The sequence below is a fragment of the Pseudomonas sp. YA1 genome (assembly GCF_058680555.1).
On record NZ_JBZWBG010000009.1, the window covers coordinates 54,760 to 166,805 of the forward strand.

Annotated in this window: 99 protein-coding genes, 1 tRNA gene and 1 pseudogene (1 of these 101 running past the window's edge); 57 read left to right on the forward strand and 44 right to left on the reverse strand. The window is 67.0% G+C overall.

The window, feature by feature from the left end; genetic code table 11:
• The first annotated feature begins 7 nt into the window (after positions 1-7).
• The 9 genes from phnG to phnP are packed head-to-tail and all read left to right on the forward strand — an operon-like array spanning position 8 to position 7,125.
• On the forward strand, positions 8-466 hold the full coding sequence (gene phnG / locus AC4OR5_RS14300; protein ID WP_003091790.1) for a phosphonate C-P lyase system protein PhnG: 459 nt from the start codon (positions 8-10) through the stop codon (positions 464-466).
• Entirely contained in the window at positions 466-1,095 is a 630-nt protein-coding gene (phnH, locus tag AC4OR5_RS14305; RefSeq protein ID WP_003138236.1) for a phosphonate C-P lyase system protein PhnH, read from the forward strand. The genes phnG and phnH overlap by 1 nt, the downstream gene beginning before the upstream one ends.
• Entirely contained in the window at positions 1,095-2,195 is a 1,101-nt protein-coding gene (locus AC4OR5_RS14310) for a carbon-phosphorus lyase complex subunit (protein ID WP_003091786.1), read from the forward strand. The genes phnH and AC4OR5_RS14310 overlap by 1 nt, the downstream gene beginning before the upstream one ends.
• Positions 2,192-3,076 carry an alpha-D-ribose 1-methylphosphonate 5-phosphate C-P-lyase PhnJ gene (locus AC4OR5_RS14315; RefSeq protein ID WP_003091784.1) on the forward strand — a complete coding sequence of 295 codons (885 nt, stop codon included), beginning with the start codon at positions 2,192-2,194 and terminating at the stop codon, positions 3,074-3,076. The genes AC4OR5_RS14310 and AC4OR5_RS14315 overlap by 4 nt, the downstream gene beginning before the upstream one ends.
• Positions 3,073-3,888, forward strand: a complete 816-nt coding sequence (gene phnK, locus AC4OR5_RS14320) for a phosphonate C-P lyase system protein PhnK (RefSeq protein ID WP_003091781.1) — start codon at positions 3,073-3,075, stop codon at positions 3,886-3,888. The genes AC4OR5_RS14315 and phnK overlap by 4 nt, the downstream gene beginning before the upstream one ends.
• A gap of 49 nt (positions 3,889-3,937) precedes the next feature.
• Positions 3,938-4,654 (forward strand): phosphonate C-P lyase system protein PhnL, encoded by a 717-nt coding sequence (phnL, locus tag AC4OR5_RS14325; RefSeq protein ID WP_003098702.1) that lies wholly within the window; start codon positions 3,938-3,940, stop codon positions 4,652-4,654.
• Positions 4,644-5,807: an alpha-D-ribose 1-methylphosphonate 5-triphosphate diphosphatase gene (locus tag AC4OR5_RS14330; protein WP_003091776.1), complete on the forward strand. Its 1,164-nt coding sequence runs from the start codon at positions 4,644-4,646 to the stop codon at positions 5,805-5,807. The genes phnL and AC4OR5_RS14330 overlap by 11 nt, the downstream gene beginning before the upstream one ends.
• On the forward strand, positions 5,807-6,364 hold the full coding sequence (gene phnN / locus AC4OR5_RS14335; protein ID WP_003109293.1) for a phosphonate metabolism protein/1,5-bisphosphokinase (PRPP-forming) PhnN: 558 nt from the start codon (positions 5,807-5,809) through the stop codon (positions 6,362-6,364). The genes AC4OR5_RS14330 and phnN overlap by 1 nt, the downstream gene beginning before the upstream one ends.
• Complete coding sequence (phnP, locus tag AC4OR5_RS14340) at positions 6,355-7,125, forward strand: phosphonate metabolism protein PhnP (RefSeq protein ID WP_023105107.1); 771 nt, start codon at positions 6,355-6,357, stop codon at positions 7,123-7,125. The genes phnN and phnP overlap by 10 nt, the downstream gene beginning before the upstream one ends.
• 38 nt (positions 7,126-7,163) lie before the next feature.
• Here phnP and AC4OR5_RS14345 read toward each other — a convergent pair whose 3' ends face one another.
• The 4 genes from AC4OR5_RS14345 to AC4OR5_RS14360 all read right to left on the reverse strand — a co-directional run bounded on the left by AC4OR5_RS14345 (position 7,164) and on the right by AC4OR5_RS14360 (position 8,625).
• Positions 7,164-7,349 carry a PA3371 family protein gene (locus tag AC4OR5_RS14345; protein WP_003091768.1) on the reverse strand — a complete coding sequence of 62 codons (186 nt, stop codon included), beginning with the start codon at positions 7,347-7,349 and terminating at the stop codon, positions 7,164-7,166.
• Between the two features lie 51 nt (positions 7,350-7,400).
• Entirely contained in the window at positions 7,401-7,547 is a 147-nt protein-coding gene (locus AC4OR5_RS14350) for a hypothetical protein (RefSeq protein WP_003130258.1), read from the reverse strand.
• A gap of 88 nt (positions 7,548-7,635) precedes the next feature.
• Positions 7,636-7,914: a hypothetical protein gene (locus tag AC4OR5_RS14355; protein WP_058160065.1), complete on the reverse strand. Its 279-nt coding sequence runs from the start codon at positions 7,912-7,914 to the stop codon at positions 7,636-7,638.
• 192 nt (positions 7,915-8,106) lie between these two features.
• Complete coding sequence (locus AC4OR5_RS14360; RefSeq protein WP_003091762.1) at positions 8,107-8,625, reverse strand: GNAT family N-acetyltransferase; 519 nt, start codon at positions 8,623-8,625, stop codon at positions 8,107-8,109.
• A 177-nt stretch (positions 8,626-8,802) separates the two neighbouring features.
• On the opposite strand from AC4OR5_RS14360, the gene AC4OR5_RS14365 reads away from it, so the two are divergent.
• Positions 8,803-8,877: transfer RNA gene (locus tag AC4OR5_RS14365), tRNA-Arg, on the forward strand.
• A gap of 130 nt (positions 8,878-9,007) precedes the next feature.
• On the forward strand, positions 9,008-9,475 hold the full coding sequence (locus tag AC4OR5_RS14370) for a GNAT family N-acetyltransferase (RefSeq protein ID WP_023100893.1): 468 nt from the start codon (positions 9,008-9,010) through the stop codon (positions 9,473-9,475).
• A gap of 24 nt (positions 9,476-9,499) precedes the next feature.
• Here the strand turns inward: AC4OR5_RS14370 and AC4OR5_RS14375 are convergent, their stop codons facing one another.
• From AC4OR5_RS14375 to AC4OR5_RS14390, 4 genes are read right to left on the reverse strand one after another with little or no spacing between them, the layout of a single operon-like run.
• On the reverse strand, positions 9,500-10,087 hold the full coding sequence (locus AC4OR5_RS14375; protein ID WP_003130264.1) for a JmjC domain-containing protein: 588 nt from the start codon (positions 10,085-10,087) through the stop codon (positions 9,500-9,502).
• A gap of 3 nt (positions 10,088-10,090) precedes the next feature.
• Complete coding sequence (locus AC4OR5_RS14380; protein WP_003130266.1) at positions 10,091-11,281, reverse strand: SagB/ThcOx family dehydrogenase; 1,191 nt, start codon at positions 11,279-11,281, stop codon at positions 10,091-10,093.
• Positions 11,262-12,374 carry an aKG-HExxH-type peptide beta-hydroxylase gene (locus AC4OR5_RS14385; RefSeq protein WP_003130268.1) on the reverse strand — a complete coding sequence of 371 codons (1,113 nt, stop codon included), beginning with the start codon at positions 12,372-12,374 and terminating at the stop codon, positions 11,262-11,264. The genes AC4OR5_RS14380 and AC4OR5_RS14385 overlap by 20 nt, the downstream gene beginning before the upstream one ends.
• Positions 12,371-13,603 (reverse strand): hypothetical protein, encoded by a 1,233-nt coding sequence (locus AC4OR5_RS14390; RefSeq protein WP_153549467.1) that lies wholly within the window; start codon positions 13,601-13,603, stop codon positions 12,371-12,373. Before AC4OR5_RS14390 ends, AC4OR5_RS14385 begins: the two co-directional genes overlap by 4 nt.
• A gap of 466 nt (positions 13,604-14,069) precedes the next feature.
• Here AC4OR5_RS14390 and AC4OR5_RS14395 point away from each other — a divergent pair, with 466 nt between their 5' ends.
• The 5 genes from AC4OR5_RS14395 (at position 14,070) to AC4OR5_RS14415 (ending at position 19,273) form a co-directional block, all read left to right on the forward strand.
• Positions 14,070-15,110 carry an aliphatic amidase gene (locus AC4OR5_RS14395; protein WP_058160055.1) on the forward strand — a complete coding sequence of 347 codons (1,041 nt, stop codon included), beginning with the start codon at positions 14,070-14,072 and terminating at the stop codon, positions 15,108-15,110.
• Positions 15,111-15,192: 82 nt separating this feature from the next.
• Complete coding sequence (locus tag AC4OR5_RS14400) at positions 15,193-16,308, forward strand: AAA family ATPase (RefSeq protein ID WP_003091753.1); 1,116 nt, start codon at positions 15,193-15,195, stop codon at positions 16,306-16,308.
• Between the two features lie 25 nt (positions 16,309-16,333).
• Positions 16,334-17,491, forward strand: a complete 1,158-nt coding sequence (amiC, locus tag AC4OR5_RS14405; protein WP_058160054.1) for an aliphatic amidase expression-regulating protein AmiC — start codon at positions 16,334-16,336, stop codon at positions 17,489-17,491.
• The gene (gene amiR / locus AC4OR5_RS14410) at positions 17,488-18,078 is read left to right on the forward strand and encodes a transcriptional antitermination factor AmiR (protein WP_058160053.1); all 591 of its coding nucleotides are present in this window, start codon (positions 17,488-17,490) and stop codon (positions 18,076-18,078) included. The genes amiC and amiR overlap by 4 nt, the downstream gene beginning before the upstream one ends.
• 520 nt (positions 18,079-18,598) lie before the next feature.
• Complete coding sequence (locus AC4OR5_RS14415) at positions 18,599-19,273, forward strand: DUF3313 domain-containing protein (RefSeq protein WP_003091746.1); 675 nt, start codon at positions 18,599-18,601, stop codon at positions 19,271-19,273.
• Positions 19,274-19,319: 46 nt separating this feature from the next.
• On the opposite strand, the gene AC4OR5_RS14420 is transcribed toward AC4OR5_RS14415, so the two are convergent.
• Positions 19,320-19,667, reverse strand: coding sequence for a fucose-binding lectin II (locus tag AC4OR5_RS14420; RefSeq protein ID WP_003138256.1), 348 nt, complete (start codon positions 19,665-19,667; stop codon positions 19,320-19,322).
• A gap of 466 nt (positions 19,668-20,133) precedes the next feature.
• On the opposite strand from AC4OR5_RS14420, the gene AC4OR5_RS14425 reads away from it, so the two are divergent.
• Positions 20,134-21,192: an HlyD family secretion protein gene (locus AC4OR5_RS14425; protein WP_003091742.1), complete on the forward strand. Its 1,059-nt coding sequence runs from the start codon at positions 20,134-20,136 to the stop codon at positions 21,190-21,192.
• Between the two features lie 22 nt (positions 21,193-21,214).
• Complete coding sequence (locus AC4OR5_RS14430) at positions 21,215-22,225, forward strand: DUF2955 domain-containing protein (RefSeq protein WP_003119630.1); 1,011 nt, start codon at positions 21,215-21,217, stop codon at positions 22,223-22,225.
• A gap of 4 nt (positions 22,226-22,229) precedes the next feature.
• On the opposite strand, the gene AC4OR5_RS14435 is transcribed toward AC4OR5_RS14430, so the two are convergent.
• On the reverse strand, positions 22,230-23,108 hold the full coding sequence (locus AC4OR5_RS14435; RefSeq protein ID WP_034025151.1) for a DMT family transporter: 879 nt from the start codon (positions 23,106-23,108) through the stop codon (positions 22,230-22,232).
• A 56-nt stretch (positions 23,109-23,164) separates the two neighbouring features.
• The gene (dsdA, locus tag AC4OR5_RS14440; protein ID WP_058160051.1) at positions 23,165-24,511 is read right to left on the reverse strand and encodes a D-serine ammonia-lyase; all 1,347 of its coding nucleotides are present in this window, start codon (positions 24,509-24,511) and stop codon (positions 23,165-23,167) included.
• Positions 24,512-24,836: 325 nt separating this feature from the next.
• Between dsdA and AC4OR5_RS14445 the strand changes: the two genes are divergently transcribed.
• From AC4OR5_RS14445 to AC4OR5_RS14455, 3 genes are all read left to right on the forward strand, one after another.
• Positions 24,837-26,078 (forward strand): glutamine synthetase family protein, encoded by a 1,242-nt coding sequence (locus AC4OR5_RS14445; protein WP_003119633.1) that lies wholly within the window; start codon positions 24,837-24,839, stop codon positions 26,076-26,078.
• A gap of 183 nt (positions 26,079-26,261) precedes the next feature.
• Positions 26,262-27,566: an MFS transporter gene (locus AC4OR5_RS14450; protein WP_009313683.1), complete on the forward strand. Its 1,305-nt coding sequence runs from the start codon at positions 26,262-26,264 to the stop codon at positions 27,564-27,566.
• 41 nt (positions 27,567-27,607) lie between these two features.
• On the forward strand, positions 27,608-28,219 hold the full coding sequence (locus AC4OR5_RS14455) for a TIGR04282 family arsenosugar biosynthesis glycosyltransferase (protein WP_003130276.1): 612 nt from the start codon (positions 27,608-27,610) through the stop codon (positions 28,217-28,219).
• Positions 28,220-28,222: 3 nt separating this feature from the next.
• Here the strand turns inward: AC4OR5_RS14455 and flgZ are convergent, their stop codons facing one another.
• The 4 genes from flgZ to flgA form a co-directional block, all read right to left on the reverse strand.
• Positions 28,223-29,014, reverse strand: coding sequence for a flagellar brake protein FlgZ (gene flgZ, locus AC4OR5_RS14460; RefSeq protein ID WP_003119635.1), 792 nt, complete (start codon positions 29,012-29,014; stop codon positions 28,223-28,225).
• Positions 29,015-29,042: 28 nt separating this feature from the next.
• Entirely contained in the window at positions 29,043-29,513 is a 471-nt protein-coding gene (locus tag AC4OR5_RS14465) for a flagella synthesis protein FlgN (RefSeq protein ID WP_003091733.1), read from the reverse strand.
• Positions 29,514-29,567: 54 nt separating this feature from the next.
• Positions 29,568-29,891, reverse strand: a complete 324-nt coding sequence (flgM, locus tag AC4OR5_RS14470; RefSeq protein WP_003098742.1) for a flagellar biosynthesis anti-sigma factor FlgM — start codon at positions 29,889-29,891, stop codon at positions 29,568-29,570.
• A gap of 144 nt (positions 29,892-30,035) precedes the next feature.
• Positions 30,036-30,734, reverse strand: coding sequence for a flagellar basal body P-ring formation chaperone FlgA (gene flgA / locus AC4OR5_RS14475; RefSeq protein ID WP_009876846.1), 699 nt, complete (start codon positions 30,732-30,734; stop codon positions 30,036-30,038).
• A 131-nt stretch (positions 30,735-30,865) separates the two neighbouring features.
• Between flgA and AC4OR5_RS14480 the strand changes: the two genes are divergently transcribed.
• From AC4OR5_RS14480 to AC4OR5_RS14525, 10 genes are all read left to right on the forward strand, one after another.
• On the forward strand, positions 30,866-31,798 hold the full coding sequence (locus AC4OR5_RS14480; protein ID WP_003091730.1) for a chemotaxis protein CheV: 933 nt from the start codon (positions 30,866-30,868) through the stop codon (positions 31,796-31,798).
• A 76-nt stretch (positions 31,799-31,874) separates the two neighbouring features.
• Positions 31,875-32,699, forward strand: a complete 825-nt coding sequence (cheR, locus tag AC4OR5_RS14485) for a protein-glutamate O-methyltransferase CheR (protein WP_003091728.1) — start codon at positions 31,875-31,877, stop codon at positions 32,697-32,699.
• Between the two features lie 314 nt (positions 32,700-33,013).
• Complete coding sequence (hsbA, locus tag AC4OR5_RS14490; protein ID WP_003091727.1) at positions 33,014-33,319, forward strand: anti-anti sigma factor HsbA; 306 nt, start codon at positions 33,014-33,016, stop codon at positions 33,317-33,319.
• Position 33,320: 1 nt separating this feature from the next.
• A complete protein-coding gene (gene hsbR / locus AC4OR5_RS14495; RefSeq protein WP_003098751.1) occupies positions 33,321-35,036 on the forward strand; it encodes a two-component system response regulator HsbR in 1,716 nt (571 codons plus the stop codon).
• A 65-nt stretch (positions 35,037-35,101) separates the two neighbouring features.
• Entirely contained in the window at positions 35,102-35,452 is a 351-nt protein-coding gene (gene htpB / locus AC4OR5_RS14500) for a two-component system sensor histidine kinase HtpB (RefSeq protein WP_003109305.1), read from the forward strand.
• An 83-nt stretch (positions 35,453-35,535) separates the two neighbouring features.
• On the forward strand, positions 35,536-37,674 hold the full coding sequence (gene recQ, locus AC4OR5_RS14505; protein WP_058160050.1) for a DNA helicase RecQ: 2,139 nt from the start codon (positions 35,536-35,538) through the stop codon (positions 37,672-37,674).
• A gap of 88 nt (positions 37,675-37,762) precedes the next feature.
• Positions 37,763-38,932 (forward strand): GGDEF domain-containing protein, encoded by a 1,170-nt coding sequence (locus AC4OR5_RS14510; protein ID WP_023434615.1) that lies wholly within the window; start codon positions 37,763-37,765, stop codon positions 38,930-38,932.
• A 150-nt stretch (positions 38,933-39,082) separates the two neighbouring features.
• Positions 39,083-40,099: a DUF2804 domain-containing protein gene (locus tag AC4OR5_RS14515; RefSeq protein WP_003109306.1), complete on the forward strand. Its 1,017-nt coding sequence runs from the start codon at positions 39,083-39,085 to the stop codon at positions 40,097-40,099.
• 117 nt (positions 40,100-40,216) lie between these two features.
• On the forward strand, positions 40,217-40,651 hold the full coding sequence (locus AC4OR5_RS14520) for a MarR family transcriptional regulator (protein ID WP_003091721.1): 435 nt from the start codon (positions 40,217-40,219) through the stop codon (positions 40,649-40,651).
• Positions 40,652-40,927: 276 nt separating this feature from the next.
• Positions 40,928-42,979 carry a motility hub landmark protein FimV gene (locus tag AC4OR5_RS14525; protein ID WP_058160049.1) on the forward strand — a complete coding sequence of 684 codons (2,052 nt, stop codon included), beginning with the start codon at positions 40,928-40,930 and terminating at the stop codon, positions 42,977-42,979.
• A 7-nt stretch (positions 42,980-42,986) separates the two neighbouring features.
• Here the strand turns inward: AC4OR5_RS14525 and plpD are convergent, their stop codons facing one another.
• On the reverse strand, positions 42,987-45,173 hold the full coding sequence (gene plpD / locus AC4OR5_RS14530; RefSeq protein WP_023108600.1) for a patatin-like phospholipase PlpD: 2,187 nt from the start codon (positions 45,171-45,173) through the stop codon (positions 42,987-42,989).
• 68 nt (positions 45,174-45,241) lie between these two features.
• Between plpD and AC4OR5_RS14535 the strand changes: the two genes are divergently transcribed.
• Together AC4OR5_RS14535 and rfaD are read left to right on the forward strand one after the other, a co-directional pair.
• Positions 45,242-45,532 (forward strand): Rdx family protein, encoded by a 291-nt coding sequence (locus AC4OR5_RS14535; RefSeq protein WP_003091717.1) that lies wholly within the window; start codon positions 45,242-45,244, stop codon positions 45,530-45,532.
• A gap of 95 nt (positions 45,533-45,627) precedes the next feature.
• Entirely contained in the window at positions 45,628-46,620 is a 993-nt protein-coding gene (gene rfaD / locus AC4OR5_RS14540; protein WP_058160048.1) for an ADP-glyceromanno-heptose 6-epimerase, read from the forward strand.
• A 10-nt stretch (positions 46,621-46,630) separates the two neighbouring features.
• Here the strand turns inward: rfaD and AC4OR5_RS14545 are convergent, their stop codons facing one another.
• The 10 genes from AC4OR5_RS14545 to AC4OR5_RS14590 form a co-directional block, all read right to left on the reverse strand.
• Positions 46,631-47,797, reverse strand: a complete 1,167-nt coding sequence (locus AC4OR5_RS14545; RefSeq protein WP_003106206.1) for an MFS transporter — start codon at positions 47,795-47,797, stop codon at positions 46,631-46,633.
• A 91-nt stretch (positions 47,798-47,888) separates the two neighbouring features.
• A complete protein-coding gene (locus AC4OR5_RS14550) occupies positions 47,889-48,641 on the reverse strand; it encodes an SAM-dependent methyltransferase (RefSeq protein ID WP_019485685.1) in 753 nt (250 codons plus the stop codon).
• 117 nt (positions 48,642-48,758) lie between these two features.
• Positions 48,759-48,998, reverse strand: a complete 240-nt coding sequence (acp3, locus tag AC4OR5_RS14555; protein ID WP_003106204.1) for an acyl carrier protein Acp3 — start codon at positions 48,996-48,998, stop codon at positions 48,759-48,761.
• 13 nt (positions 48,999-49,011) lie between these two features.
• Entirely contained in the window at positions 49,012-50,004 is a 993-nt protein-coding gene (locus AC4OR5_RS14560; protein ID WP_023100898.1) for a beta-ketoacyl-ACP synthase III, read from the reverse strand.
• Between the two features lie 3 nt (positions 50,005-50,007).
• Positions 50,008-50,433 carry a nuclear transport factor 2 family protein gene (locus tag AC4OR5_RS14565; protein ID WP_003091711.1) on the reverse strand — a complete coding sequence of 142 codons (426 nt, stop codon included), beginning with the start codon at positions 50,431-50,433 and terminating at the stop codon, positions 50,008-50,010.
• Positions 50,430-51,686 carry a cytochrome P450 family protein gene (locus AC4OR5_RS14570; RefSeq protein ID WP_058160047.1) on the reverse strand — a complete coding sequence of 419 codons (1,257 nt, stop codon included), beginning with the start codon at positions 51,684-51,686 and terminating at the stop codon, positions 50,430-50,432. The genes AC4OR5_RS14565 and AC4OR5_RS14570 overlap by 4 nt, the downstream gene beginning before the upstream one ends.
• A complete protein-coding gene (locus AC4OR5_RS14575; RefSeq protein ID WP_003119645.1) occupies positions 51,679-52,593 on the reverse strand; it encodes an SDR family NAD(P)-dependent oxidoreductase in 915 nt (304 codons plus the stop codon). The genes AC4OR5_RS14570 and AC4OR5_RS14575 overlap by 8 nt, the downstream gene beginning before the upstream one ends.
• Before the next feature lies 1 nt (position 52,594).
• Positions 52,595-53,923 carry a condensation domain-containing protein gene (locus tag AC4OR5_RS14580; protein ID WP_023443485.1) on the reverse strand — a complete coding sequence of 443 codons (1,329 nt, stop codon included), beginning with the start codon at positions 53,921-53,923 and terminating at the stop codon, positions 52,595-52,597.
• A complete protein-coding gene (locus AC4OR5_RS14585; protein WP_003091709.1) occupies positions 53,920-55,086 on the reverse strand; it encodes an FAD-dependent oxidoreductase in 1,167 nt (388 codons plus the stop codon). The genes AC4OR5_RS14580 and AC4OR5_RS14585 overlap by 4 nt, the downstream gene beginning before the upstream one ends.
• Positions 55,083-62,141, reverse strand: a complete 7,059-nt coding sequence (locus AC4OR5_RS14590; RefSeq protein ID WP_058160046.1) for an amino acid adenylation domain-containing protein — start codon at positions 62,139-62,141, stop codon at positions 55,083-55,085. Before AC4OR5_RS14590 ends, AC4OR5_RS14585 begins: the two co-directional genes overlap by 4 nt.
• Before the next feature lie 482 nt (positions 62,142-62,623).
• Between AC4OR5_RS14590 and AC4OR5_RS14595 the strand changes: the two genes are divergently transcribed.
• Complete coding sequence (locus AC4OR5_RS14595) at positions 62,624-63,229, forward strand: ATP-dependent Clp protease proteolytic subunit (protein ID WP_003091706.1); 606 nt, start codon at positions 62,624-62,626, stop codon at positions 63,227-63,229.
• A 344-nt stretch (positions 63,230-63,573) separates the two neighbouring features.
• Here AC4OR5_RS14595 and AC4OR5_RS14600 read toward each other — a convergent pair whose 3' ends face one another.
• Genes AC4OR5_RS14600 through AC4OR5_RS14610 form a run of 3 tightly spaced genes read right to left on the reverse strand, consistent with a single transcriptional unit; the run spans position 63,574 to position 67,121 of the window.
• Positions 63,574-64,461 carry a metal-dependent hydrolase gene (locus AC4OR5_RS14600; RefSeq protein WP_003091705.1) on the reverse strand — a complete coding sequence of 296 codons (888 nt, stop codon included), beginning with the start codon at positions 64,459-64,461 and terminating at the stop codon, positions 63,574-63,576.
• Between the two features lie 9 nt (positions 64,462-64,470).
• On the reverse strand, positions 64,471-66,249 hold the full coding sequence (locus AC4OR5_RS14605; protein WP_003130325.1) for an SDR family oxidoreductase: 1,779 nt from the start codon (positions 66,247-66,249) through the stop codon (positions 64,471-64,473).
• Complete coding sequence (locus AC4OR5_RS14610; RefSeq protein WP_003091703.1) at positions 66,246-67,121, reverse strand: M24 family metallopeptidase; 876 nt, start codon at positions 67,119-67,121, stop codon at positions 66,246-66,248. Before AC4OR5_RS14610 ends, AC4OR5_RS14605 begins: the two co-directional genes overlap by 4 nt.
• 311 nt (positions 67,122-67,432) lie before the next feature.
• On the opposite strand from AC4OR5_RS14610, the gene AC4OR5_RS14615 reads away from it, so the two are divergent.
• A complete protein-coding gene (locus AC4OR5_RS14615) occupies positions 67,433-68,245 on the forward strand; it encodes a MerR family transcriptional regulator (RefSeq protein WP_009313699.1) in 813 nt (270 codons plus the stop codon).
• Positions 68,246-68,252: 7 nt separating this feature from the next.
• On the opposite strand, the gene AC4OR5_RS14620 is transcribed toward AC4OR5_RS14615, so the two are convergent.
• On the reverse strand, positions 68,253-69,167 hold the full coding sequence (locus AC4OR5_RS14620; RefSeq protein ID WP_003110953.1) for a LysR substrate-binding domain-containing protein: 915 nt from the start codon (positions 69,165-69,167) through the stop codon (positions 68,253-68,255).
• Between the two features lie 88 nt (positions 69,168-69,255).
• On the opposite strand from AC4OR5_RS14620, the gene AC4OR5_RS14625 reads away from it, so the two are divergent.
• A complete protein-coding gene (locus AC4OR5_RS14625; protein ID WP_003091697.1) occupies positions 69,256-69,711 on the forward strand; it encodes a DMT family transporter in 456 nt (151 codons plus the stop codon).
• A gap of 230 nt (positions 69,712-69,941) precedes the next feature.
• The gene (locus AC4OR5_RS14630) at positions 69,942-72,020 is read left to right on the forward strand and encodes a phosphocholine-specific phospholipase C (RefSeq protein WP_122379225.1); all 2,079 of its coding nucleotides are present in this window, start codon (positions 69,942-69,944) and stop codon (positions 72,018-72,020) included.
• 57 nt (positions 72,021-72,077) lie between these two features.
• On the opposite strand, the gene AC4OR5_RS14635 is transcribed toward AC4OR5_RS14630, so the two are convergent.
• The 6 genes from AC4OR5_RS14635 to AC4OR5_RS14660 form a co-directional block, all read right to left on the reverse strand.
• Positions 72,078-72,578: a hypothetical protein gene (locus AC4OR5_RS14635; RefSeq protein ID WP_003091690.1), complete on the reverse strand. Its 501-nt coding sequence runs from the start codon at positions 72,576-72,578 to the stop codon at positions 72,078-72,080.
• A gap of 65 nt (positions 72,579-72,643) precedes the next feature.
• Positions 72,644-73,372, reverse strand: coding sequence for a hypothetical protein (locus AC4OR5_RS14640; RefSeq protein WP_043104538.1), 729 nt, complete (start codon positions 73,370-73,372; stop codon positions 72,644-72,646).
• A gap of 106 nt (positions 73,373-73,478) precedes the next feature.
• Entirely contained in the window at positions 73,479-74,249 is a 771-nt protein-coding gene (gene phnE, locus AC4OR5_RS14645; protein ID WP_003091685.1) for a phosphonate ABC transporter, permease protein PhnE, read from the reverse strand.
• On the reverse strand, positions 74,246-75,079 hold the full coding sequence (locus tag AC4OR5_RS14650; protein WP_003130335.1) for a PhnE/PtxC family ABC transporter permease: 834 nt from the start codon (positions 75,077-75,079) through the stop codon (positions 74,246-74,248). Before AC4OR5_RS14650 ends, phnE begins: the two co-directional genes overlap by 4 nt.
• Complete coding sequence (locus tag AC4OR5_RS14655; protein ID WP_003138286.1) at positions 75,073-75,876, reverse strand: phosphonate ABC transporter ATP-binding protein; 804 nt, start codon at positions 75,874-75,876, stop codon at positions 75,073-75,075. Before AC4OR5_RS14655 ends, AC4OR5_RS14650 begins: the two co-directional genes overlap by 7 nt.
• Positions 75,873-76,730 (reverse strand): putative selenate ABC transporter substrate-binding protein, encoded by an 858-nt coding sequence (locus AC4OR5_RS14660; protein WP_003111582.1) that lies wholly within the window; start codon positions 76,728-76,730, stop codon positions 75,873-75,875. Before AC4OR5_RS14660 ends, AC4OR5_RS14655 begins: the two co-directional genes overlap by 4 nt.
• A 148-nt stretch (positions 76,731-76,878) precedes the next feature.
• On the opposite strand from AC4OR5_RS14660, the gene AC4OR5_RS14665 reads away from it, so the two are divergent.
• Positions 76,879-77,769, forward strand: coding sequence for an NAD(P)-dependent oxidoreductase (locus AC4OR5_RS14665; RefSeq protein ID WP_003113156.1), 891 nt, complete (start codon positions 76,879-76,881; stop codon positions 77,767-77,769).
• Positions 77,770-77,772: 3 nt separating this feature from the next.
• Here the strand turns inward: AC4OR5_RS14665 and AC4OR5_RS14670 are convergent, their stop codons facing one another.
• Positions 77,773-79,953, reverse strand: a complete 2,181-nt coding sequence (locus tag AC4OR5_RS14670) for a putative bifunctional diguanylate cyclase/phosphodiesterase (RefSeq protein ID WP_058160043.1) — start codon at positions 79,951-79,953, stop codon at positions 77,773-77,775.
• A gap of 331 nt (positions 79,954-80,284) precedes the next feature.
• On the opposite strand from AC4OR5_RS14670, the gene AC4OR5_RS14675 reads away from it, so the two are divergent.
• A complete protein-coding gene (locus AC4OR5_RS14675) occupies positions 80,285-81,940 on the forward strand; it encodes a phosphoethanolamine transferase (RefSeq protein ID WP_023099362.1) in 1,656 nt (551 codons plus the stop codon).
• A gap of 69 nt (positions 81,941-82,009) precedes the next feature.
• Here AC4OR5_RS14675 and AC4OR5_RS14680 read toward each other — a convergent pair whose 3' ends face one another.
• A complete protein-coding gene (locus tag AC4OR5_RS14680) occupies positions 82,010-82,465 on the reverse strand; it encodes a universal stress protein (protein ID WP_003091672.1) in 456 nt (151 codons plus the stop codon).
• 277 nt (positions 82,466-82,742) lie between these two features.
• A complete protein-coding gene (gene rapA, locus AC4OR5_RS14685; RefSeq protein ID WP_371320337.1) occupies positions 82,743-85,595 on the reverse strand; it encodes an RNA polymerase-associated protein RapA in 2,853 nt (950 codons plus the stop codon).
• Positions 85,596-85,830: 235 nt separating this feature from the next.
• Between rapA and AC4OR5_RS14690 the strand changes: the two genes are divergently transcribed.
• The 7 genes from AC4OR5_RS14690 (at position 85,831) to AC4OR5_RS14720 (ending at position 90,592) form a co-directional block, all read left to right on the forward strand.
• Positions 85,831-86,139, forward strand: coding sequence for a hypothetical protein (locus AC4OR5_RS14690; protein WP_003091664.1), 309 nt, complete (start codon positions 85,831-85,833; stop codon positions 86,137-86,139).
• 53 nt (positions 86,140-86,192) lie between these two features.
• The gene (locus tag AC4OR5_RS14695) at positions 86,193-86,795 is read left to right on the forward strand and encodes an alpha-ketoglutarate-dependent dioxygenase AlkB family protein (protein ID WP_058160041.1); all 603 of its coding nucleotides are present in this window, start codon (positions 86,193-86,195) and stop codon (positions 86,793-86,795) included.
• A complete protein-coding gene (locus AC4OR5_RS14700) occupies positions 86,792-86,953 on the forward strand; it encodes a hypothetical protein (protein ID WP_003091659.1) in 162 nt (53 codons plus the stop codon). The genes AC4OR5_RS14695 and AC4OR5_RS14700 overlap by 4 nt, the downstream gene beginning before the upstream one ends.
• Before the next feature lie 248 nt (positions 86,954-87,201).
• Positions 87,202-87,315 (forward strand): cytochrome c oxidase subunit CcoM, encoded by a 114-nt coding sequence (gene ccoM / locus AC4OR5_RS14705; RefSeq protein WP_003091657.1) that lies wholly within the window; start codon positions 87,202-87,204, stop codon positions 87,313-87,315.
• A 207-nt stretch (positions 87,316-87,522) separates the two neighbouring features.
• Positions 87,523-89,517 carry an FUSC family protein gene (locus tag AC4OR5_RS14710; protein ID WP_022579664.1) on the forward strand — a complete coding sequence of 665 codons (1,995 nt, stop codon included), beginning with the start codon at positions 87,523-87,525 and terminating at the stop codon, positions 89,515-89,517.
• Positions 89,504-89,707 (forward strand): DUF1656 domain-containing protein, encoded by a 204-nt coding sequence (locus AC4OR5_RS14715; RefSeq protein WP_003091655.1) that lies wholly within the window; start codon positions 89,504-89,506, stop codon positions 89,705-89,707. Before AC4OR5_RS14710 ends, AC4OR5_RS14715 begins: the two co-directional genes overlap by 14 nt.
• Before the next feature lie 27 nt (positions 89,708-89,734).
• Positions 89,735-90,592, forward strand: coding sequence for an efflux RND transporter periplasmic adaptor subunit (locus AC4OR5_RS14720; RefSeq protein WP_003091654.1), 858 nt, complete (start codon positions 89,735-89,737; stop codon positions 90,590-90,592).
• On the opposite strand, the gene AC4OR5_RS14725 is transcribed toward AC4OR5_RS14720, so the two are convergent.
• The 3 genes from AC4OR5_RS14725 to AC4OR5_RS14735 form a co-directional block, all read right to left on the reverse strand.
• The gene (locus tag AC4OR5_RS14725; protein ID WP_003130346.1) at positions 90,573-91,748 is read right to left on the reverse strand and encodes an MFS transporter; all 1,176 of its coding nucleotides are present in this window, start codon (positions 91,746-91,748) and stop codon (positions 90,573-90,575) included. The genes AC4OR5_RS14720 and AC4OR5_RS14725 overlap by 20 nt on opposite strands.
• Positions 91,749-91,898: 150 nt before the next feature.
• Entirely contained in the window at positions 91,899-92,369 is a 471-nt protein-coding gene (locus AC4OR5_RS14730) for a MaoC family dehydratase (protein WP_003091647.1), read from the reverse strand.
• Positions 92,366-93,316, reverse strand: coding sequence for an alpha/beta hydrolase (locus AC4OR5_RS14735; RefSeq protein WP_031692557.1), 951 nt, complete (start codon positions 93,314-93,316; stop codon positions 92,366-92,368). Before AC4OR5_RS14735 ends, AC4OR5_RS14730 begins: the two co-directional genes overlap by 4 nt.
• A gap of 246 nt (positions 93,317-93,562) precedes the next feature.
• Here AC4OR5_RS14735 and fadD2 point away from each other — a divergent pair, with 246 nt between their 5' ends.
• From fadD2 to hrpA, 3 genes are all read left to right on the forward strand, one after another.
• Complete coding sequence (gene fadD2 / locus AC4OR5_RS14740; protein WP_003091644.1) at positions 93,563-95,251, forward strand: long-chain-fatty-acid--CoA ligase FadD2; 1,689 nt, start codon at positions 93,563-93,565, stop codon at positions 95,249-95,251.
• A gap of 234 nt (positions 95,252-95,485) precedes the next feature.
• On the forward strand, positions 95,486-97,174 hold the full coding sequence (gene fadD1, locus AC4OR5_RS14745; protein ID WP_003091643.1) for a long-chain-fatty-acid--CoA ligase FadD1: 1,689 nt from the start codon (positions 95,486-95,488) through the stop codon (positions 97,172-97,174).
• A gap of 422 nt (positions 97,175-97,596) precedes the next feature.
• Positions 97,597-101,577, forward strand: coding sequence for an ATP-dependent RNA helicase HrpA (gene hrpA / locus AC4OR5_RS14750; protein WP_023095336.1), 3,981 nt, complete (start codon positions 97,597-97,599; stop codon positions 101,575-101,577).
• Between the two features lie 72 nt (positions 101,578-101,649).
• Here the strand turns inward: hrpA and phoA are convergent, their stop codons facing one another.
• Positions 101,650-103,080: an alkaline phosphatase gene (gene phoA, locus AC4OR5_RS14755; protein WP_003091639.1), complete on the reverse strand. Its 1,431-nt coding sequence runs from the start codon at positions 103,078-103,080 to the stop codon at positions 101,650-101,652.
• Positions 103,081-103,284: 204 nt separating this feature from the next.
• Here phoA and AC4OR5_RS14760 point away from each other — a divergent pair, with 204 nt between their 5' ends.
• The 7 genes and pseudogenes from AC4OR5_RS14760 to AC4OR5_RS14790 all read left to right on the forward strand — a co-directional run bounded on the left by AC4OR5_RS14760 (position 103,285) and on the right by AC4OR5_RS14790 (position 111,093).
• Positions 103,285-103,722, forward strand: a complete 438-nt coding sequence (locus AC4OR5_RS14760) for an HIT family protein (RefSeq protein WP_003091638.1) — start codon at positions 103,285-103,287, stop codon at positions 103,720-103,722.
• A gap of 228 nt (positions 103,723-103,950) precedes the next feature.
• Entirely contained in the window at positions 103,951-106,017 is a 2,067-nt protein-coding gene (locus AC4OR5_RS14765; RefSeq protein ID WP_122379224.1) for a type VI secretion system Vgr family protein, read from the forward strand.
• A gap of 9 nt (positions 106,018-106,026) precedes the next feature.
• On the forward strand, positions 106,027-106,842 hold the full coding sequence (gene tla1 / locus AC4OR5_RS14770) for a toxin Tle1 chaperone Tla1 (RefSeq protein ID WP_058160259.1): 816 nt from the start codon (positions 106,027-106,029) through the stop codon (positions 106,840-106,842).
• A pseudogene (tli1a, locus tag AC4OR5_RS14775) lies at positions 106,839-107,349 on the forward strand (Tli1a family immunity protein). The gene tla1 and the pseudogene tli1a (AC4OR5_RS14775) overlap by 4 nt, the downstream one beginning before the upstream one ends.
• Positions 107,350-107,375: 26 nt before the next feature.
• Entirely contained in the window at positions 107,376-107,888 is a 513-nt protein-coding gene (tli1a, locus tag AC4OR5_RS14780) for a Tli1a family immunity protein (RefSeq protein WP_484292329.1), read from the forward strand.
• Positions 107,876-108,430 (forward strand): immunity protein Tli1a, encoded by a 555-nt coding sequence (gene tli1a / locus AC4OR5_RS14785; RefSeq protein WP_033956719.1) that lies wholly within the window; start codon positions 107,876-107,878, stop codon positions 108,428-108,430. The genes tli1a (AC4OR5_RS14780) and tli1a (AC4OR5_RS14785) overlap by 13 nt, the downstream gene beginning before the upstream one ends.
• A 14-nt stretch (positions 108,431-108,444) precedes the next feature.
• The gene (locus tag AC4OR5_RS14790; protein ID WP_071536175.1) at positions 108,445-111,093 is read left to right on the forward strand and encodes a T6SS phospholipase effector Tle1-like catalytic domain-containing protein; all 2,649 of its coding nucleotides are present in this window, start codon (positions 108,445-108,447) and stop codon (positions 111,091-111,093) included.
• A 38-nt stretch (positions 111,094-111,131) separates the two neighbouring features.
• Here AC4OR5_RS14790 and AC4OR5_RS14795 read toward each other — a convergent pair whose 3' ends face one another.
• Positions 111,132-111,545, reverse strand: a complete 414-nt coding sequence (locus AC4OR5_RS14795) for a hypothetical protein (RefSeq protein WP_058160257.1) — start codon at positions 111,543-111,545, stop codon at positions 111,132-111,134.
• Positions 111,546-111,624: 79 nt separating this feature from the next.
• Here AC4OR5_RS14795 and AC4OR5_RS14800 point away from each other — a divergent pair, with 79 nt between their 5' ends.
• Positions 111,625-112,046, forward strand: partial view of a cysteine hydrolase family protein gene (locus AC4OR5_RS14800; protein ID WP_079200116.1) — the 5' portion only. The gene runs 82 nt beyond the window's last position; 422 of the gene's 504 nt are visible here — the first part of the coding sequence; it begins with the start codon at positions 111,625-111,627; its stop codon lies beyond the right edge, outside the window.

Genomic DNA, 112,046 nt, shown 5'->3' on the forward strand with positions numbered 1-112,046 from the left:
GAAGCCCATGACTGCCTTGCATTCCGATCCCACCATCGCCGCACGACAGCGCTGGATGGGCGTGCTCGCCCGCGCCCGTCGCGAGGAGCTGGACGCCCATGCGGACGCCCTGCGCGATGCCGACTATCACCTGCTGCGCGCCGCCGAGACCGGCATGACCCTGGTGCGCGGACGCATGGGTGGCACCGGCAGCCCGTTCAACCTCGGCGAGATGACCGTGACCCGCTGCGTGGTCCGCCTCGCTGACGGACGTACCGGCTACAGCTATGTCGCCGGGCGCGACAAGCGCCACGCCGAACTGGCCGCCCTGGCCGACGCGCACCTGCAGGGCGCCGATGCGGCGGCCTGGCAGGCGCGCCTGATCGAACCGCTGGCCCGCACCCAGGCCGAGCGCCGTGCCGCCCAGGAGGCGGAAATCGCCACTACCAAGGTGGAGTTCTTCACCCTGGTCCGAGGAGAAGATTGATGACCAGCGCTTCGCTTCCCAGCCCGGCGGATACCGCCGCGCTATTGCAACCGGCGTTCCAGGACCCGGTCCTGGACGCCCAGCGGAGTTTCCGCGCGGCGCTCAAGGCCCTCGCCGAACCGGGGCTGGTACGCAACCTCGACCGCGCACCGGCGCTGGCCGCGTTGCAACCGGCCAGCTACGCGCTGTGCCTGAGCTTCCTCGACTCCGACACCCCGCTGTGGCTGGCGCCGGGTCTCGACAGCCCGACGTTGCGCGCCAACCTGGCCTTCCATTGCGGCTGCCCGATCGTCGCCGAGCGCGAGCAGGCGCTGTTCGCCTTGCTCGACGAAGGCGAGCTGGACGACCTGAGCGGCTTCGACAGCGGCAGCGACCGTTATCCGGACCAGTCCTGCACCCTGCTGATCCAGCTCGCCGGCCTCGATGGCGGCGACTCGCTGGAGTGGCGCGGACCGGGTATCGCCGAGGTGCGCCAGGTGGCGTTGCCGGTGAGTGCCGGGTTCTGGGCGCAGCGCGCCGCACGCACCGAATTCCCCAGGGGCCTGGATGCCTTCTTCGCCGCCGGCGAGCGCATCCTCGGCCTGCCACGCAGTACCCGGGTCAGCGAACCCGTCGAGGAGGTGGCCTGATGTACGTAGCCGTCAAGGGTGGCGAGAAGGCCATCGACAACGCCCATCGCCTGCTGGCGCGCAAGCGCCGCGGCGATACCGCGCTGCCGGAGCTGTCGGTGGAGCAGATCCGCCAGCAGATGCCACTGGCCGTGTCGCGGGTGATGACCGAAGGTTCGCTGTACGACGAGCAACTGGCGGCACTGGCGATCAAGCAGGCGGCCGGCGACCTGATGGAAGCGATCTTCCTCCTCCGCGCCTACCGCACCACGCTGCCGCGCTTCGCCGCCAGCCTGCCGCTGGATACCGCCGGGATGCGCCTGCAACGGCGGATCTCGGCGACCTACAAGGACCTGCCGGGCGGGCAACTGCTCGGTCCGACCTTCGACTATACCCATCGCCTGCTCGACTTCAGCCTGCTCGCCGAGGGCGACTACCCCGGCCCCGAAGTGGAGCGGGGCGCGTCCCTGGAGCCTTGTCCGCGCGTGCTCGGCCTGCTCGACCGGGAAGGCCTGATGACGCCGGAGTACGAACTGCCCGGCGCGGTGCCGGATATCACCCGCGAGCCGCTCGACTTCCCCACCGGCCGCGCCCAGCGCCTGCAGGCCCTGGCCCGCGGCGACGAGGGCTTCCTTCTCGCCCTGGGCTATTCGACCCAGCGCGGCTACGGCCGCAACCATCCGTTTGCCGGGGAAATCCGCATCGGCGCCTGCGAGGTCTGGCTGGAGCCCGAGGAACTCGGCTTCGCGGTGCCGGTGGGCGAGATCGAGGTCACCGAGTGCGAGATGGTCAACCAGTTCGTCGGTTCCCGCGAGGAGCTGCCGCAATTCACCCGTGGCTACGGCCTGGCCTTCGGCTACGCCGAGCGCAAGGCGATGGGCATGGCCCTGGTCGACCGCGCACTGCGCGCCGAGGAATACGGCGAGGAGGTGGTGTCGCCGGCGCAGCAGGAAGAGTTCGTCCTGATGCACTGCGACAACGTCGAGGCCGGTGGCTTCGTCTCGCACCTGAAGCTGCCGCACTACGTCGATTTCCAGTCCGAGCTGGAGCTGATTCGCAAGCTGCGTCGTCCCGGCGTCGCCGAATCCGCGCAACCCACTGTCCAGGAGAAGCGCGCATGAGCCTTTCCCCGCAAGCCAGCGCCGCGCCGGAGCAGGGCTACAACTTCGCCTACCTCGACGAGCAGACCAAGCGCATGATCCGCCGCGGCCTGCTCAAGGCGGTGGCGATCCCCGGCTACCAGGTGCCCTTCGGCGGCCGCGAGATGCCGCTGCCCTACGGCTGGGGCACCGGCGGCATGCAGGTGACCGCGGCCATCCTCGGTGCCGACGATGTGCTCAAGGTGATCGACCAGGGCGCCGACGACACCACCAACGCGGTATCCATCCGGCGTTTCTTCGCCCGCACCGCCGGGGTCGCCACCACCGAACGGACCCCGGAGGCGACGGTGATCCAGACCCGCCACCGGATACCGGAAACCGCCCTGAGCGGCGAGCAGATCATGGTCTACCAGGTGCCGATCCCCGAGCCGCTGCGCTTCATCGAGCCTTCCGAGGCGGAGACCCGGACCATGCATGCGCTCAACGACTACGGGGTGATGCACGTGAAGCTCTACGAGGACATCGCCACCTTCGGCCACATCGCCACCAGCTATGCCTATCCGGTGACGGTGGACGAGCGCTACGTGATGGATCCCTCGCCGATTCCCAAGTTCGACAACCCCAAGCTGGACATGAACCCGGCGCTGATGCTGTTCGGCGCCGGTCGCGAGAAGCGCCTGTACGCGGTGCCGCCGTTCACCCGGGTGGCGAGCCTGGATTTCGAGGACCACCCCTTCGAGGTCCAGCGCTGGGAGGAAAGCTGCGCCTTCTGCGGCAGCCACGAGTCCTACCTGGACGAACTGATCGTCGACGACCGTGGCGGCAAGCGCTTCGTCTGTTCCGACACCGATTACTGCACGCAGCGGCGTGCCCGCCAGGAAGAAGGGGAGGACGCGCAATGAACGCGGTCTGCGAATCCATCGATGCGAGCCTCGACGCACGCGACCGGCCGCTGCTCTCGGTGCGCGGCCTGACCCGCCTGTACGGGCCGGAAAAGGGCTGCCAGGAGGTCGACTTCGATCTCTACCCCGGTGAAGTGCTGGGTATCGTCGGCGAGTCCGGCTCGGGCAAGTCGACCCTGCTCTCGCTGCTCTCCGGGCGCTGCCCGCCGGACGCCGGCACGGTCGCCTACCGCGACGACGGCGACCGCTGGCTGGACCTCTACGCCGCCAGCGAAGCCGAGCGGCGCACCCTGCTGCGCACCGAGTGGGGCTTCGTCGAGCAGAACCCGCGCGACGGCCTGCGCATGGGCGTGTCCGCCGGCGCCAACATCGGCGAACGGCTGATGGCCCAGGGCGTGCGCCACTACGGTCGGCTGCGCCAGGCCGGGTTGGACTGGCTGGAACAGGTGGAGATCGATCCGCTGCGCATCGACGACCTGCCGCGAACCTTTTCCGGCGGCATGCAGCAGCGCCTGCAGATCGCCCGCAACCTGGTCTCGGCGCCACGCCTGGTGTTCATGGACGAACCCACCGGCGGCCTCGACGTGTCGGTGCAGGCGCGCCTGCTCGACCTGCTGCGCGGCCTGGTGCGCGAGCTGGACCTGGCGGTGGTGATCGTCACCCACGACCTGGCGGTGGCGCGCCTGCTCGCCGACCGCCTGATGGTCATGCGCCGTTCGCGGGTGGTGGAAGCCGGTCTCACCGACCAGATTCTCGACGACCCGCAGCATCCGTACACGCAATTGCTGGTGTCGTCGGTCCTGCAACCCTGAGCCGAAGCGTCGGCGCCGGTCCGCGCGACGGGCGCCCGGAGAAGTAGCGATGAACAACCTGATCGAGGTCCGCGACCTCAGCAAGACCTTCACCCTGCACCAGCAACAGGGCGTAGTGCTCAATGTGCTGCGCGGGCTCAACTTCAATGTCGCCGGCGGCGAATGCCTGGTGCTCCACGGACGCTCCGGCGCCGGCAAGAGCACCCTGCTGCGCACGCTCTACGGCAACTACCTGCCGGCCGGCGGCAGCATCCGCCTGCGCCACGCCGGCGACTGGCTGGAACTGGTCGGCGCCGAGCCTCGCGAGGTGCTCGCCGTGCGTCGCCAGACCCTCGGCTACGTCAGCCAGTTCCTGCGGGTGATCCCGCGGGTGGCGACCCTCGACGTGGTCATGGAGCCGGCCCTGGCCCGTGGCTGGAGCCGCGACAGCGCCGAACTGCGGGCGCGCAGCCTGCTGGCCCGGCTGAACATCCCGGAACGCCTCTGGCAACTGGCGCCGGGTACCTTTTCCGGCGGCGAGCAGCAACGCGTCAACATTGCCCGCGGCTTCATGGTCGAGTGGCCGATCCTGCTGCTCGACGAGCCGACCGCGTCCCTCGACGAAGCCAACCGCCAGGTAGTGCTGGAACTGATCGGCGAAGCCAAGGCCGCCGGCGCCGCGTTGATCGGCATCTTCCACGACCGCGCCGCCCGCGAGGCGGTGGCCAGCCGCTACCTGGACATGAGCCAGGAGCTTTCCCGCCAGGAGCAAGCCCATGTCGTCTGAACGCGTTCTCAGCAATGCCCGGGTAGTCAGCGCCGAGCGGGTCTTCGTCGGCAGCGTGCTGCTGCGCGACGGCCTGATCGCCGCGGTCGACGAAGGCCGCAGCCACCTGGCCGGGGCAGAGGACCTGGGGGGCGACTACCTGCTGCCCGGTCTGGTCGAGCTGCACACCGACAACCTGGAGAAGCACATGACCCCGCGTCCCGGCGTCGACTGGCCGTCGGCCTCGGCGGTGCTGGCGCACGACGCGCAGATCGTCGCCGCGGGGATCACCACGGTGTTCGACGCGCTGTCCATCGGCGACGTCAACCCCAAGGGCAAGCGCATGCAGCAGTTGCCGAAGATGCTCGAGGCCATCGGCGAGGCCGCCGCCAGCGGCGACGCGCGCGCCGACCATCGCCTGCACCTGCGTTGCGAGGTCAGCCATCCGCAGACGCTGGAGGTGTTCCGCGAACTGGTCGAGCATCCGCTGGTGCAACTGGTCTCGGTGATGGACCACGCCCCCGGCCAGCGCCAGTTCGCCAGGCTGGAGAAGTACCGCGAGTACTACCAGGGCAAGTACCACCTGAGCGATGCCGAGATGGACGCCTTCATCGTCGAGCAGGTAGCCAACTCCGAGCGCTACAGCGACGCCGCCCGTGCGGCCATCGTCGATGTCTGCCAGGGACGCGGCCTGTCGGTGGCCAGCCATGACGACGCGACCCTCGCGCATGTCCGCGAGTCGGCCGGCTACGGCATGGCCATCGCCGAGTTCCCGACCACCGTGGAGGCCGCCAGGGCCAGCCACGAGCACGGCCTGCAGGTGCTGATGGGCGCGCCCAACGTGGTCCGCGGCGGTTCCCACTCGGGCAACGTGGCGGCGGCGCAACTGGCGGGAATCGGCGTGCTGGATATCCTTTCCAGCGACTACTATCCGGCCAGCCTGCTGCATGCGGCCTTGCTGCTCGCCGGCGAGCACAGCGAGTATGATGCGATCCGCTACGACCTGCCGCGCGCGGTGGCGATGGTCAGCCGTACCCCGGCGCTGGCCGCCGGGCTGACCGATCGTGGCGAAATCCGCGTCGGCCTGCGCGCCGATCTGCTGCAGGCGCGGGCGCTCGGCAACAACCAGCCGGTGGTGCGCCAGGTCTGGCGCGGCGGGCAGAGAGTGTTCTGATGACAGGCAGACTGATTTATCTGATGGGGCCTTCCGGCTCGGGCAAGGACAGCCTGTTGCAGGCCGCGCGCGAGCCCCTGGCGCTGCGCGGCTGCCGTATCGTGCGGCGGGTGATCACGCGCTCCGCGGAAGCGGTGGGGGAGGACGCCCAGGCGGTGACCCCGGCGCAGTTCGACACCCTCGAGCGGGCCTCGGCGTTCGCCATGAGCTGGCGCGCCAACGGCCTTTGCTATGGCATTCCGGTGCAGATCGACGAGTGGCTGGCGCAGGGCTACGACGTGCTGGTGAACGGCTCGCGCGGCTACCTGGCGCAGGCCCGCCGGCGCTATCCGGATCTGCTCGCGGTCCTGCTCGGGGTGAAACCCGAGGTGCTGCGCCAGCGCCTGCTGGCGCGCGGCCGGGAAAGCCCCGAGGAAATCGAGGCGCGCCTGGCGCGTAACGCCGAGTTCGCCGCCGGCCTGGAGGGCCCGCTGTTCCAACTGGACAACTCTGGTGACCTCGACGACACGCTACGCAGCCTCCTGGCCCGTCTCGGCAGCGACCGCGCATGCGCCTGACCCTGCTCGGCACCGGCGACGCCCGCCAGGTGCCGGTCTACGGTTGCGATTGCCCGGCCTGTCGCAACGCCCGCGCCGACGCCGGCCTGCGTCGCCGTCCCTGTAGCGCGCTGCTGGAGTGCGCCGGCCAGCGCTGGCTGATCGACAGCGGCCTGGTCGATCTCTGCGAGCGCTTCCCGCCCCATAGCCTCGATGGCATCCTCCAGACCCATTACCACGCCGACCACGCCCAGGGCCTGCTGCACCTGCGCTGGGGCCAGGGTCTGGTGATCCCGGTGCACGGCCCGGCCGACCCGGAGGGCCTCGCCGACCTCTACAAGCATCCGGGCATCCTCGATTTCAGCCAGCCCTTCGGCGCCTTCGAGCGGCGCCAGTGGGGCGCGCTGGCGGCGACCGCGTTGCCGCTGGTCCACTCGAAGCCAACCTTCGGCTACTTGCTGGAGGGGGCTTCCGAGGAGGGAACGATACGGCGTCTGGCCTACCTCACCGATACCGTCGGGCTGCCGGCGGACAGCGCCTCGCGATTGCTCGCGGCGCCGCTGGACCTGCTGGTGCTGGACTGCTCGATGCCGCCGCAGGAGCGGCCGCCGCGCAACCACAACGACCTGACGCGGGCATTGGAGTGCATCGAATCGCTGCGTCCCCGGCGGGCCGTGTTGACTCACGTCGGGCATACGCTGGACGCCTGGCTGCTGGACCACCCCGCTGCGTTGCCCGAGGGGGTGGAACTGGCACACGACGGCATGTGCCTGCCGCTGTGAGCGACGCTGTAGCGCCCGGCAAGGCGTTGTGGGTGAAATCAGTCCAGGCTGGGATCGAAGCGGATTCGCCGACCTACCACCAGCGCAAACAGCAGCCAGGCGCCGGATATACCCAGCAGTCCCCAGGCGCACCAGGCGAGGAGGGTGGCGTCGGGCGGCAGGCTCAGCGCCAGGATCGCGCTGGCGATCACCACGAACAGAAGAATGACGGCGGATCGTGACATGGTTTCACTCCCGGAGCCCTCTCCGTCGGGCTCGCTGTTCCTTGTGCCGGCTCAGTGGCGCCGAGGTTCCGTGGCGCCCTTGTCGCTCAGCGGAAGCCTCGCTGGATATTCTTCTCCTCCGCGCTCTATCAGCCAGAGCAGCCCGTAGACGCCGACCGAAAGGGCCAGGGCGGTCAGCGGCAAAGCCAGGATCCACATGTTCTTTCTCCCTTCCGCCCGCCAGCATCCCGGGGACCTGTGCGGCGGTGTAGCGTCGTTGGATGCCGGTCTCCCGGCGCTTGCTTCGTCAGAATGTCCAGGCCTGTTCGTCGGCCGCGGTCACCAGCGCCGTGCCGCGCTCGTCCTCGCCTACGGTGACGATGCGCGGGGATTCTTCGGGCACCTGGATCACCAGTCGCTGCGCAGCGGGTGCCCACTGCGGCGTTGCGTTGCTGTCCAGCACTACCGGCCTTTCGCCGTGGCGTTCCTGCGTCCTGTCCTCGTCGCCCAGTGCGCTGTTCTGGAAGACTACGAGAGCCAGCAGGGAAAGAAGTCCGGTGCCGACCAGGTTGCGTGAGCTGCTCATGTTCACCTCCATTTCGTAGCTTTGCCAGGCAGATGGCCAAGGTTTGATCCTGAGGGTCTTGTAGCAGCGGTTGTGCCAACTTTTTCCTATAAAAAATCCTTTTAAATCAATGGTCTATATATGTGTATGGGGCTCTCTGACATGCACTTTGCAAGGATTGGCATTTTGCCGATTGCAAAATGCATGATGAGGTCAGCCCAGATGCAGCGCCAGGCTTACGCCGTGGCTGGTGAATCCCAGCGCGGCATAGAAGCGCTGCGCGGTTTCCCGGTCCTGGTGGCTGGAAAGCGCCAGTTTGTAGCAGCCCCAACTGCGCGCTCGCTCCACGGCCCGGCCGATCAGTTCGCGGCCTACGCCCTGGCCGCGGGCGTGGCGGTCGACCACCATGTCTTCGAGAATTGCCGAGCGGGCGAAATCGTGCGCCAGGTGTTCGATCAGATGCAGGGTGCAGGTGCCGAGCAGGCGCTCGCCGCGCTCGGCCACCAGGGTGACCCGGTCGCCGCGCGGTCGTTGCAGCTGGATGGCCAGCAACGCCGGGTCCGGGCGCGGATCGGCGCTACCGAGTTGCTGTAGCAGCAACGACAGGCGCGGCGCGTCGTGCTCGCTGGCGATCCGCACATCGAAGCTGGCGAAGGGGGAGTCCGGTATCCGCGGCTGGCGCGGGGCGTCCGGCAGGTCCTGTGCGGCGGGAATGGCGACGGTCTGGTTCATGCTGCACCTCCAGGGTTGCGGAAAATTATGCGCAGCCTTGGTGGCAGTGGCATGACAAACGCTTTCTCTGCCGTTAACATGCCGCCCCGTCAGCGCATCGTGCATTGCGCCGCTGGACTCCGATGGAGATGGTCTTTCTGTCGAAAGCCGGCATGGCAAAAAGCACCGGCGCGATTCGTCCTCGTAGTTTAATGGATAGAACGGCCCCCTCCTAAGGGGTCGGTACAGGTTCGATTCCTGTCGGGGACGCCACCTTCTTTCTTTACCTTGCCTCCCTCCAGGCGCCATGCCTGCGCTGTCCGGCCTGCCGGCATGGCAGGCCGGCGTCGCCTGGGCAATACTGTGGAAACATGGTTTGCCGACGACCGACGGGAGGGCGGGCATGTCTGCCAATCGGGTGAATATTCGCCTGGCCCGGGTGGAGGACGCAGAGATGATCGGCGCGTTCGTACGCCGGCTGACTCGCGAGCATGTTGCCCGTGATTTCCCTCCACAGGGGCGGCGTTTCCTTCAGCGAGCCCTTGGCACTCCGCGAATCCTGGAGGGTATGCGTGGAACCTGCCGCTATTTCGTCGCCGAGGAGCGGGGGAATATGCTTGGCGTCGTCGCCACTCGCGACGACCATCATCTGCTCATGCTATTCGTCGCGGAAGAGGCCCAGGGCCAGGGGCTGGCGCGTGCCCTCTGGGCACGTGCGCGCGAGGCTTGTCTCGAGGCGGGATATTCGGGTGTCTTCACTGTCAGCGCGGCGCTGGGGGCTGTGCCGGTCTACCAGAGGTTCGGTTTCGTGGCGAGCGGTCCGGTGACCACCGAGCACGGTGTGACGCGTCTGCCGATGACGACCCGGTGAGGACATCCTCCCAGCAGGCGTCGGCTAGCTGCCTTCCGGCGCCGCGAGGGTGGCCGACACGGAGCCTGCGGTCGTTGTCGTTTCGTGCCATACGCCCTTTGGCACCAGAAGCCAGTCGCCCGGAAACAGGTTATAGGTTCGCATCCGCGTCGGCGCCTCGAGCTCCCGCCCGTCGTAGATGACGTGGCGCTCGCCATTGGGCAGGACGCAGTTGTGGCTTGGCTGTTCCACCGCGGGCTTGTCGCCCAGCCTCCAGGTCTTGCAGCCGAACAGTTGCACGATCCATACGGTACGAATGTCGAAATGCAGCGGCGCTCCGCATCCTGGCGGAGAGATATAGGCGTTGACCCGATCGATCACCGCCGCGCCGCAATCACGCGGCTTCAAGCGTTCGCGAAGCTCCACCACCGTGCGTTCCAGATTCATGTAGCAGCGCGTCCCGGCCGGTCTGTCCGGAGCTCCGCTTGCCGGCAGCGCTATTTCCAGGTGCGCGCCATCCGCCGCGCGCAGCATGACCTTGGCTGGGCTTTGGCTGAGCGCGACGACGAACAGGCGATCGGTCCGGGGATCGAGTACGCCCGGGTCGTGTCCATGGGAATGCACGATGTCCATCTTCTACAGGGCGCCCGCTTCGTCCTGGTTTTCCGTTCGAGGACGCGAATGGTCGACGATGTCCGGTTCCAGGGCACCGACTCCGAAGACGGCGAATACCGGTTCGCGCAGAGGGTCGAAGCCGAGCAGGTCCTCGAACAGTTCATCGCGCAGGGCAATGGTGGTGAAGGCGCCAAGGCCTAGCCATGACGCGGTGAGCAGAAGCGATTGCCCGCTGAAGCCGATCTCGGCCATCACGGCCCGGGCGACGCGCGAAAAGTCGTATTTCCAGGCCGTGCGCGGAAGGAACGCGGAGCAGAGAAAGATGACGGCGGCTTCCCGAACCCATTCCTGGTCTCCGCAGGCCTTGGCGATCCACTCGTGTGCATCCCCCGTCCACAGGCGCTCCAGGCCGTGGCGGCGAACGGAATAGTGGTAGATCCCTCTCTCGATGCCGTCGACGTTGAGGACGATCGGATAGACTTCGACCGGATGTAACGAGCCGCCGCTCGGCGAGGTCTTGCGGACGAACACGTCGCCGAGAGGGTTGGGTACGCTCTTGATCATGCCCCAGGCGAACTTGAGCAGGCTGGACAACTGGGCTTCGGTGAGGGGATGGTCCGCGTATCGGCGAGCCGTCCTCCTGTTCAGCATGGTTTTCGGGAACGAGGGTTCTCCTCTGGAGGCCGTCATGCGTGGTTCGCTCAATGGACTGAACGGTGCCGCCGGATATTCCATGAAGGCGGATGCCTGACGCGTGACGGCTGCCTTCTCGGCCAGGGCGGCATTGAACTCCGCGGGTGGGGCGAAGATCGTCTCCCTGCTCGTCCGTGTTGCGAGCAGGAAGCGCATGGCGTCGCCCCAGCCCGCACCAGGGGCGCGCAGGCGGGTTCCCCTCAGATCCTCGGCGCGCACCGTCAGCACATCGAGTTCCAGCAGATCGTGCAGAACGCCGATGGCTCTGTTGACAGACTCCGCCTCGCCTCCCTGCTCGAAGGCCCGGCTGACGAAATCGTCGGGTTCGATCCAGTCCATGAACAGATCCAGCAGCGGTATCGCCTCCCTGGAAAAGGCTTTGCTGGCGCCAGTGGCGCGGTTCTCGAGGACGATCTGATCGTCGAGCAGCGTTACTCCCACGCCGTCCGAGAGATGCAGGGCGTTGCCGCTGATCCGCAGGGTGGCTGGCTCATCCGTTTCAACCTGTCGCTTCTGCATTCGCTTTCTCCCGCTCGTGCCGGACCCGTCCGCGAATTTCGCCATCCAGTTCGGCGAGTTCTTCGGCAAGCCGCTCGACGATGATTCTTCCCTGTTCCGTCAGGTTGGCGTCTCCTTGCAGCATGGGGGTCGCCTTCAGGCAGCCGGACAGGATCAGTAACGCGCGGCCCCGGCATTCGGCCGCTTCCCGTCCATCCAGGTTTGCTCGGCGCCAGTAGTACTTGACCAGTAGGGCGTAGATGTAATGGGCATGCAGGAAGCCGAAGAGATCACGACGCGAGCCGGACCACGGCAGCACGTAGTTGGCCTCGAGCGGTGTCTGCGGGAGGGTCAGCCTGGTCATTTCTCCAAGTTGGTAAAGAACCTGATGTCCGGTTTCATGGACGATCGACTCTTCAAGATCGAGAAGTGATTCATCCATGTTGCCCAGGTAGACGATTCCGGAGTAGCGCGCCGCCGAGCAACTGCGAAATGCCGCATCCGGAAGGTAGCCGAAGATGCGCACGCACTCCTCGATCTGCGCATGCAATTCGGGCCAGGCCGTTTCGATGTTCTTCAGGGCGCTGCCGAGAAGGCCGGCTTGCATTCTCAACGGATGGCCGATGGTGCGTCCTTCTTCTCCGGAGGAGGAGGGGGCACGACTGAAATCATAGGTTGGCGGTGTCGCTTTCATGACATAGGGATGTAGATCCTCGCGCTGGAGTGCGATCGCGCTGCCGGGGACGTAGAGGTTGGCCTTGCCTGTGAGTCGACGCTCGACGTCCTGCAGTACCGAGGGAAGTTTCGATATATGGCGGATGAGTTCTTCCGTGCGCCTGTTGGCCGATGCGCGGAGGAAAAAACGCAGCCAGATCGAATAGACGGGATCATCGAAGACGAGCGTAGATCCTCCTTCCCCCTCCCGGAGATTGAGCAGCGGCTCGGGGAGGCCAGGCTCCTGTGCCGTCCTCAGCACTTCGTCGCATTGTTTCAGGGCATCGAGACCCAGCTGGGTACGCTGCGCAAGGATGGCCTTGCGCAGCGAGTGGAAAGCCCCGAGCCCCCTGTCGGGCTGGAATGCCGAGTTCCAGGGGCGGTCGGTGCCCGGACTCATTGAGACTCACCCTTCAGATTGGCTAGTTGTTTGCTTCCCTGTTGCTGTTGTTGGTCAAGGATAGCGGCCAAGCCTTGGAGGAACTGTCGACCTTTCTGCTGTTGCTGCTGGTCGAGCAACGCGGCGAGGTCCTGCAGGTTGCGGCCTCCCTGCTGTTGCTGTTGGTCGAGGACCGCGGCCAGGTCCTGGAGGAGCTGTCGGCCCTTCTGCTGTTGTTGCTGGTCGAGCAGCGCGGCGAGGTCCTGCAGGTTGCGGCCTCCCTGCTGTTGCTGCTGGTCGAGGATAGCGGCCAGGCCCTGGAGGAACTGCCGGCCCTTCTGCTGTTGCTGCTGGTCGAGCAGCGCGGCGAGGTCCTGCAGGTTGCGGCCTCCTTGCTGTTGTTGCTGGTCGAGCAGTGCGACGAGGTCCTGCAGGTTGCGACTTCCCTGCTGTTGTTGCTGGTCGAGGACAGCGGCCAGGTCCTGGAGGAACTGCCGGCCCTTCTGCTGTTGTTGCTGGTCGAGTAGCGCGGCCAGGTTGCGGCCTTTCTGCTGTTGCTGCTGGTCGAGCAACGCGGCGAGGTCCTGCAGGTTGCGGCCTCCTTGCTGTTGCTGCTGGTCGAGCAGCGCGACGAGGTCTTGCAGGTTGCGGCTTCCCTGCTGTTGCTGCTGGTCGAGCAGCGCGACGAGGTCCTGCAGGTTGCGGCTTCCCTGCTGTTGCTGCTGGTCGAGGACCGCCGCCAGGTCCTGGAGGAACTGCCGGCCCTTCTGCTGTTGCTGCTGGTCGAGCAGCGCGGCCAGGTTCGGCAGGTTGCGGCCTCCCTGCTGTTGCTGCTGGTCGAGGACGGCGGCCAGGTCCTGAAGGAGCTGCCGGCCTTTCTGCTGCTGTTGTTGGTCAAGTAGAGACGCAAGGTTCTTCAGTGCCTGCGCTCCTCCTTGTTGTTGCTGCTGGTCGAGTAGTGCCACCAGATCCTCTAGCATGTTCGTCGCTCCTTTTTGCTGGCTGACCAGATAGACGAAGTCCTTCAACGTTCGTGTCGAAGGACTCCGGTTGGGTGAATCGGGCTTTAGCAGGTGCTCGAGACGCTCGGCTGCGCGGGCGAGCAGTGCGCTATCGATGGATGAGAGAAATTGCAGATCGTCCGAAGAGATTTCGTGCTCTGCCGAGCGAATGGCATCCTCGGGCGCCGACGCCAGGGCATGGGCCAGCTTCGGATCGAACAGTGCGCGGGATAGCAAGCTGGAAATCATTTTCCTCACCGTCGGTGATCAACATCCTGTGATGTATTTCGGATTAGCCCACGCCATTGGGGCCTGCAAGCTCCAGGGAATTGACATTTCGCGATTAGACTTCATGCGAAAGGTTATTGCGTTCGAGTGATCGGCGGCGGCGGTATTTCCACTCTGCCGTCGGCTGCCGTTTTCACAGGACGGGGGGGAAATTGCAGAAAAAAGGAACTGTCGCCGGGGCGTCGCGGAACCTTCGTAGGCGTACCGTTCGTCGCCCATGGCGGCGTCCGTGGTCGATTGCATAGCGCTCACAGCTCTTGACAGCCCTTTCCGGCGGGGCTTATATGTCCGCCATCAGGTCATGCGCATCAGCGTCGATGTCGCGGGACCGAACCTAACGCATACGTACAGAGCAAATGGGCTCTCCCGGGGTTACCCGGGAGGGCCTTTTTTCGTCCCGAAAAAATAACAACAAGAGGTGATATCCATGCGTCACGGCGATATTTCCAGCAGCAAGGACACCGTCGGAGTGGCGGTGGTCAACTACAAGATGCCGCGCCTGCACACCGCGGCGGAGGTCCTGGACAACGCCCGGAAGATCGCCGACATGATCGTCGGCATGAAGCAGGGCCTGCCCGGCATGGACCTGGTGGTGTTCCCCGAGTACAGCCTGCAGGGCATCATGTACGATCCGGCGGAGATGATGGAAACCGCGGTGGCGATCCCCGGCGAAGAAACCGAGATATTCTCCCGCGCCTGCCGCAAGGCCAATGTCTGGGGCGTATTCTCCCTCACCGGCGAACGGCACGAGGAGCATCCGCGCAAGGCGCCGTACAACACCCTGGTGCTGATCGACAACAACGGCGAGATCGTCCAGAAGTACCGCAAGATCATTCCCTGGTGCCCCATCGAGGGCTGGTATCCCGGTGGCCAGACCTACGTCAGCGAAGGGCCGAAGGGCATGAAGATCAGCCTGATCATCTGCGACGACGGCAACTACCCGGAAATCTGGCGCGACTGCGCGATGAAGGGCGCCGAGCTGATCGTGCGCTGCCAGGGCTACATGTACCCGGCCAAGGACCAGCAGGTGATGATGGCCAAGGCCATGGCCTGGGCCAACAACTGCTATGTGGCGGTGGCCAACGCCGCCGGCTTCGACGGCGTGTATTCCTACTTCGGCCACTCGGCGATCATCGGCTTCGACGGTCGTACCCTGGGTGAGTGCGGCGAGGAGGAAATGGGTATCCAGTACGCCCAGCTGTCGCTCTCGCAGATCCGCGATGCGCGCGCCAACGATCAGTCGCAGAACCACCTGTTCAAGATCCTCCACCGCGGCTACAGCGGCTTGCAGGCGTCCGGCGATGGCGACCGGGGCCTGGCGGAGTGTCCGTTCGAGTTCTACCGCACCTGGGTCACCGACGCCGAGAAGGCGCGCGACAATGTCGAGCGACTGACCCGTTCGACCACCGGCGTGGCGCAATGCCCGGTCGGTCGGCTGCCCTACGAGGGACTGGAGAAGGAGGCCTGACGGCAGACGCCGCCAGCCCGGCGTGCCGTCGCGCGGCACGCCGTCTCCGCCATTTCCCCCTGTGGCAGAAGGAGTTTCATCCATGCCTTTTCTGAGCGACATGCTCGACCAGTCCCGCCGGCAGCAGGACGAGGAACAGGCCCTGGCGCGGGAGAATCTCGCCGAGGCAAGTCTGCTCCAGGCCCACCTGAGTCACCGCAGCGCCCTGCACAGCCGCTTCCGTTTCGACCCGGCGGCGGTGATGGACTGCCTGCGCGCCGAGGTACTCGGCCAGGAACCGGCGCTACAGGCCGTCGAGGACATGCTCAAGGTGGTTCGCGCGGACATCGCCGACCCGCGCCGTCCGCTGTTCAGCGCGCTGTTCCTCGGCCCCACCGGGGTCGGCAAGACCGAGATCGTGCGCGCCCTGGCCAGGGCCCTGCACGGCGACGCCGAGGGGTTCTGCCGGGTGGACATGAACACCCTGTCCCAGGAGCACTATGCCGCCGCCCTCACCGGTGCGCCGCCGGGCTACGTCGGGGCGAAGGAGGGCACCACCCTGCTGGAGCAGGACAAGCTGGACGGCAGTCCCGGGCGCCCCGGCATCGTTCTCTTCGACGAGCTGGAGAAGGCCAGCCCGGAAGTGGTCCATGCGTTGCTCAACGTGCTCGACAACGGCCTGCTGCGGGTCGCTTCCGGTGAACGCACCTACCATTTCCGCAACACCCTGGTGTTCATGACCAGCAATCTCTGCGCCCATGAGATCCAGCGCTACGACGAGCGTCGCCAGCGCCTGCCCTGGCGCCTGCTGCCGGTCGGCGGCGAACGCCGGCGGCGGGACATCGACGGGATGGTCCGGGCCCGGCTGCTGAAGACCTTCTCGCCGGAGTTCGTCAATCGTCTCGATAGCGTGGTCACCTTCAACTGGATCGAACGCAACGTCGTCGCGCGCCTGGTCGAGTTGGAGGTGCAGCGGCTCAACCGGCGCCTGGAGAAGCATCGCTGCCGCCTGGAGGCGACCCCGGAGGTGCTGGCGAAGATCGCCCGCGCCGGCTTCGACCGGCAGTTCGGCGCCCGTGCGTTGCGCCGCAGCGTCCGTCATCATCTCGAGGTACCGCTGGCCGAGCATCTGCTCGACCACCACCAGCCGGGCGACGGGAACTGCACGACCTACCTGGCGAGCCTGGAGCACGAGCGGGTTCGCTTCGTGCGGCGCTGAGCGACAGTCACAGGAGAGGAAACGGATGGGATCGCACCAGGAGCGGCCGCTGATCGGCCTGCTGTTCTCCGAAACCGGCGTCACCGCCGATATCGAGCGCTCGCAGCGCTATGGCGCATTGCTCGCGGTCGAGCAACTGAACCGCGAGGGCGGCGTCGGCGGTCGCCCGATCGAAACGCTGTCCCAGGACCCCGGCGGCGATCCGGACCGCTATCGGCTGTGCGCCGAGGACTTCATTCGCAACCGGGGGGTACGGTTCCTCGTGGGCTGCTACATGTCGCATACGCGCAAGGCGGTGATGCCGGTGGTCGAGCGCGCCGACGCGCTGCTCTGCTACCCGACCCCCTACGAGGGCTTCGAGTATTCGCCGAACATCGTCTACGGCGGTCCGGCGCCGAACCAGAACAGTGCGCCGCTGGCGGCGTACCTGATCCGTCACTACGGCGAGCGGGTGGTGTTCATCGGCTCGGACTACATCTATCCGCGGGAAAGCAACCATGTGATGCGCCACCTGTACCGCCAGCACGGCGGCACGGTGCTCGAGGAAATCTACATTCCGCTGTATCCCTCCGACGACGACTTGCAGCGCGCCGTCGAGCGCATCTACCAGGCGCGCGCCGACGTGGTCTTCTCCACCGTGGTGGGCACCGGCACCGCCGAGCTGTATCGCGCCATCGCCCGTCGCTACGGCGATGGCAGGCGGCCGCCGATCGCCAGCCTGACCACCAGCGAGGCGGAGGTGGTGAAGATGGAGAGCGACGTGGCGGAGGGGCAGGTGGTGGTCGCGCCGTACTTCTCCAGCATCGATACGGCCGCCAGCCGCGCCTTCGTCCAGGCCTGCCATGGCTTCTTCCCGGAAAACGCGACCATCACCGCCTGGGCCGAGGCGGCCTACTGGCAGACCTTGCTGCTTGGCCGCGCCGCGCAGACCGCAGGCAGTTGGCGAGTGGAAGACGTGCAGCGGCACCTGTACGACATTTGCATCGACGCGCCGCAGGGGCCGGTCCGGGTGGAGCGCCAGAACAACCACAGCCGCCTGTCTTCGCGCATCGCGGAAATCGATGCGCACGGCGTGTTCCAGGTCCGCTGGCAGTCGCCCGAACCGATTCGCCCCGATCCTTATGTCGTCGTGCATAACCTCGACGACTGGTCCGCCAGCATGGGCGGGGGAGCGCTCCCATGAGCGCCAACTCGCTGCTCGGCAGCCTGCGCGAGTTGCAGGTGCTGGTACTCAACCCGCCGGGAGAGGTCAGCGACGCCCTGGTCTTGCAACTGATCCGCATCGGTTGTTCGGTACGCCAGTGTTGGCCGCCGCCTGAATCTTTCGACGTGCCGGTGGACGTGGTCTTCACCAGCATTTTCCAGAATCGCCACCACGACGAGATCGCTGCGCTGCTCGCCGCCGGGACTCCGCGCACTACCCTGGTGGCGCTGGTGGAGTACGAAAGCCCCGCGGTGCTCTCGCAGATCATCGAACTGGAGTGCCACGGCGTGATCACCCAGCCGCTCGACGCCCACCGGGTGCTGCCTGTGCTGGTATCGGCGCGGCGCATCAGCGAGGAAATGGCGAAGCTGAAGCAGAAGACCGAGCAGCTCCAGGAACGCATTGCCGGCCAGGCCCGGATCAACCAGGCCAAGGCGTTGCTGATGCAGCGCCATGGCTGGGACGAGCGCGAGGCGCACCAGTACCTGTCACGGGAAGCTATGAAGCGACGCGAGCCGATCCTGAGGATCGCCCGGGAGTTGCTGGGAGACGAGCCGTCCGCCTGAGCGATACCGGCCTGTTTTCTGGCAACAGGCCGGGGCATGCCGATGTCGGAACGTTCGTCGAAGCATCTTCCTTGGGTTGTGGCGATTCTCTCCAAGTTCTTCGATTCTGTTTGGGAGTGGATCGTTTTCCGCAGGCGCTCGGGTAGAATTCGAAGCCGCTGTCCAGCGCAACTTTATATGCCCGGAAGTTCGGTAGCGTTCGGGCGGGAAAGCGCAGGCCTGTCCTGGACAGACGCGGGGGCGACGCGCCTGCGGGCCGTCGCTGTACGAAGAGGCGCAGATGAACTGCGGCTCCCGCGGTTAGGACTTCTCAATATTCCGGAGCTGGGTTTTCCTGCGCACTCATAACAGTTCTGAAATGAAAAGGTATTCGCTCTTCGAGAGTTGCGGAGCAATTCCGAATATAGCGTCGGCAAGCGATTTCCGTTTTTGCAACTTCTGCCTATATTCTGAGCGACTCGCTCTCGACTGAGCGTTTTCCATTGTTCGGCGACATTCCTTTCCCTGTTCGAGGCTCTTAATGAAACGACTTCGAGTTGCCGTTTCCTGCGCGCTGCTGGCGGCGCTGGTGGGTTGTTCCAATGGTCAGGTCAAGCCGGAAAACTACTCGGGCTTCATCGGTGACTATTCGACGCTGGCGCCTGCCACCGCGCCTTCCGGAGCGCCGCTCCTGCGCTGGGTAGACCCGCAGGCGGACGTGCGGCGCTACCAGCGGATCTACATCGAGCCCAGCAGGTTCTATCCGGTCCCGAAACCGAACGACAAGGTTTCCGCGAAGACGCTTGCGGACATCACGACCTACTACGATCAGGCATTGCGCCGTGAGCTGGGCAAGAGCCTGCCGCTGGCCAGCGCCCCCGGCCCGGGTATCCTGGTGCTGAAACCGGCGATCACTGCAGTTTCCAGCCATACCCAGGGCCTACGGCCATACGAGGTCATCCCCATCGCGCTGATCGCTGCTGGGATGAGTACGGCGGTTGGGATTCGCGACCAGGATACCCAGATCGCCACCGAGGCCATGCTGCTCGACGGTGGGGACAACAAGGTATTGGCGAAGATGGTGCGCCAGGGCACCGGCAAGGCGCTGGACGATTCCGATCAGCCGATCACGGGAGACGATGTCAAGGCGGTGCTGGACGGTTGGGCGGCCGACATGCGCATGTCGTACGAGAAGACTCTCGGTTCTCGTCGATGACGGTCGGCGGGGAACTGGCTAAGCGTCCCCGCCGCCTTTTCCGACGCTAGCCGAGCGGCCAGTTGATCACCACGACGGCGTCGTTGTAGTCGTTGTCGGTGCTGTCTTCAGAGCCGACCAGGGCGAAGTTCAGCTCGTTGGCCAGGATCACCTGCGCCGAAACCAGATCCGAAGAGCGGCCATTGACGCTGACCAGGATCTGCACCTTGCCGCCGCCGCCCGAGTTGAGCACCTTGCTGCCGATGATGGCGTTGTTGGTGCTTTGCCCGGTGAAGGTCGCGACGGTTTCGTTGTTGACCTGCACGTTCACCGTCTGGGTTCCGGCCGAGTTGGCGAAGGCGGTGACGCCGAACTGGGTGTTGGCGGGAAGGGTGAACACTCCTTGTGTTGCCATGATGTATCTCCACTGAATACCTGGCCTGCCTTTTCAGGCAGCCGTCTGGCGCGCGGTATGGCGTGTCGGGAGAGATCCGCAGTCCTTGGCGGCAGGCGATGCGCAGGCAGGAAGGACGCATCGTTCAGCCAATCTACGCCGTCGACCGGGCGCGACCACTGCTAGAGTTCGCAGGAGGGCTACAGGGGTGTCCTGGCACTGGCGATGCATGGCCCGGTGCCGGTCTATGGCAGCCGCCTGCCGGCCCGCTCGTTCGATTGTTACGCTGTCTGTAATGATCTATTGCCGATGCCGGCAGGCCAGGGGCGATTGTCTCGAAATATACTGCGTCACCTGGTCGCCGCAGCGGCGACGGCTACCCACTGGCCGTCGTCCGGGTCGCCGGTTCCATCCCGGCCGCGCCAACCCCCGCATTCAGGCCCCGCTGCGGCGACTGCATTCCCGCTGGATTCGAGGCTCGTACCCTATGACTCCCGATCAACGATTTGCCCGTTGGGTTCAAGTCGCTATCGCGGTATTCGTGTTGCTGTTCGTCTACTTCCTGGTCGCCGACCTGTGGATGCCGCTCACCCCGCAGGCCCAGTTGACCCGGCCGGTGGTGCGCGTCGCGCCGCGTGTCAGCGGTCAGGTCGCCGAGGTGCTGGTGTCCAACAACGGCCACGTGCAGCCCGGCGAAGTGTTGTTCCGCCTCGATCCCGAGCCGTTCCAACTGGCCGTGCGCCAGGCCGAACTGGCACTGGAGGAAGCCGAGCGCACCAACCGCGAGCTGGATGCCGCCATCGCCTCGGCCAAGGCCGACCTCCTGGCCGCGCGCAGCAGCGCCGGCGAGCTGGACAGCGAGGCGCGCCGCACCGCCCAACTGGTGCAGCGCCACCATGTGTCGCAGCAGATGCACGAGCAGGTCAGCGCCCAGGCCCAGGCCGCCCGTGCCCGGGTCGCCGCAGCCCAGGCGCGGATCGGCGAGCTGACCGCACGACGCGGCACGGCCGGCGAGGACAACCTGCGCCTGCGCCAGGCGCGTAACGCCCTGGCCCAGGCCCGTCTGCAACTGCAATACAGCAGCGTCCGGGCCGACCGCGCCGGGACCCTGAGCAACCTGCAACTGACCCCGGGCACCTATGTTCCGGCCGGAACGCCGGTGGCGGCGCTGGTGGACGACCGCATCGACATCGTCGCCGACTTCCGCGAGAAATCGCTGCGCTACGTGCGCCCTGGCGACCGCGCGGCGGTGGTGTTCGACGCGCGTCCCGGCGAAGTGTTCGGCGCGCGGGTGGCGGCCATCGACGCCGGGGTCAAGGAGGGCCAGCTGGACGCCAACGGCGACCTCGCCGCGCCGGTCACCTCCGACCGCTGGGTCCGCGACGCTCAGCGCCAGCGCCTGCACGTGGTGCTCGACGAACTTCCCGAAGGCTTGCTGCCCACCGGTGCCAAGGCCACGGTGCAGCTGTATCCCGGCGACGGCCTGAGCCACCTGCTCGGTCGCGCGCAGATCGTCGCCATCAGCCTGCTGCACTACGTCTACTGACGCCATGCCGGCCAAGCTCGCGATGTCCGCCAACGACCTGCGTCAGTGCCTGCGCATCGCCGGCGGCGGCACCCTGGGGTTCTTCGTCTGCAAGCTGATGAACTGGGACTACGGCTCGTTCTTCGGCGTCTACCCGATGCTGCTGCTCGGCCTGACGCCGGTGATCAACCTGCACATCGTCCGCCAGTTCCTCGCCAACTCGGTGGTGATCAGCGTCGAGGTACTGGTGCTGTACGGGTTGTTCGGCGACCGGCCGCTGCTGATGACGCCTATCGTCTTCGGCCTCTTCGTCTACCGCTTCGCCCTGATGGCGCGCGGCCCGCTGTTCTTCTTCGGCGCACTGAGTTCGGTGTTCCTCTCGATGCTGCTGCACTTTGCCAGCTATCCGGACGTCGATCTGTTCGACATGCTCGCCAGCAACATGGTCGCCACCTGGCTGACGGTGGCCATCGCCGTGCTGATGTTCTACCTGTTCCCCGACGTCGAACCGCGGCCGCCGCGCCAGGCGCCGGCCAAGGATGCCCCCAGCCGGCGCCACGAGACGCTGCTCGGCGCCACGGTGGCGACCTTGTCCTTCGTGGTCTTCCAGACCTTCGACCTGAAGGACTCGCTGTCGGCGCAGATCGCCTCGATCCTGGTGTTGTTCCCCATGCACTGGAAGGGCGTGCACTTCGCCGGGCGCATCCGCGCCCTCGGTACGCTGCTCGGCTGTGCGCTGGCGGTGGGCTTGCAGGTGCTGCTCTACGATCACTACGACATCCTGCCCTTCGTCGCCCTGTTGCTGTGGATCTCGGCGATGTTCTGCGCGCGCATCCACATGCTGGAGAACGGCGTACCGGGGATCGGTTTCGGCGCGCTGACCACCCTGGCGATCGTCCTCGGCCAGTACCTGACGCCGACCCACGACATGATGTACAGCGTGCTCTACCGATTTACCTCGGTGTGCTTCGCGGTGCTGATCACGCTGATGACGGTGCTGGTGATCCACCTGTTCCTCAACCGCTTCGCCGCCACCCGGCACTACAGCCACTGAGGCCTCAGGCGCGCCGGCCCGGCCAGTTGACCAGCGCGACGCCGAGCATCACCAGCAGCATGCCGCCGATCGCCGCCGGCGCCAGGCGCTCGTCGAACAGCAGCCAGGAGGCCAGCGCAGTCACTGGCGGCACCAGGTAGAACAGGCTCGCCACCTTCGACGCGGCGCCATGCCGGATCAGCGTGTAGAGCAGGCCGACGGCGCCGAACGAGAGTCCCAGCACCAGCCAGCCGAGGGTCAGCACGAACGGCGTGCTCCACTGCACCTCGCGGCTTTCGAAAAGCAGCGCGGCGAGGCCGAGCAGGGCGCCGCTGGCCAGGTACTGGACGACGCCGCCGGTGCGCAGGTCCATGCCGCCGCAGAAGCGCTTCTGGTACAGCGTGCCGCAGGTGATCGCCGCCAGCGCCACCAGCACCGCGCCCCAGGCCAGGCCGTCGGCGCCACCGTGGATGCGGCCGAGCACCACCAAGGCTACGCCAGCCAGGCCGAGCGCCAGTCCCAGCCATTGCCGGCGGCTGACCCGCTCGCCGAGCCAGACGCCGGCCAGGGCCGCGGTAGCCAGCGGTTGCAGGCCGACCAACAGGGAGGTCAGGCCGGCCGACATGCCGTGCTCGATGGCGAGGAACACCCCGCCCAGGTACAGGCCATGGACCAGCAGGCCGGCGACCGCGACATGCCCGGCCAGCCGTGCCGAGCCTGGCCAGGGCGCTCCGCTGAGCAGGGCGAAGGCGGCCAGCAGGGCGGCCGCGAGGAGCAGGCGGATGGCCAGGAAGGTGAAGGGCTCGGCGTACGGCAGGCCGAACTTGGCGCCGAGGAATCCAGTGCTCCAGAGCAGCACGAAGAGCAGCGGCATGCCGCTGCCGAGCCAGGCGGGTGTGCGCATGCAAGGTCCTCGTCGGGAGGTGGCGGGACGGTCGTGGCGCCCCGCGCGTGTCGGTGTCAGTCCAGCAGCGAGCGGCCTCGCTCCAGGTAGGCGCGCATTTCCGTCTCGGGCACCATGCCGCCGCCGGTGGCCCAGACCAGGTGGGTGGCATTGGCCAGGCGCGCCGAGGTCAGCCCCATGCGTTCGCGATAGCCCTGCGGCTCACGGGTGACCCGGGCGATGCCCGGCGCGCCGGCCAGGGCCGAGGGTTCCAGGCGGATGCCCTGGCTGCGCTCGAGCAACGCGAGCAGGCGGAACAGTTCGTCGTCGTCCACCGTGTAGTAGCCGTCGAGCAGGCGCTGCATGGCGCGGCCGACGAAACCCGACGGACGCCCCACCGCCAGGCCATCGGCGGCGGTGCGGTTGTCGATGCCGAAGTCCTGCACCGAAACCTGCTCGTGGCGGCCGGTATAGACGCCGAGGAACATGCACGGCGAATGGGTCGGCTCGGCGAACAGGCAGTGCACCGCGTCGCCGAACGCCAGCTTGAGGCCGAAGGCCACCCCGCCGGGACCGCCGCCGACCCCGCAGGGCAGGTGGACGAACAGCGGGTGCTCGCTGTCGACGCGGATGCCGGCGGCGTCCAGCTGGCCGCGCAGTCGCTCGGCGGCGACGGCATAGCCGAGGAACAGGTCGCGGGAGTTTTCGTCGTCGACGAAGTGGGTGTAGGGATCGCCGGCCGCTTCGCGGCGGCCCTGTTCCACCGCGACACTGTAGTCGGAGGCGTACTCCACCACCGTCACGCCGTGGGCGCGCAGCTTGTCCTTCTTCCACTGGCGGGCGTCGGCGGACATGTGCACGCTGGCCTGGAAGCCCAGCACGGCGCCGATGATGCCGATGGAAAGGCCCAGGTTGCCGGTGGAGCCCACGGCTATCCGGTGGCGGGCGAAGAATGCCCGGCAATCCGCCTCGGCCAGCCGCGAGTAGTCGTCGTCGAGGCCGACCAGGCCGTGCTCCAGGGCCAGGCGCTCGGCATGGGCGAGCACTTCATAGATGCCGCCGCGGGCCTTGATCGAGCCGGAGATCGGCAGGTGGCTATCGCGTTTCAGCCAGAGCCGGCCGGGCAGTTCGGCGGCGTAATGCTGGCGCAGGGCATCGTGGAAGGCGGCGACCTCGACCAGGTCGGACTCGATGATGCCGCCGCTGGCGGCGGTTTCCGGAAACAACCGGGCGATCAGCGGGGCGAAGCGCTGCAGGCGGGCGCTGGCGTCGGCCACGTCGGCGGCGCCGAGGCCGACGTCGGCCAGGGCTTCGGCGCTCGGCGCGATGGCCGGGTTGAACCACTCGCTCGGGCGCAGGGCGATCAGGTCGGCCAGGCGCGGGAATTCGGCGAGCCAGTCGGCCTTGGGTGTTCCGAGAATCAACGGCAGTACTCCTGTGGCGGGTAGGGCGGCGAAGGCACAGAGGATATACGCCTGGCCGGCGTTTTTCCTCGTACCCGGCAGGCAAGGCAGAACGCCTCTGCGGCGAAAGGCTTTGTACACGCGAGAATGTGCCGCATGCTTGATATCTTGAACAAGCGATGCGTATTTTGTACGCGGCCGCCGCCCGGTGCGGCATCCGCGATACCAACAAGGATAAGAAGTCATGACTATCGAAGGCCAAGGCTCACTCGCCGAACGGCTGGCTGGAGTTGAAGAAATCGAATGCGTCACCCCCGACCTCAACGGGGTGCCGCGCGGCAAGGTGATGACCGGCGAGGGCTTCCTCAGCGGCCGGCGCCTGCAGCTCGCCCGTGGCGTACTGCTGCAATGCATCATGGGCGGCTACCCGCCGGCGCGCTTCTATGGCAGCGACGATGGCGACCTGGCGCTGGTCGCCGAGCCGACCCAGGTCCATCGCCTGCCCTGGAGCAACACTCCGCGCGCCTTCGCCATCTGCGACGCGCAGGAACTGGATGGCACGCCGTCCGGGTTGTCCACCCGCGGCCTGCTCAAGCAGGTGGTGGCGCGCTACGCCGCCCACGGCTGGCAACCGGTGGTGGCCACCGAACTGGAGTTCTTCGTCTTCGCCCCGAACACCGATCCCAACGAGCCGTTCCAGGCCCCGCTGGGGCCGGATGGCCGGCGTGAGCTGGGCTATTCGGCCTTCAGCGTGTCTTCCAACAACGGCCTGCGGCCGTTCTTCGAGGACGTCTACCGCTGCATGGATGCGCTGGGCCTGGTGCGCGACACCTTCATGCACGAGATGGGCACCAGCCAGTTCGAGATCAACTTCCTGCATGGCGACCCGGTCCTGCTGGCCGACCAGACCTTCCTGTTCAAGCACCTGCTCAAGGAGGTCGCGCTCAAGCACGGCCTGATCGTGGTGTGCATGGCCAAGCCGCTGGCGAAGACGCCGGGCAGCTCGATGCACATCCACCAGAGCATCGTCGAACTGGACGGCGGGCGAAACATCTTCAGCGAAGCCGATGGCGAGCCTTCCGCCGCGTTCCGCCACTTCATCGGCGGCCAGCAGGCCTGCCTGGCGGACTTCACGCCCTTCTTCGCGCCGCACGTGAACTCCTTCCAGCGCCTCTGCCATCCCTACGCATCGCCGAACAACGCCTGCTGGTCCCACGACAACCGCGCCGCCGGCCTGCGCATCCCGGCCAGCGGAGCCTCCGCGCGGCGCGTCGAGAATCGCCTGCCGGGCGCCGACGCCAACCCTTACCTGGCCATCGCCGCCAGCCTGGCCGCCGGTCTCTACGGCCTGGAGCACGAACTGGAGCCGAGCCCGGCGATCCAGGGCGAGTTCGAGGTACCGGAGGAACTGACCCTGCCCTGCACCATGTACGATGCCCTGCGGCGCCTGAAAGGCAGCGCGCTGGCGCGCGAACTGTTCGGCAGCGAGTTCGTCGAAGGCTACGTGGCGACCAAGAGCATGGAACTGACCAGCTTCTTCGACGAGATCAGCCCCTGGGAGCGTCGTGTCCTGGCAGCCCAGGCCTGATCCACCGTGGTACTTTCCTAGCCCTGTGTCACCCCCTGCCGCCTCGCGGCGGCAGGGTCGTGGTGTCGGGTGCCGGCTTCGGCATCCCGCGTCCTGTCCCGGGGCCTCCCCGGGACTCCAACGCTGTGCGAGCCGGGCAGTCCGCGAGCGGCGCCGGCTCCCTTGTACGGGACCGGAGGTCCGATGCGGCGGATTTTCTTCTCTTTTCGCGCTCTCTATTTCGCTACCCTGCTGATGCTCACCGGCTCCGGCCTGCTCAGCACCTACCTGGCGCTGCGCCTGGCGGCGGACAAGGTCGACGGCCTGTGGGTCGGCGCGCTGATGGCAGCCAACTACTTCGGCCTGGTGCTGGGCGGCAAGGTCGGTCACCGGCTGATCGCCCGGGTCGGCCACATCCGCGCCTACGTCGCCTGCGCCGGGGTGGTCACCGCCGCGGTCCTCGGCCATGGCCTGCTGCCCTGGCTGCCGGCGTGGATCGCCTTGCGCATGGTGATGGGCCTGGGCCTGATGTGCCAGTACATGGTGATCGAGAGCTGGCTCAACGAGCAGGCCGATGCCAGCCAGCGCGGCGCGGTGTTCGGCGGCTACATGGCGGCTTCCTACCTGGGCCTGGTGCTCGGCCAGATGATCCTGGTGGCGCATCCGCAACTGGGGCCGGAATTGCTGATGCTGGTGGCCTTCTGTTTCGCCCTGTGCCTGGTGCCGCTGGCCCTGACCCACAAGATCCACCCCGCGGCGCTGCGCCCGGCGCCGCTCGAACCACGTTTCTTCATCCGCCGGGTGCCGCAGTCGCTGACCACCGTATTGGTCTCGGGGCTGGTGGTCGGCTCCTTCTATGGCCTGGCGCCGCTGTACGCCAACCAGTTGGGGTTGCCCAACGAGGAGGTCGGCCTGTACATGGGCGCCTGCATCTTCGCCGGGCTGCTGGTGCAGTGGCCGCTCGGCTGGCTGTCCGACCGTCGCGACCGCGCCTGGCTGATCCGCGCCTGCGCCATCCTGCTGTGCCTGTTCGCCTTGCCGCTGGCATTGTTGCAACAGATGCCACTGGCGTTGCTGCTGGCCCTGGGAATCGCCGCGAGCATGTTGCAGTTCACCCTCTATCCGCTGGCAGTGGCCTTTTCCAACGACCATGTGGAGACCGAGCGACGGGTTTCGCTAACGGCCATGCTGCTGGTGACCTTCGGCGTCGGCGCCTGCATCGGGCCGCTGGCGGCCGGCGCGCTGATGCGGCTGTTTGGCGCTAACATGCTATATGCGTTCGTCAGCGCCTGCGCGCTGATCCTGGTCTGGCGGGTCCATCCGGAGAAGGTCAGCGGCCTGCACCGGGTCGACGACGCGCCGCTGCACCACGTGCCGACCCCGGACAACATGACCAGCTCCCCGCTGGTCGCGGCGCTCGATCCGCGGGTAGACGAACAGGCGGTGCAGGAACAGATGGTCGATGGCGAGCCCGACGCGCCGCAGGCCGACGGCGCGATGCAGAACTGAATTCCGCTCGCCGCGGGAGCCGATAGGCAGGAGAGGTTGCGATGAGTCCGACGCTTTCCCTTCACCTGATGGTGCGCAACCTGCCGCCAGGGCAGCGGCGGCCGAAGATCGCCCAGGCCATCGGCGAGGAGAGCGCGGGACGCTTGCAGCGGGTATTGCTGGAACGCGCCCTGCGCCTGCCCGATCGCGGTTTCAGTGCCCGCATCCTCTGGTTCGACGACGATCTGGACAGCGATCTGCAGACGCTGGCTATGGCATTGGGCTGGAGCCTGATGAGCCAGCCGGCCGGCGATCCCGGCGAGCGCATGCGGCGTATCGCGGCGCTGGGGTTGGCGGAAAGCGAGGCGGTACTGCTGATTCGCCACGACTGCCCGGTGCTGGACGGCGACTACCTGGAAGCGGCCTGCACCGCCCTGGGCCGCCACCAGGCGGTGCTGGGGCCGGTGGAGCGGGGCGGCTACGCGCTGCTCGGCCTGACCCGGGTCGACCCGCTGTTGTTCGAGTCGATGCCCTGGGGCGGAGACCGCCTGCTGGCGCTGACCTGCGAGCGTCTCCGGCAACTGGGCTGGGAGCATCACCTGTTGCCGGCGCTCTGGGACGTCGACCGTCCCGAGGACCTGCCGCGCCTGGCGGCGCTGGGAGTGGTCCTGTGAGACTCAGAACAGTTCGTCTTTCTCGAAGCGCCGGGCTTCGCGTTGCAACTGGTAGACGAAGCGATCCACCTGGCGCTGGGCGAGGCCGCTCATCTCGCTGAAGCGGACGCCGGCGAAGGTCGCGTCGAGCTTTTCGTCGAAGCGCACGTGACGCAGTTCGATCGCGCTGCTGATCGCGCCCTGTGGCAACTGGGCGCTGAAGTCTTCGTAGATCTCGCCGGGATGCAGGCGTTCGGCGACATTGCCGGCGAAGCGCAGCTTGGCGCCGGTGGCGGAGATATCCAGCAGTTGTCCGCTCAGCGGCGCGCGGAGTTTTTCCCCGGCGATTTCCGCGGCGATCGGCTGGCTCTGCTTGATGCTGGCGCGGTAGGCGTTGCGGCGCTGGTGGTAGAGCACTTCGGCGGGAAGGGCGGCCCAGTAGCAGGGGACGCCGTCGTGTTCGCCGAACTGCACCGGGCGCTCGCATTCCCAGGCGATACGCACGCCTTCGTGGAAGGCTTCGACGCGAAACGCCTCGCCGTTCTGCAGGAAACGTTCGCCGGTGTTGGGGATGAGTTCGTCCAGCGCGACCATCCCGCGGTCGCGGTCGATGTCCACCAGGAAGCTCTGGAAGCGCTGGTTGCGATCGGCAAAGGTGATCAGCAGGGAGTCGCGGCTATCCTGCAGCAGGCGCAGGTTGGCCTGGATTTCCACGGGGGCCTTGAGCACCTTTGGGGGTTGCGGCCCCGCTTCTTCGACGAACGGGTTGGGCACCTTCAATGCTCTCCTGGGGCACGAATGCCTCAATGATAGCACTGTGCCTTGATACGTGTGCTGGTCGGGTTCAGGCCTGGCTGAGCGGGCGTTGCCGGCTGCTCGAGGCGGTGCCGCCGCGGCTGTCGTACAGGCTCGGGGCGTCCTGGCCGCGGAGGATGTTCAGCAGGCTGCCGGTGGAAGCCTGGTTGGCGCGGATGATCCGCCCGTTGCGCAGGTTGGCCTGCTGGCAACGCTCCAGCAGTTCGCCCAGTTCGTCGCCGCGCGCCAGCAGCTCGGCGCCATCCGCACGCTCGCGGGCGTAGCGGGCAAGGCCTTCGCGGTCGAGGGAAACGCCGGCTTCGCGGAGGATTTCCGCGCGGGCCCGGCCATTTCGCTCCAGTTGCTGCATCAGTGGCTGCTTGGCCCCGAGAAGCTGTTGCAGGACCGGCAGTTCGCGCCGTTCCAGGGCCTGGAATTCTTCGTCGACCAACTGCAGGAGTTGGCTGGCGTGGCCGATATCCTCGGCGAACAGATCGAGCAGGGTAGGGGAGTCAGGCATCTCGGGCTCGGGAGTTCATTCGGCGTCCAATGTCCTCCAGCGCGTCCTTCGAGGTCAGCGCTGGGATTCGAAGTCGAGCAGCTTGCTGGCAACACGCTCGCTGTCGACCTGATAAGTGCCATCGGCGATCGCTTGCTTGATCCGGGCAACCTTATCGTTGTCGACCACCGGCAGGGTCTGCAGCTGGTCCGTGACTTTCTGCATGTTCTGGGCGGTTTCGCTGATCTGCACCGACTCGCCGCTCTTCGGAGCGGAAGTCGCGGCCTGGCCTGCCTTGTCGGCGCCAGTGGCGTCGGGACGCCCCGCGGCGGTGCTGCCGGTACGGCCGGTGGTGGCTGGCGTGCTGCCGGGATTCAGCCGGTTGAAGTCGATGACCATGGTTGTAAACCTCGAAGGTATTGGACGCTTGCCTAGCTTTTCGGCGAAGGCTTGAAAAACTTTAGGACTTATTTTCGTGCGTCGTTTCCCAGTTTAGAGAAACCCGCCGGGGTAGCGCCAGCGCTACCGGCCACGGCTTTCCCTCTACATATTCACCTCGACCGTGCCGGGTTCTATCACGCGGGCCTTGATTATCCGCTGCGAGCGCAGGTTGCGCACGCGGATCTGCTGGCCCGGGGCGCCATCGGACAGCGCCTCGCCGGGCATCTTGACGTTGATGGTGGCGGTGCGCGCGAGGATCACCACCTGGTCGCCCTTGCGCACGGCCTCGGCCTGCTCGAGGAAGACCGGCGCCAGCACCTGGTCGTTGACCACCGGTCGGCGCAGCTTCTGCCCGACGACGCGGGCCGGATCGGTCAGGTAGCCCTGGGTCAGCAGGCCGACGTCGCGCTCGACCAGGGCGATGTCGGCATCCTCCAGCACGTGCGCGCGCTTGAGTGGCTGCACCGCGACCACTACCTGGCGGAACAGTTTCACCTGGGCCGGCATGAAGATGGTCCAGGGCGCACTGCCTTCGCAACCGATGCGCACGGTGACCCTGCCGATCGGTTGTGCCGGACTTTCCTGGCTGAGCGTCAAGTCCCTGTCGCATTCGGCCAGGCGCAAGCGCGGGTCGACGCGATTGACCTGAATCTGGTAGCGCCCGTCGAGTCCGCTATTCTGCAGATATTCTTCTACCTTGAATTCAAGAAACCCCTGGGTGGAGCCGATAAGTACCTCGGGAGCGGTAAAACCCTGGGCCTGGCTGTTGTTAGCCGCGCACAGGTAGCCGAGCCCGAGCAAAACGGGTAAAAACCGTAGAGAAGTATGGCTACGGGCCATTATTCGTCGAAAAACTGTCGTTGCCTGTTTCATGCAACGGGTTAAGCAATGGTCGTGCCGGAGTCCGGTACGACCGTCTGAGGGGAGCGCCAATGGCCGGTGTTTTGGATTCAGTCAACCAGCGCACGCAGTTGGTCGGACAGAACCGTCTGGAGCTGCTTCTGTTCCGTCTGGACGGTAACCAGCTCTACGGCATCAACGTGTTCAAGGTGAAAGAGGTGTTGCAGTGCCCGCGCCTGACGGTGATGCCCAAGTCCAGCCCGGTGGTGCGCGGGGTGGCGAACATCCGCGGAGGCACCATTCCGATCCTCGACCTGGCGCTGGCCACCGGCCGCCGCGGGTTGCAGGACCTGACCAACAGCTTCGCGATCATCACCGAGTACAACACCAAGGTGCAGGGTTTCCTGGTGCGCTCGGTGGAGCGCATCGTCAACATGAACTGGGAAGAGATCCATCCGCCACCCAAGGGCGCCGGCCGCGAGCATTACCTGACCGCGGTGACCCGGGTGGACAAGCAGTTGGTGGAAATCATCGACGTGGAAAAAGTGCTCGCGGAGGTCGCACCGACGTCCGAGGAAGTGTCCCACGGCGTGGTGGACGCCGAGACCCAGAGCCGCGCGGTGACCAAGCGGGTGCTGGTGGTGGACGATTCGTCGGTGGCGCGCAAGCAGGTGACCCGTTGCCTGGAGGCGGTCGGCGTGGAAATGACCGCGCTCAACGACGGGCGCCAGGCCCTGGAGTACCTGCAGAACATGCTCGCCGAGGGACGGCGTCCGGAAGACGAGTTGCTGATGCTGATCTCCGACATCGAAATGCCGGAAATGGACGGTTATACCCTGACGGCGGAAATCCGTAGCGATCCCCGCCTGCAGAAACTGCACATTCTCTTGCATACTTCGTTGTCCGGGGTCTTCAACCAGGCGATGGTGAAGAAGGTCGGTGCGGACGACTTCCTCGCCAAGTTCCGTCCGGACGATCTGGCGGCGCGGGTGGTGGAGCGGATCAAGGCGGTGGACGCGGGCTGAGCGATCGGCCCTCGACAACAATGTGAATACGGGCGACCGGCTGCGTTCCGGTCGCCCAGGGCGAAGAGGCTTATGCGTGTCGGCAGCTAATGCGGATTTCGAGTTGTTCAGGGTCTTCCTCGAGAAGACCTGCGGCATTGTGCTGGGCAGCAACAAGCAGTACCTGGTCTCGAGCCGGCTGAACAAGCTGATGGAGCAGCAGGGCATCAAGAGCCTGGGAGAGCTGGTGCAGCGCATCCAGACCCAGCGCGGCGGCCTGCGCGAGATGGTGGTGGACGCGATGACCACCAACGAGACCCTGTGGTTTCGCGATACCTACCCGTTCGAGGTGCTCAAGCAGCGGGTTCTTCCCGAACTGATCAAGGCCAACGGCGGGCAGCGCCTGCGGATCTGGTCGGCGGCCTGTTCGTCAGGCCAGGAGCCGTACTCGCTGTCGATGGCCATCGACGAGTTCGAGAAGACCAACCTGGGGCAGTTGAAGGCGGGCGTGCAGATCGTCGCCACCGACCTGTCGGGGTCGATGCTCACCGCCGCCAAGGCCGGTGAATACGACACCCTGGCGATGGGCCGCGGCCTGTCCCCGGAGCGTCTGCAACGCTATTTCGACGCCAAGGGGCCGGGGCGCTGGGCGGTCAAGCCGGCGATCCGCAGCCGCGTCGAGTTCCGCGCCCTGAACCTGCTGGACAGCTACGCCAGCCTCGGCAAGTTCGACATGGTGTTCTGCCGCAACGTGCTGATCTATTTCTCCGCCGAGGTGAAGCGCGACATCCTGCTGCGCATCCATGGCACGCTCAAGCCTGGCGGCTACCTGTTCCTCGGCGCCTCGGAGGCGTTGAACAACCTGCCCGACCACTACCAGATGGTGCAGTGCAGCCCGGGCATCATCTACCGGGCCAAGTAGCGCAAGGAAGCGGACCCGCGCCAGGTTGCGCCGGGGGTGACCTGGCAGCCTGGCGCGGGTCCGCTTGGGACGGGCAGGTGGGACGAGACTTTCGCCCACTGCCCAGGCTCCGAGCGCCACGCGCGGCGGCGCCGTCGCAGCCCGCTCGGCACAGGACGGCTGGCTCGGAGCGGGGCAGTTTAGGACTGCGCGATCTAGTTGTATTGACAGATATTTCTGATAGTCAGGTGATCTGGCAAGTTGCCGCTTTGCCGGGGAACTGCTTACATGATTCAAGCGTTCCCTCGATCCGCCACGCCTACCAGGAGACTTCCATGGCCATCACTGCGCTGCCCTCGGCCGATGGGCAAGAGTTGACCATCCAGATCCAGGGGCGCTTCGACTTCGGGGCCCATCAGGACTTCCGCGACGCTTACGAGCGCGTCGCGATCACTCCGCGACGCTATGTCGTCGACCTGCGCAACGCCACCTACCTGGACAGCTCGGCCCTTGGCATGCTCCTGCTGCTGCGCGACCACGCCGGCGGCGAGAACGCGCAGATCAGCCTGGCGAACTGCAGCCCGGAAGTGCGCAAGATCCTCGCCATCTCCAACTTCGAGCAGTTGTTCAAGATCAGCTGAGATGAATCCCCCGGCGGCGCGGATCGAGAGCCTGACGATTCTCATCGCCGAGGACAACGCGGCCGACCGCCTGCTGCTGTCGACCATCGTCAGCCGCCAGGGGCATCGCGTGCTGACCGCCGGCAACGGCCTGGAGGCGGTGGCGCTGTTCGAGACCGAGCGGCCGCAACTGGTCCTGATGGACGTGATGATGCCGGTGATGGATGGCTTCGAGGCGGCCCGGCGGATCAAGCAGCAGGCCGGCGAGGAGTTGGTGCCGATCATCTTCCTCACCTCCCTCAGCGAAACCGAGGCGCTGGTGCAGAGCCTGGAGGCGGGCGGCGACGACTTCCTCTCCAAGCCGTACAACCGGGTGATCCTCGAAGCCAAGATCAACGCCATGGGACGCCTGCACCTGCTGCAACGAACGGTGCTGGAGCAGCGCGACCTGATCGTCCGGCACAACGAGCACCTGCTCAACGAACAGCGGGTGGCCAAGGCGGTGTTCGACAAGGTGGCCCATTCCGGCTGCCTGAACGCCAGCAACGTGCGCTACCTGCAATCGCCCCTCGCGCTGTTCAACGGCGACCTGCTGCTGGCCGCCTACAAGCCGTCCGGCGGCATGCACGTGCTGCTCGGCGACTTCACCGGCCACGGCCTGCCGGCGGCGATCGGCGCGATGCCGCTGGCCGAGGTGTTCTACGGGATGACCGCCAAGGGCTATCCGATGGCCGACATCCTTCGCGAGATGAACGCCAAGCTGAAGCGCATCCTGCCGGTCGGCGTGTTCTGCTGCGCCACCTTGCTCAACCTGAGCTTCCAGCGCGAACTGGTGGAGGTCTGGAACGGCGGCTTGCCGGACGGCTACCTGCTGCGCGCCGCCAGCGGCGAGCGGGTCGCCCTGGTGTCCCGCCACCTGCCGCTGGGAATCCTCGAGCCGGCGGCGTTCAGCGACCGTTGCGAAACCTATCCGCTGGATATCGAAGATCGGATATTCCTGTTTTCCGACGGTGTCCTCGAGGCCAGCAACAAGGCTGGCGAGATGTTCGGCGAGGCGCGGCTGCTCCAGCTGTTCGAGCGCAATCGCCAGCCGTCCGCGCTGTTCGACGAGATCCAGCGCAGCCTGGCTCAGTTCCGCGGCGCGGTGCAGGACGACGTGAGCATGCTCGAAGTGCGGCTGCAGCCGGATAGCGGCCTGCAATGCCCGCCGCTGGCGTTTTCCGATAGCGGCGTGAGCAGTCCGCTGGACTGGTCGGTGAGCTTCGAATTCCGCGCCGAAACCCTCAAGCATTTCAACCCGCTGCCCCATGTGCTGCAACTGCTGCTCGAGGTCCACGACCTGCGCGCGCGCGGCGGTGCGCTGTATACGGTACTCGCCGAACTCTATTCGAACGCCCTGGAACATGGCGTCATCGGCCTCGATTCGACGATGAAGAGCGACGCGGCGGGATTCGCCCGCTATTACCAGGAGCGGGTCAGCCGCCTGCAGGCCTTGCGCGACGGCTACGTGCGGCTGCACCTGGACCTGGCGCCGCATGGCGCGGGGGGGCGTCTGCTGGTGCGGGTCGAGGACAGCGGCGAAGGTTTCGACGTGGAGCGCGCGCTGAATGCCGTGGAGCGTCAGGAACGCCTCTGCGGCAGGGGTTTGCGCCTGATCCGCGAATTGTCCGATCGTTGCCAGTGGTCGGCCGACGGAAAGGTGGTGTCCGTGGAGTTTTTCTGGTCGCCTCAGGCATAATCGCGCTTTCGTCGCGGTGCTCCTAATGGGTAGGGCATCGGAAGTCGACTTCAGGGAGCGATCGAATGTCCGCGCCGCATCTCGATGATCGTGTTCTGGCTTCGTTGCAGGAGGTCATGGAGGACGAATATCCGGTCCTGCTGGATACCTTCGTGCTCGACTCCGAGGAGCGCCTGCGCAGCCTGCATGCCGCCCTCCAGGCCGGCGATGCCCAGGCTTTGCGGCATACCGCGCACAGCTTCAAGGGAGGCAGCAGCAACATGGGCGCGGTACTCCTCGCCGGCTACTGCAAGGAGCTGGAAGAAAGCGCCAGGCGCGGCGAGCTGCAACGGGCGCCGGCGCTGATCGAACAGATGGAGCGCGAATTCGCCATCGTCCGCATCCTTTTCAAACAGGAACGTCAGCGCTATCGCTGAGGTTTTCGTCCTTTCCGGCGACAAGGTACCGGCCCGATCGAGCCTCCCTGGCGTATAATGCGCCGCTCGATTTGGAGTCCTTCATGCGCGAGCAAGCCCTACGCATCCTCAAAGACGTTTTCGGTTACGACGCCTTCCGTGGCAACCAGGCACGGATCATCGAGCGGGTGGCCGAGGGTGGCGATGCGCTGGTACTGATGCCCACCGGCGGTGGCAAGTCCCTGTGTTTCCAGGTCCCGGCGCTGCTGCGCGAAGGCCTGACGGTGGTGGTGTCGCCGCTGATCGCGCTGATGGAGGACCAGGTCGCCACCCTGGACGAACTCGGCGTGCCGGCGGTGGCGCTGAACTCCACCCTCAACCCCGAGCAGCAGCGGGACATCGCCGAGCGCCTGCAGCGCGGCGAGATCAAGCTGCTCTACCTGGCACCGGAACGGTTGGTCCAGCCGCGCATGCTGGCCTTCCTGCAACGACTGCCGGTCGGCCTGTTCGCCATCGACGAAGCGCACTGCGTGTCGCAATGGGGCCATGACTTCCGTCCCGAATACCTGCAGCTCGGCCAGCTTGCCGAGCTGTTCCCGCAGGTGCCGCGGATCGCCCTGACCGCCACCGCGGACATGCGTACCCGCGAGGAGATGATCCAGCGCCTGCACCTGCAGAACGCCGAGCAGTTCCTCTCCAGCTTCGACCGGCCGAACATCTTCTACCGCATCGTGCCCAAGGAGCAGCCGCGCAAGCAGTTGCTCGGCTTCCTCTCTGAGCGGCGCGGCGATGCCGGCATCGTCTACTGCCTGTCGCGGAAGAAGGTCGAGGAGGTCGCGGAATTCCTCGGCAACCAGGGCTTCCCCGCGCTGCCGTATCACGCCGGACTGTCCAACGAACTGCGTGCCCACCACCAGAAGCGCTTCCTCAACGAGGAAGGCTTGATCATGGTGGCGACCATCGCCTTCGGCATGGGCATCGACAAGCCCAACGTGCGATTCGTCGCCCACCTCGACCTGCCCAAGAGCCTCGAGGCCTATTACCAGGAAACCGGCCGCGCCGGCCGCGATGGCCTGCCGGCCGACGCCTGGATGGCCTACGGTCTGCAGGACGTCCTGCTGCTGCGGCAGATGATGCAGAGTTCCGAGGGCGACGAGCGGCACAAGCGCGTCGAGCGGCACAAGCTGGAAGCCATGCTGGCGCTCTGCGAGGAAACCCGCTGCCGGCGCCAGGCGCTGCTGGCCTATTTCGACGAGGAGATGCCGCAGCCCTGCGGGCATTGCGACAACTGCGTGGACGGCGTGGAAACCTGGGATGCCACCGAATCCGCGCGCCAGGCGCTGTCGGCGATCTACCGCAGCGGCCAGCGCTACGGCGTCGGCCATCTGGTGGATATCCTGCTCGGCCGCGAGACCGAGAAGATCCGCAGTCTCGGCCACCAGCACCTGGCGGTGTTCGGGATCGGCAAGGGGCGCGGCGAAGACGAGTGGCGGACCCTGTTTCGCCAGTTGGTCGCGCGCGGCCTGGCCGACGTCGACCTGGACGGCTTCGGCGGCCTGCGCCTGACCGAGGCCTGTCGTCCGCTGCTGCGGGGCGAGGTGCGGCTGGAGCTGCGCCGCGACCTCAAGCCACAGCGCGCCAAGGGCTCCTCCAGCGGCGGCGCCAGCACCGCCAGCCAATTGGTGCGCAGCGAAGAGCGGGAAATGTGGGAGGCCCTGCGCGCGCTGCGGCGCAAGCTGGCCGAAGAGCATTCGGTGCCGCCCTATGTGATCTTCCCCGACGCCACCTTGCTGGAAATGCTCCGCAGCCAGCCGCGCTCGCTATCCGACATGGCCCAGGTCAGCGGGGTCGGCGCGCGCAAGCTGGAGCGCTACGGCCAGGCCTTCCTCGATGTCCTCACCGACTCGCCGGCGGCGCCCGCCGCGCCGCCGCAGGACCTGCGCCACGAATTGGCCAGCCTGGCCTGTGCGGGGATGACCCCGGCGCAGATAGCCCGCCAGCTCAATTGCAGCGAGAAGAACGTCTACGCGATGCTCGCCGAGGCCATCGCCGGTCAGCAGGTGAGCCTGGAGCAGGCGCTGGATCTGCCCGAGGAACTCCTCGGCGAAATCCAGGACGCCTTCCTCGAGGAAGACGGCGAACTGCCGCCGGTGGCGGCGCTGGAGGAGCGTTTCGGCAAGCGGGTGCCGAGTGGCGTGCTGCACTGCGTGCGCGCCGCCCTGCAGGTGGAACTGGAGTCGTGATATGGCCATTTGCCGGTATTTTCTGACGCCAATCTTGTGACGTCCTTCGCAAGCGTCTACTGTGACGCCAAGCCCTCCAAGAGAAGAGGTGTGCGTGACACAGAAGGACCGGTTGGACGACTCCCGTTCCAACCTCTATGCGGACCAATTGAACCGCGGTTTCCGCGGCCTGCGTTTCCTTCCCGAACTGGAGCGTGACTACCGGCGCTACATGCTGGAGGACAGCTTCGCGCTGAAACGCATCGCCCTCAGCGTCGGCATGCTCGTCTGGCTGGCGTTCATCGGCATCGACCTGCTGATCCTCGCTGGCCCCCCGCTGTGGGGCGTGCTGGCGGTGCGCTTCGGCGTGCTGGTCCTGCTGCTGGTCTGCGGCTGCCTGATCATGCTGCGCCGGCACATCCAGCTGATGGTGCCGCTGAGCATCGCCTGCGTCCTCGCCCTTGGCGTCGGTGCGGCGGCGGTGGTCGGCCTGGCGCACCGGGCCGATCCCGGTTATCCCTACGAAGGCCTGCTGCTGGTCAGTTTCGCCGCCTATTTCCTCGCCGGCCTGCGTCTGTCGCAGGCATTGAGCTGCGCGCTGGTCGTGCTGCTCGCCTACCTGGGCTTCGAGTGGTGGGCGGGGGCCCAGGAACCGCTGGGCTACAACCTGTTGTTCCTGCTGTTCGGCAACCTGATCGGCGCGGTCGGCTGCTACCTGCTGGAGTTCAAGTCGCGCGAGCATTTCCTCATCAGCCGTCTGCTGCGGGTGATGGCGGATCACGACAGCCTGACCGGCCTGCACAACCGGCGCAGCTTCAACCAGCACCTCGACCGCCTCTGGCGCCAGGCCCAGCGCGAACAGAAGACCCTGGCGCTGCTGCTTTGCGATGTCGACCATTTCAAGGCCTATAACGACCGCTACGGCCACCAGGCCGGCGATGCGGTCCTGCAGCGTATCGGCGCGGTGTTCGAGGCGAATGCCAGGCGTCCGCTGGACATGGCGGTGCGCCTGGGCGGCGAGGAGTTCGCCCTGTTGCTGTACGGCGCCAACGAGCATGAGGCGAGGCTGCGCGCGGAAGCGCTGCGCGCGCAGGTGCAGGCGCTGCGCATGGAGCACGAGGCGTCGGACACGGCGCGCGAAGTGACCCTGTCGGTCGGCGTGTCCTGCCTGTGGCCGACCCCGGGCAACGACCTGAAGCGCCTCTACGATCTCTACGAGCATGCCGATCGCGCGCTTTACGAAGCCAAGGCGTTCGGCCGCAACCAGGTGGTGGCCTGAGTCCATGGCCGATTTTGTCCCTGTGGCTGGCGCCGCCGGTGACTGCGGGACGAAGCGGCGAATGCTAGGTTCGACAGGAAAAAATGGCAGGCACGGCCGCTCTTCGCAGAGCTGCCGGCCCCGCCGCGAGACGACTTCCGGACGGACCCCATGCAGCGCTTGATCCAGGCCAACGGCCAACCGCACTACGGCATCTTTCCGAGTGCCCCGCAGCACATCAATTACCGCGATTTCGACTTCCGTTCGCCGATGGGCCGGCGCGTGGGGGCCCTGGGCAAATGGCGACGCTTCCATCAGTTCCAGTACTTCGGCCTGATCAGCCCGGAGCTGATCGGCGGCTGCGCCCTGGCCCAGCTGAGCTTGCTTGGCGTCGGCTTCGTCTACCTCTACCAGCCTTCCAGCGGACGCATGCTGGAGCGGCGCTTCAAGCTGCCGCTGGGGTTCGGAACCCGGTTTTCCCAGACCCCGGACGACGGCGTCTGCGAACTGCGCCAGGGGCGCAACCTGCTACGCCTGGAGAACCGTACGGCTCCCCGGGAGAAACGCCTGCTGGTGGAACTCGACGATGGCACCCGCATCGACGCCTGCTTCAGCGAGGAGGCGCCGAGCTTCCAGCCGATGTGCCTGTGTACGCCGACCGCGGTGAACGGCTGGGTCTATGCGCAGAAGGTGGCCGGCGTGCGCTGTCGCGGCGACGTGCGCAGCGCCCTCGGCGACCACGACCTGCAGGCGCTGGACGCCTTCGCCCATCACGACTGGTCGGCGGGCTACATGCGCCCGGAAACCTTCTGGAACTGGGCTTGCCTGTCCGGCGAGGCGGACGGCTTGCGGGTCGGCCTGAACCTGTCGTGCGGGGTCAACGAGACCAGCTTCACCGAGAACTGCTACTGGCTGGACGGCGAACTGCTGAAGGTCGACAGCGTGCGCTTCGACTTCGACCGGGACCAGCCGCTGCGGCCCTGGACCATCCGTTCATACGATGGCCAGGTAGAGCTGCGCTTCGAGGCCCACGGCATGCACCAGGAGCGGCTGAACCTCGGTCTGCTGGCGAGCAACTTCAAGCAGATATTCGGTTGTTTCAGCGGTGTGCTGCGTCCGCGAGGTCGTGCCGAGGTGAGGATCGAGCGGCTCTGGGGCTTCGTCGAGGACCAGTACGCCAAGTGGTAGACAGGGCCTGGCCTGGGCATATCGTGCGACAATTTGTCATTGTACGGGGGGAAATTGGACGGGCATTATTAGCCGACTAATAATTAGTCAAATGAAATATCGGACCTCCTTTTTCCTATGGCTCAGACAGACAAGCACTATTTCGGCACCTTGCTAGCCCAGACTTCCCGTGCTTGGCGCGCTGAACTCGACCGCCGCCTCAGTCACCTCGGCCTGTCCCAGGCGCGCTGGTTGGTGTTGTTGCATCTGGCGCGCCATCGCGATTCGCCCACCCAGCGCGAGTTGGCCCAATCGGTCGGGGTCGAAGGCCCGACCCTGGCGCGGCTGCTCGACGGCCTCGAGTCCCAGGGCCTGGTACGGCGCCTGGCGGTGGCGGAGGACCGGCGGGCCAAGCACATCGTGCTGACGCCCAAGGCCGATGTGCTGATCGCCGATATCGAGGCCATCGCCGCCAGCGTTCGCAACGACGTACTGACCGGCATCGACGAGTCCGAGCAGGCGCTGTGCCAGCAGGTGCTCTTGCGAATCCTGGCGAACCTGGAAAAGCGCTGAGCACTGCGTCACGAAATTCCGCTAGAATCGCCATTTTTATGGCATCACCTCCTGGGCTTTCGTCCGAAAGCCCTCTACAGAGGTTTTCGTCGGTTTTCTGACGAAAAATCTTGACCGTTTCCACGGCATTCCTCTATTCAGTGATGGCAAAAAGCCATGTCTCGCGCCATGTGGTGCGTTCAGCCCTGTACGGGGCGAAATTCGGGCTAACGTGAAATAGATGTAGCAGTCGACCGCTGGCCGGCTGCGTGCTCGAAGTGCGGAGAAAAGAACGGAATGCCCGGTAAAGCCTTGCGTGTCATGCTGTGTGCCTGGTCGTGCCTGTTGGCCGGCCAGGCGAGCGCCCTGGGAGTGGGGGACATCACCCTGCATTCGGCGCTCAACCAGCCGCTGGATGCGGATATCGAACTGCTCGACGTCGGCGATCTCGGCGTGGACGAGATCGAGGTCCGCCTGGCGGGCGCCGACGTCTTCGCCGCGGCCGGGGTGGAACGCTTGCAGTTCCTCAACGAGCTGCGTTTCAGTCCGGTGCTCCAGGGGCGCGCTGGCAATCGCATCCATGTGTCCTCGAGCCGACCGGTGCAGGAGCCCTACCTGAATTTCCTGGTGGAGGTGGCCCGCCCCAACGGCCGCATCGTCCGCGAATTCACCGTACTGCTCGATCCGCTCGGTTATACGCCGCGCATGCTTCCGGCCGCGCGCAGCGGGATCGAGCCGCAGCGGCAATCCTCGGCGCCGGCGCCCGCGCCGCGCAGTGCCGCGGTCGTCGTAGACCCGGCATTGCTGGAGCCGGGCGACGACTACCTGACTCGCCCCAGCGACAACCTCTGGGCCATCAGCGGACGCCTGCGTGGTGCCGGCAACGCCGATCGCGCGCAACTCATGGAGGCCCTGTACCAGCTCAATCCGCAGGCCTTCGTCAATGCCGACCGGCACCGGCTCAAGGCCGGCGCGCGCCTGCGCCTGCCGGCCGGCTACCAGCCGGAGCGAGGCGCGCCCGGCGCCGTGAAGGAGGCAGCCGTGGAAGTCCTGCCGCCAGCCGATGCCGCCGTGGTGGAAAACGCTCCGGCGGCTCTCGTCGAGGCGCAGCGCCAGGCGGATGCCGAGGCCGAGGCGTTGGCCCGGCAACGGGAGGAACTGAGCCAGCGGATGGACGATCTGCAACGCCAGTTGCAGGCCTTGCAGGAACAACTGCAGCAGCGCGATCGCCAGGTCGCCGAACTGCAACAGCAACTGGCCCGGCGCCAGGCGGTGCGGCCCGCGGCGCCGCCGCCCGCCGCGGCCGCGCCTTCGGTTGCGCAACCGGTTGAAACGCCGACGGACTCGCAGCACTGGCGCTGGATGATCGTCCTGCTGCTGGTCCTCGCCCTGCTCGGCGTGTTGCTGTTGCGTCGCCGCCGCGAAGAGACTCCTGTCCCGGCGGTCGAACCGAAGCGCCGGGTTGCCCTGAACCTGCCGCTGCGCCGTGCGCCGCGCCCCCCGGCGGCCGCACCGGCGCCGGCAAAGGTCGAGGAACAGGCCAGGCCGCCGGTCGCCGTTCCCTCCAGCCCGCCGCCGTCTCCTCCGCCTGCTCCGGCCGCCGCTCCGCGCGCCGCCATGGCTGCGGCGGACAAGCTGGACGGCGCCGACATCTATATCGCCTACGGTCGCTACGGACAGGCCCGCGACCTGCTGCGTCAGGTACTCGCCGAGCAGCCGCAGCGCCTGAGCGCGCGGATGAAGCTGTTGCTGGTGCTGGCTGAGCTGGGCGATGCGGCCGGCTTCGACGCGCTGGCCGAGGAAACCCTGGCCAGTGGCGGCAACCCGGAGGCCATCGACGAGTTGCGCGGACGCTACCCGGCGCTGCTACAGATGCCGGCGACCGAGACGCCGGCGGCAACAACCAAGGACGACGACTGGAGCGACCTGCCGCTGGCCGAGCCGCCCGCCGCGCAGCAACCGGATGCGACCTCGGGCGCCGACGGCTTCGGCGACCTCAACCTCGATCTCGATCTCGACTGGGGCGCCCTGGAGAATCCCCTGGACAACCCCGACCTGCCGCGCCGCGCCGCTGCCGGCAAGGCGGAACCGGCGGAGGAGGAGCCCCTGGCGTTCGAGAGCAATCTCCATGAACTGCCGGATGTCGCCGAGTACGAACACCTCGAACTCGACCAGCCGGAGCCGGCCACGGTGCCGCCGGAGGAGGCCTCGGCCAGCCTGGACCGGGCCCGCGCCTGCATCGACAGCGGCGATCTCGACCAGGCCAGCCGCATCCTGCGCCTGGTGGTGGCGCACGGCGACCCGTGGCAGAAGGCCGAGGCGCGCGAGTTGCTGGCGCTGATCGCCTGAACTCCGCTCAGAAGTTCTGCCCGAGGTTCAGGTAGAACGCCTTGAAGTTCTCGTCGTTGATCCCGTAGCTGAAGGTCAGCGGCCCCAGCGGCGTATCGAAGCCGATCATCAGGCTGGCGGCGTTGATGTAGCCGCTGTCGTATTCGTTGTCGTTGTTCCAGATGCGTCCGCGCTCGATGCTGCCGCCCAGGTACAGCGGGAAGTCCAGCGGCAGGAAGGAACGTTCGGTGAGGCGCCGGTAATAGACGATCCGCCCCAGGCTGTAGTTCTGCCCGGACAGCGCGTCGCGGCGGAAGCCCGACAGCTCGCGGGCGCCGCCGAGGGTGAAGCTGGAGGTGACCACCTCGGCGTCGTCCAGGGTGCGCCCGTAGCCGCCGCCGAACACCCAGGTGTCGGCGCCGAAGCTGAGCGCCTTGTTCAGCCGTAGGTCCCACTGCCGGTAGCTGTCGTCCGAGCCGAGGGACTTGTCGTAGCGGCGCATGGTCAGGCCGATCTCCTCGCCCTCGTGGGGGAAATTGACGTCGTCGACGGTATCGAACGAGTACTTCAGTTCGTAGTAGCCCTCGGTGAAGTCGATGTCCGGCAGGCTCGGGTCGCCGATGCGCACGTCGGCCTTGCCGTAGGCCTGCACCGCGCCCAGGCGGATTTCGCCGTTGTTGGCGATCTGCCGGCCGACGTTGAGGCCGTAGCCGTAGCGCTCCAGGCGATAGCGCAGCAGCGGGTCGTTGTCCTCGGTGACGTCGACGTTCTGTGCCTCGTGGAACAGGAAGGGCGCGACGAAGTAGCGCGAGCCGACGTCGAGCGGCTGGTAGAACTCGCTGTAGAGTTCCTGGCGGTCGCCGAGCTGGACCCGGGTCAGCCACTCGGCGCCGAGCCGGTTGAGGCCGTTCATGCGGTAGCTGCCGCCGAGGTTGAAGGTGCTTTCGCCGCGCATGTCGTCGGACAGGTTGAGGCCCAGGCGAAGGAAGTCGGTGCCGCCTTTCTTGCCGGTGGCGTGGATCACCAGGGTGTTGAGCTTCTTCTCCTTGACCACCCGGTACTGCACCTGGTCGAAGTAGTCGAGGCCGTAGAGGGTGCTCATGTCGTCCTGCAGGCGGCCGAGGTCGAGGCGCGTGCCGAGCGGCTGGCGGATGTAGTGGCGGATCACCTCGTCGCTGACCTTCGAGTTGTTCTCCACGCGGATCGCGTCGATCACCGGCTTGCGCTGGTTCGGCGTGCGCGCCACGTCGAGCGCTTCGCTGTTGAGGTCCTTCGGCTTGCGCAACTCGGCGAGGCGCGCGGCGAGCACCGTGGTGGCGCGGTAGCCGGCGTCGATCAGTTGCGGCACGCGGCCGAAGTCGGTGGTGCCGTAGCCGGACAGCGGCGGCTGGATCAGCACGTCGCCGGGCTTGAGCGTGGCCAGCTGGGCTTCGGAGTTCTTCCGGGTCATCAGGGTGATCGACTGGTTCATCACGTCGAGCACGGTGCTCAGGTCCTTGCGGTCGCGCAGCGGGTTGCCGATGTCGACCACGATCACCACGTCCACGCCCATGTCGCGCGCCACGTCCACCGGGATGTTGTCGACCATGCCGCCATCCACCAGCAGCCTGCCGTCGATCTCCACCGGGGCGAACACGGCGGGGATGGACATGCTGGCGCGGATCGCCTGGGGCAGGTGGCCCTTGCGGAACACCACTTTCTCGCCGGTTGCGATATCGGTGGAGACGGCGCGGAAGGGGATCGCCAGCTTGTCGAAGTCGCGGTTGTCGCTGGTGTGCACCAGCAGGCTTTCCAGCACCATCGCCAGGTTCTGGCCCTGGATCACCCCCAGCGGCAGGCCGAGGGTGCCGTCGTCGCGGAAGCTGATCTTCTGCTTGACCAGGAAGTCGCGGTCGTCCTGCTTGCGGCGGAACGGCACGTCCTTGCGCGGCGGTGCGTCGGACAGTGCCTGCTGCCAGTCCATCTCCAGGGCGATGCGCTCCAGTTCGGCGGGGGTGTAGCCGGAGGCGTACAGGCCGCCGACCACCGCGCCCATGCTGGTGCCGGCGATGGCGTCGATCTGGATGCCCTGTTCGTCGAGGGCCTTGAGCACGCCGATATGGGCCAGGCCACGGGCGGCACCTCCGGAGAGGACCAGGCCGATCTTCGGCCGGGCCTCCGTGGCGAGGGCGGACAGGGGAAGCAGGAGCAGCAGTACGAGCAGCAGGCGGCGCATGAGAACGATCCGGAGCCGGGTGAAAAGGCGGCTATTATAGGCGCGACCGTTTCCCCTGAGCCGCCGACATGCCCACCGCCAAGCCCGAAATCGTCATCACCTATTGCACCCAGTGCCAGTGGCTACTGCGTGCCGCCTGGCTGGCCCAGGAACTGCTCAGCACCTTCGCCGACGATCTCGGAAAAGTCTGCCTGGAGCCCGGAACCGGTGGCGTCTTCCGTATCACCTGCGACGGCGTGCAGGTCTGGGAACGCAAGGCCGACGGCGGCTTCCCCGAGGCCAAGGCGCTCAAACAGCGGGTTCGCGACCGCATCGACCCGCAACGCGACCTCGGTCACAACGATCGTCCTTCCCGCTGAACCGCTGCCGTCCGCCCATGGCTTGTTGCAGGTCAACGGGCGGCACGGCGCATAGGCATAGCCTGGGGGCATTCATCCTGTCGAAGGGAGTGCCCATGAGCATCATCGTCACCGGCGCCGCCGGCTTCATCGGCAGCAATCTGCTGCAGGCGCTGAACCGGCGCGGCGAGACCGACATCATCGCGGTGGACGATCTCACCGACGGCGAGCAGTTCCGCAACCTGGCGGACGCCGATATCGCCGACTACCTGGACCAGAACGACTTCCTCGAGCGCTACGCCCGCGGCGACTTCGGCACGGTCCGCGCGCTGTTCCACCAGGGCGCCTGCGCCAGCACCCTGGAAAGCAATGGCCGCTACATGATGGAGAACAACTACCGCTACAGTTGCCGCCTGCTGGAAAGCAGCCTGGAACTCGGCGTGCCGTTCCTCTACGCCTCGTCGGCGGCGGTCTACGGCGCCGGCCGGACCTTCCGCGAGGCGCGCCAGTACGAGCGGCCGCTGAACGTCTACGGCTATTCCAAGTTCCTCTTCGACCAGCGTGTGCGCCGGGCGCTGCCGCAGGCGCGCAGCCAGGTGGTCGGCCTGCGTTACTTCAACGTCTACGGGCCGCGCGAGGAACACAAGGGGCGGATGGCCTCGGTGGCCTACCACTGCTACCAGCAATTGCGCCGCGACGGGCGGGTCGAACTGTTCGGCGAACACGGTGGCTTTCCGCCCGGCGGCCACCTGCGCGACTTCGTCGCGGTGGAGGACGTGGCGCGGGTCAACCTGCATTTCTTCGATCATCCGCAGCGTTCGGGAATCTTCAACCTCGGCAGCGGCCAGGCGCGGACCTTCAACGAGGTCGCCCTGGCGGTGATCAATAGCGTCCGCGCCAACGCCGACCAGCCGCCCCTGTCGCTGCAGCAGGTGGTGGAAAGCGGCCTGCTCGGCTACCGCGAGTTCCCCGAGTCGCTGCGGGCGCGCTACCAGAGCCACACCTGCGCCGACCTGGAGCTGCTGCGCGAGGCGGGCTACCGCGACGATTTCCAGAGCCTGGAAGAGGGCGTCGCCGGCTACTGCCGCTGGCTGGCGCGCAGCGCCTGAGGGATCTCGCTCAGCGGCCCAGCGCCCCGCCCACCGGGGCGCGGGCGAAGCGCAGCTCCGGCAGCAGGGTCAGCAGCGCCAGCACCCCGAGGGCCGCGCCGACCCAGAGCGCGCCCTGCAGGCCGAATCCGCCGGCGATGCCCAGGCCGCCGATCCAGGAACCGGCCATCACGCCGAGCATGATGCAGGCGGTGTGCACCGAGTTGACCAGCATGTTGTTATGGCCGACTCGTGCGCCGCGAGTCACCAGCGCCGGGTTCATCGACACCCCGGTCAGGCCGATCACCACCAGCGCCGCCACCGCCACCGCCGGAACCTGTCCGAACAGGGCGAAGGCCACCATCGCGGCGATGGCCGCCAGCAGGCCGAAGGCCAGGACCGCGATGGTATGGCGGTCGGCCAGGCGGCCGACGATGTTGTTGCCCACCAGCGTCGCCAGGCCGTAGACCACCAGCAGCAGCGGTACGGTCGAGGCGGAGAAGCCGCTGACCTCGGTGAGGATCGGCACGAAATAGGTGAAGCCGGCGAAGGTGGCGCCGATCAGCAGCAGGCTGGTGGCGTAGACCCACCATAGATGGGCGTTCCTGAACACCTTCAGTTCCTCGCGCAGCGAACCGCTGCCCGCCGACCCCGGGATCGCCGGCATCAGCTGCAACACCAGCAGGCCGACCAGCACCGCCACCAGCGCCACCGCGAAGAAGCTCGCGCGCCAGCCGTACCATTCGCCCAGCCAGGTGGCGACGGGCAGGCCGAGCACGGTGCCGACCATCAGGCCACCGAGCACCAGCGACGACGCGCGGCCGAACTGGTTGCCTTCGACCAGTTCGGCGCAGGCGGTCAGCGCCACGCCGAAGAAGGCCGCGGCGGCGACCGCGGTGACCAGTCGCGCCGCGACCATCACCGCATAGCCCGGCGCCAGGGCGCCGATGACCTGGCCGACCACGAACAGCGCGATCAGGCCGAGCAGGGCGTTCTTGCGCGGCACCCGGAGCAGGGCGGTGGTCAGCAGCGGGCCGCCGACGGCCATCGCGCCGGCGTAGAAGGTGACCAGGTAGCCGATCGCGGCGAAGGACACGCCGAATTCGGCGGCCAGCGCCGGCATCAGCCCGGCGACCATGTATTCGCTGGTGGTCAGGGCGAAGATCGCGGCACCGAGCACGTAGACAATCAAAGGCATGTTTCCAGCTCCCGAGCGGTTCAGACGACGATGAAGCGAGCCACGGCGAGCTGCCCGTGCCGTGGCCGCGCGATGAATGCACGACGGCGACTCATGCCGCCGACGAACCGAAGCCCTGGTCGGCGCCTTCGGGCAGCACCGTCACGCAGTGGGCGAACAGGTTCGAAGCGCTGCGCACCACGGTCAGCCCGCACTCGGCGAGCAGGGCGTGGAGGCAGGCGCGCGAATACGAGCGCGAGTAGAAGCCGTCGCTGCCGGTGAACACGGTGCCGTCGTCCCGCGCGTGCAGCTCCAGGCCCTGCACCCCGCAACGGCGGTAGTAGCTCTGGCGGACGCGGGTGGCCTCGGCGCTGTCGCCGAACACCGAGACCACCGCCGCCACGCTGCGCTCGGCGAGGGAGTCGAGCAGCCGTTTCGGCTCGCGGAAGTTGCCCAGCAGGTTGAACGGCAGCAGGTACAGCGCGCGCGAGCCGACCGAGGCACCGCGCCTGGTGTGGTTGAGGATGTCGTCGACCACCGTGTCCGCGCGATCGCTCATGCCCTCGCGCTTGATCCGCGTGCGCAGCGTCTCGATCGCCCGCTGGTCGAGGTCGACGCCGAGATAGCGGGCATTGAGCAGGCGCGCGATTTCCAGCGCCCGGCCGTCGTAGCAGCCTAGCTCGACCAGTGCGTCGCAGCGCAGGTAGGCCATCGCCTCGAAGGTCATCAGGCTTTCCATTTGCAACAACGGCAGCACGTCGTCCGGAAAGTTGGCCAGGGTCATTATCGTCCTCGGTCCGAACTCCAGCTCGTAGAAAGCCGACTCCCGATGCGTCCCGATCGTGAGATCCATGTTCTGACTCACCTCTTCCTCCAGCGAATCTCGCTCTGGTGTTGGTTGATCGAAGGCGATGCGCGTTCCCATGTCCCGACACCGCCTTCGCCTGGCAGAGAAGCGACGGAACGCCGGCGTTCGCTGGCCTCAGGCGGCGCGGTGCTTCTCGACCAGCTGGAACAGTTCGTCCACCGTTTCCAGCAGGTCGAGTTCGTCGTCGACCCCGGTGACGCCGAACTCCTTGCGCAGCTTCAGCGACAGCTCGCTGACCACCAGCGAATCGAAAGCCAGGTCTTCCATCCTGCTGTCCCGGCTGATTTCCTCCTTCGGCACGCCGCTGGCGACGCTAAGCACGGTGAGGAGATGGTCTTCCATGTCGTTGGGCATTGTTCTTCCCTCTTCAGTCCATTGTCGGAACGATCTTCGGCCAGCGCAGGGCGACCGAACCCCAGGTCAGTCCGGCACCGAAACCGGTGAGGACCATGTTGCCGCCGTCGCGCAGGATGCCTTGGCGCAGGCCGTGGGCCAGGGCCAGGGGAATCGAGGCGGCGACGGTGTTGCCCACCTCGGCGATGTTGCTCACCACTCGCTCGACGGGAAGGTCGAGCTGGTCGGCGACCGCCGCGAGGATGCGTGTGTTGGCCTGGTGCGGGACCAGGTGATGGAGGTCCGAAGCTTGCCAGCCGACCCGGTCGAGTACCCGCTGCACCGAGTCGCTCATCTGCGTCACCGCCTGGCCGAACACTGCCTTGCCGTCCATCCGGAAGTAGTTGGAGGCCTGTCCGGAACTGCGTTCGGCGCGACTCACGGCGGGGGTCATCAGCAGGTCGAACTGGTGGCCGTCGCTGCCGAGGTCGAAGGCCAGCAGCGCGCCTTCTTCCTCGGCATCGCCGGCACGCAGCACCACCGCTCCGGCGCCGTCGCCGAACAGTGCGCGGGTCGAGCGATCGGCGGGGTCGAGGGTATGGCTGAAAGTGTCCACCCCGACCAGCAGCGCGCTGTCCGCCAGCCCGGCGCTGATCAGCGAGCCGACGCTGGCCAGGCCGTAGACGAAGCCGGTGCAGGCGGCGGACAGGTCGAACGCGAGCGCGCCGACCAACCCCAGGCGCGCCGCGACCCTGGGCGCGGTGGCCGGGCAGCAGAAGTCGCCGGTGCTGGTTGCCAGCACCACCGCGTCGACTCGCTCCAGCCCCGCCGAGGCGAGCGCGGCGGAGGCCGCCCGCAGGGCCAGGTCGCCGCTGCCGAGGTCGCCGGCGATATGCCGCTGGCGCACGCCGGTGCGGCTGCTGATCCAGGCGTCGGAAGTGTCCAGCTCGGCGGCGAGCATGTCGTTGCTGAGCACGGCCTCGGGCAGGTAGCTGCCCAGGCCGCAGACCACGGCGGCGCGCGGCATGGCTCAGGCTCCCTGGACGATCTTGGCGGCGGCCTCGACCCCGCCCAGGGCCTCGAGGTGCCGCAGCGGATTCCAGAAGTCGCGGTAGAGCAGGATCTGGCCGTCGCGGGTGCGCAGCACCGAGATGTAGTCCTGCGCCAGCTTGCCGCCGGAAACGGTGGCCACGCCGTCGCCATGGAATTCGCCGATGGCCAGGTCGGGGTCGGCGGTCTCGTAGAACTGCACGTCGGTGAAGCGCACGGTCAGGTGCTCGGGAAACAGGCGCATGTGCGCCCAGATGGTTTCGCGGCCCTCGAAGCGGGTCTTCCAGCCCGGCGGGGCGTAGGGGAATTCGAGTACGCCTTCCGGATGGAACAGGTCGCACCAGCCACGGGCATCGCCGTTTTCCAGGAGGCGCAGGCTGTGGACGAGAATTTCCTTGGCATTCATTGGGCGATCCTCTCGATCGGGTTGGCGTGGGAGGCGGTGTTCGCCGGGGCGCTGCATCCGGTGCGCACCGGCACGCTGATCAGGGCGCGGAGGAAGGTGATCGGCAGCCACTGCAGCTCCGCGTGGGGCACCGCCAACTGGAGGTCGGGGAAGCGCGCGAGCAGGCGCTGGATGGCGATCCGCCCCTCCAGCCGGGCCAGCGAGGCGCCGACGCAGTAGTGCACGCCGAAGCCGTAGCCGAGATGGCCATCGGTGTTGCGGATAAGGTCGAGGCGGTCGGGATCGTCGAAGCGCTCGGCGTCGTGGTTGGCGGTCAGGTTGGAGACCAGGATGTATTCGCCGGCGGGAATGGTGACCCCGTCCAGTTCTACGTCTTCCACGGTGAAGCGCAACATCGAGGCGCGCACCGGGCTGTCGTGGCGGACCAGTTCTTCCATGGCGTTGGGCAGGAGTTCCGGCTGCGCCCGCAGCAACGCCAGTTGCTCCGGGTTGACCAGCAGGGTGACCAGCGCGTTGCCGATCATGTTCATGGTGGTCTCGAAGCCGCTCATCATCAGCAGGTGGGCCATGGAGACGAGTTCCGCCTCGCTCAGCTGGCCGCTCTCGTCGGCGGCCTGCACCAGCCCGCTGTAGACGTCGTCGGCCGGCTGCCGGCGCTTGGCCTCGAGCAGCACGCGCAGGTAGTCGACCTGCGCATCGGCCAGGGCCTGGGCCTCCTCCGGCGACAGCAGTTCCGCCTGGCGCTCCCAGGACTGGCGGGCGTGTTCGCGCTCGGCCTCGGGAATGCCCAGCAGCTCGAAGATCACCGCGATGGTCAGCGGGATCGCGAAGTCGGCCATCAGGTCGGCCTGTTCGCGGCCGGCCATGGCGTCCAGCAATTCCTCGGTGATCCGTTCTATATGCGGTTGCAGGCGCTCCACCTGGCGCGGGGTGAACGCGCGGCCGACCAGCGAGCGCAGGCGGGTATGGTCCGGCGGGTCGAGGTTGAGCATGTGGTGGCTGAGTCCCTCGCCGATCCCCGCGCGCGGGCTGCCGGTACGCTTCGCGTAGAGTTCGGCGGCCTGCCGGGCGTCGCGGCGGACGCCCGGATGGTTGAGGACCTTGCGCGCGTCGCGGTAGCGCGTCACCACCCACACCGGATGCTCGGCGGCGCGATGCGCGGGACGCGGCGCGCCGTCCACCTGCAGGCCGTCGTAGAGCGCGTGCAGTGGCGAGATCAGTTCCTCGCCCAGTCTCAGTTTGCGATCAGGCACGTTGCTCCTCCTTCGCCGCCGGGGCGGCGGTGACGATGGGGCGGAACATCCCGTCGATCACGCTATCGGGCAGCAGCCGCGCCAGCAGGGTGCCGCGGCGCACGTCGGCGCCGACCCGGTAGCGGGTCCGCGGCTTGGCCGCGGTGAGCGCGGCATGCACCGCGGCGGCGACGTCGGCGGGCTTGGTCGCGCTGTTGCGCGCGCCGTCCTCGTTGGCCTGGAGGAAGCGCAGGTAGGTATCGCGATAGAGGTCGGCGACGGCGTCGGGGGCGTCGGCCAGGGCGCGCTCGCCCTCGCTGGCGATCTTGCCCCAGATCGGCGTCCAGATCGCCCCGGGGCTGACCACCGAGACCTGGATGCCCATGGGCGCCAGCTCGCGGCGCAGGGCGTCGCTCACTCCCTCCTTGGCGAACTGCGCGGCGGAGTAGGCGCCCAGGTAGGGAATGGCGACCGAGCCGAGGCCCGAGGTGACGTTCACCAGGCGCGCCGCGCCGCCACGGCGCAGCAGCGGCAGGATTGCCCGGGTCACCGCGAGCTGGCCGATCAGGTTGACTTCCAGCTGGCGCCGCAGCAGGTCGCTGGAGACGCATTCCAGCGGCGCGGAAATGCAGATCCCGGCGTTGTTCACCAGGCCCCAGAGCCCGGTATCGCCGACTTTCTCCGCCACCTGCGCGGCGGCCCGGCCAATGGATTCCTCGTCGGTGACATCGATCAGCAGCGTGCTGATCCGGCCGGACGGGCAGGCGTTCGCCAGGCGCTCGCCATCCTCCTGGCGGCGCACCCCGGCGATCACCTGGAAACCCTGTTCGGCCAGGTGCAGCGCGGTTTCCCGGCCGAGGCCGCTGGAGGCGCCGGTGATCAGCACGTGGCGGCCCTGGGGCGAGAGAGGTTTGCTGGTGAAAAACATGTCATTGCTCCTCGAGGGCGGATCGTTGGGGGGCGTGGATCGCCGACAGCAGGGTGCCCAGGCAATCTTCGGCCAGGCGTTCGGCGCGTTCGCCGGGGACCGCTTCGTCGATGTAGGTGAAGTTCCAGAACAGCCGGCCATGGCTGGAGTTGATGGCGGCCACGAAATAGCCGTTCACTGAGATGCCGGTGAGGAACTGCGCGTCGGAGAGGCGCAAGGCGCCGATCCGCTCGGGGAACGGATAGCGGCCGATGTTGGAGGAGCACAGGTTGATCGGCCCTTCGGCTTCCATGAAGGCCATGAATGGCCGCGCGTCGGCCATGCAGCGCGGCGCAGCGCTGGCGACCAGGGTGACCAGGTTGAAATGATGGCCCTGGCGACGGCGTTCGCCGAGGTCGTCGGTGAGCGCGCGGGCGACCTCCCAGAACGGTCGGGCGATGTCCAGCACCACCGGTACCGTGGCGACGTAGGTGCCTACTTCGTCGGGGCGCACCGGCGGCTCCAGTTCGTCGCGGAAGTCGATCGGCGAGCCGATGGCGATGTGGCTCGGGCGGCGCTGGTGGTCGTGGCCGGCGGCGATGGCCAGCGCCGCGGTCAGCGCGCCGTGTACCGTGGTGCCGTGTTCGCGGGCGCGTCGTTGCAGCTGTTCCAGCTGCGCGCCGTCCAGCTCCCGGTGCAGCAGGCGGGTACGCCGCGCTTCCAGCGGCACCGGGTTGCTCGGCTCGATCCGGCCCGGGCGGTGGCGGCCGACCAGCGCTTCGTCCTGGGCGGTCTGCTCGGCCAGGCGCGCCGCGCCTTCGTCGCCGGTGAAGCGGCGTGGACGCAGATCCTCCGCCGGCGGCAGGGCGCTGGCGGTCCAGGGTTGCGCGGCGGGGTCGGCGGCCAGGGTCAGCCATTGTTCGGCGAGGGTCAGCACGGTAGTGCCGTCGGCGATGATGTGCGGTACCACGACCAGCAGGTCGTGGGCGCCGGCGTCGGTGGCGATCGCCACGGTACGGATCAGTGGCCCGCTGTCCGGATCGATGCGTTCCGGCAATTCGCGCTCGTTGATTTCCCGCAGCCATTGCTCCTCGCCACCACCGCGCACCTCGCGCAGCGGGATGGGCCGCTCGCAGGGCACCCAGCGCGGGTCGAGCCCGGCATCGTGCTCGATCCGCGCGCGCAGCAGCGGATGCCGCGCCTGCAGCGCGTCGAGGCCGCGGCGCAGGTCGTCGATGGACAACTGGCCATGGACCCGCACCCGGGAAATCACGTTCAGCGCGGAGAACTGGTCGCTGAGCCAGTACCAGCGTTCCACCGCGGACAGCGGGCGTCGTATCTCGGCCATCATTCGACTCCTGGGAAGGTCAGTGCCAGTTCGTTCTGCCGGGCGAAGGTTCGCTCCGGAGCGAAGCGGAAGTAGAGATCGCGGGCGACGGTGCGCAGCGGATGCTCCAACTGCTCGATGCGGCTCAGCGCCCGCGAGGTCTCGACCATCGCCCTGGCGCGGTCGCGACGGCGGTTCTCGTAGGCGCGCAGGGCGGCTTGCGGGTCGTCGATGGTGGCCAGGCAGTGGGCCAGCACCGCGGCGTCTTCGATGGCGATGGCGGCGCCCTGGCCGAGGCTGGTCAGCATCGGATGCGCGGCATCGCCGAGCAGGGTCACCGGGCCGTCGCCCCAGCGCTCGAGGAACGGTCGGTCCTGGGCCGGCAGGCTGCTGATGTCGGCCTCCGGGGTCGCCTCGATGACCGCCTGCACTTCGTCGGCCCAGCCGGCGTAGAGGCGCTGGATGCCCGCCTTGCCGCCGCGCCAGTCCTTCGCCTGTTCGGCCGGCATGTTGCGGGTGCCCCACCAATAGACGTTGCCTTCGCCGATGTCGGCGAGACCGAAGCGCTGCCCACGACCCCAGTAATGGGCGACGTAGCCCGGCGTCACCTTCGGATGGCGGAACGCCGGCGTGGCGCGCCAGATCACGTAGTGCCAGTCGGTGGGACGCTCCGGGCCGGTCATGGTGGCGCGGATCGCCGAGTTGAAGCCGTCGGCGCCGATCAGCACGTCGGCGTGCACTTCGCGGCCGTCGCTGCAGAGCACGGTGACGCCTTCGCCGTCGGCGTGGCGCAGGTAGCCGGTGGCGCTCACGCCCAGTTCGATGCGGCAGTCGCGGGCCTGTTCCAGCAGCGCCTGCTGCAGGCTCGCGCGGTGGATCGCCAGGCTCGGCTGGCCGAGCTGGCGGGCCAGGCCGCCGAAGTCGATGGCGCGGATCGGTCGCCCGCGCCGGGTGAGGAACCGTAGCGAGTCGAAGGCCTGGGCGCGGGTAAGGTCAGGGCGCACGCCGACCCTCTCCAGGGCGGTCAGCGCGTTGGGCATCAGCGACAGCGCCGAGCCGACCGCGCGCAGCTCCCTGGCCCGCTCGTAGAGTTCGACCTCGAAGCCGGCGGCCTTCAGGCAGGCGGCCGCGGCGAGCCCGCCGATGCCGGCGCCGGCGATGACGATCTTCAGGGGGTGTCTGCTCATGGGCGGGTCCGTTCGCTGGAGGTGGAGGGTTCGAGCAACGCGGCGATCTCTGCCGCGACCGTCTCGACATAGGGTTCTTTCATCAGCACCAGGTGGTCGCCGGGTACGTCGATCACATCGAGGCGGCCGCTGGTCCAGTGCTGCCAGCCGTTCTTCGGGTCGCCGTAGTGGGTGCCGGCGGCGTCGTGCATCGGCTTCAGCGCCAGCGGCAGCGGGCCGTCCGCGCGCAGCAGGGTCATGTCCTGGTCGCTGACTTCCGGGCGATAGCCGATGAGTGCCTGCCAGCTCGCCCGGAACAGCTCGTAGAGCCGCTGCACGGTGGCGCGCGGGGTGCCGGCGGGAAGTACGCCGGCCTCGATGGCGCGTTCGACGATGTGGTCGAGTTTCTGCTCCAGGCTCGCGCCTTCAGGCAGCGGCTCGACCTCCTCGTCGCTGCGTTCGAACCAGACCAGTTCCCAGTAGAAGAACAGCAGCAGGGCTTCGTCGCTGGCGCTGCCGGCGTGGTTGCGGTCGACGGTGATGGAGTCGAGCACGATCAGTTGGGCGACCGCCTGCGGGTCGAGCGCGCGCAGTTGCCGGGCCATCTCGTAGGCGACGAAGCCGCCGAACGACCAGCCGCCGAGGTAATAGGGGCCTTCCGGCTGCACCCGGCGGATCGCCGCGAGGTAACTGGCGGCGATGTCCTCGAGGACCGCCAGCGGCGTACTGCCCTGGCCGGTGCCGGCCGCCTGCAGGGCATATACCGGCTGGTCCGGCGGCAGTGCGCGGACCAGCGGCAGGTAGCAGAGTACGTGGCCGCCGAGCGGGTGGACGAGGAACAGCGGCGGGCGGCTGCCGCCGGCACGGATCGGTACCAGCGGGTCGAAGGCGCGCACCGCCGAGCGTTCCCGCAGGCGTTCGGCCAGGCCCTCCACGGTCGGCGTCTCGATCAGCGCGGCCATCGGCAGGTCGACGCCATAGCGCTTCTCGATCAGCAGCATGAAGCGCATCGCGCTGAGCGAGGTGCCGCCGAGATCGAAGAAGCTGTCGCGGATGCCTACCCGGGGACGATCCAGCAACTCGCCGAGGAGTCCGGCCAGGGTGCGCTCGTAGTCATCGCGCGGGGCCAGGTACTCGATGTTCGACCCGTGCTCCAGCGGCAGCGCGCGCAGGGCGGCGTCGTCGCGCTTGCCGCTGGGGGTGAGGGCGAAGCCGTCGACCCAGGCGAAGTGCGCCGGCACCATGTGTTCCGGCAGTTCGCTGCGCAGCGCCTGCTTCAGTTCGGCGAGATCCACCGCCTCGGGCTCGCCGAGCAGGAAGGCAGCGAGGAATGCATCGTTGCCCTGGCGCTCGCGAGCCACCACCGCCGCGCCGCGCAGGCCCGGCTGGCGCTCGGCCTGGCGCATGATCGCCAGCTCGACCTCGGCCGGCTCGATGCGGAAGCCGCGGACCTTGACCTGGGTATCGGCGCGGCCGAGCCAGACGATCTCGCCGTTGCCGAGGATGCGCCCGAGGTCGCCGGTGCGGTAGAGCCTGGCGCCGGGGCGCCAGGGATGTTCGACGAAGCGCTCGGCGGTGAGTTCGGGGGCGCGGTGGTAGCCGCGCGCGAGGCAGTCGCCGCCGAAGTACAGCTCGCCGGTAACGCCGACCGGTACCGGGCGCAGCGCGGCGTCGAGCACCTGCACCTCGACCCCGTCCAGCGGCCGGCCGATCGGCGGCAGGTCCGGGTAGTGCGCCGGATCGCCGCTCAGCGAGTGGTAGGTGACCTGGTGCGTCTCGGTGGGACCGTACTGGTTCTCCAGCAGCAGCCCGGGCATCGCCGCGCAGAACGTGCGGACGTCTTCGGTGATGCGCAACTGCTCGCCGGAGGACACCACCACGCGCAGGGCGCCGGGGCGTACGCCCAGGGTGTTGGAGGCCTCGGCGAGGCGTTGCAGGGCGACGAAGGGCAACAGCACGCGCTGGACCTGGCGGCGTTCGAGGACATGCAGCAGCGCGGAGGGGTCCATCCGCTCGCGGTTGGAGATGAGTTGCAGCTCGCCGCCGCCGCACAGCGTGGAGAAGATCTCCTGGAAGGCCATGTCGAAGCTCAGCGGCGCGAACTGCAGGGTGCGCAGCCCCGGTACGCCGCTGGCGACGCGCAATTGCCACTGGGTGTAGTTGGCCCACATCCGGTGGCTAAGCTCGACGCCCTTCGGCCGCCCGGTGGAACCGGAGGTGAACAGCAGCATGGCCAGCTCGTCGAGCTGCGGCGCGGCGAAGGTCTCGGGCTCGATGTCGGCGACCAGTTCCTCTACCGGCAGCACCCGTTCCGCCGCGGCGACATGGGCGTGCTCGGGATGCGCGACCACCCGGAACGGCTGTGCGGTCTCCAGGATCAGCGCCAGGCGCTGCGCGGGATAGCTGACGTCCAGCGGCACGCAGACCAGGCCGGCGCGCAGGATGCCCCAGATCGTCGCGATCATCTCCGGCGAACGGTTCAGCGCCACTCCGATCGCATCGCCGCGGCGCGCGCCGGCGCGGACCAGGCGGGTGGCCACGCAGCGCGCCACATGGTCGAGGTCGCGATAGGTCCAGCGTTGCTCCTCGAAGGCCAGCGCGGCGCTGCCCGGCAGCGCCTCGACCTGGCGTTCGAACAGGCTGACGACGTCGACCAGCGGCTCGGGCTGGGAAGCGGCGTCGCGGCGAGGGGCGAGGAAGGCGAAGTCGGCGGCTTCGTCGGGATGCTCGGCGAGGCGCCACAGGAGTTCGACGAAGGTCGCGCCGATCAGCGCGGCCTGGCTGCGGCTGATGCCGCGGCCGTCGCTGTCGATGCGCAGGTACATGCCGTCGCTGGGCGTGGCGATCACGTTGACCAGCAGGGCGAAGTTGGTTTCTTCCCAGACGCGGAAGTCGCGCAATTGCCACAGCGGTTCGAGGACATGCAGGTTGACGTAGTTGAAGGCGCTGCTCAGTTCGTCGCCGACGATCTGCTGGATGGCGCTGAGCGGATAGCGGCGGTGGGCGTGTCCGTCGCGCTCCTGGCGGAACAGCGCATCGGCTACCTCGATCCAGCTACACCCGGCAATCTCCGAGCGGACCGGCACGGTATTCAGGAACAGGCCGACCATGCGGTCGGCGTCGGGCAGTTCGGGGCGGCCGTTGCTGATCGCGCCGGTGACCACGCTGTCGCTGCGGGAGAACAGATGCAGGGTCAGGCAATGGGCGGCGAGCAGCAGCGACTTCAACGGCAGTCCGCGTTGCGCCGCAGTGGCCTTGAGTCGTTCGAGCAGCCCGTCCGGCAGCGCTTCGCGATGGCTGGCCGGACCTTGCGCGGCTTGCGGCTCGTGGGCGCCGAAGCCGTCGAGGCGGGTCATCCTCGCGCCCTCCAGCAGCCCGGTCCAGTACCCCACGGCGGCCGGCGAAGCCAGCGCGGCCAGCTCCTCGCGGACATGGCAGGCCAGCGCCGGCGCGGGGCTCGGCAGCGGCTCGCCACGGTAGGCGGCGACCAGCGCGACGATCAGGTTGGCCACGCTCCAGCCGTCGAGGATCGCATGGTGGAAGCTGAACACCAGGTCCAGGCCGTCCTCGCGGACGAACGCGGCGAACAGGAACAGCCCGGGCTGTTGCAGCGAATAGCGATGGAAGCGGCGTTGGCGGATGTGCTCGTCGAGCACCGTCCCGGCCTCCGGGTTGCCGCGCAGGTCCAGGATCAGCGGTTCGCTGCGCGCCTGGGCATGCACCAGTTGCAGCGGTTCGGATGCGCCGCTGAGGTCGAACGACGAACGCAGCGCGGGATAGGCGGCGACCACCCGGTCCAGCGCGTGGCGGAACGCGGCTTCGTCCCAGGCCAGGTCGAAGCGGTAGTGGAACACGTCGTGGTAGACCGACGAGTCGGGGCGCTGGCGGCTATGGAAGAGCAGGCCGAGACTCAGCCGGCTGGTCGGGAAGGCGTCCTCCAGCCCTTCCAGGCGCGGCTTGTCGACTTCGGAAACCAGTTCGAACGGCTGGTAGCTTCGCTCCGCGAGCGGACGCACCAGGCGCTCGGCGAGGCCCGCCACCGTCGGGTTGCGCATCAGGTCGGCGAGTTCGAAGCCCAGGCCGCGCCGCTGTGCGGCGGCGCGGATGCGCAGCATCAGGATCGAGTCGCCGCCGAGGGCGTAGAAGTCGTCGTGCACGCCGACCTCCGCCACGCCGAGGACATCGGCCCACACCGCCGCCAGTTCGGCCTCGGTCGCCGTGCGCGGCGCAACCGCCGCCACCTGTTCCGGCGGTGCCGGCAGTTGCCGGCGGTCGAGCTTGCCGTTGGCGCTGAGCGGGAGGCTGTCGATGCGCACGAAGAAGGCTGGCAGCATGAAGTCCGGCAGCGTCGCCGAAAGTCCGGCGCGCAATTGACCGGCGTCGAGTTCCGCCGCTGCCACGTAGTAGCCGACCAGGTGCGTGCCGCGTACCGCCGAATCGCGTGCCACGACCGCGGCGTCGCGTACGCCGGGAAGCGCGGCGAGGCGGTCGCGTACTTCGTCGGGTTCGACCCGGTTGCCGCGGATCTTCACCTGGTCGTCGGCGCGGCCGAGGTATTCGAGGTTGCCGTCGGCCAGCCAGCGGGCCAGGTCGCCGGTACGGTAGAGACGGCCGCCGGCGACGAAGGGGTCGGCGAGGAAGCGGTCGGCGTTCAGCTCCGGCCGGTTCAGGTAGCCGCGGGCGACGCCGACGCCTCCTATATATAGCTCGCCGACGGCGCCGAGGGGCTGCGGCCTGAGCGCGCGGTCGAGGACGTACAGGCGCAGGTTGTCGATCGGCCGGCCGATCGGGACCCGCGTGGGGTTGTCGCTGGCGCATTCATGGTCGGACACGTCGACGGTGGCCTCGGTCGGTCCGTACAGGTTGACCAGTCGCACGGCGTCGCCGAACAGCCGGCGGAAGCGCGCGACCTGCAACGGCGCGAGGGCTTCGCCGCTGCAGAACACCAGGCGCAGCGAGCTTGCCGCCGCGCGGGCGGTCGGGTCGCCGTCGAGCAGGTCGAGGAACGGCGTCAGCATCGACGGCACGAAGTGGATGACCGTGACCGCGTCGCGCTGGATGCTTCGCAGCATTTCCCGCGGGTCCTTCTCGGCGCCGGGCGGCAACAGCGACAGGCGGGCGCCGGTGAAGCTCCACCAGAACAGTTCCCAGACGGATACGTCGAACGTCACCGGAGTCTTTTGCAGAAGCACGTCGCGTTCGCCGATCGGATAACGACGCTGCATCCAGTTCAGGCGGTTGACCACCGAGCGGTGTTCGACCATCACGCCCTTGGGCACGCCGGTCGAACCGGAGGTATAGATGACATAGGCCAGGTCGCTGGGCGCGACGTTGGCCGCCGGCAGGTCGCCATTGCTCTGCGGCAGGCGTTCGAGGTGCAGCACGCGCGTCTCGCCCAGGCTCTCGCCGAGTGTCGCCGCGCGTTCGTCCACCAGCACCACGCGGGCGCCGCAGTCTTCCAGCAGCAGGCGGACGCGCTCCAGGGGATGGTCGGGATTGATCGGCACATAGGCGCCGCCGGCGCGCTGCACGCCGAGGATAGCCGGCAGCAGGTGGGGACCGCGGGCGACCAGTAGCGCTACCCGCTCGTCGGCGCTAACACCCGCTGCGCGCAGGGCGTCGGCCACGGCCTGGACCTTGGCGTCCAGCTCGGCATAGCTGAGCGTGCCGCCGTCGGCTTCCAGCAGTGCGGTGCGTTGCGGGGTACGCGCCACCTGCTCGGTGAACAGCGTGGGCAGGGTAGCCTGCTCGGGGAATGCCTGGTCGGTGGCGTTGCGGGTGTGGATCAGTTCCTCGCGCTCGGCGGCCGACAGCGGGTCGAGTTCGCCGAGGTGGCGCTCGCCGCCCTCCACCAGGGCGCGCAGGAAGGTTTCGATATGCCGCGCCGCGGCGTCCATGGGGAAGTCGGCGTCGAACACATCGCAGGCGTATTCGAAATCCACCTGCGCGTCGCTGTGCCCGTCGAACTCGGAGACCCAGATGGCCAACGCGTCCGGGTCATGGGCGTGGGTCTGCGCCACGGTCTCGACGCTGGCGTTCGGGATCGCCTGGGCGGCGGGCCAGCGCATGTAGGAAAGGGTGGTGTCGAACAGTGGCGAGGCGCCGCGCAACAGGTCGCCGAGGGGCATCTTCTGGTGGCGCAGCAGCGTCCGGGTCGCCTCGCGCAACTGCGCCAGGAATTCGTCGACGGTCTGTTCCGGCGCGGTGCGGATGCGTAGCGGCAGGGTATTGGCGAAGTGCCCGACCACTTGCTTGGCCGCGCGGTCGGCGCGGTTCAGCACCGGTACGCCGAGGACCACGTCGTCGTTCTGGTGGATCCGCGCCAGGTACAGCGCCACGGCGGCGGAGAGGAACAGGAAGGGCGATTCGCCACGATCGCGGATCGCATCGAGCAGTGTGCGTTCCAGCGTCAGCCTGTGGCGCGCGGTGCGGCGCAGCCCGGCCGGGCGCCTGCGGGTGAAGAGGGCCGGCTCCAGGCCCTCCAGGGCGTCGGCGAAATAGGCGCGGTCGCCGCGGTACTGTTCCGAACCGGAGTAGTCGTCGGTCTCGAGTTGCGCCAGGAGGGAAGCCGTCGGCATCTGCGCCTGTGGCTCGCCTAGCTCGCCCAGGTAGCCGGCGCGCACCCGGCTGAGGAATAGCTGCAGGCCCCAGGCGTCGCTGACGATATGGTGGGTGCGCACGTAGACGTAGAGCGCCTGGTCGCTATGCAGCAGGGCCAGGTCCACCAGGCTGCGGCCGTCCAGCGGGTAGGCGTGGCGGAAGGCGTCGCGCAACCAGGATCGCACGGCGGCCTCGGGGTCGCGGTCGGCGCGCAGGTCGACGTGGCGCGCCTCGAACTCGGCATCCGTGTCCAGCCACTGGTACGGCGTACCGTCCGTCTCGCCGAGGCGCAGGCGGAACGCCTCGGTGTCTCGCGCCGCCTGCAGCAGCGCCCGTTCCAGGGCCTGGGTATCGACCTCGCCGGTGAAGCGGTCGTAGCTGAAGATGGTGTACTGGTCGAGTTCCGGAAACTGCGCGGCGGCGACCCAGATGTCCCGTTGGTAGGGCGATAGCGGCAAGCGAGCGAAACGAACCATCCCTGCGTCCTCTTCAACAATCCATCGATTCGGCGAACACGGGCACCGCACGCCTCGCCGGACAGGTTCCACCCGTCGACGGTTCAGCGCGCCGTAGCCAGCGTGGTTGGCAGGGAAGCGGCGGCACCCGAAGCAAGAGCGGGGTGTACTATTACTTTTGGCAGGCTCGAAGAAATAGCTGTTAATTCTTGCAGGGTAATCGCGTTGTTAACTGTTAATTCTGGTAGGTATTTACGAGGCAACTTACAAATCTGTTAGGTTCCGGGAAACGTGCGTCGCGGCCCTGCATGGCTATGCTTCACGAGATTACCTTCGCCGGTCTTTTCGAAGTTGAAGCAAGCCTTTCGAAAGTGTCTGGCTGATGCATAATGGGCCGCTCGGAAGAGGCGCATTAAACGGATATATATCCGCGCCCTGGCGAACAACGAACGCATGCCCTGAAAGGTTTGCCGGATGGATTACCAACAGTTCCAGGAGGTTGCATGAAAACCGATGACAAGGACCGCGAAGGTGGCGACTCCCACGGCGCCATCGGCGCCAAGCTGATGGAGTACGCGCTCAAGGTCAGGAAGGTGTTCGTCACCGGCGGGGTCGACGAGAAGATGGCCAAGGACGTCGTCCAGCAGCTGCACATCCTCGCCTCGATCAGCGACGATCCGATCTACATGTTCGTCAATTCCCCGGGTGGCCACGTCGAGTCCGGCGACATGATCTTCGACGCGATCCGCTTCATCACACCGAAGGTCATCATGATCGGTTCCGGCAGCGTAGCCAGCGCCGGCGCGCTGATCTACGCCGCGGCGGACAAGGAAAACCGCTATTCGCTGCCCAATACCCGCTTCCTTCTGCACCAGCCGTCGGGCGGCATCCAGGGGCCGGCGAGCAACATCGAGATCTACCGCCGCGAGATCGTGCGGATGAAGGAACGCCTCGACCGGATCTTCGCCGAAGCCACCGGGCAGACGCCGGAGAAGATCAGCGCCGACACCGAGCGCGACTTCTGGCTGAACGCGGAAGAAGCCGTGCAGTACGGCCTGGTCAACAAGATCATCGTTTCGGAACGGGAGATCACGCTGCCTGGCCAGTGAGTCACCGCAGGTCGGACAAATACGAAGGCGGGCGCGAAGAGCGTATTTCTCGATTCTCTTCTCGCTCGCTTTTCTTTCTTTAATTTCCGATCGATAGGGTAACTTTTCTTACTTTTATTTTGCTTGTCTTCAAAATGCCATCAGAAGAATGGCTGGCTTTTTGCAAAGTCTCGCCTCACGCGCCCGTTATTTTCAATCATTCTATCGAGCACCATTTTTCAGGCTTACGGAAATTACCTTCCGTCTGCCGGCCTTGTTTGACGTCGACCTGACGTAAGCAATGGGCAAGCGCCGCGAAAGTTCCAACTTTCGCGGCGCTTGCCGGTATTTCCAGTGAATTGTTTTCAGGCGTTCGCCGCGCGCCGGGCCGCCGGCGAGTTGGCCAGGTATTCCAGGGCTTCCTGGGTATTCGCCTCGTGCTCGGGGTGGTACCAGGGATTGAAGTAGCGGGCGACGTCGCGGAAGGTGTGCGCGAGGTTCGGCAGCAGGCCCTGCTTGCCGAGCCGCCACCAGGTTCGTAGGAATCCCTGGCGCTTGGCGCCGCGCAGGCTCGGGTCCTGGTCGAGGAGGGTGCGGGTGCCGTCGGCGAGCAGGTAGACCAGTATCGCGATGACCAACAGCATGGTCAGTTGCCGGGTGACGAAGCTGCCGCCCAGGTGCACGTGCAGGTCGTGGGCGACGCTGCGGTGCTCGACTTCCTCGGCGCCGTGCCAGCGCAGCAGGTCGAGCATCACCGGGTCGCTGCCGCGGCGATCCAGCTCCCGGGCCTCCAGCACCCACTTGCCGAGCACGCAGGTGAAATGCTCCACCGCGGCGATGATCGCGCAGCGCTGGCGCAGCCACCAGCCGTCGAGGGCGCGGGTCAGGCGGTTCTGCCCCAGCGGGTAGTCGCAGAGCAGGCGTTCGAAAAGGAAATCCATCTTGTCGGTGAACGGCTTGGAGTCGATGTCGAACCTGCTCAGGTAGCGCTGGATCGCGCCGTCGTGGGCCCGCGAATGCATCGCTTCCTGGCGGATGAAACCCTGCACGTCGTCGCGCAGGCGGGCGTCGCTAACCAACGGCAGGGCCTTGTTGTAGAGGCGGCAGAACCACAGTTCGCCGGAAGGCAGGAGCATGTGCAGGACGTTCATCACCTGGGACGCTTCCGCTTCGCCGGGAACCCAGTGCAGGGGGGTATCGCTGAAGTCGAAGCGGACCTTGCGCTGGACCAGCTTGTGGTGGAATTCGCTCATGGCAGGCTCTCAGGAAGTCAGGTCGAAGCGCGCGAGAAACCGCGTGGCCCAGGGCGCGAAGCGCCATTGCAGGGCGCCGAGGTGCACCTCGCTGCCCACCGAGACCACCGCCTTGTTGCGCTCCACGGCGCGCACCAGCTTTTCCCCGACGGTGTCCGGGCTGAGCCGGCGTCGCTTGTAGAAGCGCTGGATCTTCGCCTGGCGCCGCGCCTGGCGTTCGGCGTCCATGCCGACGAAGCGGGTGGCCTGGACGATGCCGGTATCGACGAAGCCTGGGCACACCGCGGTGACTCCGATCGAACGTCCGGCCAGTTCCGCCCGCAGGCATTCGCTGAGCATCAGTACCGCGGCCTTGCTGGTGGCGTAGGCGGGGTAGTTGCGCGACGGCGCGAAGGCCACGCCGGAGGCGACATTGACCAGGTGCCCCGGCTTGTTCGCCGCGACCATCTGCCGGCCGAACAGGCGGCAGCCATCGATCACGCTCCACAGGTTGACCCGCAGCAGGCGCTCCCATTCCGCAGGCGAGGTGTCGAGCATCGGTCCGGCCATGCCGATGCCGGCATTGCTGACCACCACATCCGGGACTCCGAGGGTGTCGCGGACCCACTCGGCGAAGCGCTCCATGGCCTGGGTATCGCCGACGTCGACCTGGTAGGCATGGGCCGTGGCGCCAAGGGCGCGGGCCAGTTCGGCGCTGCGTTCGGCGGCTTCCAGGTCGAGATCGGCGGCGAGCAGGCTGGCGCCGCGCTCGGCGAAGCTGAGCAGGGTCGAACGGCCGATGCCGCCGCCGGCGCCGGTGACCACCACCAGCTTGCCGCTCATCGAGCGCGCGTCGGGGCGGACCTGTGCGCGTTGCAGGGCCGGCGGCGACTCGCCGGTTTCCTGGGCGTCGATGAACTCGCCAAGCCAGCCGGCCAGTTGCTCCGGCTCGGCCAGTAGTTGCCAATGGCCGACGCTCGCCTCGCGCCGCCACAGGCGTGGCGCCCACAGGCTGAGGTGCTGGAACAGCTGGGCGCCGACGTAACGGTCGCGGGTCGGTACGATCAGTTGCACCGGCACTTCGGTGTGGCGCTTGCGCGGACGGAACAGGCTGCGGATGAAGTTGCCGCGGTACAGCTTGACCCCGTGCCGGCCGTCGCTGGCCTGGGTCGGGTTGACCTGTGGATGGCGGACGCCTTCGGCGCGCTTCAGGAACTGCGGCCAGAGCCGGGCCAGGCCGACGCTCCAGAGCAGCTCGGGTACGACGGGGGTATGGAAGAAGGCGATGTACCAGGAGTGGAGCAACTGGCCGAATACCGCTTTCAGGGCCTTCGGACTGCGCTGCCTGAGGTGTTCGCGCATCCAGAAGCCGACATGGTCCAGGCAGGGCCCGGAGATCGAGGTATAGGACGCGATCAGCGGGCGGCACTGCGGATCGGTGACGCTTTCCCAGGTCTGGATCGAGCCCCAGTCATGGGCCAGCAGGTGCACCGGGCGATCCGGGCTGGTGGCGCGAATCACCGCCTGCAGGTCTTCGCTGAGCCGTTGCAGGTGGTAGTCGCGGCTCCAGCGTGGCTTGTCCGAAGCGCCGGCGCCACGCACGTCGTAGGCGACGATGCGGTAGCGCCCAGCCAGTTGGCGGATCAGCGGCAGCCAGGTCTCGTGGTTGTCCGGGTAGCCATGCACCATCAGCAGCGTCGGCTTGTCGTTGTCCGGCGCGCCCCAGCAATGAACCGCCAGGCGCACGTCGCCGGACTGCACGAACAGCCGTTCCGGCTGCAGGTCGGGGAGGGCGAGGAGCGCGTTCATGCGGCCTCCCGTGCTTGCGGCAGCAGGCCGCGCGCCTGCCAGCGGCGGACGTGCGGCAGGTCGTCGTCGAGCCAGTAGGCGTCGTCTTCGGTGACTACCAGCAGTTCCTCGAACTTGGCGCCCACCCCGCGTAGCCCCAGGTGCGGTTCCACCGCCCAGAGACCGGGCGTCGGCGGGTGCTCGGAGCGCTTGCCGCTGGACCACAGCGGCGACCAGCCTTCGCGCTTGCCGGTGACCAGCGCGTTGCGCGTCAGGGTGTACAGGTTGCGCACGCCGAAGCGCGCCACCGAGGGACCGCGGCGGTTGCCGAGCTTTTCCACGCGATGGGCGAGCACTTCGAAGGGATAGGCCTTGTGCCGTGGCAGGGTGCCCTGGATCACGCAGAGCCGGTCGACCGCCTGGCTGACTTCGGCCAGGGGGCGCCGTTCGCGGACCAGGTCGAGGATGGTGCGTCGGTGTATCAGCAGGTCGTCCATCAGCCGCTCCTGCAACAGGTTGTGGCCGAGCGCGCCGGAGTAGCCGACATCGGCGGTATAGGCGCCGAGGGTCGGCGCGCAGTCGAGGATGAACGGCATGCCTTCCTCCAGGCGCTGCTTGCCGGGGTAGAAGGCCAGGTTGAAGCCACCGAGATGACGCAGGCCGTCGAAGCCCTTGAACGAGGTGCGGCTGCCGAACCAGGCGAAGGGCTGGTGGAACCAGTCGTCGACACCGTGATCCTGCAGCCAGGTCTTCATCAGCGCCGCGGCTTCCCTCTCGCTGATGCCGGCGCGCAGTTCGCCGTGGATGGTTTCGCAGCAGGTATAGGCCAGTCGCTGGACCTGGCGGAAGTGATCGAGATCGTCGGGAGTGGGTACCCAGGCGCCTTGGGACATGGCTCTCTCCAGGCTGGCTTGTCGTTATTGTGACATTGATCGATGGCATGGTTGATGCTGGCCCATAAGCAGGCGTTGCGCCAGCCCTGGGAAGTCTCTTCACGCCGGTGTTACGGCACTTGCTACCGGCGCCGGAAGGCCCGGGGCAGAAGGCTCGGGACGTTTCCCCCGGGTTTTGGCGGCGGTGTCGGAGAAGCGGCTGACCGACGAGTCCAGTCTTTGGTTGGCGCCCGCGCATCCGGACGCCGGCAAAGAGCGTTGCGCCCCCGGAGGTTGTGGCCGTTCGGCGGGCCTCGTTATGATCCGCCTCCATGAGCACACCCTTGACCCTCCTGCAGCGCCTGCTGCAACGTGGCGAGCAGCCGTCCGCTGAGGATGCCCGCGAATACAGTGTCGACGAACTGGCGCGCGCGGCCGGCAGCAGCGTGCGCAACGTGCGTGCCTACCAGGACCGCGGCCTGCTGCCGCCGCCGGAGCGGCGCGGCCGGGTCGGCGTGTATTTCGACAGCCATCTCAAGCGCCTGCGGCTGATCAACCAGTTGCTCGAGCGCGGCTATTCCAGCGCCAACATCAAGGAATTGCTGGAGGCCTGGGAACAGGGCCGCGACCTCGACCACGTGCTCGGCCTGGACCAGGCGATCATCGGCGAGTGGAACCTGGAGACGCCCGGCAGCATCGGCTTCGACGAACTCCAGGCGATCTTCGGCGACGAACTGAACGACCGGGTGATCGACAAGGCCCAGGCGCTGGGCCTGCTGCTGTTCGACGGCGAGTGCATGAAGATCCCCAGTCCGCGGCTGTTCCAGGCCGGGCTGGAGCTGTACCGCAGCGGCATCCCGCTGGAGGCGCTGCTCGATCACCTCGGCGAGTTGCGTAGCGACACCGAGCACCTGGCGGCGGGGATCGTCCGCCTGATCGTCACCCACCTGGTGGACGGCCGCGGCACCGACCTGCTGCCCGGGGCGCCGGACCTGCAGGAGTTGGCCAAGGTGTTCCTGCGCCTGCGCCCGCTGGCGGAACACGTGGTCCAGGTGGAACTGGCGCGCGGCCTCAAGCTGTCGGCCAACGAAATGCTCGGCGAGCGTGTCGGCGAGATGCTGCGCAAGCTGGAAAAGCCTTCCTGACTCTTCTTCAGATCTTCCGCGCCGCCGCCTGGATCTGTTCCCGCAGCCAGGCGCCGGCCGCTTCGCGCTCGGCGTCGCCGCGCCAGATCTGCACGTAGTCGAAGCGCGGGATCGCCAGCGGCGGCTCGCAGACCGCCAGTTCCTCGGGTAGCCGCAGGCGTTCGAGGATGCGCTCGGCGATGGTCAGTACCAGGTCGGTGCCGGCCAGCAGCGCCGGGGCCACGGTGAAGTGCGGCAGGGTCAGCGCTACCTGCCGGCGCAGGCCGCGCTTTTCCAGGGCGCTGTCGACTTCCTCGGCCGGGTTGTCCTGTAGCGAGACGCGCACGTGGCGGGCCGCCAGGTAGCGGTCGAGGGACAGGCCGTCGGGGCGGTCGAACAGGCTGCGCCGACAGACGCAGACGAAACGCTCCTCGAACAGGCGCCTGGCGCGCACGCCCTCCGGAAGCAGGGGGAATACCCCCAGCGCGCAGTCCAGTTGTCCTTCGGCGACCTGCCGGGCGGTTTCCAGGCGCGGTTCCTGGACTATCCCGAAGCTCACCCCGGGCGCCAGCGCCTGTTGCTGGCGCAGCAGCGCCGGCAGCACCACCCAGGCGCCGTAGTCGGACATGCCCAGGCGGAAGTGGCGCCGGCTGCGCTCCGGCTCGAAGGCTGGCCCGCCGATCACCCCGCGCACCTGGTCGAGGCTGGCCTGGAGCTTCGGCGCCAGCTCCAGCGCCAGGCTGGTCAACTGCATGCGGCTTTTCACCCGCACCAGCAGCGGATCGCCGAACAGTTCGCGGAGACGCCCGAGGGCGTGGCTGACCGCCGGCTGCGACATGGCCAGGCGCTGCGCCGCGCGGGACACGTGGCGCTCGCTGAGGAGCGCGTCGAGCACCACCAGCAGGTTGAGGTCGATACGGCGTAGGTCATGAATCTGCTGCATGGAGGATGTACCAACTATCGATTTCCATTCGCGAAGTGGATAGCAAAAACTCCGCTCCAGAGGCAATGGCCGGAGGAGGAGAATCAGCATGCCCAATTATCTGATGGTACTGATGGCAGTTTCGGTGGGCGGCATGGTGGTGCTGCAGGCCGGCAGCAACGCCTTGCTCGGGCGCCTGCTCGGCCATCCGCTGAGCGCCAGCCTGACTTCGCTGGGCGTCAGCCTCGGGGTGGTCAGCCTGGGCCTGCTGCTGGTGCGGGTGCCGCTGCCGGCTACCGCCAGCCTCGGCGGCGCGCCCTGGTGGAGCTGGCTCGGCGGGCTGTTCGGCGCGGCCTACCTGACGGTGGCGATCCTGGTCGCGCCGCGCCTGGGCGCCGCCACTTTCATCGCGTGCGTGGTGGCCGGGCAGATGCTGGTCTCGGCGCTCTGCGACCAGTTCGGCTGGGCCGGTTTCCCGGTGCGCCGTTTGTCCTGGGAGGGCTATCTCGGCCTGGCGCTGGTGGTGGCGGGGGTATTGCTCCTGCAATGGCGGGGAAGAGCGTGAGGAGAGTGCCGGCGAAGGCTGTCAAGTGGAATCTGGCCTAGACCAAAATCTTGATCTGAAATTGTGACGAAGTTGGCATGAATAGTTGTTGCAAAGCGTGTTGAAACCAAAGCGTCTTTTTCCCTCACTAGCGTCGTCGGGGTTCGAACAGCTTGCTGCCGAGTGAGCCTGCGGGCGTCATGGATGCGCTCGGCAGCCCTGTGCCACACCCTGACCTGGTGAGTCCCCCGATGATTTCGAAAAGCAGAAGAAGCTTCATCCGCCTGGCCGCCGGTACGGTCGGCGCCACCGTCGCCACCAGCATGCTGCCGTCGAGCATCCAGGCGGCCCTGGCGATTCCCGCGCACCGCCGGCATGGCAACCTCAAGGACGTCGAGCACGTGGTGATCCTGATGCAGGAGAACCGCTCCTTCGACCACTATTTCGGCACCCTCAAGGGCGTCCGCGGCTTCGGCGACCGCATGGCGATCCCGCTGCCCGACGGCCAGCGGGTCTGGCACCAGAAGGGCAGCAAGGGCGAGATCCTGCCCTACCACTTCGACACCAGCACCACCAGCGCCCAGCGCGTCGACGGTACCCCGCACACCTGGCCGGACGCCCAGCAGGCCTGGAACGAAGGGCGCATGGACAAGTGGCTGCCGGCCAAGACCGAGCGTTCCCTGGGCTACTACAAGGAGCAGGACATCGCCTTCCAGTTCGCGATGGCCAACGCCTTCACCATCTGCGACGCCTATCACTGCTCGTTTCAGGGCGGCACCAACCCCAACCGGCTGTTCCTCTGGACCGGCACCAACGACCCGCTCGGCCAGCATGGCGGCCCGGTAACCACCAACGACCACGACAGCAACGGCCCGGTGGAGCAGGGCTACACCTGGACCACCTATCCCGAGCGCCTGCAGGCCGCCGGCATCACCTGGCGGGTCTACCAGGACATGGCCGACAACTTCTCCGACAACCCGCTGATCGGCTTCCGCCAGTACCGCGCCGCGGCGCCTGACTCGCCGCTGATCGTCAACGGCCTGAGCACCTGGAAGCTCGATGCGCTGAAGCGCGACGTGCTGGCCAACAGCCTGCCGCAGGTGTCCTGGATCGTCGCCCCGGCCAAGTACTCCGAACACCCCGGCCCGTCCAGCCCGATCTGGGGGGCCGAGTACACTTCCTGGGTACTCGACGCGCTGACCGCCAACCCGGAGGTCTGGAGCAAGACCGCGCTGCTGGTGATGTTCGACGAGAACGACGGCTTCTTCGACCACATCGCCCCGCCGGCCGCGCCGAGCCTGAACAAGGACGGCACGCTGCGCGGCAAGACCACCGCCGACGCCACCCTCGAATGGCACACCAAGGGCGATATCCGTTATCGCAACCAGCCCTACGGCCTCGGCCCGCGGGTGCCGATGTACGTGATCTCGTCGTGGAGCAAGGGCGGCTGGGTCAACTCCCAGGTGTTCGACCACACCTCGGTGATCCGCTTCCTGGAGCAGCGCTTCGGGGTCATGGAGCCGAATATCAGTCCCTGGCGTCGTGCCGTCTGCGGCGACCTGACCTCGGCGTTCAACTTCGCCAACCCGAACAACGAGCCGTTCCCCGAACTGCCCGACACCAGCCAGGCCGACGCCATCGTCGCCAGCCAGATCAAGCTGCCGAAGCCGAAGCCGCCGGCGGTGGCCGCCATGCCCAAGCAGGAAATGGGCATCCGTCCGGCCCGCGCCTTGCCCTACGAGTTGGGCGTGCATGCGCGCTACCGCAGCGGCGGAGACGCGCTGAGCCTGACCTTCGCCAACACCGGCAAGGCCGGCGCGGTGTTCCAGGTGTTCGACCTGCTCGACAGCGAGAACCCGCCGAAACGCTACACCGTTGGCGCGCGCAAGCGCCTGCACGACAGCTTCCAGGGCGACGCCAGCGGCGACTACCACCTGGAAGTGCACGGTCCGAACGGTTTCCTCCGGGTCTTCCGCGGCAACCTGCGGCGCGATCTGGCGGAGCGCAAGGCGCCGCTGCCGGAAGTGCGGATCGACTACGAGCCGCTGTTCGGCAACCTGCGCGTGCAACTGATCAACCGTGGCCGCCATCCGGTCAAGCTGACGGTCAAGGACAACGTCTATCGCCAGGGCGAGCGGCGTACCGTCAACGTGCCGCCGGGACAGCGTCGGGAAGTCCGCTATTCGCTGCGCAGCAGCGGCAACTGGTACGACTTCAGCGTCAGCACGCAGGGATCGGACAGCTTCCTGCGGCGTTTCAGCGGTCGCATGGAAGATGGTCGCTCCGGCTTCAGCGACCCGGGCATGGGCCTGGGCACGCTGACCTTCTGACCCGGACGGCCGCGCCGGCTCCCTGCAATGGGGCGGCCGGCGCGGACGGCCTGCGCCCTAGTCGAGGGGAACCGGGTAGAGGGTATTGAGGATCCACTTGCCGTCTTTCAGGACGAAACCGTACGAAATCTCCTTGGCCATGTACGTATCCCAGCGCGTGCAGACGCCCTGGCCGTCGGCCTGCTTGCAGGAGTAGGCATCGATCTTGCCCATGTGCAGCTTCTCCAGGGAAACCACCTGGAACTTGCTGTTGCCGCTGCAGGCCACCGGATTGTCGATGTATCCGTACTGGCGCCAGGCCGCGTCGTAGTTGCCTCTCGACTTGAACAGGGTCTTGTCTTTCTGCGACGAGCCGGACGGCGGCGTCATCCCGTAGATGTGCTGGGTCACGTGGCCGCCCATCGAGGTATTGCGCGTGGCGTCGGCGCTTTGCTGCACGCTGGTGATGTCGCGGCAGGCGGCGGCGTTGGCCGAGGAGGCCAGCAGCAGAAGGGCGGAGAAACCCAGGCCGGCGACGCACTGGCGTGCGTCGGGGCGGGGCAGTGAAAAGCGGTTCATCGGCGGCTCCTGTGAGATGGATTGCTTATGAAGGAACGCCGCCGCGCAGTTTTCGTGAAGATGCCTCAGTCGCGATAGCGTGGTGGCGGCGCGTAACCGCCGCCGTTCCGGGCGTCGGCGGGAAATGCCTGCGGTCCGTCGGCCGGCGCCTCGCGACCGCTGGCCGGAGCGTCCAGCTCGAACAGGGCCACGCCGATCACGCCGAGGTTGCGGCTGTCGCCGGCCGCGCTGTTGCTGGCGTAGGCATCGTCGGGACTGGCGAAGCGGAATGCCGCGACTTCCCGTTCGCTCTTGCGGAAGCCCTCGATCACCAGGTTCTCGCCCGGTTCCAGCACATAGCCGCGGTTCTTCAGGCTGCCCGGCTGGCCGTTGAGCACGTCCAGGCCGTCTACCGTGGCGACCACCTCGTAGGTCGCGCTGCCGAGGTTGTTCAGCCACAGTCGGTAGCGCTGGCCTTCTCGGCCCTGGAGTTGCAGGGTGCTGCGGTGCTGCACCAGGTCGAACTTGCCGCCATCCTCGTCGAGTACGGCGAAGCCCACCCGGCCCTTGGCCAGGGGCAGTTCCTTGAGCGCCCGGCCGTCGAAGCGCCGCGCGCTGTAGAACACCTGGCGGCGATCGACCGGTTGCTCCGATAGACGTCGCAGGGCCACCGAGGTGACCGGCGAGGCGACGCCTTCGCCCCATTGGGTGCCGAGCCGCTGCTCGGTCGGCGCGCCGGCCTGCTGTTGGGGCAGGCTGCAGCCGCCGAGGGCCAGCAGGCCCAGCAGCAGCGCGGATAGCAGTGGTGTACGCATGATTTTCCTCTCCCTGGATGAGCGGAGGCGCAAGCCGCCTCCCCGATGTCTCTGACCGTCGATGATGGCCGATCTTCGACGGGATTCGGAAATTTCCTAAGGGAGGTTATTGACTGACCCAGCGCTGCCGGGCCCAGGCGCTCAGGCTGTCGACCCCGAGCACCAGGACCAGCATGGCCAGGATCACCGTGGCGGCCTGGGCCTGCTGGAACAGGCTGAGGCTGAAATAGAGCATCTGCCCGAGCCCGCCGGCGCCGACGAAACCGAGCACGCTGGCCATGCGGATATTGTTCTCCCAGCGGTACAGGGTATAGGCCACCAGTTGCGGCCAGACCCCCGGCAGGGTGCCATAGGCGAATGCCGCGAGGCGTCCACTGCCGGCCAGGCGCAAGGCCTCGGCGGGCTGCGCCGGGGTGTTCTCCAGGGCTTCGGCGAACAGCCGGCCGAGCACGCCGCCGGTGTGCAGCGCCAGGGCGAGGGTCCCGGCGTTCGGCCCGAGCCCGGCCGCCAGCACCATCAGCGCACCCCAGACCAGCTCCGGCACCGCGCGCAGCGCATTGAGCAGGAGTCGCGCCAGGCTCTGCGCCGGCACGCCGAAGCGACCTGCCGCCGGCAGCGCGAAGAGCAGGCCGAGCAGCGCCGCCAGCAGGGTGCCGATGGCCGACATGGCCAGGGTTTCCAGCAGCCCTCGGCCAATCGCCCGCAGGTGCGGGGCGGACAGGTCGGGCGGGAAGAACTCGCTGGCGTAGGCCGCCATCTGGCCCAGTCCCTTGCCGCTGAAAAGACCTGCGGTGTCCATGTCCAGGTAGGCGAACGAGGCGCCCACCGCGGCCACCACCAGCAGCGGCCAGAGCAGCAGGCGCCAGGTCCGGCTCATGCCAGCCTCCCGCGCAGGAAGCGGCTCAGCAGGTCGGCGAGGAGGACCAGCAGGAGGAAGGTCAGCAGGATGCTGGCAACCTCGCCGCCGGCGAACATCCGCAGCGACAGGTCGATCTGCTGGCCGAGGCCGCCGGCGCCGACGAAGCCCATCACCACCGAAGCGCGGATCGCGCACTCCCAGCGATAGACGGTGTAGGAAATCATTTCCCCGGCGGCGTTCGGCAGCACCCCGTAGGCGAACGCCGCCAGCCGCGATCCGCCGCCCAGCAGCAGGGCGCGGGTGGGGCGCGGATCCACCGACTCGAAGATTTCCGCGTAGACCTTGCCGAGCATGCCGGCATAGGTGATGGCGATGGCCAGCACCCCGGCGGTGGGCCCCAGGCCCACGGCGCGGACGAACAGCAGCGCCCAGACGATTTCCGGCACGCTGCGCAGGAGGATCAGCAGGCCGCGCACCGGCCAGCGCAGCGCCCGTGCCCACCAGGCCGGCAGGCCGCCGCGCGGCAGTGCCGAGAGTGACAGGGCGCGGGTCGCCAGCAGTGCGGCGGGAAACGCCAGGAGCCAGGCCAGGGCCATGCCGGCGGTGGCGATGGCGAGGGTTTCCAGGGTCGCGCGGCCGAGCAGGGCGAGAAACTCGGGATCGTGCGCCGGCGGCCAGAAGCCGGCGAGAAAACCGCCCATGGTGCGTGCGTTGTCGCCGCTGAACAGCCCGGGGATATCCAGTTCGCTGAGGCGCAGCCCCGGCCAGAGCAGCAGCAACGCGGCCAGGGTCAGCAGCAGGCGCGGCAGGGCGGCGGGATCGCGCGGTGGAGAAGCGGCGTTCAGCATCGTGGGATGTGCACCACGGCGGGTTCGCTGGCCGGGCTGGCGCGCTCGGCTTGCAGTTGTTCGTTGGCGTAGAGGGCGTCCAGCGCGGCGCGGTCGACTTCGCCGGCGGGCAGGTCGAAGGCGATGCGTCCGGCGCGCAGGCCGATCACCCGGGGGAAGTGTTGCAACGCCAGGTCCACCGCGTGCAGGCTGGCCAGCAGGGTGCTGCCGCGCGCGGCGGCCTCGCGGTTGAGCAGGGCCAGGGTATGGCCGGCGAGCACCGGGTCCATGGCCGAGACCGGTTCGTCGGCGAGGATCAGCTCGGCGCGCTGGTAGAGCACCCGGGCGATGCCGACCCGCTGCAACTGGCCGCCGGAAAGCTGGTCGCAGCGCTGGAACAGCTTGTCGCCGAGATCCAGGCGTTGCAGCGCGTCGTGGGCGCCGGCGCGGTCCAGCGGATAGACCAGGCTGGCCAGGCTCTTCCACAGCGGCCACTGGCCGAGGCGTCCGGCCAGTACCGCGCTGACCACCCGCTGCCGTGGCGGCAGCGGCGGCGCCTGGTGGACCAGGCCGATGCGCGCGCGCAGGCGTTGGCGGGCGGCGGCGGATAGCGCCCAGGGCTCCTCGCCGAGCAGTTCGACACGGCCGGCGCTGGGCCGCCATTGGCTGGCGAGCACCCGCAGCAGGCTGGTCTTGCCGGCGCCGGAAGGTCCGATCAGGGCCACCCGTTCGCCGGCGGCCAGGCGCAGGCGGATGTCGGCGAGGGCGCGTTGGCCGTCGGCGTGGACCAGGTCCACGCCGTCGAGGCTCAGGCTCACTTCAGCAGGCCGGCGGCGCGTGCGGACTCCTCGATGCCCTTGTAGTTGTCCGGATTGGTCTCGATGAAGCGGCTGGCGGCCTGCAGGTCGAGGATCTCCTTGTCGGCCGGTTTCGCCGGGTCGAGGGCGAGGAAGGCCTGCTTGATCTTCTCGGCCAGGGCCGGGTCGAGGTTGCCGCGCACGGTCCAGTTGTAGTCGTAGTAGGTCGGCGTGGTGGCGAAGACCTTGACCTTGGCGGTATCGACCTTGCCGCTGTCCACCAGCTTCTGCCAGACCGAGGCGTTCAGCACGCCGGCGTCGACCTTGCCGGCCTGGACCCAGGCCGCGGTGGCGTCGTGGGCGCCGGAGTAGGCGACGCGGGAGAAGAACTGCTCGGGGACGATGCCGTCCTTCTGCATGAAGTAGCGCGGCATCAGGCTGCCCGAGGTGGAGGAGACCGAGCCGAAGGCGAAGGTCTTGCCCTTCAGGTCCTGCAGGGATTTCACCTGGGGATCGGCCGTGATGAATTTGCTGGTGAACTGCTGGTCTTGCTCGCGCTGCACCAGGGGGATGGCGTTGCCGGTCTTCAGCCGCGCCTGGACGAAGGTGAAGCCACCCAGCCAGGCCATGTCCAGGCGGTCGGCGGCCAGCGCCTCGACCACCCCGGCGTAGTCGGCCACCGGGACGAACTTCACCGGCATGCCGAGTTGCTTCTCCAGATAGGCGCCGAGCGGCTTGAATTTGCGCAGCAGTTCGGTGGGCGCTTCGTCGGGGATCGCCGAGACCTTGAGTTCTTTCAGGGCTTCGGCGTGGGCGAGCGCGGCGGACAGGGACAGGGCGATGCCGGCGGCGAGCGCCAGGGAGCGTTTCAACATGGGAGAGTTCTCCGGTTCAATGGCGGAAAAAACCCGGGGAGTATAGTGGTGCGCGGCCCGCTTGGGCAGCCGTCGCGGCGTTGCTCGCCGGCGCCTCGCGGGTAATATGGCGCTCCCCGTGCCCATTCGCTGCGTATTGGAGTCCGCCATGTCCGCTTCCCTGCCTTCCCTTGCCTTCGCCGGTCTCGGCCTGATGGGCGTGCCCATGTGCCGCCGGCTGCTGGCCGCCGGCTATCCGCTGGCGGTGTGGAACCGTTCGCCGGGCAAACGCGAGTTGCTCGCGGCCGAGGGCGCGAAAGCCGTCGAGGTCCCGGCCGAACTGGCCGCCGACGCGGAAATCCTGATGCTTTGCCTGGCCGATACCGCGGCGGTGCGCGAAGTGGTGTTCGGCGCCGGCGGCATCGTCGAGAACGCCAGGCCCGGGCAGTTGCTGGTGGATTTCTCCAGCGCCGAGCCGGCCGCCACCCGCGAGATGGCCGCCGAGCTGGAGGCGCGCTGCGGCGTGCGCTGGGTCGACGCGCCGGTCTCCGGCGGCACGCCGGGCGCGGAAAGCGGCAGCCTGGCGATCATGGCCGGCGGACGCGCAGCGGATATCGAACGCCTGCGGCCGGTCCTCTCCCGGCTCGGCCAGCGCCTGACGCGCATGGGCGAGGTGGGCGCCGGGCAGGTGACCAAGGTCTGCAACCAGATGATCGTTGCCTGCAACGCCCTGGTGATCGCCGAAGTGGTGGCGCTGGCGGAGCGGGCCGGGGTCGACGCCAGCCTGGTCGCTCCGGCGCTGGCGGGCGGCTTCGCCGACTCGAAGCCGTTGCAGATCCTCGCCCCGCAAATGGCCGAGAGCCGTTACGAGCCGGTCAAGTGGCACGTACGGACCCTGCTCAAGGATCTCGATACCGCGGTGAAGCTGTCCCGCGAGCAAGGCGCGGCCACCCCGATGAGCGGGTTGGCCGCGCAGTTGATGCGTCTGCACGGCAGCCAGGGCTATCTCGAACGCGATCCGGCGACCCTGGTGGAGCAATACCGGACCGCCGTCGAGTGAGCCTCAGGCCTGGTTCAGGCTGCGCAGCGGCGGCGCGGCGTCGAAGCGGTAGGCGCGGAGGAACTCTTCCAGGGCCGCCAGCGGCAGCGGCCGGCTGAACAGGTAGCCCTGCACCAGCTCGCAATGGTTCTCCCGCAGGAACGCCAGTTGCTGCGGGGTCTCCACGCCCTCGGCGACGACTTTCAGATGGAGCTTCTGGGCCATCGCGATGATCGCCTGGGCGATTTCCATGTCCCGCTGCGAGGCGGGGATGTCCATGATGAACGAGCGATCCACCTTCAGCGCGTCCAGCGGCAGGCGCCGCAGGTAGGCGAGCGACGAATAGCCGGTGCCGAAGTCGTCGATCGACAGGCTGACGCCCAGCTCGCGGAGGCGTTCGAGCAGCGGGATGGTCTGGTCGATGTTGTACATCAGCGCGTCCTCGGTCACCTCCAGTTCGAGGAAGCACGCCGCCAGCCCGGCCTGCTCCAGCGCATGACGGACTTCGTCGACCAGGCTGGCCCGGCCGAGATTGCTGGCGCAGCAGTTGACCGCCACCCGCAGCCGTTCGTGGCCGGCCAGGTGCAGGCTGCGCAGGTCGCGGCAGGCGCGTCGCAGCACCCAGTCGTCGAGCTGGTCGATCATGCCGTTGGCTTCGGCCAGGCCGATGAAGCGGTCCGGACCGAGCAGGCCCTGGGTCGGATGGCGCCAGCGCACCAATGCCTCCAACTGGTGTACCTCGCCGTCGGCGAGGGCGAGGATCGGCTGGTAGTGCAGCTCCAGTTGGTCGTCGCGCAGGGCCTGGCGCAGTTCCTCCTCCATCTGCAGTTCCTGGGTCGCCCGCACCAGCAGTTGCCGGCTGAAGAACTGCGCGTTGTTGCGCCCGCAGGCCTTGGACTGGTGCAGGGCCAGGCCGGCGTTCTTCAGCAGCTCCTCGCACTGCTCGCCGTCGTTCGGGTAGAGGCTGACGCCGACGCTGGCGGTCATCACCAGGGTGCGCCCGTCCAGGGCGATGGGTTCCTTCATCTTCTGCATCAGGCGTTGCGAGAGGATGTGCGCCTCGTGGTCCTGGGTGAGGTCGGCGAGCACGCAGAATTCGTCGCCGGCGAAGCGCGCCACCACGTCGCTATCGCGCAACACGCTGCGGATGCGTTCGGAGACGATCTTCAGCAGCTCGTCGCCGGAGTCGTGGCCGAGGGAATCGTTGATCCGCTTGAAGTGATCGAGGTCGAGGAACATCACCGCCAGGCCCTTGCCTCTCAGGCGACAGTTCTCCAGGTGCTGGACGAACACTTCGTTGAATGCCGTGCGGTTCTGCAGGCCGGTCAGGCTGTCGTAGCGAGCCATCTGGCGCAGCGAGGCGTGGGCGTGGTCGAGCTGGTTGAGCAGGGCGTTGACCCGGCTGTTTTCGCTGAGCCGGAGCTCCCGTTGTTTCTCCGACCATGCGGCCCAGATGCCGCAGGCGGCGATGGCGCTGGCGAGCACTCCGGTGAGCCAGCCCAGGCGCAGCGAGTCGGCGCTGGCTTGCAGTTCCAGCGGCGTGCCGGCGGGTACGCTGAGCACCAGCGCGGCCATCCCGGTGAAATGCATGGCGGCGATGGCGCCGGCCAGCAGCAGGCTGGCGATCAGTTTCATGTAGCGGTAGCGCGCGCTGCGCCGGCCGCGCAGGTAGGGGACCGCGGCGAGGGCGGTGAAGGCGGCGCCGATGGCGATCAGTATCGAAAGGGCGAACAGCGATGGCTGGTAGTACTGGGTGGCCACCGAGCGCATCGCCGCCATCCCGGTGTAGTGCATGGCGGCGATGCCCAGGCCGATGCAGCAGGCGGCGAGCAGGCAGGGCAGCAGGCCGAAGCGCGGGCGGGCGGTCATGTACATCGCCAGGTACGAGGCGGCGACGGCGATCAGCAGCGACAGGCCGGTGATCGGCAGGTCGTAGCGCAGGGCGATCGGCGCGTGGAACGCGAGCATGGCGACGAAATGCGTGGCCCAGATGCCGCTGCCCAGGCAGAACGCCCCGACCCATTGCCAGCGGCGCGGGTGGCTCAGGCTGTTGCCGACCCGCTCGACCATGTCCAGCGCCGTGTACCCGGCGAGGCAGGCGACGAGGAAGGCGAGCGCCACCAGCGACGGAGAATAGGTGCAGTTCTGCAGCACGTAGCCGTCGACGGGAGACTCTCCGAGGAAGCGCAGGCCTTGCCAATCCATAGCGGTGTCTCCCTGGACACGGAAAACCCGCGGACGGCGCGGGCGCGGGCTGGGGATGGGGGTGGCATTGTGCTTCCAGTATAGATAGCGGGAGCCACCTGCAAGGTCGGCATGGAAGGAAGTCGCTGGCCGCCGACATACGGCCGGTTTCGGCATCTTCCCGGGGAGAAAAGGCATAGCTGAGCTTGTTCCGGCTCCATCGCCACGGGCATGATCGCTGCGCCCGCGAGGGCTCGCGAGGCTTCACGAAATTTTGACCAGGCGCCCGATAGAGTTCGGGCGCCCCGCCACGGGGGTGGCGGCGGTCCGTTACGTTTCAGGAGTTGCTTCAATGGGTGGGGGTATCAAGCGTTTCTTGCCGGCTATCGGTTCGACCCGGCTGGTGATGCTGTTCGCGCTGGTTCTGGTGGTGTTCTACAACGCGGCGACCTGGAAGGCCCTGCATGGCCTGGTACCGCTGCAAGGCTTGAAGGGCTTCGCGTTCTTCGCTTCGTTCGCGGCGTTCCTGTGGGCCGCCTTCACGCTCCTGCTGACCCTGGTTTCCTTCCGCCCGCTGCTCAAGCCGGCCTTGACCCTGGTCGCCCTGTGCTCGGCCGGCGCGACCTACTTCATGGGCAGCTACGGCATCAGCATCGACACGGTGATGGTGCAGAACGTCTTCGAGACCAACGCCACCGAGGCCGGCGACCTGGTCAACCCGACCCTGCTCGGCTACCTGCTGCTGCTCGGTGTCTTGCCTTCGCTGCTGATCTGGCTCTGGCCGGTACGCTACCGGCCGTTCTTCCGCGGCCTGCTGAACAAGATCCTGACGCTGCTCGGCTGCCTGCTGATCGTCGCGGTAATGGTAGGCAGCTTCTATTCCACCTACGCGCCGATCTTCCGCGAGGAAGACAAGCTGACCCACTTCATCAACCCGACCAACTACATCTACGCGGTGGGCAAGTACGCCAAGCAGCGCCTGGTGATCAAGGAGCACCTGGTGGTCGAGCCGATCGGCCTGGACGCCCGCCAGGCGCCGGCTGCGCTGCAGCGACAGAAGAAATCGCTGCTGGTGTTCGTGGTCGGCGAGACCGCCCGTGCCGACCATTTCTCGCTGAACGGCTACGCCCGCGAGACCAACCCGGAGCTGAGCAAGCAGGACATCGTCAACTTCACCCAGGTCCATTCCTGCGGCACTTCCACCGCGGTCTCGGTGCCCTGTATGTTCTCCCAGTACCCGCGCGAGGACTACAGCGACAAGAAGGCCAAGACCCACGAAGGCCTGCTGGACATTCTCCAGCGTGCCGGCGTGCAGGTGTTGTGGCTGGAGAACAACAGCGACTGCAAGGGCACCTGCCTGCGGGTGCCCAACCGGGACATCCCGAAGACCCAGCCGAGTCCGTTCTGCGACGGCAAGAACTGCCTGGACGAGTCGCTGCTGGTAGGCCTGCAGGAGTACATCGACGGGTTGCAGGACGACGCCATCATCGTCCTGCACTCCGATGGCAGCCACGGTCCCGAGTACTACGAGCGCTACCCGAAGGAGATGGAGCGCTTCCAGCCGGTATGCCGGACCAACCAGCTCGGCAGTTGCAGCAAGGAAGAGCTGGTGAACGTCTACGACAACACCATCCTCTATACCGACCACTTCCTGACGAAGGTGATCGAATTGCTCAAGCGGAATGCCGACAAGCGCGATACGGCGATGATCTACGTGTCCGACCACGGCGAGTCGCTGGGCGAGAATGGCGTCTACCTGCACGCGGCGCCCTATTCGATCGCGCCCCAGGCGCAGATCCACGTGCCGATGGTCATGTGGTTCGCCCCGCAGGCGCTGGGCAACTGGGGCATCCAGCGCAGTTGCCTGGACGGCAAGCGCGACGACAAGGACCTGAGCCACGACAACCTGTTCCACTCGGTGCTCGGCCTGCTGGACGTACAGACTTCGCTGTACCAGCCGGCGCTGGACATCTTCGCCAGTTGCCGCGCGCCCAGGGCAGCCCAGTGAGCGACGAGGGCTGAAAGAAAAAAGGCCGTGGAGGTTTCCCCCCCACGGCCTTTTTCGTCGGCTTTCGCCTTATTTGTCGCGGACCAGCAGGACCGGACGCGAAGCCACGCGGATCAGGCCTTCCGCCACGCTGCCGAGCATCAGGCGGCGCATGCCGCGACGACCATGGGTGCCCATGACCACCACGTCGGCATCGCTGGCCTGGGCCTCGAGTTCGATGCGCTCGGCGATTTCCTCGCTGGCGCGCTCCTGGCAGACGCGATCGAAGGTGGCGCCTTCGACGTTGCTCGCCTCGACCTTCTCGCGGGCCTTGGCCAGGACGTCATCGGCGGCTTTCAGCGCGGCTTCGCGCAGCGGCTCGGGGTTGTAGTACACCGCGTAGTCGGGAAGGTGGCGCAGCGGGCTGTCGACGATGGTGATGACGCGCAGCTTGCCGCCGCTGAGGCCGGCCAGCTTGATGGCCTCTTCCAGGGCGCGGTCGGAGACCGGGCTGCCGTCCACGGCTACCAGAATGCGATCGTACATAAGGTGTCCCTCCAGAGTGAGTGTCCGCCCGCCGGGCGTTCTTGAAACTTCAAGGACACTGTAGACCCTCGCGGCCGGCGGACCTTTGCCGGAGGTCAATAAGTCGCAGGGCGACCGTCGCGATTCCGCTGCGACGCCTGGCTCGCGGCCCGGCGGGGGCCGGGGAACGGGGCGAACGGTCGCCGCGCGGCCATCCGCCGTTGCGGCCTTCGCTGGAAATGAAAGAAGCCATGGGGGAGGCCCATGGCTTCTCGTTTCGCGCAGCCGTTGCCGGGCGTCAGCCGGCGACCAGGATGCGGATCGCCTCGAGGCGCAGGGAGGCCTTGTCGAGCAGGGCCAGGCCTTCCTCGCGCTGGGTGCGCAGGCTGTCCAGCTCGCTGTCGCGGACGCTCGGGTTGACCGCCTTGAGCGCGGTCAGGCGCGCCAGTTCCTCGTCCATGGCGGCGGCGAACTGCTGCTTGGCCCTGGCCACGCGTTCCTCGTGGCGTGGGACGATCTTGCCCTCGGCCACGTCGAACTGCTTGGCCAGCACATCGCGCTGGGCCTGGACGAACTTGTTGGCGCTGACCCGTGGCACGCTTTCCAGTTGGTCGTTGAGGGTTTCCAGGGACACCCGGCCGGCCAGGTCGTTGCCGTTGGCGTCGAGCAGGCAGCGCAGGGCCTGCGGCGGCAGCCAGCGGCCGAGCTGGAGGGCGCGCGGTGCCACGGCCTCGCTGACGAACAGGAGTTCGAGCAGCACGGTGCCAGGCTTCAGCGCCTTGTTCTTGATCAGCGCCACCGAGGTGTTGCCCATCGAGCCGGACAGCACCAGGTCCATGCCGCCCTGAACCATCGGATGTTCCCAGGTGAGGAACTGCATGTCCTCGCGGGCCAGCGCCTGGGCACGGTCGTAGGTGATGGTCACGCCTTCGTCGTCGCCGAGGGGGAAGCCGGCGTCGAGCATCTTCTCGCTCGGCTTGAGGATCAGGGCATTTTCCGAATGGTCTTCGCTGTGGATGCCGTAGGCGTCGAACAGGCGCTCCATGTAGATCGGCAGGGCGAAGTCGTCGTCCTGCTCCTCGATGGCCTCCACCAGCGCCTCGCCTTCGCCGGCGCCGCCGGAGTTCAGCTCCAGCAGGCGGTCGCGACCGCTGTGCAGTTCCGCTTCGAGGGCTTCGCGACGGGCGCGGCCTTCGGCGAGCAGCGTGTCCCAGGCCTTGTCCTCGCCGCCGTCGAGCAGCGGCAGCAGGCGTGGGCCGAACTCGTGTTGCAGGGCGTTGCCGGTGGGACAGGTATTGAGGAAGGCGTTCAGCGCCTGGTGGTACCACTGGAACAGGCGCTGCTGGGCGCTGTTCTCCAGGTGCGGTACGTGCAGCTGGATGGTGTGTCGCTGGCCGATCCGGTCGAGGCGGCCGATGCGCTGCTCGAGCAGGTCCGGGTGGGCCGGCAGGTCGAACAGCACCAGGTGGTGGGAGAACTGGAAGTTGCGGCCTTCGCTGCCGATTTCCGAGCAGATCAGCACCTGGGCGCCGAACTCTTCGTCGGCGAAGTAGGCGGCGGCGCGGTCGCGCTCGAGAATGCTCATGCCTTCGTGGAAGACCGTGGCGGAGATGCCCGAACGCAGGCGCAGGGCGTCTTCCAGGTCGAGGGCGGTCTCGGCGTGGGCACAGATGACCAGGACCTTGAACTGCTTGAGCATCTTCAGGGTATCGATCAGCCACTCGACGCGCGGGTCGAAGCGCCACCAGCGGTTGTTGTCGTCGCCGTCTTCCCACTGCTGCTGGAAATTCACTTCCGGATACAGGTCCGGGTGTTCGCCGGCCGGCAGTTCCTGATACTGGCTCGGCATCGGCAACGGATAGGCGTGCAGCTCGCGCTGGGGGAAGCCCTGCACGGCGGCGCGGGTGTTGCGGAACAGCACGCGGCCGGTGCCGTGGCGGTCGAGCAGTTCGCGGACCAGGCGCGAGCGGGCGTCTTCATCGCCGCCCTCGACGCTGGCCAGCAGCTCGTCGCCCTCGCTGCCGAGGAAGCCGTGGATGGCCTTGCGCGCGCCGGCGGAAAGATTGCCGTGGTCGAGCAGTTCCTGCACCGCTTCGGCGACCGGGCGATATTGCTCGCTCTCCCGGCGGAACGCTTCGAGGTCGTGGAAGCGGTTCGGATCGAGCAGGCGCAGTCGCGCGAAGTGGCTGTCCTGGCCGAGTTGCTCCGGGGTCGCGGTGAGCAACAGGACGCCTGGAATGATCTCCGCCAGTTGCTCGACCAGCGCGTATTCGGCGCTGACCTGGTCCTGGTGCCAGACCAGGTGGTGGGCTTCGTCGACCACCAGCAGGTCCCAGCCGGCGGCGAACAGGGCGTCCTGGGCGCGTTCGTCTTCCTTCAGCCACTCCAGGGCGACCAGGGCCAACTGGGTGTCCTCGAAGGGATTGCTGGCATCGCTTTCGGCGAAGCGCTCCTTGTCGAACAGGGCCACCTGCAGGTTGAAGCGCCGGCGCATCTCCACCAGCCACTGGTGCTGGAGGTTTTCCGGAACCAGGATCAGCACCCGCCCGGCGCGGCCGGAGAGCAACTGGCGATGGATGATCAGGCCGGCCTCGATGGTCTTGCCCAGGCCCACTTCGTCGGCCAGCAGGACGCGCGGCGCCATGCGGTCGGCGACTTCGCGGGCGATGTGCAACTGGTGGGCGATCGGCTGGGCGCGGGCGCCGCCGAGGCCCCAGAGCGAGGACTGGAGCAGTTGGCTGCGGCGTTCGAGAGTGTGGTAGCGCAGGGAGAACCAGGGCAGGGGATCGATCTGTCCGGCGAACAGACGGTCGCTGGCGAGGCGGAACTGGATGAAGTTGGAGAGCTGGGTTTCCGGCAGGGTGCGCTGCTCGTTCTGCGCGGTGAGGCCGTGGTACACCAATAGGCCTTCGCTTTCCTCGACCTCGCGGACGGTCATCTTCCAGCCTTCGAAGTGCGTCACTTCATCGCCGGGGGCGAAGCGCACGCGGGTCAGCGGCGCATTGCGCAAGGCGTATTGGCGGGTATCGCCGGTCGCCGGATAGAGCACGGTGAGCAGGCGGCCATCCTGGGCCAGGATGGTCCCCAGGCCCAATTCCGCTTCACTGTCGCTGATCCAGCGTTGCCCCGGTTGATACTGCGCCATGTCCACCTCCCAAAAAAGCCGGGTATGGTACCGCAACGCGTGGCGTTGAGCGACGCTTGGCGATGGATTGCGTGTTGCGCCACGGCTTCGTCGGAGAGCCGTCCGTCGGTACGGGAGCGCCCGCCTGGCGGCTGGTTCTCAAGTCGAGCGGCGGGTCGACCGATAACCCTTGTAGAAGAACGCCGCAAACCGGCACGCTGCGAGAACCCATGACGCGGCACTACCCAGAGAGGTTGCCTGCATGCTTCCGCCGATCCCCCAGGGCCTGATCCCGGTCACCGTCCAGCAGGACCCGCCCAAGCCCCGTCCGGCCACGCCGCCGGTCGCGCCGACCCAGGCTGGCGCGGGCAGCGATGGCGTCGCCTTGCGCCAGGAGCGCGACGAGGAAAGCTGGCTGGAAGAGGAATACCGCCGTCGCCAGCGCCGCCAGGGCGGCGAGGCGCACGCGCGGAGCGACGAGGGGGACGAGGCGCCGGCTGACGAGGCGGGGGAGAGCGCCCAGGCGGACGAGCTGCCGCGCAAGGGACAATTGATCGACATCGAAGTGTAACCCTGGTTTTCCAGGCTTCAGCAGCGGCCTTGCGGCGTAGTAACCTGCGGCCCATGGACCTGTTCGCCGACGCACCCCTGACCCTGCCGGACGCCGACCTGCGCTATCTCCCGCATTGGCTGGATGCGCCGCTGGCGAGCGCCTGGCTGTTGCGCCTGGAACAGGAAACGCCCTGGGAACAGCCGATCCTGCGCATCCATGGCGAGGAGCATCCGACCCCGCGCCTGGTGGCCTGGTACGGCGACCCTGACGCCGCCTACCGTTATTCCGGCCAGGTCCACCGGCCGCTGCCATGGACCGCGTTGCTCGGCGAGATCCGCGAGCGCGTGGAGCGCGAGGTCGGCCAGCGGGTCAACGGCGTGCTGCTGAACTACTACCGCGACGGCCAGGACTCCATGGGCTGGCACAGCGACGACGAGCCAGAGCTGCGCCGCGATCCGCTGGTCGCCTCGCTCAGTCTCGGCGGCAGCCGCCGCTTCGACCTGCGGCGCAAGGGCCAGACCCGCATCGCCCACTCTCTGGAACTGACCCATGGCAGCCTGCTGGTCATGCACGGCGCAACCCAGCATCATTGGCAACATCAGGTGGCGAAGACCCGCCGCTCCTGCATGCCCCGTTTGAACCTGACCTTCCGCCTGGTGTACCCCCAGCCATGAACGACGACGACAAGGTGATCGACCTCAGCGCCGAGCGCGACAAGCGCATCCACGACGTGCACGAGAAGCGCCTGCAGGAGGTCCGCAAGGCCTTCGAACAGGTGTTGCCGCTGGGCAAGCCGCGGAAGAAGCCGAAAGGCAAGCCGAAGAAGCGCTGAAGCCTCCGCCGCCGCGTTCGCCGGCGGCGCATTCCTGCGGGCAACGTGCGGCGATCGGGCCGGTTTCTCCCGGTTATCTGCGGCGTCCGACCGCATTCTCCCTCCTGCGAAACTTGACCTGGGTCAGTGTCATGCACCTGGCCGAAAAAGCCCGTCCGGGCGATTGATCCAGGTCAATATTGCGCCGCCGCGCCTCGCTAATCTGAGCCCATCGAGCAACACCCAACCGGCAACTGGAGGCCATCAACATGTTCATCGACGAAGTGGTTCTCGCAGGGATTCTTACGGTAGGCCTCATGGTCGCTTTCTTCGGTGGGGTCGGTTACTTCATCTGGAAGGATTCCCATAGCCGCAAAGGCTGATCCTCCCGGATACACAGAGCACGCAAGGCACTTAGGGCGACTTCGGTCGCCCGTTTTTTTGCGCCTGGAAAAACACCGGCGCAGCGATCGGGATACTACGAATGTCGCTGGACGATATTGTTAGCAACCTAATAATATAGGCTGCACATATCGCCTCGGCGTTCGCCGGCTATCTATGCTGATGTAGACCCCGTTTCGGAAGACCCTGTGCCCATTCACTGGAAGCCGTTCCTGGCACCCTCGACGCTGGCGCTCAAGTTCGCCATCAAGACGCTCCTGGCCGGCGGCCTGGCGTTGTGGTGCGCCTTTCGCTTCGACCTGGAGCAGCCGCAATGGGCGCTGATGACCGTGCTGATCGTGTCCCAGCCGTTGTCCGGCATGGTGGTGGCGAAGGGCTTGTTCCGCCTGCTCGGCACCCTGGTCGGCACCGCGATGTCGGTGCTGATGATCGCGCTGTTCGCCCAGGCGCCCTGGTTGTTCCTGCTGGCCATCTCGCTCTGGCTGGGGCTCTGCACGGCGGCCTCGACCTCCCTGCGCAACCACGTTTCCTATGCCTTCGTACTTTCCGGCTATACGGTGGCGATCATTGGCCTGCCGGCGGTGGACCAGCCGCTGCTGGTCTTCGAGCAGGCGGTGGCGCGTTGTACCGAGATCTGCCTGGGGATCATCTGCGCCTCGGCGGTCAGTGCGATCCTCTGGCCGCAGCGGGTCGAGCAGAACCTCGACAAGCAGGCCCACGCCACCTGGCTGCTGGGCATGCAGGCCGCGCGCGGCGAGATCGACCCGCGCCAGCGGCAGCCGCAGGGGCTGCTCAACGCGCTGAGCAAGATCGTCGAGGTCGATGCGCAGCGCGACCATGCCTGGTTCGAAGGCGAGCGCGGGCGGCGCCGGGCCGGCGCCCTGGCGTTGCTCTCGCGCGACCTGCTCAGCCTGTTGCGCACCGCGCGCGGCGTGGCCCGGCAACGGGCGCGGCTGAGCGAAGAGGAAGAGCGCCAGGTGGAGCGCTGGCTGGCCGCGCTGGCTAGCGCCCTGGAAGGAACCGATCCGGCGTCGATGCAGGCGCTGCGCGAGGAGTTGGCGCAGGTCGCGGTCGAGCCGCAGTGGAGCAACGACCAGCGTTACCTGCTGACCCGCTGCTCGGTGCTGCTGCTCAAGGCGGTGAATGCCGAGAAGGGCATGCGCGCGGTGGCCAGCGGCGAGGTCGAGGGGCGGGTGGGCAGCGCCGGCACCCTGTCCTGGCACCGCGACCTGCAGATGGCGCTGTTCTACGGCGCGCGTAGCGCCCTGGCGTTGCTCGGGCTGTCGGTCTACTGGATCTATACCGCGTGGCCGGCGGCGTCCGGCGCGATGCTGCTGGCGGCGGTGGTGTGCAGCCTGTTCGCCAACCGCGACAACGCGGTGGCCATCGGCCTGAGCTTCCTGCGCGGCATCGTCTACGCGATCCCGGCGGCGATGCTGGTCAGCCAGTGGCTGCTGCCGCAGTGGAATGGCTTCCCGCTGCTCTGCCTGGCGATGGGCGTGCCGCTGTTCTTCGCCACCCTGGGCATGGCCGTACCGGTCACCGCCGGCACCGCCACCTCGTTCGCGATCCACTTCATCGTCCTGGTCGCGCCGCGCAACCAGATGGACTACGACCTCGCGACCCTGCTGAATTCCGCCCAGGGCGTGCTGATCGGAGTCGGCTTCGCGGTGGTGATCTTCCGCTTGCTGACCTTGCGTCCGGGCTGGCTGACCCGACGCCTGCTGGATGCCACCTGCGTCGACCTCGGCCGCCTCACCCGGCGCCCGCTGGCGCAGGCGGAGAACTGGTTCGGCGGGCGCATGGCCGACCGCCTGTTGCGCCTGGCGCGGCACGCCAACCTGTTGCCGGAACAGGAACGGCGGCGTTGGGACGATGGCCTCCTGGCGCTCGACCTGGGTAACGAACTGATCCACCTGCGGGCCTGCCTGGAAGGCGCCCGTGGCGTCCTGCGCAAGGCGCGCGACCGCTTCCTCGGGGAACTGGGCGAGCTGCTTGAGGCCGGTCCCGCGGGTCCGCGCAGTGACCGCCTGGAACGGATCAGCCTGCCGTTGCGCGAAGCCCTGGAGCGTGACGCTCGCCACGACGACGAAGCCAGCCGCCTGGCGCGCGCGGCCCTGGCGCAACTGCTGTTCACCTGGCAGCAGTGGTGCCATCAGGAGGAAAGCCATGAGTCTGCATGAATCGGCCTGGGGCGGCGTCTACCTCAGCCCGCTGTTCGTCTATGCCCTGCTGGCGCTGGCGGCCACCGCCGCGCTGCGGGTGCTGATCCAGAAAACGCCGTTGCGTCGCTGGGTCTGGCACGAGGCGCTGTTCGACTGCGCCCTGTTCATTTTGATGTTGAGTGGCATTACCTGGGCGGCCACGACCTGAATCCGTCGCCCCGAGAAGGAGATTCGCATGCGTGCATCGCTTCGCGTCGTCGTCACCCTGCTGGTGGTCGCTGCCGCTGTCCTCGCCGGCATCTGGCTCTGGCGCTACTACATGCTCTCGCCCTGGACCCGCGATGCCCGGGTACGGGCCGACGTGGTGGTGGTGGCGCCGGACGTGTCCGGCTGGGTGACCGACCTGGAGGTCAAGGACAACCAGGTGGTCAAGGTTGGCGACGTGCTGATGCGCATCGACCAGGAACGCTACCAGGCCAACCTGGAGCAGGCCCGCGCCGTCGCCGAGACCCGTCACCAGCAATACCTGTTGCGCCAGAACGAGGCGGCCCGGCGCAGCCGCCTGGGCATCGGCGCGATCAGCGCCGAGGACAAGGAAAACGCCCAGATCAATGCCGCCATCGCTCGCAGCGAGTACCAGGAAGCACTGGCCCAGGTGAAGATCGCCGAACTCAACCTCAAGCGCAGCGAACTGCGCGCCGCGCGCAACGGCCAGGTGACCAACCTGCGCCTGGCCCAGGGCAACTACGCCACCGCGGGCCAGGCGGTGATGGCGTTGGTCGACCAGCAGTCCTTCTATGTGGTCGCCTACTTCGAGGAAACCAAGCTGCCCGGCATCCGCGTCGGCATGCGCGCCCAGGTCCGCCTGATGAGCGGCGATCAGCCGATCGACGGCACGGTGGAGAGCATCAGCAGCGGTATCACCGACCGCAACTCGACGCCGGACGGCCAGTTGCTGGCCAATGTCGAGCCGACCTTCAACTGGGTGCGCCTGGCGCAGCGCATTCCGGTGCGCATCCGCCTCGACCAGGTGCCGGCGGATGTCCACCTGAGCGCCGGGATGACCGCCAGCGTCACCGTGCAGGGGGACTGAGCGGCAGCGCTTGCGTGGCGCCATCCAGCGTGCTGGCGCCAAGCGCGCAGGCCAGCGCCGCCAGCACCAGGGCGAGGCCGACCCAGGGCGTCGCGGCGACTCCCAGTGCCGCCACCACCAGGCCGCCCAGCGCCGCGCCGAGGCCCACGCCCAGGTGCATGGCCGAGGTGTTCAGGGCGACGCCGGCGGAACCGCTGGCCGGATCGCTGCGCAGCAGGAAGCTCTGCACCACCGGCGAGATCATCCAACTGATCGCGCTCCAGACCATCAGTACCGGCAGGAACCCGATGCTGCCCAGGCTCAGCGGCACCGCCGCCAGCGCCAGGGCGAAGGCCGCCGGCACCAGACGCAGGGCGCGCCGGTGGCCGAGGCGGTCGGCCAGCCAGCCGCCGATATAGCCGCCGCTCAGCGCTGCCAGGCCGATCAGCAGGAGGATCAGGCTGATCTCGCCGGGCGAGCGAATACCGGCCATGCTCGCCAGGTACGGGGTGAAATAGGCGAACAGGGTGAAGTGCCCGCCGAGCAACAGGATCGATACCAGTTGCGCGAGCCACAGCGCGGGCTGGCGCAACTGCCGCAGATAGCCTTCGCGGCCGGGCAGGTCGCCGGCCTGGCGTTGCGGCAGGTAGCGCCAGAGCAGCAGGCACAAGGGCAGCGAATAGACCGCGATGCCGGCGAAGATCCAGCGCCAGCCGAACCAGTCGCTGATCTGTACGCCCAGTGGCACGCCGAACACCAGCGAACCGCTGATGCCCATGAAGATCAGGCCGATCGCCCGGCCGCGCTGGGCCGGGGCGGCCAGCTCGGCGGCGAGCAGGCTGGCGAGGACGATCAGCAGCCCGCAACAGGCCGACATTCCCAGGCGAGCCAGGAGCAGGCCGAGATAGCCCGGAGCGAGGGCGGCGAGCGCGTTGCTGAGGGCGAACAGCAGCAGGGTCGCCAGCAGCAGGCGGCGGCGTTCGATGCGCCGGGTCAGCCAGCCGAGCAGCGGTGCGGCGAGGGCGAAGCCGAGGGAGAACAGGGTGGTGAGCTGGCCGGCCAGGCTGATGGAGACCCGCAGGTCTTCGGCCAGGGGCGGCAGGATGCCGATCAGGATGCTTTCCGCCAGGCCGGCGGCGAAGGTGGTCAGGGATAGCAACAGCAAGCGAAGGTCCATGGCGGCTCCGATTCCCGGTAAGGGGTTTCGGGCGGTGGAGTGCCTTCGGTTATCCCTGGTGTTTGAGGTAAGACAGCGGACAGGGTAGAGCAGCGCGCGGCGGCCCGGCAAGTCCGCCGGGCCGGATGGCCCGACGGTAGGGAAAGCCGCTCAGCCGATGCTGATCGGCGGCAGTTCGGCCAGCTCGACGCTGAGCTTCTCTTCCGGCGCCATGATCTCCGCTTCGCCGTCGACCACCTGCTTGCCTGCCTGGTTGAACACCCGCGTGGCCATGCGCACGCGGTTCTTCGGCAGCTTCTCGAGGACTTCCAGTTCGACCTTCAGGTCGTCGCCGAGCTTGACCGGACGGGTGAAGCGCAGGGTCTGGCCGAGATAGATGGTGCCTGGGCCGGGCAGCACGGTGGCGATCGCCGCGCTGATCAGGGCGCCGCTGAGCATGCCGTGGGCGATGCGTTCCTTGAACTGGGTGGTGGCCGCGTAGGCGGCGTCCAGATGCACCGGGTTGCGGTCGCCGGAGACTGCGGCGAACAACTGCAGGTCGCGCTCGGCGATGCTGCTGGTGTACTCGGCCTTTTGCCCGACCTCTAGCTCGGCGTAGGGAATGTTCTGGACCTGGCTCATGTTCTCTCCTTTGTCGAATGATCCCGGCGGTGGCGCAGGGCCTGTTCCAGCCAGTCGATCAGGTCTTGGGTGACCGCGTCGCGGTTGCTCTCGTTGAACAGCTCGTGACGGGCCTCGGGATAGGTCTTCAGGGTCACCTGACGCAGCCCGGCGCCGCGCAGGGCGTCGGCCAGGTCGCCCAGGCGCCTGCCCTGGCTGACCGGGTCGCGTTCGCCGCCGATGACCAGCAGCGGCAGGTCGGCATCGATCTGCCGCAGGTGGGTGGGCGGGGTGATATCGGCCAGGCCGCCGAGCAGGTCCACCCACAACTGGTTGCTGCAGCGGAAGCCGCACAGCGGGTCGGCCACGTACCTGTCGACTTCCTGCGGATCGCGACTGAGCCAGTCGAAGGCCGTGCGATTGGGCTTGAACGCCTTGTTGAACGAGCCGAACGAGAGGAAGTCGATCAGCGCGCTCTTGCCCAGCGGCCCCTGGCGCCAGCGCTCGAAGCGGGCGATCAGGCGGGCGACCCGGTAGAGCGCTTGCGGCTGGTAGTTGGAGCCGGAAAGGATCGCCCCTTGCAGGCTGCAGCTGTGGTGCAGCAGGTAGGCCATGGAGATGTAGCTGCCCATGCTGTGGCCCAGCAGGAAGATCGGCAGTTCCGGGTGCTGCTGGCGGATATGGTGGTTCAGGCTGGCCAGGTCGCCGACCACCTTGCCCCAGCCGCCCTGGTCGGCGAAGTGGCCCAGCTCGTCGGCTTCGGCGGTCCGGCCGTGGCCGCGCTGGTCGATCGCATAGAAGTGGTAGCCGGCAGCGTTCAGCGCGGCGGCGAGACGCTCGTAGCGACCGGCGTGCTCGGCCATGCCGTGGGACAGCATCACCGCGCCGACGGCCGTTGCGCTCGGCCAGTGGCGGGTGTACAGCGGGGTTTCGTCGCTGGCGGGGAGCCAGTAGGCAGCGGCGGGCATGTTCGTTCCTTGTGCCGGGCGGACGCGTTCCGGCGCATTCTAGCAGCGTGCGCGGTTTCGTCCCGGAAAAGCGCCACCCTTGGGCACGGGCCGCTCTGGAATGGCGGGCGGCGAAGAGCGACAGGCTGGAGATTCACACTATCAATAAGGGCAGGAGGAGTATTTGCGCTGTCCGATGCAACTGCTAAGTTGCCCGATACCCCGCACACGCGGGCCAGACCCGCTCAGGTAAGAGGACAAGAATAAATGCAACCTGAATTCTGGAACGACAAACGCCCGGCCGGCGTACCCGACAGTCTCGACTTCGCCGCCTACCGTTCCGTGGTCGAGGTCTTCGAGCGCTCCTGCAAGAAATTCGCCGACCGCCCGGCCTTCAGCAATCTCGGCGTGACGCTCAGCTACGCCGAACTCGATCGTCTGTCCGCCGCCTTCGCCGCCTACCTGCAGAAACAGACCGATCTCCAGCCCGGCGACCGCATCGCGGTGCAGATGCCCAATGTCCTGCAATATCCCATCGCGGTGTTCGGCGCCTTGCGCGCGGGGCTGGTGGTGGTCAACACCAATCCGCTGTACACCGCCCGCGAAATGCGCCACCAGTTCAAGGACGCCGGCGTGCGTGCGCTGGTCTACCTGAACGTGTTCGGCAAGCTGGTCGAGGAAGTGCTCCCGGATACGCGGATCGAGTACCTGATCGAGGCGCGCATGGGCGACCTGTTGCCGGCGCTGAAGGGCTGGCTGGTGAACAGCGTGGTGAAGTCGGTGAAGAAGATGGTCCCCGATTATCGCTTGCCCCAGGCGCTGCCGTTCAGGCAGGCCTTGAAGCAAGGCCAGGGCCATGCCCTGCAGCCGGTCAGGGTCGGCCTGGAGGATGTCGCCGTGTTGCAGTACACCGGCGGCACCACCGGGGTCTCGAAGGGGGCGATGCTCACCCACGGCAACCTCGTGGCGAACATGCTGCAGGTCCACGCCCAGCTTTCCCAGCTCGGCAAGGATGGCCTGCCGCTGATGAAGGAGGCGCAGGAGGTGATGATCGCGCCGCTGCCGCTCTACCACATCTATGCCTTCACCGCGAACTGCATGTGCATGATGGTCAGCGGCAACCATAACGTGCTGATCACCAACCCGCGCGACATCCCTGGTTTCGTCAAGGAACTGAAGAAGTGGCGTTTCTCCGCGCTGCTCGGCCTCAACACCCTGTTCGTCGCGCTGATGGAGCACCCCGGGTTCAAGGACGTCGATTTCTCCAACCTGAAGCTCACCAACTCCGGCGGCACCGCACTGGTCAGCGCCACCGCCGAGCGCTGGAAGGGCGTCACCGGCTGCACCGTGGTGGAAGGCTATGGCCTCACCGAATGCTCGCCGGTGGTGACCACCAACCCCTACGGCGAGCAGGCGCGCCTGGGCACGGTGGGGATACCGGTCGTGGGCACGGCGCTCAAGGTGATCGACGAGCAGGGCAACGAGCTGCCTGTCGGCGAACGTGGCGAACTCTGCGTGAAAGGTCCGCAAGTGATGAAGGGGTACTGGCAGCGTCCCGAGGCCACCGAGGAGATTCTCGATGCCGAAGGCTGGCTGAAGACCGGCGACATCGCGGTGATCGACGAGGACGGCTTCGTGCGTATCGTCGATCGCAAGAAGGACCTGATCCTGGTCTCTGGCTTCAATGTCTACCCCAACGAGATCGAAGACGTGGTGATGGCCCATCCGAAGGTGGCCAGTTGCGCGGCGGTGGGCATTCCCGACGAGAAGTCCGGCGAGGCGGTGAAGCTGTTCGTGGTGGCCCGCGACCCCAGCCTGTCGGTCGAGGAGCTCAAGGCCTACTGCAAGGAAAACCTCACCGGATACAAAATTCCGCGACAGATTGTGCTCAAGGATGCATTACCGATGACGCCTGTGGGTAAAATCCTCCGTCGTGAGCTGCGCGAAATCGCCTGATAGCCTTACAAGGCTCTGAAACGGGCATTTGCCGGGGACAGGAAAGACCGTGACCGAGACTAATGTCTCGGTCATTTTTTTGACCGAATAGGTCATGTTTGGTGCTGGTCTGCCTCTGGCAAAGCTGATAATCTCGGCGCGCCTAATAGCCCTGGGTCCAGGGTTAGCGAGCAGATCACAACAAGATGCCGCCATGAGCGGTGAAGATTAGCTGTTGCTTAGGAGTGGGCTTCCATGATCGAAAACTTCTGGAAGGACAAGTACCCAGCGGGTATTGCTGCCGAGATCAATCCCGACCAGTACCCGAACATCCTGTCGGTACTGAAGGAGTCCTGCCAACGTTTTGCCACCAAGCCCGCGTTCACCAACCTGGGCAAGACCCTGACCTACGGCGAGCTGTACAAGCTGTCCGGCGACTTCGCCGCCTACCTGCAGCAGCACACCGATCTCAAGCCCGGCGACCGCATCGCCGTCCAGTTGCCCAACGTCCTGCAATACCCGATCGTGGTCTTCGGCGCCATGCGCGCCGGCCTCATCGTGGTCAACACCAACCCGCTGTACACCGCGCGCGAGCTGGAACACCAGTTCAACGACTCCGGCGCCAAGGCGGTGGTTTGCCTGGCCAACATGGCCCATCTGGTCGAGGGCGTACTGCCGAAGACCGGCGTCAAGCAGGTGATCGTCACCGAAGTCGGCGACATCCTGCCGCCGCTGAAGCGCTTCATCGTCAACTTCGTGGTCAAGCACATCAAGAAGATGGTGCCGGCCTATAGCCTGCCGCAAGCCACCAAGCTGACCGACGCGCTGGCCAGGGGCGCCGGCAAGTCGTTCCAGGAAGCCGCGCCGCAGGCCGACGACGTCGCCGTGCTGCAATACACCGGCGGCACCACCGGGGTCGCCAAGGGCGCCATGCTGACCCACCGCAACCTGGTGGCCAACATGTTGCAGTGCAAGGCGCTGATGGGCGCCAACCTCAACGAGGGCTGCGAGATCCTCATCGCGCCGCTGCCGCTGTACCACATCTACGCCTTCACCTTCCATTGCATGGCGATGATGCTCACCGGCAACCACAACATCCTGATCACCAACCCGCGCGACCTGCCGTCGATGCTCAAGGACCTCGGCCAGTGGAAGTTCACCGGCTTCGTCGGCCTGAACACCCTGTTCGTCGCCCTGTGCAACAACGAGACCTTCCGCAAGCTGGACTTCTCCGCGCTGAAACTGACCCTCTCCGGCGGCATGGCACTGCAGCTGGCCACCGCGGAGCGCTGGAAGGAAGTCACCGGCTGCGCCATCTGCGAAGGCTACGGCATGACCGAGACCGCGCCGGTGGTATCGGTCAACCCGTTCCAGAACATCCAGGTCGGCACCATCGGTATTCCGGTGCCCTCGACCCTGTGCAAGGTGATCGGCGACGACGGCCAGGAAGTGCCCCTGGGCGAGCGCGGCGAACTCTGCGTGAAAGGCCCGCAGGTGATGAAGGGCTACTGGCAGCGCCAGGAAGCCACCGACGAGATCCTCGACGCCGATGGTTGGCTGAAGACCGGCGATATCGCGATCATCCAGGAAGACGGCTACATGCGCATCGTCGACCGGAAGAAGGACATGATCCTGGTCTCCGGCTTCAATGTTTACCCGAACGAGCTGGAAGACGTGCTGGCGACCCTGCCGGGCGTCCTGCAGTGTGCCGCGATCGGCATCCCCGACGAGAAGTCCGGCGAGTCGATCAAGGTCTTCGTGGTGGTCAAGCCGGGGGCGACCCTGACCAAGGAACAGGTCATGCAGCACATGCATGACAACCTGACCGGCTACAAGCGGCCGAAGGCCGTGGAGTTCCGCGACAGCCTGCCGACCACCAACGTCGGCAAGATCCTGCGCCGCGAACTGCGCGACGAAGAGCTGAAGAAAGCGGGCCAGAAGTAAGTCCGCCGTTGCCTGAAGAAGCCCCGCCGATGCGGGGCTTCTTCGTTGCTGGCAGTCGGTTGCGGGGTGAGCGGGCCTGTGCGGACGTGCCTGCAGCGCATCACCTGCCGGAGGAAACCCCCATGGCCCGCCTCGATCCTGCCCTGGCCGAAGAAATACGCCGTCTGCCGATCAGCCGTGTCTGGAACTGATCCAGGTATTGCTGGATCGCGCCGGCCCCGAGGTGCTCAAACGACTGGGGCGCTGAGAGGGCCATCGCCCAGCAGCAGCGTCGGCCGTATAGCGGCAGCGAGCGTTAACCGGGATTCGTCCTCTTCCGCTCAAATCTGCGACAATTCCGAATATTTTTCGCCTCGGCAGTGGCCGGAGCTTCTTCCCGTCCTCCGCGACTGCGGCACGCTCACAGCATTCGAAAAGCCTAGATGACCGACCAGACTCCTTCCCTCGACCAACTCGTCCGGCGCCTCGACCAGGCCCAGATCAGCGACCGCCACCGCTTGCGCCGGCAGCTCCACGAACTGCGCAAGCAGCCCGACGACGCGCGCCTGGCGCAGTGGGTCGAGCGCTTCCAGGCCTCCTGCGCCAAGGTCGAGGCGCGGCGCGCCAGCGTGCCGGCGATCCGCTACGACGACAGCCTGCCGATCGCCGCCAAGCGCGACGAGATCAAGGCCGCCATCGCCGCCCACCAGGTGGTGGTGATCGCCGGCGAGACCGGCTCGGGCAAGACCACCCAGTTGCCGAAGATCTGCCTGGAGCTGGGGCGCGGCATCCACGGCCTGATCGGCCATACCCAGCCGCGTCGGCTGGCGGCGCGCAGCGTGGCGACGCGGGTCGCGGAAGAGATCGGCACGCCGCTGGGCGCGCTGGTCGGCTACCAGGTGCGCTTCGAGGACCAGAGCGACGACAGCACCCTGGTCAAGCTGATGACCGACGGCATCCTCCTGGCCGAGACCCAGCACGACCGCTACCTGGAGCGCTACGACACGCTGATCGTCGACGAAGCCCACGAGCGCAGCCTGAACATCGACTTCCTCCTCGGCTACCTGAAGACCCTGTTGCACCGGCGTCCGGACCTGAAGCTGATCATCACCTCGGCGACCATCGACCTGGAGCGTTTCTCCCGGCATTTCGACGGCGCCCCGGTGATCGAGGTTTCCGGCCGCACCTATCCGGTGGAGACCTGGTACCGGCCGCTGGCGGCGGAAACCGACGAGGAGGGCAACCGGGTCGAGGACGACCTGTCGGTGGACCAGGGCATCCTCGCCGCCCTCGACGAGATCGCCGCCCACGAACGCGAGGTCGGCAAGCGGCCCGGCGACGTGCTGGTGTTCCTCCCCGGCGAGCGGGAGATCCGCGACGCCGCGGAGATGCTGCGCAAGGCCAACCTGCGCCACACCGAGGTGCTGCCGCTGTACGCACGACTGACCCCGGCCGAGCAGCAGAAGATCTTCCAGCCGCGCCCGGGACGCAAGATCGTGCTGTCCACCAACGTCGCGGAAACCTCGCTGACGGTGCCGGGCATCCGTTACGTGATCGACAGCGGCACCGCGCGGATCAGCCGCTACAGCTACCGCGCCAAGGTCCAGCGGCTGCCCATCGAGGCGGTGTCGCAGGCCAGCGCCAACCAGCGCAAGGGCCGTTGCGGACGGGTCGAGCCGGGCATATGCGTGCGTCTCTACAGCGAGGAGGACTTCAACGCGCGTCCGGCCTTCACCGACCCGGAAATCCTCCGCACCAACCTGGCCGCGGTGATCCTGCAGATGCTGCACCTGCGCCTCGGCGACATCGAGGCGTTCCCCTTCATCGAGCCGCCGGACGGCAAGGCGATCAAGGACGGCTTCACCCTTCTGCAGGAACTGTCGGCGGTCAACCGCGAAGGCCAGCTGACCCCGCTGGGGCGCCAACTGGCGCGCCTGCCGATCGACCCGAGGCTGGGCCGCATGCTGCTGGAGGCGGCCCAGCAGGGTAGCCTCGAGGAAGTGTTGACGGTGGCCAGCGCGCTGTCCGTGCAGGACCCGCGCGAGCGTCCGGTGGAGCGGCAGCAGGCCGCCGACCAGGCGCACGCGCAATGGAAGGATCCGGATTCCGACTTCGCCGCGCTGATCAATCTCTGGCGTGGCTTCGAGGAACAGCGCCAGGCGCTGGGCTCCAACGCCCTGCGCAGCTGGTGCCGGAAGAACTTCCTCAACTACCTGCGCCTGCGTGAGTGGCGCGACGCCCATCGCCAACTGACCCTGATCTGCCGCGAACTGAAGCTGCCGTTCGGGCGTCCGGCCAAGGCCGAGGCGCGCAAGCCGGAGGCGAAGAAAGGCGCGTCGGCCGACAACGAACGCGAGGTACCGGGGATCGATTACGCGGCGGTCCACAAAGCGATCCTGTCCGGCCTGCTCAGCCAGATCGGGCAGAAGGCCGAGGAAGGCGACTACCTCGGCGCTCGCCAGCGACGTTTCTGGATCCATCCGTCCAGCGGCATCGCTCGCAAGCGCCCGCAATGGATCATGGCCGCGGAACTGGTGGAGACCACCAAGCTGTTCGCCCGAATGGTCGCGAAGATCGAGCCGGACTGGCTGGAGCCGCTGGCTGGGCACCTGATCAAGACCAACCACTTCGAGCCGCACTGGGAGAAGCGTCGCGGCCAGGTGGTGGCGTTCGAGCAGGTCACCCTCTACGGCCTCATCGTCATCGGTCGACGTCCGGTGCACTATGGTCCGATCGACCCGCCGGTGGCGCGCGAGCTGTTCATCCGCGAAGGCCTGGTGCGCGGCGAGATCAACAGCCGCGCCAGGTGCCTGAGCGCCAACCGGCAGTTGCTGGAAAAGCTCGACGAGCTGGAAGCCAAGGCACGCCGGCGCGACATCCTGGCCGACGAGGAAACCCTGTTCGCCTATTACGACGCGCGCCTGCCGGCGGACATCTACCAGACCGCCAGTTTCGAGAAATGGTACGCCCGCGAGCGGCAGAACCAGCCGGACCTGCTGCTGATGCGCGAGGAAGACGTGCTGGCCCGCGAAGCCAGCGAAGTCACTGCGGCGCAGTACCCGGATCGCCTGCGCCTGGGCGATCTGCACCTGTCGCTGAGCTACCAGTTCGAGCCCGGCACCGCGCGCGACGGCGTCACCGTGCGGGTACCGGCGCCGCTGCTGCCGCAATTGCCGGCCGAACGCATCGACTGGCTGGTGCCCGGCCTGCTCTACGACAAGGCGGTGGCGCTGGTGCGCAACCTGCCGAAGGCGATCCGCAAGAGCTTCGTGCCGGTACCGGACTTCGTCCGCGCCGCCCTGGAGCGCATCACCTTCGGCGAAGGTTCGCTGCCGCAGGCGCTGGGCCGCGAGCTTCAGCGCATGACCGGCGTGCGGGTAGCCGACGAGGCCTGGGCCGAGGCGGCGACGCAGTTGGACGATCACCTGCGGATGAACATCGAGGTGGTCGACGCCCAAGGCAAGTTCCTCGGCGAGGGCCGCGACCTGGCCGAACTCACCGCGCGTTTCGCCGAAGCCAGCCAGGCGGCCCTGGCGATTCCCCAGGCCGACAAGGAACAGCAGCGTCCGGTGGAGGCCAAGGCCTTCGCCAGCGTCGCCGAGAAGGCCCAGCAGAAGGTCGCCGGATTGTCGATGACGGTATACCCGGCGCTGGTGGAGGAGCAGGGCGAGGTCAAGGAAGGGCGCTTCCCGACCCAGGCCGAGGCCGACTACCAACACCGCCGCGCCCTGCAACGACTGCTGTTGCAGCAACTGGCCGAGCCGGCCAAGTACCTGCGCGCCAAGCTGCCGGGGCAGACCGAGATGGGCCTGCTGTACCGCGAGCTGGGACGGGTCGAGGCGCTGGTCGAGGACATCCTCCTGGCCAGTCTCGACAGTTGCGTGCTGCAGGGCGAAAGCCTGCCGCGCGACGGCGCCGCCCTGGCCGCGCTGGCCGAGCGCAAGCGCGCTGCCTGGAACGAGCACGCCGAGCGCCTGGCACGCCTGGTGCTGGATATCCTCAAGCTCTGGCACGGCCTGCAGAAGCGCTTCAAGGGCAAGGTCGAGCTGGCCATGACCGTGCCGCTGAACGACGTCAAGGGCCAACTGGCCAACCTGGTGTATCCGGGGTTCGTCCGCGCCACCCCGCTGGAGTGGTTGAAGGAGTATCCGCGTTACCTCAAGGCCATCGAGCAGCGCCTGGACAAGGTCGCCGGCCAGGTCCAGCGCGACCGGGTGTGGAGCGGCGAGCTGGGCGAACTCTGGGCGCAATACCAGGCGCGCCTCGCCAAGCACGCCCAGGAAGGCAAGCGCGACGCCGAGTTGCAGGTGTATCGCTGGATGCTGGAGGAGTACCGGGTCTCGTTGTTCGCCCAGCAACTGGGGACCCGGCTGCCGGTCTCGGACAAGCGCCTGGCCAAGCAGTGGAGCCAGGTTGAGGGCTAGTTCCAGGGATGCCGCGCGAAATGAAAAAGGCGCGCCGGTCGAAACCGGCGCGCCTTTTTCGTTCTGGTCCGATCAGTCGCGCAGGTTCAGTGCGCGACGGATGGTGAAGAACAGGTCGGTCTGGTCGGTCAGGCCGGTGACATTGGCCGCCTGCGGGCCGTAGGCGGCGATGCGCAACTGGGTGCCGGTGTGCTCCTGGGAGCCTTCCTCGGAGTTGCCGTAGCTGATCGCCAGCGGCGCGCCGTCCTTGGTCGTGAGCAGTTGGGTCAGCCCCGGCGCGGCGGTTTCCGGCGGGATGATCTGGCTGGAGTGGGCGTGGTCGGCGGTGACGATCACCAGGGTCTCGCCATCGGCCTTGGCGAAGGCCAGGGCCTTCTGCACGGCTTCGTCGAGGTCGACGGTCTCGCCGATCTGGCCGCACGGATTCGCGGCGTGGTCCTGCTTGTCGATGGACGCGCCCTCGACCTGCAGGAAGAAGCCGTTCGGATTGTCCTTCAGCAGCTCGATGGCCTTGCTGGTCATTTGCGCCAGGGTCGGGATGTCGGCGGTGCGCTTCGGGTTCGCCTCGCAGCTCACCGCCGGCTGGTTCAGGTTGCCGTGGTAGGTGGCGGTCGGACCGAGCCAGCGCACTGGCATGTTGCCCGGCGCGAACAGGCCGATCAGCGGCTGCTTCTGGTTGGCGCGGCGCACGGCTTTCAGCTCGTCGAGGTTCTCGACGATCCGGTAGCCGCGGGCTTCGGCCTGGGTGCGGAGGGTCTTGCCGGCATAGCGGCCAGCCTTGGCGGTTTCCGCGAAGGTCGCGGCGCCGCCGCCGAGGACCACGTCAGGGCGGGTCTTCAGCCATTGCTCGGTGATCGAGCCGGCGCCGCCGTTCTCCAGGGCATTGCTCGGGCACTGCTTGCTGGTGGCTTCGGGGCCGTAGCACTTGCGAGCGGTGACGTGGGCGAGCAGGGCGGCCGGGGTGGCGTCCTGCAGCTCGGCGGTGGAGACGTTGCCGGTGGCCTTGCCGTTGAGCTTGGCCAGCTCCAGCAGGTTGCGGTGTGGCTGTTCGTGGATATCCACGCCGATTGCGCCGTTGTACGACTTGACCCCGGTGGTCCAGGCGGTGGCGGAGGCGGCGGAATCGGTCACGTAGTCCGGCAGGCCGCTGTCCTTGTGCAGGGAGTAGTGGGTGTACTGGCCGGTCAGCGGCAGCGCATCGATACCCTTGAAGTAGCCGCCCGCGCCGCGCGCGTAGTTGCGCGCCACGGTGATCTCGGAGTCGCCCATGCCGTCGCCGATCAGCAGGATCACGTTCTTCGCCTTCTTCTTCGACAGCGACTGCTTCAGGGCCTGGGTCAGGTCCTGCTCGACGCGCCGTGCGCCGCCGTATTCGCTGAGTTCGCCACGGGCCTGGCGGTTGAACAGCGACGGATCGTCCTGGCGCGCCTGGGCCGGCAAGGCGCTGCCGAGCACGGCCATGGAGACGGCAAGAGAGAGGGCGAGGGGATAACCTGGGGTCATGACGCATTTCCCTATGTTGAGGAGGTGGCTGTGCGAGACGGCGGGGCCATCCGGCGAGTGCTACGAAAGTAGGGAAGGGTGATGACGGGCTTGTGACAATTTCTTTCGAAGTGTGTGGAGCGCGCGACGCATCACGTCGTGACGAGCGGGGAGCGAGCCGGTATGGTGCGCAGGTCTATTCCGGTTCGTTCAAGGAAAGCCTCCATGAGTCTGCACGGCGTTTACGATTCCCAGAACATCTTCGCCAAGATCATTCGCGGCGAAGCTCCCTGCTACAAGGTCTACGAAGACGAGGACGTGCTCGCCTTCCTCGATCTGTTCCCGCAGTCCTACGGGCATACCCTGGTGATTCCCAAGCACGCCGAGGCGCGCAACCTGCTCGAGATCGATGCGCAGAACCTGGCCAAGGTCATGGCCGTGGTCCAGCGCCTGACCCGCGCCCTGGTCGAGGAGGTGCAGCCGGACGGCGTGCAGGTCGCCCAGTTCAATGGCGCCCCCGCCGGGCAGACGGTCTTCCACATCCATTTCCACATCGTCCCGCGCTTCAGCGGCGAGAACCTCGGCATCCATGCGGCGAAGCAGGGCGACCCGGAAGTGCTCGCACAACTTCAGGAGCGTTTGGCGCAGCGTCTGCAAGGCTGATTGCGCAAGGGCCGGCCCGGGACGGGGGCGGTCCTTCGCTCGTCGAATTTATCTGAAATATTTTGTTACATACTGTCGAGGGTCAGGCGCACCGCGGTTTTCCGGCGATGTGCGCAACAATTTGCACAGTTTTTTTGACGTAGCATCCGCGCTATCCCGCTCTTCGGAGCGACCACGGCGAACAGGGACGCCAGCCGTGCAGGTTTTTCGAGCAACAGGGGACAGCGGATGTTCAACCCGGCCAACCAGACCCACTTCAGCCTCACCCTCGACGGCTTCCGCCACGACCTGCAGGTCCTCGCCTTCAACGGCCACGAAGGCATCAGTCGCCCCTACCGTTTCGAACTCGAACTGGTCGGAGCGCGCGCCGGCCTCGACCTCGAAACGTTCCTCCACCGGCCCGCCTTCCTCGCCTTCACCCCGCAGGGCCAGGGTGTCCACGGCCTGGTCTACGGCGCTGCCCAGGGCGATGCCGGCAAGCGCCTGACCCGCTATCGCCTCACCCTCGTCCCGCACCTGGCCTACCTCGCCCAGCGCAACAACCAGCGGATATTCCAGCACCTCACGGTGCCGCAGATCGTCGCCCTGATCCTCGAGGAGCACGGCATCCTCGCCGACGCCTACCGCTTCCAGCTCGGCACCCGGTATCCCGAGCGCGAATACTGCGTGCAGTACGACGAAAGCGACCTGCATTTCGTCCAGCGCCTCTGTGCCGAAGAGGGCATCCATTTCCATTTCCGGCACAGCGCCGAGGCGCACCTGCTGGTGTTCGGCGACGACCAGACGGTGTTCCCCCGCCTGGGCCGTCCCACCGCCTACGTGCACGACAGCGGGCTGGTCGCCGACGAACCGGTGATCAAGCGCTTCAGCCTGCGCCTGGCCAGCCGCACCACGCGCACCACTCGCCGCGACTACGACTTCGAGAAGCCGCGGCTGCTGCTGGAGGCCGGCAATCGCCCCGCTGCCGACGCCCCGGCCGAGCCGGACCTGGAGGACTACGACTACCCCGGTCGCTTCGTCGATCGCCAGCGCGGCAAGCTGCTCAGCCAGCGCGCCCTGGAGCGCCACCGCGCCGACCGGCGCCTGGGCGAAGGGGTCAGCGACCAGCCGCTGCTGGTCAGCGGGCATTTCCTGGAGATCGCCGAGCACCCGCGTGCGGAGTGGAACGACCTGTGGCTGCTCAGCGAAATCTTCCACGAAGGCAAGCAGCCGCAGGTGCTGGAAGAGAACGTTACCTCCGACACGTCGGCCAGCACGGACGACTTCCAGCAGGGCTACCGCAACCGCTTCCTCGCCACGCCCTGGGAGGTGTTCTTCCGCCCGCCGCTGGAGCACCCGAAGCCGCGCGTGCTGGGCAGCCAGACCGCGGTGGTGACCGGCCCGCCGGGCGAGGAAATCCACTGCGACCGCTACGGCCGGGTCAGGGTGCAGTTCCACTGGGACCGCGAGGGCCAGGGCGACGACAAGAGCAGTTGCTGGCTGCGCGTAGCCAGCGGTTGGGCCGGCAACGGCTATGGCGGCCTCGTCATTCCGCGGGTCGGCATGGAAGTGCTGGTGGACTTCCTCGAAGGCGATCCTGACCAGCCGCTGGTCAGCGGCTGCGTCTACCACGCCGCCCACCCGGTGCCCTACGAGTTGCCGGCGAACCAGACCCGCAGCGTCTTCAAGAGCCTCAGCAGCCCTGGCGGCGGTGGCTACAACGAGCTGCGCATCGAGGATCGCAAGGGCCAGGAACAGATCTTCGTCCATGCCCAGCGCGACTGGGACGAGAACATCGAGCACGACCAGAAGATCCGCGTCGGCCACGAACGCCACGACACCGTGGAGGCGAACAGCTACAGCGAGTTCAAGGCCGAGGAGCATCACACCGTGCACGGAGAGCGCAAGGTCGAGCTGAAGGCCGATGACCACCTGACGGTCGGCGACAGCCAGCACGTGAAGCTCGGTCGTGCCTACCTGGCCAGGGCCGGGCGCGAGATCCACCTGAAGGCCGGGCAGAAGATGGTGATCGAGGCTGACAGCGAACTGACGGTGAAGGCCGGCGGCAGCTTCATCCGGCTTGACGCAAGCGGCATCGCCATCAGCGGCCCGCTGGCACGGATCAATGCAGGCGGCGCGCCGGGAAGCGGCTCGGGGATCGCGATCAAGATGCCGCGGGTGCCGGGCATGGCCGACCAGGACAGCCCCGGCGCGCCACCCGAGGCGGTCGCGGCCAACCTGCCGCCGCGACAACCGGTTTGCGAAGAGTGCCTGCTACAGGCGAAGAAAAGAGGCCAGGCGCTCGCCGAGCGCTGAGGAACCGCGATGACGCCGAACCCCCGCCATTGGGCCCGCGAGCTGTGGCAGCGCTCCCGCGATCGCGGCTTGCAGACCCACATCGATGTATTGGTCGATGCCACCGGGCTGGACGACTATCCCTTGCTCGCCGAGCTCGCGCGGCAAAGCGATCCTCCGGCGCTGTTCAAATTGCTGGAGCAAACCCCGGAGGCCGCCCTGGCCGACGAGGGCCCGCTGCTGCTGCGCCTGGAAGACGGCCACGCGGCCTGGCTGGACGAGCTGCTCGAGCGCATCGACTGCCGCCGCCACCTGATGCTCCTGTTCAGCCCCTGGCCGTTGCCGCGCCTGGGCGAGCACCTGCGCAGCTGCACCCAGGCTGAGTGGAACCAGGGTCGTTCCAGCGGCGTGCTGCGCTTCTACGAGCCGGGCCTGTTCATGGCCGTCAGCGACATGCTCGACCCCTGGCAGAGCCGCTACCTGCATGCCCCGGTTTCCAGCTGGCACTGGCTGGACCGCGACGGCCGGCCGAGGGAGCTGGCCGGTCATTACCAGGCCCACGAGACGCCGCCGCTGCAAGCGGCCCTCCGCCTGGAAGCGCACCAAGTCGCCGCCTTGCGCGCCTGGAGCGAGGCCGAAGCCTACCGCCGCGAATACTTCGTGCTGCCCCGCGAGCATGGCCTGGGCGGCCAGGAAAGCCTGCTCCAGCATCTGGTCCAGGCGCACCTGGCCGCCGACCGCCAGGGCTTGCAGGACTTCGACCAGCGCGATGCCTTCGTCGCCCAGTGGCTGCGCGAACAGACCCCCGGCCCCGGCTTTTCCCCGGCGGGAACGAGTCGCGCATGAACGCGCGCGGCATCGGCCTTCCCGCCCTGCTTCCGGGGCCCCTGCTGGCCGTAGGCTGCCAGAGCGGGCCGGACATGCTGGCGGCGCCGGTGATGGGTTCCAACCATACGTCCGCGGCGATCAATTGGTTTTCGGTGAATGGGACAGAGGGGCCAAACCTGGGCCCTCACCAGGGCGGAGGTGGGCAGGTATGTTGTGGTGTGATTCCAAAGTACTGGGTGCCGGGTTTGGAGGCAATTGTAGAGTGGGAGGTTGATCCTGCCCCTAATGCTGATCTCAAGCGAGATCGACACGGGAATCTGGATATGCAGGATTATCGACGACATGCTGAAGGTTATACGCGTCACAAAACAGTTGTTGATATACCCCGCTATGAAAGTAAGAGAATTTGCTCGCTGAAAGTAAATTTTCTTTCGATGTGATAAGACTGCGATTTCAACTGCTTTATATGTATCTTCTCATTCGGATTGTCCGGAGAGGGCTTGTTCTGATACTAAGGAGTCTTGATGCAAGAGGTCTTGGTGATGAGGTGCATGAAAAAGTATGTTTGGTTGGTTTGCTTTTTTTGTGGAATTCTTCCTTCGGGAGGATGCCAGGCTGCTCCTGAAATGTTGCCTGCACCAGTCATGGGGTATAACCATACTTCGTCGTCAATTAATTGGTTTACTGTGAATGGGGCTGGTGGGCCAAATATTGGGCCGAACCAAGGTGGTGGTAGTCAAGTATGTTGTAGTGTAGTCCCTCGCCATTGGAACTCTGAGTTGAGAGCTGTTGTAGAGTGGGAAGTAGACCCAGAGCCCTATTCCTCTGCAGATTGGTCGGAACCGACTTTTTCAGATGAGTGGAGAACCCGTATGAAGGCTCAAAGAAAAACATACACTCGTCATAAAGCCGTAGTCGAAATACCAAGGTACGACAACCCTGGTCCATTGAGGGTGCACTTTCTACCTTGCAATCAGGTTCGTGTAGCTGCTGCAGCCACTTCTCCGGGGTATTTTGGATATCCTTATAACTATCCTATGAGGGATATGCCATGCAAAAGTTGATGAACTTGATCTGTGTGGGAAATAAAAAGTCCATTTGGTTGGTGGTTTTTCTCAGCGCCTTCTTTGGGCTGGTGGCATGCCAAGCTGGGCCTGAAGTGCTGTCTGCACCTATCATGGGTTACAACCATACTCCGGCGGCGATTAACGAATTTACGGTGAATGGTGCTGGCGGACCGAACTTAGGTCCTTATCAGGGAGATGGTAGTCAAGTTTGTTGTGGGGTAATTCCAAAGAGATGGAATCCAAATTTGAAAGTTATTGTGGAATGGGAGAAGGATCCCAATCCCCGTACCGTTATAAAACGAGATAAATATGGGGGGTTGGATAAGAGTGATTATTTGAGGCATGCCTCAAGTTACACCCGTCACAAGGCGACTGTGAATGTACCTAGGTATGATGAAAAGGTGTGCTTGCTGCAGGTGCACTTCTTGCCGTGTGACGAGGTGGCTGTTTCTACGACTTGTTATGGGCCAAATCATCCAAAATATCCTGATAAGGCCTATTTCGAGATGAGAAAGTCAACGATATGTCCGGCTAACTGAAGGCAGGTGGGAAGATGCCTAATTTTGGATTTCATATAGCACCCACCCATCCTGTGGCAGGGCGCCTGATTTATGATTCTAAAAAATTATCAGAAAATATATTAAAGCAGCAGAGCGATGAACGGGTTTTTTCAAGGGCGCAAGAGCAAAAAAGGCTTTCTGAAGGTGACGTAGTCGGTGGTGCGCCTTGCTGTAAAGCTATCCATATTACACTTGGGTTTGATGGGACTAATAATAACGATAAGGCTGATAGTTCATCGGTTTCTCCATCTTGCAGTAATGTCGCTAAGCTAATTCATGCAAGTATTGGGGGTGGCGATGATATAAGCAGCAGGGGGATTTTTAAGTACTATTGCCCAGGTGTGGGTACGGTGTTTCCGGATATTAAAGAATTTACGCCTTCAGGCATGGGGTTAATTGGTGCTGAGGGAGGCGAAAATCGAATAAACTGGGGTCTTATTCAGTTGGTTGATGCTCTTTTCTATACTTTATTAAAAAGTAGGCTTAACCTAAATGAGGTTCAGGGCCTAGTAGAAGAAATGTCCACTAACTGGACCGTCAGTACGCTCACTGGTGGTTTATTGGAAAATGGCGAGAAAAAACGCCGAGCTGCCTTGGAGCCAAAACTCAAGGAACTGGAAGAAAAGCTTCGACAGCGTCAGAACTCTGGGCAGAAACCGCATATCCTGGCCATGCGCTTGTATGTCTACGGATTCTCCCGTGGGGCGGCAGAAGCACGAGCCTTTGCCAACTGGCTGCAGGAGCTAACCCGGGTCAGCGATGCCGATGGTCGGGTGGAATATCGCTTTGCCGGTCTGCCGATCTCGATCGAGTTCCTCGGCCTTTTCGATACCGTGGCGGCAGTTGGGCTGGCGGATAGTGCGCCGTTCGCTGCCGGGCATATGGATTGGGCCGATGACACCATGCGCCTGCCCGATGAGGCCCTCTCCCAGTGCCTGCCGACCATCCTGCCGGAAGACTGTTCTTTTCTGAAACGTTGCGTGCATCTGGTTTCCTGTCATGAGCAGCGTGCCAGTTTTCCACTCGATTCGATCCGCCGTCGTGACATGGATGCCAACGGACGTCGGACGGGGCCCTCCTGCTACCGGAAGTGGACGGTGGAATATGCTTATCCTGGTGTTCACTCGGATGTTGGTGGCGGTTATGGCGTCGGCAACCAGGGGAAAGCTGTGGGAGGTTCGGAATCTCTGCTATCCCAGATAGCGTTGCAGCATATGTATGCGGAGGCTTTCGAGGCAGGTGCTCCTTTGCAAGTTCCAGCACCTGCCGTCCATCCAGACTTTCATGAAGATTGGCGGGTAATGGTGCCCAAGATTGAAGCGGAGTTCAGCGTCTCCGAAGAACTCGCCACCCGTTTCAACGCCTGGCAGGCCCAGGCCAAGGCCGGCCCCCTGGAAGAGGTGATCCGTCGCGAGACCGCGTTGATCACCGCCTGGCGCATCGACCGCTATGCCGGCGGGCTGCGCAACAAGGCGTTCTTCGCCAATGTCCCGCCGGACATGCCGGAAGCCCAGCAGAAGGCCTGGGAGGCCCTGCACAAGCGGCGTAGCCGGGAGTACGCGGCCGCCCAGCAGGGCGAGCCGCTCCCGCCGATGAGCGCCGCCGAACAGGCGGAGTGGGATCGCAACGTGGCGCTGATCGGCGGCGAGGACCAACTGCGCGACCTGCGGGTGGAGAAGCAGTTCGACCCGCCGCTGGACCAGCGCCAACTGCTCGGCGCCGCCGCCGAATTCGCCCATGACTACAAGGGCGACTGGGGCGTGCTCGACGACGGCATGACGGTGGGGGGAGTGATCGACCTGCTGCTCGGCGGCACCGTATTCCTGATCAACGAGGAAGACGAAGCCGAGGAATACAGCCAGATCCACCGCGACGGCAGCGCGCGCTACCACCAGTTGTTCAGCGCTCCCGACCGGGTGGCGCCGGGCCAGGAAAAACTGGTGGCGCTATTCGACGAACAGGTGCACGACTCCCGCGCCTGGTTCATGAACACTTCGGCGATAGGCCCGCGAGAACCCTTCACCGACTACTTCCGCTATCGCCTGGTGCATTTCGACAACGAGTCGAACAAGCGGCTCTCGGTACTGGCCACCGCCGGGCGGGTGGTAGGCGTCGGGGTGATGCTGGCCAGCGTCGGCCTCAGCGTCAAGCGTCGCGATCCGCGGATGCTGCTCGGGCTGTTCCTGCCATCGCTGGCGCGTCCGCTGCTGAGCGGCAAGGTCGGCCTGCCGGAGGTCAGCGCCTTCGACCCGCTGACCGGGATCGCCTTGCCGATGGTCGGCGGGGCGGCGCTGGACAACCTGCGGGCCTTCACCCGCGAGCCTGGCGACAAGGTCGAGCAGATCGGCCAGTTGCCGCCACCGCCGCCGCTGGCGGTCGCGGCGGTGCAATCGCCCGCATTGCAGCAGGTGCTGCTGGCTCAGCAGACCGTGGAGGCGCTCAAGGCGCGCGACCTGGGCAGCCTGGCCGGGCTGGTGGCCAAGGCCGAACTCACCCAGGCGCCCGCGGCGGCGACGCCGGCCTGGCTCGCCGAGGCGAAGCAGGCCTTGCAGGACATGGGTACGGAGCAGGCGCAACCGCCGAGCCCCGGCTCGGCGCCGGGCTGGCTGCAGCGCGGCAAGGACCTGATGGAATCGCTTTGAACCTCGACCGGCGAACGCGGCCGACCTGTCGCCCCGGATCATTCGGCGCGGATGTCGAACCCGCTGCTGGCCTCGCTGACGATGCGGAAGCGCGCGTTGCCGTCCGCGGCGATCCGGGTTCTCAGCTCGCGGTTCAGCAGGCCCTTGCCGCAGAGGGTGTCGTCCTGGGTATCGATGCCGATACCGACCACATGCTCGCCCGCCGGCACCTGGAAGCTGGCTTCCTCGCCGACGCCGATGCGCGCGGCGACCTGGCGGTCGATAAGGAGCGCCACGTAGCAGCCGCCGCCCAGGTAGCCATAGTCGCGGTGGACTTCCAGCCGGCCGCCACCGCTCACCGGTTGCTGGTAGCCGAGCAGGCGTTCGGCGGGGATCGCCCGGGTCTTCTCGGCGGGAACCGAGGAACAGCCAGCCAGGAGGAAAAGGATCGCTACGGCGTACATCGGGCGCATGAAGGCTCTCCGTCGAAAGGTTTCCTCAGGCTAGCCCAGTTTCGCTGGAGCGCGGAGCGACGGGGCGGAGTGGGCTAGAATGCCTGGCCTGTTCTTCCGGAGCCGACTACCGATGCGCCAGGCCCTGCTGATCGTCGACGTGCAACTCTGTTTCGCCCCGCCGGACTGGCTGTTGGAAGGCATCGGCCAATTGCTCGGGCGGATGCCCTCGGTGGCCAGCGTCGAGCGCCATGACGAATCCCGTACGCCGTTCCAGCGCCAGCTCGGCTGGCGACCGCCGCTCGACGATGCCTGCCTGGTGGCGGCCGACCGGGTCTTCGTCAAGCATGGCTACCTGCCGACGGCGGAACTCGTCGACCATCTGCGTGCGCTGCGAGCGGAACGGGTGCTGGTCTGCGGCATCCAGGCCGACACCTGCGTGCTCGCCGCCGGCTTCGCCCTGTTCGACGCCGGCCTGCAACCGACCCTGGTCGGCGACCTGGTGCTCGGCTCCTCGCTGGA

Bases quoted from the DNA above. Each gene is read 5' to 3' on its own strand.
- phnG (WP_003091790.1), top strand. From the start codon at position 8: ATGACTGCCTTGCATTCCGATCCCACCATCGCCGCACGACAGCGCTGG.
- phnH (WP_003138236.1), top strand. From the start codon at position 466: ATGACCAGCGCTTCGCTTCCCAGCCCGGCGGATACCGCCGCGCTATTG.
- AC4OR5_RS14310 (WP_003091786.1), top strand. From the start codon at position 1,095: ATGTACGTAGCCGTCAAGGGTGGCGAGAAGGCCATCGACAACGCCCAT.
- AC4OR5_RS14315 (WP_003091784.1), top strand. From the start codon at position 2,192: ATGAGCCTTTCCCCGCAAGCCAGCGCCGCGCCGGAGCAGGGCTACAAC.
- phnK (WP_003091781.1), top strand. From the start codon at position 3,073: ATGAACGCGGTCTGCGAATCCATCGATGCGAGCCTCGACGCACGCGAC.
- phnL (WP_003098702.1), top strand. From the start codon at position 3,938: ATGAACAACCTGATCGAGGTCCGCGACCTCAGCAAGACCTTCACCCTG.
- AC4OR5_RS14330 (WP_003091776.1), top strand. From the start codon at position 4,644: ATGTCGTCTGAACGCGTTCTCAGCAATGCCCGGGTAGTCAGCGCCGAG.
- phnN (WP_003109293.1), top strand. From the start codon at position 5,807: ATGACAGGCAGACTGATTTATCTGATGGGGCCTTCCGGCTCGGGCAAG.
- phnP (WP_023105107.1), top strand. From the start codon at position 6,355: ATGCGCCTGACCCTGCTCGGCACCGGCGACGCCCGCCAGGTGCCGGTC.
- AC4OR5_RS14345 (WP_003091768.1), bottom strand. From the start codon at position 7,349: ATGTCACGATCCGCCGTCATTCTTCTGTTCGTGGTGATCGCCAGCGCG.
- AC4OR5_RS14350 (WP_003130258.1), bottom strand. From the start codon at position 7,547: ATGTGGATCCTGGCTTTGCCGCTGACCGCCCTGGCCCTTTCGGTCGGC.
- AC4OR5_RS14355 (WP_058160065.1), bottom strand. From the start codon at position 7,914: ATGAGCAGCTCACGCAACCTGGTCGGCACCGGACTTCTTTCCCTGCTG.
- AC4OR5_RS14360 (WP_003091762.1), bottom strand. From the start codon at position 8,625: ATGAACCAGACCGTCGCCATTCCCGCCGCACAGGACCTGCCGGACGCC.
- AC4OR5_RS14370 (WP_023100893.1), top strand. From the start codon at position 9,008: ATGTCTGCCAATCGGGTGAATATTCGCCTGGCCCGGGTGGAGGACGCA.
- AC4OR5_RS14375 (WP_003130264.1), bottom strand. From the start codon at position 10,087: ATGGACATCGTGCATTCCCATGGACACGACCCGGGCGTACTCGATCCC.
- AC4OR5_RS14380 (WP_003130266.1), bottom strand. From the start codon at position 11,281: ATGCAGAAGCGACAGGTTGAAACGGATGAGCCAGCCACCCTGCGGATC.
- AC4OR5_RS14385 (WP_003130268.1), bottom strand. From the start codon at position 12,374: ATGAGTCCGGGCACCGACCGCCCCTGGAACTCGGCATTCCAGCCCGAC.
- AC4OR5_RS14390 (WP_153549467.1), bottom strand. From the start codon at position 13,603: ATGATTTCCAGCTTGCTATCCCGCGCACTGTTCGATCCGAAGCTGGCC.
- AC4OR5_RS14395 (WP_058160055.1), top strand. From the start codon at position 14,070: ATGCGTCACGGCGATATTTCCAGCAGCAAGGACACCGTCGGAGTGGCG.
- AC4OR5_RS14400 (WP_003091753.1), top strand. From the start codon at position 15,193: ATGCCTTTTCTGAGCGACATGCTCGACCAGTCCCGCCGGCAGCAGGAC.
- amiC (WP_058160054.1), top strand. From the start codon at position 16,334: ATGGGATCGCACCAGGAGCGGCCGCTGATCGGCCTGCTGTTCTCCGAA.
- amiR (WP_058160053.1), top strand. From the start codon at position 17,488: ATGAGCGCCAACTCGCTGCTCGGCAGCCTGCGCGAGTTGCAGGTGCTG.
- AC4OR5_RS14415 (WP_003091746.1), top strand. From the start codon at position 18,599: ATGAAACGACTTCGAGTTGCCGTTTCCTGCGCGCTGCTGGCGGCGCTG.
- AC4OR5_RS14420 (WP_003138256.1), bottom strand. From the start codon at position 19,667: ATGGCAACACAAGGAGTGTTCACCCTTCCCGCCAACACCCAGTTCGGC.
- AC4OR5_RS14425 (WP_003091742.1), top strand. From the start codon at position 20,134: ATGACTCCCGATCAACGATTTGCCCGTTGGGTTCAAGTCGCTATCGCG.
- AC4OR5_RS14430 (WP_003119630.1), top strand. From the start codon at position 21,215: ATGTCCGCCAACGACCTGCGTCAGTGCCTGCGCATCGCCGGCGGCGGC.
- AC4OR5_RS14435 (WP_034025151.1), bottom strand. From the start codon at position 23,108: ATGCGCACACCCGCCTGGCTCGGCAGCGGCATGCCGCTGCTCTTCGTG.
- AC4OR5_RS14445 (WP_003119633.1), top strand. From the start codon at position 24,837: ATGACCGGCGAGGGCTTCCTCAGCGGCCGGCGCCTGCAGCTCGCCCGT.
- AC4OR5_RS14450 (WP_009313683.1), top strand. From the start codon at position 26,262: ATGCGGCGGATTTTCTTCTCTTTTCGCGCTCTCTATTTCGCTACCCTG.
- AC4OR5_RS14455 (WP_003130276.1), top strand. From the start codon at position 27,608: ATGAGTCCGACGCTTTCCCTTCACCTGATGGTGCGCAACCTGCCGCCA.
- AC4OR5_RS14465 (WP_003091733.1), bottom strand. From the start codon at position 29,513: ATGCCTGACTCCCCTACCCTGCTCGATCTGTTCGCCGAGGATATCGGC.
- flgM (WP_003098742.1), bottom strand. From the start codon at position 29,891: ATGGTCATCGACTTCAACCGGCTGAATCCCGGCAGCACGCCAGCCACC.
- AC4OR5_RS14480 (WP_003091730.1), top strand. From the start codon at position 30,866: ATGGCCGGTGTTTTGGATTCAGTCAACCAGCGCACGCAGTTGGTCGGA.
- hsbA (WP_003091727.1), top strand. From the start codon at position 33,014: ATGGCCATCACTGCGCTGCCCTCGGCCGATGGGCAAGAGTTGACCATC.
- hsbR (WP_003098751.1), top strand. From the start codon at position 33,321: ATGAATCCCCCGGCGGCGCGGATCGAGAGCCTGACGATTCTCATCGCC.
- htpB (WP_003109305.1), top strand. From the start codon at position 35,102: ATGTCCGCGCCGCATCTCGATGATCGTGTTCTGGCTTCGTTGCAGGAG.
- recQ (WP_058160050.1), top strand. From the start codon at position 35,536: ATGCGCGAGCAAGCCCTACGCATCCTCAAAGACGTTTTCGGTTACGAC.
- AC4OR5_RS14515 (WP_003109306.1), top strand. From the start codon at position 39,083: ATGCAGCGCTTGATCCAGGCCAACGGCCAACCGCACTACGGCATCTTT.
- AC4OR5_RS14520 (WP_003091721.1), top strand. From the start codon at position 40,217: ATGGCTCAGACAGACAAGCACTATTTCGGCACCTTGCTAGCCCAGACT.
- AC4OR5_RS14525 (WP_058160049.1), top strand. From the start codon at position 40,928: ATGCCCGGTAAAGCCTTGCGTGTCATGCTGTGTGCCTGGTCGTGCCTG.
- plpD (WP_023108600.1), bottom strand. From the start codon at position 45,173: ATGCGCCGCCTGCTGCTCGTACTGCTGCTCCTGCTTCCCCTGTCCGCC.
- AC4OR5_RS14535 (WP_003091717.1), top strand. From the start codon at position 45,242: ATGCCCACCGCCAAGCCCGAAATCGTCATCACCTATTGCACCCAGTGC.
- rfaD (WP_058160048.1), top strand. From the start codon at position 45,628: ATGAGCATCATCGTCACCGGCGCCGCCGGCTTCATCGGCAGCAATCTG.
- AC4OR5_RS14545 (WP_003106206.1), bottom strand. From the start codon at position 47,797: ATGCCTTTGATTGTCTACGTGCTCGGTGCCGCGATCTTCGCCCTGACC.
- acp3 (WP_003106204.1), bottom strand. From the start codon at position 48,998: ATGCCCAACGACATGGAAGACCATCTCCTCACCGTGCTTAGCGTCGCC.
- AC4OR5_RS14560 (WP_023100898.1), bottom strand. From the start codon at position 50,004: ATGCCGCGCGCCGCCGTGGTCTGCGGCCTGGGCAGCTACCTGCCCGAG.
- AC4OR5_RS14565 (WP_003091711.1), bottom strand. From the start codon at position 50,433: ATGAATGCCAAGGAAATTCTCGTCCACAGCCTGCGCCTCCTGGAAAAC.
- AC4OR5_RS14575 (WP_003119645.1), bottom strand. From the start codon at position 52,593: ATGTTTTTCACCAGCAAACCTCTCTCGCCCCAGGGCCGCCACGTGCTG.
- AC4OR5_RS14580 (WP_023443485.1), bottom strand. From the start codon at position 53,923: ATGATGGCCGAGATACGACGCCCGCTGTCCGCGGTGGAACGCTGGTAC.
- AC4OR5_RS14585 (WP_003091709.1), bottom strand. From the start codon at position 55,086: ATGAGCAGACACCCCCTGAAGATCGTCATCGCCGGCGCCGGCATCGGC.
- AC4OR5_RS14590 (WP_058160046.1), bottom strand. From the start codon at position 62,141: ATGGTTCGTTTCGCTCGCTTGCCGCTATCGCCCTACCAACGGGACATC.
- AC4OR5_RS14595 (WP_003091706.1), top strand. From the start codon at position 62,624: ATGAAAACCGATGACAAGGACCGCGAAGGTGGCGACTCCCACGGCGCC.
- AC4OR5_RS14600 (WP_003091705.1), bottom strand. From the start codon at position 64,461: ATGAGCGAATTCCACCACAAGCTGGTCCAGCGCAAGGTCCGCTTCGAC.
- AC4OR5_RS14605 (WP_003130325.1), bottom strand. From the start codon at position 66,249: ATGAACGCGCTCCTCGCCCTCCCCGACCTGCAGCCGGAACGGCTGTTC.
- AC4OR5_RS14610 (WP_003091703.1), bottom strand. From the start codon at position 67,121: ATGTCCCAAGGCGCCTGGGTACCCACTCCCGACGATCTCGATCACTTC.
- AC4OR5_RS14615 (WP_009313699.1), top strand. From the start codon at position 67,433: ATGAGCACACCCTTGACCCTCCTGCAGCGCCTGCTGCAACGTGGCGAG.
- AC4OR5_RS14620 (WP_003110953.1), bottom strand. From the start codon at position 69,167: ATGCAGCAGATTCATGACCTACGCCGTATCGACCTCAACCTGCTGGTG.
- AC4OR5_RS14625 (WP_003091697.1), top strand. From the start codon at position 69,256: ATGCCCAATTATCTGATGGTACTGATGGCAGTTTCGGTGGGCGGCATG.
- AC4OR5_RS14630 (WP_122379225.1), top strand. From the start codon at position 69,942: ATGATTTCGAAAAGCAGAAGAAGCTTCATCCGCCTGGCCGCCGGTACG.
- AC4OR5_RS14635 (WP_003091690.1), bottom strand. From the start codon at position 72,578: ATGAACCGCTTTTCACTGCCCCGCCCCGACGCACGCCAGTGCGTCGCC.
- AC4OR5_RS14640 (WP_043104538.1), bottom strand. From the start codon at position 73,372: ATGCGTACACCACTGCTATCCGCGCTGCTGCTGGGCCTGCTGGCCCTC.
- phnE (WP_003091685.1), bottom strand. From the start codon at position 74,249: ATGAGCCGGACCTGGCGCCTGCTGCTCTGGCCGCTGCTGGTGGTGGCC.
- AC4OR5_RS14650 (WP_003130335.1), bottom strand. From the start codon at position 75,079: ATGCTGAACGCCGCTTCTCCACCGCGCGATCCCGCCGCCCTGCCGCGC.
- AC4OR5_RS14660 (WP_003111582.1), bottom strand. From the start codon at position 76,730: ATGTTGAAACGCTCCCTGGCGCTCGCCGCCGGCATCGCCCTGTCCCTG.
- AC4OR5_RS14665 (WP_003113156.1), top strand. From the start codon at position 76,879: ATGTCCGCTTCCCTGCCTTCCCTTGCCTTCGCCGGTCTCGGCCTGATG.
- AC4OR5_RS14670 (WP_058160043.1), bottom strand. From the start codon at position 79,953: ATGGATTGGCAAGGCCTGCGCTTCCTCGGAGAGTCTCCCGTCGACGGC.
- AC4OR5_RS14675 (WP_023099362.1), top strand. From the start codon at position 80,285: ATGGGTGGGGGTATCAAGCGTTTCTTGCCGGCTATCGGTTCGACCCGG.
- AC4OR5_RS14680 (WP_003091672.1), bottom strand. From the start codon at position 82,465: ATGTACGATCGCATTCTGGTAGCCGTGGACGGCAGCCCGGTCTCCGAC.
- AC4OR5_RS14690 (WP_003091664.1), top strand. From the start codon at position 85,831: ATGCTTCCGCCGATCCCCCAGGGCCTGATCCCGGTCACCGTCCAGCAG.
- AC4OR5_RS14695 (WP_058160041.1), top strand. From the start codon at position 86,193: ATGGACCTGTTCGCCGACGCACCCCTGACCCTGCCGGACGCCGACCTG.
- AC4OR5_RS14700 (WP_003091659.1), top strand. From the start codon at position 86,792: ATGAACGACGACGACAAGGTGATCGACCTCAGCGCCGAGCGCGACAAG.
- ccoM (WP_003091657.1), top strand. From the start codon at position 87,202: ATGTTCATCGACGAAGTGGTTCTCGCAGGGATTCTTACGGTAGGCCTC.
- AC4OR5_RS14715 (WP_003091655.1), top strand. From the start codon at position 89,504: ATGAGTCTGCATGAATCGGCCTGGGGCGGCGTCTACCTCAGCCCGCTG.
- AC4OR5_RS14720 (WP_003091654.1), top strand. From the start codon at position 89,735: ATGCGTGCATCGCTTCGCGTCGTCGTCACCCTGCTGGTGGTCGCTGCC.
- AC4OR5_RS14725 (WP_003130346.1), bottom strand. From the start codon at position 91,748: ATGGACCTTCGCTTGCTGTTGCTATCCCTGACCACCTTCGCCGCCGGC.
- AC4OR5_RS14730 (WP_003091647.1), bottom strand. From the start codon at position 92,369: ATGAGCCAGGTCCAGAACATTCCCTACGCCGAGCTAGAGGTCGGGCAA.
- AC4OR5_RS14735 (WP_031692557.1), bottom strand. From the start codon at position 93,316: ATGCCCGCCGCTGCCTACTGGCTCCCCGCCAGCGACGAAACCCCGCTG.
- fadD2 (WP_003091644.1), top strand. From the start codon at position 93,563: ATGCAACCTGAATTCTGGAACGACAAACGCCCGGCCGGCGTACCCGAC.
- fadD1 (WP_003091643.1), top strand. From the start codon at position 95,486: ATGATCGAAAACTTCTGGAAGGACAAGTACCCAGCGGGTATTGCTGCC.
- hrpA (WP_023095336.1), top strand. From the start codon at position 97,597: ATGACCGACCAGACTCCTTCCCTCGACCAACTCGTCCGGCGCCTCGAC.
- phoA (WP_003091639.1), bottom strand. From the start codon at position 103,080: ATGACCCCAGGTTATCCCCTCGCCCTCTCTCTTGCCGTCTCCATGGCC.
- AC4OR5_RS14760 (WP_003091638.1), top strand. From the start codon at position 103,285: ATGAGTCTGCACGGCGTTTACGATTCCCAGAACATCTTCGCCAAGATC.
- AC4OR5_RS14765 (WP_122379224.1), top strand. From the start codon at position 103,951: ATGTTCAACCCGGCCAACCAGACCCACTTCAGCCTCACCCTCGACGGC.
- tla1 (WP_058160259.1), top strand. From the start codon at position 106,027: ATGACGCCGAACCCCCGCCATTGGGCCCGCGAGCTGTGGCAGCGCTCC.
- tli1a (WP_484292329.1), top strand. From the start codon at position 107,376: ATGAAAAAGTATGTTTGGTTGGTTTGCTTTTTTTGTGGAATTCTTCCT.
- tli1a (WP_033956719.1), top strand. From the start codon at position 107,876: ATGCAAAAGTTGATGAACTTGATCTGTGTGGGAAATAAAAAGTCCATT.
- AC4OR5_RS14790 (WP_071536175.1), top strand. From the start codon at position 108,445: ATGCCTAATTTTGGATTTCATATAGCACCCACCCATCCTGTGGCAGGG.
- AC4OR5_RS14795 (WP_058160257.1), bottom strand. From the start codon at position 111,545: ATGCGCCCGATGTACGCCGTAGCGATCCTTTTCCTCCTGGCTGGCTGT.